The following is a 115343-nucleotide window of genomic DNA, read 5'->3' on the forward strand; positions in this document are numbered from 1 at the left end:
TTGTGTAAACAAGTGAAATAAAGGTAGCAGGTAAGGGAAGATCTTTTGCCTTTGGCAAAAATCATTCTTTATCGAACATCGACATTTTCTTTCTGTGAAAGAAAAGTCTAGGTTAAGCTACAAAGAGCACACGGAGGATGCCTAGGCGCCAGGAGCCGACGAAGGACGTGGCGAACAACGATAAAGCCTCGGGGAGCTGTAAGCAAGCTTTGATCCGGGGATGTCCGAATGGGGAAACCCGGCTGTCTTCATCGACAGTCACTTTCTGCTGAATACATAGGCAGAATAGAGGCAGACCAGGGGAACTGAAACATCTAAGTACCCTGAGGAAGAGAAAACAATAGTGATTCCGTCAGTAGCGGCGAGCGAACGCGGATTAGCCCAAACCAAGGAGCTTGCTCCTTGGGGTTGTGGGACGTCTCACATGGAGTTACAAAGGAACCGGTTAGATGAAGAGGTCTGGAAAGGCCCGCCAGAGAAGGTAAAAGCCCTGTAGTTCAAAACTGGTTCCCTCCGAGACGGATCCCGAGTAGTGCGGGGCACGTGAAACCCCGTATGAATCCGGCAGGACCATCTGCCAAGGCTAAATACTCCCTGGCGACCGATAGTGAAGCAGTACCGTGAGGGAAAGGTGAAAAGCACCCCGGAAGGGGAGTGAAATAGATCCTGAAACCGTGTGCTTACAAGAAGTCAGAGCCCGATCTAGGGGTGATGGCGTGCCTTTTGTAGAATGAACCGGCGAGTTACGTTCCCGTGCAAGGTTAAGGTGAAGAGCTGAAGCCGCAGCGAAAGCGAGTCTGAATAGGGCGATCTTTAGTACGTGGACGTAGACCCGAAACCGGGTGATCTACCCCTGTCCAGGGTGAAGGTGCGGTAACACGCACTGGAGGCCCGAACCCACGCATGTTGAAAAATGCGGGGATGAGGTGGGGGTAGCGGAGAAATTCCAATCGAACCCGGAGATAGCTGGTTCTCCCCGAAATAGCTTTAGGGCTAGCCTCGGAAAGAAGAATCGTGGAGGTAGAGCACTGATTGGGTGCGGGGCCCGCAAGGGTTACCAAGCTCAGTCAAACTCCGAATGCCATAGATTTAGTTCCGGGAGTCAGACAGTGAGTGCTAAGATCCATTGTCGAAAGGGAAACAGCCCAGACCATCAGCTAAGGTCCCCAAGTGTGTGTTAAGTGGGAAAGGATGTGGAGTTGCACAGACAACCAGGATGTTGGCTTAGAAGCAGCCACCATTGAAAGAGTGCGTAATAGCTCACTGGTCGAGTGACTCTGCGCCGAAAATGTAACGGGGCTAAACACACCACCGAAGCTATGGCTTGATGCTTTGCATCAGGGGTAGGGGAGCGTTGAATGCGGGTTGAAGGTGTACCGTAAGGAGCGCTGGACTGCATTCAAGTGAGAATGCCGGTATGAGTAACGAAAAGATCTGTGAGAATCAGATCCGCCGAAAGCCTAAGGGTTCCTGAGGAAGGTTCGTCCGCTCAGGGTAAGTCGGGACCTAAGGCGAGGCCGATAGGCGTAGTCGAAGGACAACAGGTCGAAATTCCTGTACCACCGTAATCCGTTATGAGCGATGGGGTGACGCAGTAGGGTAGTGACGCGGACGGATGGATGTCCGTCTAAGCAGTGAGGCTGATGTGTAGGCAAATCCGCACATCGTTAAGGCTGGGCTGTGATGGGGAGCGAAAATTGTAGTAGCGAAGGTCATGATCTCAGACTGCCAAGAAAAGCCTCTAGCCAGGAGAAGGTGCCCGTACCGCAAACCGACACAGGTAGGCGAGAAGAGAATTCTAAGGCGCGCGGAAGAACTCTCGTTAAGGAACTCGGCAAAATGACCCCGTAACTTCGGGAGAAGGGGTGCCTCGGTAGGGTGAATAGCCCGAGGGGGCCGCAGTGAAAAGGCCCAAGCGACTGTTTAGCAAAAACACAGGTCTGTGCGAAGCCGCAAGGCGAAGTATACGGGCTGACGCCTGCCCGGTGCTGGAAGGTTAAGGGGAGTGGTAAGCCTTCGGGCGAAGCTATGAACCGAAGCCCCAGTAAACGGCGGCCGTAACTATAACGGTCCTAAGGTAGCGAAATTCCTTGTCAGGTAAATTCTGACCCGCACGAATGGCGTAACGACTTGGGCGCTGTCTCAACGAGAGATCCGGTGAAATTTTAATACCTGTGAAGATGCAGGTTACCCGCGACAAGACGGAAAGACCCCATGGAGCTTTACTGCAGCTTGATATTGAATTTGGGTACGATCTGTACAGGATAGGTGGGAGCCGTAGAACTTTGAGCGCCAGCTTGAAGGGAGGCATCCTTGGGATACCACCCTGATCGTATCTAGGTTCTAACTTGGTACCGTGAACCGGTGCGAGGACAGTGTCAGGTGGGCAGTTTGACTGGGGCGGTCGCCTCCTAAAGAGTAACGGAGGCGCCCCAAGGTTCCCTCAGAATGGTTGGAAATCATTCGAAGAGTGCAAAGGCAGAAGGGAGCTTGACTGCGAGACCTACAAGTCGAGCAGGGACGAAAGTCGGGCTTAGTGATCCGGTGGTACCGCATGGAAGGGCCATCGCTCAACGGATAAAAGCTACCCTGGGGATAACAGGCTTATCTCCCCCAAGAGTCCACATCGACGGGGAGGTTTGGCACCTCGATGTCGGCTCATCGCATCCTGGGGCTGAAGTAGGTCCCAAGGGTTGGGCTGTTCGCCCATTAAAGCGGTACGCGAGCTGGGTTCAGAACGTCGTGAGACAGTTCGGTCCCTATCTGTCGTGGGCGTAGGAAATTTGAGAGGAGCTGTCCTTAGTACGAGAGGACCGGGATGGACGTACCGCTGGTGTACCAGTTGTTCCGCCAGGAGCACCGCTGGGTAGCTATGTACGGAAGGGATAAGCGCTGAAAGCATCTAAGCGTGAAGCCCCCCTCAAGATGAGATTTCCCAGTATGTAAGACCCCTTGAAGACGACGAGGTAGATAGGTTGGGGGTGGAAGTGCAGTAATGCATGGAGCTGACCAATACTAATCGGTCGAGGGCTTATCCTAAAGATAAAACGCAAATAAGTTTCGGATCCAGTTTTCAGGGTGTAACCTTGAAGGTATGTACAAGTGACATACAACAAGCGCATGGCTATTCATTCACACGATATGTGATGAACTGAATAACCGTACGGTAGAATTTGCATAGCAAATTCATGTTTGGTGGCGATAGCGGAGGGGTTCCACACGTACCCATCCCGAACACGACCGTTAAGCCCTCCAGCGCCGATGGTACTTGGACCGCAGGGTCCTGGGAGAGTAGGACGTCGCCAAGCAAGATAAAAGAGAGCACAGCCTTAATGGGCTGTGCTCTCTTTTATCTTTTCGGAATTAGATATTTAAACAGTTTAAAAATAGGATATGGAAACTAAGAAGGAATAACATAGAAGTAACCTAGTCTTGACGAAGAGTAGGCTAGATAGGTGACGTAGTTCTTACATTGAAATAACAAAAACGGAACATGTATTAAAAATACTTCGGCCATACCCTGCTGGATTAATGAACTCGTATCCCGTTTCTAAAGCTGTAGGGAATGTTCGCCATACAGACGCAAGTTTAATTGAAGAAATTCCTCTTAACTCAAAGTGAACTGTTAGCCTAAAGAGTGCTATTATATGTATGAGCATGGATATGTACTACGTCCATATGAAATGAAAGTAAGCATAACGGAATGCTGGATTATTATGCTTGTTCCTGAAGATATGTCTCTGAAAGGTTTTAAGACATTTATTTTATGGGTGCTAACAAGGACAAAGTGAGAAATCAGCTTGCTAAAGCGACGATAAGTGAAGTATCTTTTATGAGGAGCACCTTTGTAACTTAATTTTTCATTATAAAATTCGTCATAAAAAGCGTGGCATCAGGTTGCATTTTAGAACTTTTGATCTTCCTCATTTAATTTGCATACATAAAATGAAAACTGGGTCTTCATATCGTGGAAAAAAAGGGTTTCCAAAATTAAGACAAGGAACACTGACTTTAGAAATGCTGAAAAAAGCCAACTTAGGCGAATATGAGAGAACCATTTATCGTATATGACATTTCCCATTTCTTCATAAATTACTACATCAACCTAGCTTTATTATTTTTAATCCTCAGTTAGCCCAAAGCATGATTGATGCTGAGTTTATGTTGCATAACATTTTTAGTGGCAGATACATTCATTTGGGTATAAAGAAAGAAGATAATTCGGACTTTTACGTTCCTGTTACTTTTTTGGAGCGTAAAACCCCTTATCAAGGAATGACTGTTGTTAAAATTGATGACATAGATATTGATTTTACCTGAACATTCAGATAACTTAGTGCAGACGAACAGTATGTGACCTACGAAGCGTACGAAATGATCCGGCAGTTGGGACTCCAGTGGCCTGCCACTCAGGCAGACGTTGCTCTCATTCGGGAGAACATTAAACACAATGATTGCTATGTGCTGGAAATTAACGGGGTCATTCAGGCTACTGTCAGCCATTTGAAAAATAAGGCCCTTGATTTTATAATCGACTTGCCGTTTGTGATGTGGTTCGCTGTAGACCCGGCTGCACAGACCAAGGGTACGGGAGAAAACGAATTGAGTAGAACACACGATTATTCGTGATCAGTTGGGTGCCCCTGCGGTGACACTGGCGACAGCGGAGAAGCATCCATATCTGCTATCCATGTACGAGCGTTGGGAATATAAACGTATCTCGATCACCAAGAACGGACGAAGCCGATTTGTTCGCCGAAAGGGGGTTGGATAAAGCCACGAACTTTCACGAAAAGGACATGCGCAGCTTCGTGTGGAACGACTGCAACGCATTACAATTTGGTTTGTCAAGCACCAGATATAACACAAAATCTGTTTCTTGCACTTACTACACAGAAATTTTACAAAAATTCATTAAAAATTACAAACAATGCCTGATTTTTAGACAAAAGAGGGCATTGTTTGTGTGTATAATATACTTATACATTATATCGACATACTTTAATTTACTTTTATATTTATATTGAAACAAAATCATTCATATATCGCATTTTTTTCTTATTAAAGGAATTTAAAAAAGATATTGACATTTTTCGAGTCCATATCTATTATATAAATAAAATATTTCTCATTTAATACTTACATCGAAAAACATCCTGTATGACCTCAACAATTTCTCATCACATTCATCTATGATACTGAATTTTAGGTTCCAAGCCTGGAATTCCAGTATACCTCAAGTTTTTTTACACTTCCAAGTCTACTCACACATCTGACTTTTGATCTCAATCACACCACGAATGGAAACTCCATAACCAACTCATTTTTACATGTCGATTACTGTTTTTTGACAATCGGTTTTGTTGCTTTTTGCTACATCTATCTCTACAGCTATTGTCTTCATACATATGTACATTAACACCTGAATCGTAAAAACATTTTTGCTTTGCCACATCTTTGTGGGGAGGAAAGGGGTTTGATATGAATCGCATGGCTTTGGTTTTTCCTGGGCAAGGCTCTCAGTATGTAGGAATGGGGGCTACGTGGCATAGCGGCTTTGCAGAAGCGGATCGCTTGTTCGAAGAGGCTGCTGATATTTTGGGATATGATCTGAAAGCTTTATGCATGGCAGGTCCAATGACCCAGCTATCCAGAACATTCTATACTCAGCCCGCACTTCTCACGATCAGTGTCATTGCATTCCGGCGTTATATGCATGAAATCGGAATTATCCCTGAATTTTCAGCAGGTCATAGCCTGGGTGAATATTCAGCTCTGGTAAGTAGCGGTGTTCTATCCTTTAGCGACGCTTTACGACTGGTTCAAAAGCGAGGACGCATCATGGAAGAAGCCGCAGAGGCCGGTCTGGGCAGCATGATTGCCATTCGCGGAGCTGAGTTGAACGCCGTGGAAGAATTCTGTCGTCTGCACTCCCCAATCGATCAGCCTGCTGTTATTGCTTGTTACAATTCGCCTAATCAGTATGTCATCTCTGGTCATCATACATCGATAGCTATGGTAGCTGACAAGTTAGAACAGCGGGGGGCCCAAATTACTCGCTTGCAGGTTAGTGGTCCTTTTCATAGTCCGCTTATGCAGCATGCTGCGGACAGGCTGACCATCGAGCTGCAAAAATACACTTTCTATGAAGCGCAGTGGCCCGTGATCTCCAATGTGACCGCTCTGCCATACCCCGATGTTGACAGCATCCGTCAAGGATTGATTTTGCAAATGACTCACCCGGTTCGATGGATTCAGACCATGCAGTATATGGAGAATCATGGCGTAAAACAAGGCATCGAGTTAGGTCCACGAACGGTGCTGAAAAATTTGGCGAAGGAAATAAACACTACCATTGAATTTCTGTCCGTGGATAGAGACTTGGATCGCGTTGAACTGGAACGCCGCTTCTCAATCCGTGATTGGGTTGCTCGTTCCCTTTCACTGGCGGTATCTACCCCCAATGCCAATTGGAATGAAGATGATTATCGAAAGGGTGTTATTTTACCTGTTCGAAGACTGGAAGAATTACTTCGAAGCTCTGAATCAGGGAGCGGTTCACCTCCTGCTTTTGAGCAAAGACAGGAGATTTTGGAGTGTATTCGCCTGGTGTTGCAAACCAAACAGGTCTCCGAAGGAGAGCAGAAAGTAATGCTAGAGCAATTGAGGAGGGATCAGGATGGAACAGTTTCAAACTTTAATTGAAATCATTCAAGACCGTGCAAGCCGGGATGAGAACGGAATCACCTTTATTTCGGGTGATAAACAAGAGGAATACGTATCCTACTGTAAACTTCTGGAGCAAGCATCACAGGTACTTTATGAATTACAGGAAAAAGGGATACAACCTGGCGATGAGCTGATCATGCAGATCGACGACAATCATACCTTTGTAAATGTATTTTGGGGTTGCCTACTCGGTGGAATCGTTCCTGTTCCTATAAGCATAGGGAATAATGATGAGCATAAAATGAAATTGTTTAAAATCTGGAATACACTTTCCCGCCCTTATATGATTGCAGATGACAAGGTATTGGAACAGTTAGAAAAATACTCGCACCAGCACGAACTGCTGGATTCCTTTGAGCCCGTTAAAAAAGCGACTTTTTCAAGCCATATATTCGATTATTCCAATCAGAGTAAAGGTGTTGCCCATATACCCAAACCGGAGGATTTAGCTTTTATCCAATTTTCCTCAGGTTCTACAGGTGATCCTAAAGGAGTCATGCTGACGCATGAAAATTTGGTTTACAATATTCGGGATATCGCAAATCAAACGGGCATGAGCTCCAAGGATGCTTATTTGGGCTGGATGCCGCTTACGCATGACCTGGGATTGATCGCATTTCATTTAACCTGTGTGATCGCTAATGCCAAGCAGTTGATTATGCCAACGGCACTTTTTATCAGACGCCCGTCTTTATGGCTAAAAAAAGTATCGGAGCATAAGGTGACTCAAATATGCTCTCCCAATTTTGGGTATAAATTTTTTCTCGATCAGTATAAACCCGAAACGGCATCTAACTGGGATTTGTCAAGTGTCCGTATGATCTTAAATGGAGCGGAGCCCGTATCTGTGGAGCTTTGTGATGTGTTTATGGATGCAATGAGTGTTCACGGTTTGAATAAAAATGCGATGTTTCCTGTCTACGGATTGGCAGAGGCGAGCGTGGGAGTTTCCTCTCCACCTCTGGACAAAAGCACCTTTATACCCATTCATTTGAACCGGCAGCAGTTACACGTGGGTGAACCCATAGAAGAAGTGGACAAGTCCGACAAGCGGTGTCTTACTTTTGTAGATTTGGGGTATCCGTTGGCCAGTACCTCTGTCCGCATTTGCGATGAAAAAAATCAGGTGCTTGAAGATGGGGTGATTGGACACACACAGATCCGCGGCAAAAATGTGACATCCGGATATTATAACAATCCAGAGGCTACCGCGAAGGTCAAAACAGAGGATGGCTGGCTTATCACCGGCGATTTAGGGTTTATGCGGAACGGTCGCCTGACTATTACTGGTAGAGCCAAGGATATCATTTTCGTGAACGGACAGAATGTCTACCCGCATGACATCGAGAGGATTGCCGAGGAACTGGATGGTGTGGATCTCGGAAAAGTAGCCGTGTGCGGTGTACATGATACGCAAACGAGGCAGGATCGTATTATTGCCTTTGTGATGCACACGAAAAAGATAGAGCATTTTGTACCGCTTGTCCAAAAGCTGAAAAGTCATCTAAATTACCGGGGAGGTTGGCATATTCAGGATGTGGTTCCGATCCGGCGTATTCCTAAAACAACCAGTGGAAAGGTTCAGCGCTTCAAATTAGCCCAGAGTTATGAGCAGGGCGAATTTGATGAAATATTGACAGCACTGGCCGAGGCTACTCGAGTCATGCAAGCAGCTGAGCGTGTAGTCTTACCTCAAGGAGAGATAGAACAGAAGCTGATTGGAATCTGCCAGGATATTTTAAATGTAAAGTCGATCGGGACGGACGACAGCTACTTTGATATCGGAGTGACTTCCTTGCAGCTCGTTCAAATTGTGGACCTGTTGGAGGATCAATTAGGGATTCATATTGAGGTGACGGACTTCTTTTCCTATCCGACCATCGCCAAGCTTGCTGCATATATCTCTAGTCAGGGCATGAGCAGCGACCCGGCTGCAACAGCACAGTCCGAGGCCAAGGAGGAAGCAAATGTCCGGGATATCGCCATCATCGGCATGTCAGGCAAGTTTCCTCAAGCGGAAACATTAGAGCAGTTTTGGGCGAATGTGGCATCAGGGGCTGACAATATCAGCCCGTACAGCGACGAAAGAAGAAAAGATGCCGAAGATTTCATTTCCCGTCTGAATACGGAAGGACGGAATATGCAAATTGCAGAAGGCGGCTATCTGGATGAAGTAGACAAGTTCGATTACTCCTTCTTTAAGCTGACTCCACGGGAAGCCTCACTCATGGACCCGAATCAACGGTTATTTCTACAAACAGCCTGGAGCACGATTGAGGATGCGGGGTATGGGGGGAAGCAACTGGCAGGCCAAAAGGTCGGCGTGTATGTCGGATTCTCCAAAACCAGCTTCGAATACGAGCGTTTGTTGTCTGAGGTGGAACCGGGCGCGCTGCCGAACTTTGCCATTGGTAATTTATCATCCATTATTTCCAGCAGGATTGCATATTTGCTCGATCTAAAAGGTCCGGCGCTAACAATTGATACAGCATGCTCTTCATCCCTCGTGGCAGTGCATTTGGCCTGCAAGTCCATCCTTAGCGGAGACTGCGACATGGCCTTGGCAGGAGGAGTGAAAACGATTTTACTGCCGCTGAAAGCGGGCATTGGCATGGAATCCTCCGATGATCGAGCACGCGCCTTCGACGACCAGTCGGACGGAACGGGCTGGGGTGAAGGAGTTGGAGCCGTTTTACTGAAGCCGCTGCGCAAAGCGGAACAAGACGGTGACAACATTTTAGCCGTGATCAAGGGAAGTGCCATCAATCAGGACGGCAGCACGATTGGTATTTCCGCGCCGAATGCGCTGGCTCAGGCAGAAGTGATTTCGCAGGCGTGGCGTGTTGCACGGATTGATCCTGAAACGATAAGTTATATCGAAGCACATGGCACCGGCACCAAGCTGGGCGATCCGGTTGAGATTGACGGCATTACCAAGGCTTTCCGCAAGCATACACAGCGTAAGCAGTTTGTGGCGATCAGCACGGTCAAAACGAATATCGGTCATTTATACGAAGCCGCTGGGATTGCGGGCTTGATCAAATCCGTATTGTCCATGAAGCACCAACAGATTGCACCGCTCGTTCATTTTCGCACACCAAACCAAAAGATCCATTTTGAGGAATCCCCGGTATATGCTAATACGAAGCTTAGGGAATGGAAGACGGACGGTTTCCCGAGAAGAAGCGGGCTGAGTTCCTTTGGATTCAGCGGGACAAACTGCCATGTGGTGCTGGAGGAATATATAGCGAAGACGGAATCAGACCAAGCCTCAACGGACAGCAACAATAGATCATCACCACTGCTGCTGACCCTGTCAGCGCGGAGTGAATCCGCTTTGCACGAGCTGGTCGGGCGGTACGCAGAACGGTTCGGACGTGCGGAAGAACTCGTGATGCAGGATGTATGCTATACGGCTAACACAGGCAGAAGTCACCTGAATCACCGGATTGCTGTGACTGCCGCAGGGGCGGATGCGTTGAAGGCGAAGGTGATTCAGTTACACGAACAAGGTAGAGTCGTCGAAGGTGTATACACCGGGAAAGCGGATAGCACAGGTGGCGCAGAGATGGCCACTGGAAGCTTGGACACGTTGCAATCACTGGAGCAACTGGCTGCCAAGTATGTGCAAGGAGCGCAGATCGATTGGAATGCCCTCTATGCAGGTAAGCACTATAAAAAGGTTTCTCTGCCTACGTATCCATTCGAACGGAAAAGATGCTGGATTAACGTACCCGAACAGATTCGAACGGAACAGAAGGTACCAGTTCATGAAAACTCAACAGTAAAGGAGTCTGGAATTATGGGGAACGAGTATTTAGCGCCAGCATTTGCTACCGATCAGCACAAATCATCTATTCTTCAAAAGTTAGCGAAAATGATCGGTAACGTGTCCCAACTCAGCCTGGAGGAACTGGAGCCACAAACACATTTTCTGGAGCTTGGGCTGGATTCCATTAATTTGTCCCAGGTTCGCCACAGTATCAAGGATACCTTCGGACTGGACATTCCAATGAACGAATTTTTCGAATCGTTGACCACGCTGGAGCTGTTGGCCAGCTACGTAGCCGAGCGGGTGAGCATGTTCACTTCTGCTGAAACCCCGGTTCAATCTGTGGAAAATCGTCCAGAAACAACTCTGAATCAGGTTGATCACGCAGCTTTCCCGCTAACCCAACCGTCTCATGAATCCGCTGTTCCGGCTGCGGCATCCGTTTATGCCATAGACACGGCTGGACAAACACGGGCTCAGAGCTTTCCAATCGCTACAGCTCCTGCGGCTGTAGAGCGAATTTTGGAGCAACAGCTACATCTGATGTCACAGCAGCTCGATGTTCTCCGGCATCAGCCATCTGCATCCGTAATAGCTTCCGAGCCATTTAACCCGGAAACGGGCGTTTTGCTATCGGCAAGTAGTGAAAGTGCGCAGATCATCCGTACCGAATCCAAGCAGAAAGTCGCGGCTGCATTAGCACCAGCACCATCCGTAAAGGCTGTTTTCAAGCAGACAGGCAATGAAGCCAAGCCGTATACGCCTTATAAAAAGCTGGATGTTAAAGCACGTGAATTGCTTTCGCTCCGTCAGGAACAACACCTACAAGAACTGATTGAACGCTACACGGCCCGTACGCGTAGCACCAAACAGTACACCCAGCAGTATCGCTCCGTATACGCCAATAACCGCAATGTGGCTGGTTTCCGGCCTGTTTTGAAGGAAATGGTGTATCAAATTGTATCCCAACGCGCCGATGGTTCAAAAATTTGGGATCTGGACGGCAATGAATATGTCGACTTGACGATGGGCTTTGGTGTGAATCTGTTCGGACACAATCCAGCCTTTATTCGTGAGAAAATTGAGGAAGAGCTGAAGAACGGCATGTGTGTCGGCCCCATGTCCAACATGGCCGGACAGGTCGCCGAGCGAATATGCAAGATGACCGGCGTGGAACGGATTGCCCTGTATAATTCCGGCACGGAAGCCGTCATGGTCGCGCTCCGTTTGGCACGTGCTGCCACTGGACGAGCTAAAGTCGTCATTTTTGCTGGCTCGTATCACGGTACATTCGACGGGGTTCTGGCACTGGGGGGCGCGGGTGATGACAAGGAGCATTCGACACCTCTAGCTCCAGGTATCTTGCAGCATATGGTGGACGATGTCGTCGTGCTTCATTATGGGGCGGACGATTCTCTGGATTATATCCGCACCCATGCGCATGAACTGGCCGCGGTTATCGTGGAGCCGGTACAAAGCCGCCGACCAGATTTTCAGCCTAAAGCCTTTTTGCAGGAAATTCGCCAGATAACGGAGCAGTCGGGTACTGCCTTCATTTTTGATGAAGTCATCACAGGCTTCCGGATTCAGCCCGGAGGAGCCCAAGCGTGGTTTGGGGTACAAGCCGACCTCGTGACCTACGGTAAAATCATTGGCGGCGGGCTGCCCATCGGCATCGTAGCCGGAAAAGCTGCCTTTATGAACGGGATCGACGGAGGCACGTGGAGCTTCGGGGACGATTCCTATCCGCAGCATGAGCAGCAGCGAACCTTTGTGGCAGGAACCTTCTGCCATCATCCGCTGGCAATGGCTGCATCCTTAGCGGTGCTGGATCATTTGGAGAAGCATGGCGAGCAACTGCAAAATCGCTTGAACAGCCGCACCTCGGCGTTAGCAGCGGAGCTGAACAGCTATTTCACTGACGAACGCGTACCTATGAAGGTCGTTCACTTTGGCTCCCTATTCCGCTTCGTGCTCAAAGGCGATCTGGAGCTGTTCTTCTATCACATGCTGGACAAAGGCATCTATATCTGGGAGGGACGAAACTGCTTCTTGTCCACGGCCCATACCGAGGAAGATATTGCGCGAATCGTACAAGCGGTCAAGGATAGCGTGAACGAGCTGCGTAAAGGGGGATTTTTACCGGACCCGCCCCCGAATGGAAACGGCCCGGGGCCGGGAAAGCAACCTGTACCTGTAACCGTACCTCCAGAGGCTGAAGCAGCAGAAACTGTTATTGCGTTAACTCCAGAGCAAAAGCAGCTTTGGTTCGCTTCTGTTTCAGATCGAAGTGACTCTCAATCTTTACACGAAACCGCCTTGTTGCGGTTTCGTGGTCCACTTCAGCAGCAGGCGTTCAACCAAGCTGTCCAGACCATTGTAAACCGTCATGAAGCCTTACATATCTTTATGAGCGGCGATGGGGAAACTCAGGTGTTCGCTCCTGTGATGAAAGCGGAAATCCCGCTTCATGATTTTACCAGTTATCGCCCAGATGAACAGGAACAACATATCCGGGCATGGATGATCAAGGACAGTGAAACCCCATTTGCCATGACGCCAGGCGAGCCATTATTCCGAATTCATCTGCTGAAAATATCGGATGAAGAGCATCTGGGTGTTTTTACGTTTCATCATTTTATCGCGGATGGCTGGTCAATCAGTGTATTCATTCAGGAACTGGAACACATCTATTCTGCGCTAGTTCGACATGCTGACTACAACCTTCCCGATCCAGTACCTTTTCGGAATTACGTTGTTTGGCAGCAGGATCAATTGAAAGCCGGGAAAGATGAGGCCCTAGCTTTTTGGTCGGCAGTGCTAGAAAAGCAGCAGCCTGTCCTCCATTTGCCATCTCCGGTGAGGGGAATACAGATTCCGTCTTCCAGAGGAAGCAGACATACCGTAATGCTCGAAGCGCCGCTCGTTAAACAATTGAGATCCGCCAGCATAAAGCTAGGCAGCAGTCTTTTTATAACGCTGCTATCCGCCTTTCAGATTTTTCTACATCGGCTGACAGGGCAGCAGGAAGTAACGGTGGGGGTTCCCACCGCGGGACAATCCCATATGGACGCCTTCTCTCTGATCGGCAACTGTGTCAACTTGCTTCCGATGATCAGCGAAGTGCGTCCTGATGCTACTTTTACGGAGCATGTCCAAACAGTCAAAAAGCGCATGAATGAACTGGATAGCTTCCAAAAGTACAGCTTTGCGGGACTCGCTCAGCTGGGGCTGAGGCATTTGCCTGTCATTAACGCTGTATTCAATATGGATCGACCGATTCCGCGTTTTCAATTCCATGAACTGGAAGTTGAACTCATTGAGAATGAGGTATCATTCAGCAAATACGAGTTGTTTTTGAACGTGACAGAGGCGCAGCAACAATTACGTCTTGATTTCGACTACAATTCGGATCTTTTTCAGCCAAACATGATCGAAGCCTGGTCAGGGTATTTCCTGAATCTGCTGTATTCCATTGTAGAGGAAGAAGGGGCTCGCGTTTCCGCGCTGACTTTACTCCGTGCGTCGGAGAACGAACAACTTCGAACTGCATGGGCAGCAAATACCGACGCCAAGGGAAACTATCTTTGCGTCCTCGATGCCTACAAGCATTTGGCACCTGTTGGGACAGCAGGGGAGGTGTATCAAGCCTCAGTAGCAGGCCTGTTGGGAACGACCCGAGAATGGGCTTACGTAGAAAACGATGGCAAGCTGCGGCATATTGGCAATTTGAATCGGACTATCCACATTCGCGGACATCGGGTTAATTTGGGGCAGTTGGAGAAACACCTGCTGCAAACTTTCCGATTGGAGTCCTGCGTCATTGCACCGCAAACGGACGAAGCTGGAAAAGTCTCATATATAACCGCCTATGTGGTCGCAAACGCATCGAAGCCATGGGATGAAGACGCACTGAAAAAGGCTGCAATCGAAATTCTTCCAGATTATACGCAGCCCCGTTTTTGGATTCCTATGGATCATATTCCTCTTCTGCCGGATGGTCAGCCTGATCTACAGGCTTTGCCAGAGCCGGGACAAGCAAGTGTATTGACTAAAACAGACACCGCTCCTGAGAACCACGGCGTAGAAGATCAACTCGTGAACATTTGGATGGACGTTCTGAATGTAACAGATATCAGCGATGACGATAATTTTTTTCAACTGGGTGGTGATTCACTAAAAGCGACGGTCATTCTGTCGAGAGTCAATAAGGAATTGGGTGTACACATTCCACTCAGCCACATTTTTGAGCTGCAAACGATTGCTGAGCTGGCTACATATATTGCGGGTGGAACAAAGAAGAACTATGAACCGATTGTATCTGTGAAATCGCAAGCCTTCTATCCGGTATCTTCTTCCCAAAAGAGAATGTACGTGCTGGATCAGCTGGGAGGTGGAAAGGCCTATCATGTACCCGGTCAGCTTTTCATAGAGGGAGATTTGGAGGTTCCCCGCTTCATTGAAGCCGTTAGGGAAGTTATTTTGCGTCATGAATCCTTTAGGACGTATTTCGATCTGGAAGACGGGGAAGTGGTACAAAAAGTTCGGGACACGATTCCATTCGACATTCCATATAACCGTATTTCCAAGGAAGAAGCAAAACAGGCTCGGACCTTGTTTGTTCAGCCTTTTCATCTGGGAACAGCTCCTTTATTCCGCGCCGAACTGTACGAATTTATCGAAGGTGGCTTCAATCTGCTAGTGGATATGCATCACATCGTGTCCGATGGTTTCTCCATGGCCGTGCTGCTAGATGAAATCATTCAACGGTATCAGGGCAGACAGCTTGCGAACATTCAGCTTCATTACAAAGACTTTGTTGCTTGGCAGAAGCAGCAGATCACTGACGACGCATTGCAAGCGCATGAATCATATTGGCTTCAGACCTTGAAGGGCGAGCTTCCTGTACTTAATATGCCTACGGACTTTTCGCGTCCGCAAGCACAAAGCTTTGAAGGTGACAGCTTGACCGTCACCTTGGAATCCAAACTTACTAGCAGACTCTACAAATTGGCCCAAGATACCGAATCTACGATTTTTATGGTACTTTTAGCGGCTTATAATATCCTGCTGGGCAAATATACTGGCCAAGAGGACATTATCGTGGGTACACCTGTTGCCGGAAGACGGCATGTGGATACGCAAGCGATGATTGGCATGTTCGTCAATACGCTGGTTCTTCGCAATCAGCCGCGATCTTCTTTAACGTTCCAATCCTTTTTGCAGGAGGTTAAGCAAAACTCGCTGCTGGCACTGGAGCATCAGGAATACCCGTTTGATGAGCTTGTAGACAGGCTGGAACTGGTGCGCGACCTAAGTCGAAACCCGGTGTTCGATACGATGTTCAGTTTGCAAAATGTCGGCACAGATGTTTTGGAAACAGGAGGCATTCGTTTTAAACCGGAAGAATTCAACGCGGGTATATCCAAGGTGGATTTTTCATTGCATGTGACCGAGGAAAAAGAATGTTTGTCCTTCACTTTGGAGTATGGCACAAAGCTGTTTAAACCGGAGACCATCCGACGGATGGGAGAGCATTTTGTGCGAATTTTGGAAACGGTGACGCAGGATGTCGGGGTGCGGTTGGCCGATATTACGATCGTATCTGATGAAGAGAAGCAATTACTGCTAACCGAATTTAATCATACCGTCGTACCTTTCCCGCACCATGAGACAGTTCACGGGCAGTTTGAAAAGCAGGTCGTACAGACGCCGGGTCATATAGCATTGGTGTTCGGAAATCAGCGTCTGACCTACCGGGACTTGAACGAACGTGCTAACTCACTGGCACGGATACTTCAAGCGCATGGCGTAGGACCCGATAAGCTAGTCGGCCTGATGGTGCAGCGTTCGGCGGAAATGATTATCGGTCTGCTCGCCGTGCTAAAAGCGGGTGGCGCTTATGTGCCTATCGATCCTGAATATCCGTCAGCCCGTATTGAGTATATGCTGAGTGACAGTGAGGCTGCCGTACTCCTGACCAGTCGCGATCTGGTAGGAGAACACCATTACAGCGCCAACACCCTGTTTATCGAAGATGAGGAAGTATATCAAGGAGAAAGGACCAATCTGGAAGCCACTGCTCAGCCGGAGCATCTGGCTTACGTCATCTATACTTCTGGCTCAACCGGAAATCCGAAAGGAGTTATGCTCCAGCATCGCTCGGTGCTGAATTTTATTACAGGAATGCGTGAAGTGATCGACTTTGCAGCGAACAAAACGATTTTATCGCTAACCACTATTTCGTTCGATATTTTCGTTTTGGAAGCGATTCTGCCGCTGCTAGGCGGAATGACCGTCGTGCTAGGCGACCGCCATCATCAGGTCGATCCTCAGGCACTTGGCGAACTGATTACTGCACATCACATTGACATGCTGCAAATGACGCCATCCCGGCTGCACATGCTGCTGAGTCATGAGGAAGGCTCCCGTGCGCTGCAAGGTGTACAGGAAATTATGGTTGGGGGAGAAGCGCTTCCACCCAGGCTGCTGGAGGCATTGCAGAAATTGAACGGCCCCCGTATTTATAACATGTACGGACCTACGGAAACGACGGTTTGGTCGGCAGTGCAGGAACTTACCCATGCCAATCAGATTGACATTGGACGCCCCATTGCGAATACGCACATTTATATCATGGATGCGCAGAACAGATTACAGCCAATCGGTATACCGGGCGAGCTATGCATTGCAGGGGAAGGGCTGGCCCGTGGCTATTGGAACCGCGAGGATTTGACGGCAGAGAAATTTGTGGATAATCCATTTTCAATAGGGACACGAATGTACAGAACGGGTGACCTCGCTCGCTGGAAAGCAGATGGAAATCTGGAGTTTATCGGCCGAATCGACCATCAGGTGAAAGTACGTGGATTCCGGATCGAACTGGGTGAGGTTGAAAATGCTTTGATGAGCCATTCTGCAATTCAAGAGGCTGTCGTCACTGTATATCAAAACAAAGAGCAAGAATCCGTCTTGTGTGCCTACATTGTATTGCATACAGAAGAAACACCAAGCTTAACGGTCATTCATGAACATGCCGCCAAGTTGCTCCCGTATTATTCGGTTCCGTCTTACTTCGTGTTTCTGGATCGGATACCGTTGACACCGAACGGAAAAACCGACCGAAAAGCATTGCCGGAGCCTGAAAAGCTATTCCGACCGGATGTGGCCTATGTAGCGCCGCGAAATGATGTGGAAGAAGCTTTGGCCGCCGTATGGCAAGATGTTTTGGGACGCGATCAGGTGGGCATTCAGGATAACTTTTTTCTGCTCGGAGGCGACTCGATTAAAGCAGTTCAAGTCATCGCACGCATGCGTCTCCACGGGTATTTGCTGGATATCCGACACGTACTGGAGCATCCGTCCATTGAAATCCTGAGCGGCTATGCAGAAACATTGTCCCGTCCGATAGAGCAAGGTCCGATAGATGGAGAAGTACCACTGACACCGATACAACGACATCTACTCGATGGGTTTGAACGGCATGCAGCATCCGAGGCACTTCCTGCCGCAATGTCGGTACTGCTGTTGGCAAAGTCGGGTTTTGACGAGCAGCCATTGCGAGCCGCATTGAAGAAAATCGTAGAGCACCACGATGCTCTGCGCCTTGGCTTATTACAACAGGCTGACGAGTCGGTTACGCAAGCTCACAAAGGACTGCATGAACAGCTAATCACGCTGGAGGTACTGTCGCTTACGGGAACGGAAAGCGAAGCACGCAGCCAGATGGAAGCTGAATGTCAACGGATTCAAAGCAGCCTGCGGCTGTTTGAAGGACCACGAGTTCGGGCAGGGCTTTTCCGTCTGGATAGCGGAGATCATCTTTTCCTTGCTGTAGACCCACTAGTGGCTGACGCCATTTCATGGAATATTTTGCTCGAAGATCTGGCAACAGGCTACGGACAAGCTCTGGATGGGGAAACGATTGTTTTACCGGACAAAACGAACGCTTACCAAACGTGGGCAGAGCATCTTGAGCATTATGCGAATAGTAAAGAGCTGCTCAAGGAGCAGGACTATTGGAACAAGATAGAGTTGTCAGAGTGGAGAACGCTTCCCAAAGACCATGAAGTCATTACGGATTCTGGATCGGAGAGACAAACACATCAGCTCCACCTGCAATTATCAACTGACGAAACCCAGCATCTGATGACACAGGTCAATCATGCCTATAATACCGTGCCGGAGGAAGTATTGCTGTCCGTACTGGGGCAAACAGTGTCCGAATGGTCAGGACAAGAACGGATTGCACTCTACGTGGAGAACCCTGGCCGAGAGCAGGCTGAAACAAATTCGCTGGATATCTCCAGAACGGTAGGGCAGTTTACGTCCGTGTATCCAGTTGTACTGGACATCAAATCTGCGGATGATATAGCGCTGTTGCTCAAGCGTGTGAAGGAAACGGTTCGGCAGGTTCCAAATCACGGATTGGGCTACGGTGCATTGAGATATCTGATCGAAGCCAGCAATCCAACGGATTCTAAACGTTTTCGTCATCCGGAAATTGGTTTCCGTTATATAGACTCCCCACACCCGGAATCGGTTTATTTTTCACTATCGCCGCTGCAAGCTGAAATTGGACCAGGTACCAAGGATGTGATTAATGGTTCATCTTATGCTCTTTATATGGATAGCCGGTTGGAGGACGGAAAATTAAGCATCCGTATATCCTATGACAGGAATGCATATGAAGAGCGCACGGTCAAACAACTTTTCTCCCGCTTCGAAACACACCTGTTGAATACCATTCGTCATTGCCTTGATCAGTCCGGTCAGGAACTGACACCAACAGACGTAGGGGCAGATGATCTAGATATGGAAGAGTTCGAAGAGATGAAGCATTTTTATGAAAGCCTATAAATATTCGATTGAGGGGGAAATCCGATGAGTAAAAGGCTTGAAATCGAAAAAGTGGCCAATTTAACGCCTTTGCAGGAGGGGATGCTCTTTCATACAGTGATGGAGCCGGAATCACAGGCGTACTATGAGCAAGTACGAATGATCATCCGGGGTGAACTGAACCTGGAGGCTCTGCAAAAGAGCTTCGAGACTCTGGTGCAGCGTCACGAAACGCTTCGTTCGAATATTTATCATAAAAGTGCTTCCCGTTCGCGGCTCATCGTGTTTAAGGAGCGAAATCCAACGCTTCGTTATGAGAATCTGACGAATATTCCCGAGGCAGAGCAAGCAGAGGCCATTCGCAGCTACGCAGACGCAGACCGAAACCATCGTTACGATCTGAGCAAGGATTTGCTCATTCGTCTGGCTGTGCTTCAAACCCAAACGAACGCATATACGCTGCTTTTAAGCTTTCATCATATTATTATGGACGGCTGGTGCCTCGGCATCGTTATGGACGAGCTGTTCGCGGCTTATGAAGCACTGAAAGCGGGGAAGCCCGTACAACTGCCGACACCGCAGCCCTATACTGGCTATGCCCGCTGGCTGGATAAGCAGGATAAGGAGGCGGCGAAGGAATACTGGCGGTCCATCCTGAACGACTATGATCAGCCAGCTGTGCTGCCTACCCTACCTGTAGCCCATCCGCTCCAGCCAGATACCGGGTACTTGCTGCATGAGCATAAAATAACACTTACGGATGAAACAACCCGTCAATTACGGACGGTGGCTGAACGCAACGGAACAACCCTTAGCAGTCTGTTTCTGGCTGCATGGGGAGTGGTGCTTGGAGGATACAACCAAAGTGAAGACGTCGTCTTCGGCACCGTTGTTTCCGGTCGACCGCCGGAGCTTGAAGGTGTTGAACAGATGTTGGGACTTTTCATTAACACCATACCGGTACGAATCAAATTGGATGCAGATCTGCCATTCTCAGGTCTGCTTCGCGAAGTGCAGCGCAGCGCGATTCAATCACGGGCATATGACTATTTTTCACTCGCTGAAATACAGTCCCAGTCAGCACTCAAGCAGCAACTCATGGACCATTTTGTTGTATTTGAAAACTACCCGCTGCAGGATATGGTTGGCCGGCCTGATCTGAAGGAACGACTTGGATTCGTCGTGGAGGACGCTCAGCTGTCCGAAGAAACACCTTACCACTTCAACATCGAAGTGGAGGACGGAAAAGCGTTGAGCTTTATGCTGTCCTACAACAACTATGTCTACAGCGATGAAGCGATGACACGATTAGCTGGGCATTTGGAGCATGTACTCGTCCAAATTGCACGTACACCAGAACTCCTGCTGCGGAACATTCGTCTGCTGACCGCTACAGAAGAGATGGAACTCACCAATGTATGGAGCGGGCCGATTACCGACTATCCTGCTGGAACGTTTCATGGAATATTTGAGGCGCAGGCAGAACGTATCCCGGAACAGACCGCCGTCATCTACGAAGACACCGCACTTACCTATCATGAGCTGAATGAGAAGGCTAATCTGCTTGCTCAAGCACTGCAAAACCGTGGGGGCAAGCGTGAGCATCTCGTCGCCGTGATGCTTGAGCGTTCAGCAGACATGATTATCGCTGTGTTAGGGATTATGAAGGCGGGAGCTGCCTACGTACCTGTCGATCCGACCTACCCGAAAGAAAGAATTGCTTACATGCTTCAGGACAGCGGAGCTACGATTATGCTCACGCAGTCTTCCTTGACTGAACTATTAGCCGATGTGGATTTTGCGGGGGAAGTGCTGGACTTGCCAGCGTTACTTCAACAGGCTTCACAAGCAGAGCATTCCCATCAACAAGCGCCTATCTACGCACCTATTCATGATCCCGAGGCTTTGGCCTACGTCATTTACACATCGGGAACGACGGGCAACGCCAAAGGCGTGATGATCGAGCATCGCCATTACGTAAATACGGCGTGGGGCTATAGAGATGCTCACCAGTTAAAAGAGTTTCCCGTCAAGCTCCTTCAGATTGCCAGTATGTCGTTCGATGTCTTTGCCGGTGATCTGGCCAAGACATTCGTGAACGGAGGCACCATGGTCATTTGCCCACAGGATGTGCGCAACGATCCTCCAGCTTTGGCCCAGGTTCTCGAACAGCACGAAATTACGACGTTTGAAGTTCCACCAGCCTTGTTGACGCTGCTTATGGACTACGTATATGAACACGATACAGATGTCAGCGCCATGAAGCTGCTTACTACAGGCGCGGACAGCTTTGGCGTTGAAAACTATCGGACGCTTTTGAATCGCTTCGGCGATACGATGCGCATCATGAATACCTACGGTGTAACCGAAGCGGCTATTGATTCCAGCTTTTATGAAGAAACAGCTGAACGTTTGCCTCCATCAGGTATCGTCCCGATTGGAAAGGCACTGCCGAATCATAAAGTATATATCGTGGATGAGGCTTTTCGTCCGCTCCCTGTCGGCGTAGCCGGGGAGTTGTGTTTGGGCGGCGCTTCTGTGGCCCGCGGTTATTTGAACCGTCCCGACCTGACGGCGGAGAAATTTGTACCGAATCCTTTTGTAAAGGGAGAGCGTCTGTACCGCACCGGAGATCTGGCACGCTGGCTGCCGGATGGCAACATTGATTTCATCGGTCGGATTGACTTTCAGGTGAAAATTCGTGGCTACCGGATCGAACCTGGTGAAATTGAGTCGGCCTTACTCCAATTGGATGAGGTACGCCAAGCGGTGGTCACGGATAGAACGGATAAAACCGGACAAAAGTATTTGTGCGCCTACGTAGCAGGTACAACCGACAAATCCCTTCTGCGGACAGAGCTTGCCAAGCAGTTGCCAAGCTATATGGTGCCCGCACATATTATCGTGCTGGATCAATTACCTTTGACCCATAACGGTAAAATTGATCGACGTGCGCTTCCAGAACCCGAAGATTTTGTGTTGACCGACGTCGAGTATGAAGCGCCGCAGAGCGAACTGGAGCAAACACTCGCTTCCATCTGGGAGGAAGTCATTGGCGTTAAGCCGATTGGTCTGCGCAACAACTTTTTCGAGCTTGGTGGCGATTCGATCAAAGCGTTGCAAATCGCAGCCCGATTAAACGCGAAGGGCCTCAAAATGGACATGAAGGATTTGTTCCGCCATCCGCAGATTGATTTGATTGCTCCTTATATAAAAAAAGTAATTCGGACCATCCCGCAGGGGGCGGTACAAGGTACAGTGGAGTTGACACCGATCCAATGGGGATTTTTTGAGCATCATCGAACAGAACGTCATCATTACAGTCAGGCTGTCATGCTCCAGAACCCCGAAAGATGGAACGAAACCTGGCTGCGAAGCGCCGTGGACAAGCTGACCACGCACCATGATGCCTTGCGCATTACCTTTGATGAACGTGAAAAAGAACCTGTCGCCTATAACAGAGGCACAGCCGAAGGTGAACACTTTACATTGGAAAGCTACGATTTTTCACATGCTGACCAGCCTGAGGAAGAAATCGCGCAGCTCACTGACGCGTTACAAAGCAGTTTTAATTTGCGTAACGGCCCGCTTGTGCGTTTGGCTTTAATACGGCTACAGGAATCCGATCATTTGTTAATCGTCATTCATCATCTTGTCGTAGACAGTGTGTCGTGGAGAATCCTGCTGGAAGACTTGGAAACAACCTACCAACAGTTAGCTAACGGTGAAAAGCTACAGTTACCCGCCAAGACCGATTCCTACAAAGAATGGGCAGCACGTCTGTCCAAGTATGCACAAAGCGCACTGGCGCGTCAGGAAATCAGCTATTGGAATACGGTAGAAGCTCGTGAAATACTTCCGCTGCCAAAAGATCATGAGGTTCCAGATAGCCTGATCCGTGACGTGCGCAAATCTGAAGTGACACTCAGCCGGGAAGAAAGCGAAAACCTGCTAAAACATGCGCACCATGCTTACAATACAGAAACAAATGATATTTTACTGACGGCGCTAGGACTGGCTTACCGGGAATGGAGCGGACATGCTGAAATTGTAGTCCAGGTGGAAAGTCATAGCAGGACGGAATTGATTAAAGACATTGACGTATCCCGTACAGTTGGCAGGTTTACGTTCGTGTATCCGTTTGTGGTAAATGTGAGCAAACCCGAAGATTTGGCCCATCAAATCAAGCTGGTTAAGGACAATTTGCGACGCGTACCCAACAAGGGTTTCGGCTATGGCATTTTACGCTACTTGACCGACAGGGAGCAGCAGAATAGGGCAACCTTTTTTTCTGCCAAGCCACCTGAGATAAGCTTTAGCTTTGACGGAGAAGCCAGAGAAGGTACGACATGGCGTACCTCGCCACTATCCACGTTTGCCGGTACTGAAATCAACCCTCTGACTAAAAAAGCGCCCAGCTTTGATATTCATGGTGCGGTGGCTGACGAAAGACTCCGCATTGTATTCGAATACAACGCACGTGAATATGAAGCATCGACGGTGGAGCGACTTACAGCCAGCTTTAAGAATCATCTGATCGAACTTATTCGCCATTGCTGTGCCAAGGATACAGCAGAACAAAGCCCGACGGATTTTACATATGGGCAATTGTCTCTGGACCAGTTTGAAAATATTGCAAATCGCTTGTCAAATAAGCTGTTAAACCACCAAGTGAAAATTAAAGACCTCTATCCGCTATCCCCGATGCAGGAGGGAATGCTATTTCATTCCATACTTGATGAAGAGTCAGAGGCTTATTTCGAACAAACGATTATTACTATTCATGAAGCTATGGATACCAACCTAATCAGCCGAAGCTTACAAAAGCTGATTGACCGATATGATATTTTCCGTACGGTATTCATGTATAAGGAGGCGGATCGTCCGCTTCAGGTTGTACTGGAGGAACGATTAGCTGCTCCTGTCCATACCGAAGATGTGCGTAGTTTACCGGATGCGGAAAAGCACAGACGACTTCAAGCCATTTTACAGGAAGAGCGGCAGAGAGGTTTTGATCTGGAAAAGGAGGTTCTCATCCGGTTAGCGCTTGTACAGTGGGATGAGGACACCTCAAAGCTCATCTGGATCTCTCATCATATTATTATGGACGGCTGGTGCCTGAGGGCGGTAGCCAAAGATTTTTTTGATATTTACACATCGCTTCGGGACGATACTCCTTTAAAATTAGAGCCTGTCCAGCCATTTAGCAGCTTTATTCAGTGGTTGGAAAGACAAAATAAAGAGGAAGCAGCAGCATACTGGAAACAATATGTGGCTGATTTTGAAAATGAAACTGTCGTGCCCGGCTATACTCAATCCGTCGATCCTTCATTTCAGGTAGAGCAACTCATATGCACATGGGGAGAGCAGCTGACCCAAGGCATGGAAGAAATCGCCAAGCAAAACCGTGTCACCGTCAGCACCTTATTTCAAACCGTTTGGGGCTTATTACTACAAACGTACAACAACAGTAAGGACGTCATTTTCGGGTCTGTTGTGTCGGGCAGACCTGATGAAATCCCCGGTATTGAAAATATGGTCGGATTATTCATTAATACCATACCCGTACGTATTAAAAGCTCCGCTGAACTGCGGTTTTCCGACTTGCTTACGTCTATACAGGATTCCTTAATGGAGTCCAATCGGTATTCCTATTTTTCCTTGGCTGATATTCAAGCCCATAGTGTACTAAAACAAAACCTGATCCAGCATATTGTCGCCTTTGAAAACTTTCCCGTTTCGGAAGAACTTACTGGATTAGAAAAAAAAACCAAAGCACTCCGTGTTGGTGAAGTAGAGGATATTGAACAGACGAATTATGATTTGAATGTAATCGTCATGCCTGGGCGCGAGCTGGAAATCAAATTTAGCTATAACGCGCTGACGTATAACAAAAATGCGATCAGACAATTGGCTGCTCACCTCATCCAAATGATGGAGCAAGTTATTCAAAACCCAAATATCCGGGTTTCGGAGATTGATCTATTGACAGCGGAGGAAAAACAGCAGCTCTTATTTGATTTTAACGATACACGGAGACCGTATCCATCGGACCACACCATACATCACGGATTTGAAGAACAGGCAGAGAAAACACCGGATGCAGTAGCTATTGTATTTGAAAATCGTGAGCTAACCTACCGCGAATTAAATAAAAAAGCTAATCAACTGGCCTCGAAGCTGCGAAAACTGGGGGTTGCGCCGGATACCATCGTAGGCATTTTGACTGAACGTTCACCAGAAATGATTATCGGTATTCTTGGTATTTTGAAGGCGGGTGGAGCCTACTTGCCACTGGAGCCTTCTTATCCGCAGGAACGGATTATGTTTATGCTTCAGGATAGCGGTAGCGAAATTCTGTTAACCCTATCTGACAAGGGTAAACAGATGAACACTTTCGATTTTTCCGGTACGGTTCTGGATCTGGCCGACATCAGCTCCTACGACTCCGAGGACTTCATTTTTTCCGAATCGACAACGGCAGACGATCTGGCCTATGTCATGTATACATCTGGCTCAACTGGACGTCCCAAAGGTGTCATGATTGAACATCGGAATGTCATACGGCTGGTGAAGAACACCAATTACGTACCATTTGCCGAGAACGAACGCATTTTGCTGACCGGGGCGCTCGTGTTCGATGCCTGTACCTTTGAAATTTGGGGAGCATTGCTGAACGGATTGCGTTTGTACATTGTACCGGAATCCGTAATCTTGGATGCTGTTCAGCTTGGTGAAGCGCTGGATCGATATCATATTACAACGATGTGGCTGACATCGCCCTTGTTTAACCAACTCACACAGCATAAACCAGATCTCTTTGCTTCGCTAAAGCACTTGCTGGTGGGCGGGGATGTGCTTTTACCTGGGATCATTAATACGGTTAGAGCACATTCTCCGGGACTGAACGTTATCAACGCCTATGGCCCCACAGAAAACACAACATTCTCTACTTATTTCCCGATTGATAAGGAATATAACCGCATTCCTATTGGTCGCCCAATTGGCAATTCAACTGTTTATATTTTGGACTCTTCAAGCAGGCTGCTGCCTATTGGTGCTCAAGGGGAAATTTGTGTTGGTGGGGATGGTCTGGCGCGCGGCTATCTAAACAGGGATGATCTGACCCAGCTAAATTTTGTCCCTAATCCATTCATTCCGGGCGAAAAAATATATCGGACAGGTGATTTGGGCAGATGGCTACCGGACGGCAATCTGGAGTATCTCGGACGGATAGACCAGCAGGTTAAAATCCGCGGATATCGTATTGAACCCGGCGAAATTGAAACCCAGCTCATGAAACATGATGCAGTTCGGGAGGCGCACGTAGCGGTAAAAGGCACGAAGGATGGTCAAAAAACGCTCTGTGCTTATATCTCAACCGACGTACCGCTATCCAAGAGTGATATGAAGACCCATTTGACTGGCCAGTTGCCGGATTATATGATTCCTGCCCAGTATGTGTTCCTGCCGGTGTTTCCCCTGACAACGAACGGTAAAATCGACCGCCAAGCATTGCCTGAGCCAGAAATGACCAGCGGTTCGGATATGGAATACGTTGCTCCAAGAAATGAAGTGGAACAACAGTTGGCGAACCTGTGGCAAGCGGTGCTTGGCGTTGAAAAGGTCGGCATTGACGACGGCTTTTTCGAGCTTGGAGGTCATTCATTGAAGGCCATTCAACTGGTATCGAAAGTACAGGAATCGAACATTCCGCTGGATATACATCAATTGCTTCAATATCAGACGATAAGAAGTTTGTCTGATCTTTTACAACGTGTTGAAGAGGGCGGAGTGAACGCGGATACGCTCATTGCGAAAGCTCAGGAGGTTGAGCGGGCTATTACAGAAGCGTTTGGTGTACAGGTCTTTCTTCAGACCGTTTCCACCGATAAGCAAAACTATTTGTTCCTGCAAGTGGAGCCTTTTCACGTAGAACAAGTTCAGGCAATCTCAGAATTTATCCAATCTCATATCCATCCAGACCTGCACCCGCATTATATCGTCCGCTGGGGAACCGACGAACCAGATAGAATTCTCGGAGCTATACCGACAAACGAAGAACAAGAAACCTTACTTAAACAACAGGCCGATGTAAGGCTTGCCAGCATTGCTGAGTTAAATACTGAGTGGAATACCAATATACTAAGTCTGAATGCTATTGGGCGCTATCCGCTTGCACCAGCTCAGCATTACCATTTGCAACATTTTACAGGCTCGGGTATGGCTGTGCAGTTAGATAGCTACTTGAACACCGAGCGTTTGACCGTAACGATTCAGCGGCTTATTGAACGCCATGAATTGCTAAGAAGCGTACTTGTTCAATCATCCGGAGCATGGGAATGGGAGTTGCGTCCAGTTCCAGAGCATCTTTTTTTACCGACTGCTGATCTCTCCGGTCAGCCGGTACAAGCACAACGCAGGCTTCTTTCTTCCATTGCTTCTAACCTATTTTTAGAACCTTATAAACTTACACAGTCGCTGCAGTACCGGATCGTCCTGATTCGCTTAAATTTGCGGGAACATCTGCTATTGCTCCCTTGCTCGCACATCATTTTTGATGCTACGAGCAGCGACATCCTGCGCAGACAACTCCTTGATGAATATCATCGTCCGCAGCAGAGGGCACATGCGACAGAAGAGGTGCAATACCGGGAATATGTAAACCATATTCGCCAAGGCCCTCAAGGAATCGGGGATCAGGAAATCAGCGAGCAATTCAAACTCCAGACGTTTGGTGAGAATAATGATCGTATCCATGTGCTGACCGAAGAACGCAACTATGCGGACACTACCAGATATCGTTGGGAGCTGAATTTAAGCGACATTTCAGAGCAGCACGGCGCTGCGAATATGTGGGATATTTCGCTTCAAATGGCTGTACGTTTTTTTAGCAGCTATTTCCAACTCTCTGATGTTCCGCTTTGGATTACTAATTATGGAAGACAATATGGCGACCGAAACTATTTTGGAACCGTAGGCGAGTGTATTGATCATATACCCGTTGTGCTGCAGGAAGATGACACTGAATCCTATGAAAAGAGTATCCATACCCACCTGGGCTTTGCTTCACGCTATCATTTGAACTTTTTCAATCTGATCTTCAATGCTGAAATGGAGAAAGCTTACCCGATATCTAGCAGCATTTTGATAAAAGGACTTGAACAGCTGCCTATCGTATTCAACTATTTGGGTGAGGGACGAGAGGATGCAGAATTGCTCGACAATCTGCATACCGAAGGCACAAAGGCCAATGTCAACAAGGTTATTTTCTTTGAGTCAGAGCATGTGGGGGATATTCTGAAAATCTCACTTACCATTCCATATCATGAGAACGACCAGTATATCCATCAAATCTTCCAGACTGCTAGTGACAGGCTCTTGAATGCTTTGACCATTTTGCAGTAAGGAGATGAAGATGTGAATCCATTGTTTAAGGATAGCCGTTTTATCCGATTTTTTGCATCTCGTACTCTTGCCAATATCGCAGACAGCATTTATTCTATCGTCCTGCTGTATTTTGTTCAGCAATCGACACAGTCGGTGGCGATGACCAGCTTCACGTATACGGCCGTATCTGCGGCGTCGATTTTCAGCTTTCTCGTGGGTCCTTTGGTGGACCGTTATTCACCGCCTTTGTTAGCCAGTATCGCCTTGTTTACACAGGCTGTGCTAATTTTGGCCGTCCCGTTTCTCATTCAGGACGGGATGGTCAATCTGGTCGCTATCCTTGTTATTGTATTCATTGCATCCTGCTTCTCCACACTGTTTTATCCGGCCAATAGTAAAATGCTGCCGCAATTGATAGGCTCGCCGGATTTGATTGTCCGGGCGAATTCCATGATTTCGTCGACGGATCAGGTTATCAATATTGTCGGATATCTGGCTGGAGCCTCGCTCATCATCGCAATGGGGATGAAAAATACGTTTTTTCTAGCCGGCGCGATGCTGTTTCTGGCAGGCTTTGTATATGTCAGGCTCAACAAGCAAATTGATGCTCCTCCGGTGGAAGACACGAACGGAAGGAGTTCGCTAAAGCTCGTGTACTATTTAAACGAATTGAGAGAAGGGTATCTTTTTGTAAAACGGCACACCTTCCTGAGAATTATGCTTCCGTTCTTTGCGCTGACAAACTTTTCGATGGCGATCTTGGTCATTGCCATGCCTTCTATCGCAGTATCCTATGGCTCGCCGATCTATTACAGCTTGCTGTATGTAGCCTACTTTATTGGTATTTTCATCGGTTCCTTTCTGGTCAGTGTATTGAAAAAGAACGGCATTACCATCGCGGTTTCCTGGGTAGCCATGGGACTGGCAATCTATGTCTTTTCCCTTGTGCCCGAGATGTGGATGAAGCTGCTGGCAGCTCTGTTATTAGGCATTTTTACTGGCATCATCAATGTGCTGCAAACGTCTTTGATTCAAATTATTACACCGCTGCCGTTACTGGGACGTGTTACAGCCTTTTTAAACACCTTGTCGAATGCGGCTCTGCCATTAGGGGCCTTGATTGGAGGGGCGCTAGCTTTACGGTTTTCTCTGAGTGAGGTTCTTTTTTTCAGTGGACTGATTACTGTACTATGCGGATTGATTATGTTTCTGGTTAAGGATATCCGCCAGTATCAGATTCCTTCTGGAGAGATTGGAAGAGTTGCCCCTTCCCACAATTCATAAGCCATGCATGCCAATGCCAGGTTCTCATCATAGAACCTGGCATTTTTAGTATGTCTGGCCTCGCCATGATAAGGCTTTATCATAGACAAAGGTAAAACTATCGTTACATTTGGACACCAAAGGAGATACAAGATGGCTGAGCCTTTAAAAAAATATATACACAGTGAATTTTCTTCGCTCTTTCGGTGAAAGAAGTATAAACAGCTTATAGCTCGTTTGATACCCAGGGATTTATTCTTCAAATCATGGACGAGACGTGGGATGGGCTGGAGCTAAAAGAACGAATAAATCGGTATAATTTACATGTAGTATTCAGCAAACCTAAATGATATATTATTTATCCAGCCGTAAGATAGGCTGTGATGTAATGGTTCAAAAATTCAAAAGATCGTCCATGAGTTATTATTTACCAGTAGTATGAATCACCAAAGTATGATATATTAATTGTCCGGCCCAAGAAAAGCCGAATGAGAAAATTGATCTTTGAAAACTGAACAACGAGTGAGTACGGATTTTGTTCACAAAATCCAACGCTGAAATTTTGGTACATGCCTTCCAGGCTGTATAAAATGGAAGCAAACAAGAGATATTTTTTATCTCGTCAGTTTCAACATGAGCATATCGCTCTTTCTATAAACCAACTTCGGTTGGTCTTTAATGGAGAGTTTGATCCTGGCTCAGGACGAACGCTGGCGGCGTGCCTAATACATGCAAGTCGAGCGGGGTTGTTTAGAAGCTTGCTTCTACACAACCTAGCGGCGGACGGGTGAGTAACACGTAGGCAACCTGCCCACAAGACAGGGATAACTACCGGAAACGGTAGCTAATACCCGATACATCCTTTTCCTGCATGGGCGAAGGAGGAAAGACGGAGCAATCTGTCACTTGTGGATGGGCCTGCGGCGCATTAGCTAGTTGGTGGGGTAAAGGCCTACCAAGGCGACGATGCGTAGCCGACCTGAGAGGGTGATCGGCCACACTGGGACTGAGACACGGCCCAGACTCCTACGGGAGGCAGCAGTAGGGAATCTTCCGCAATGGGCGAAAGCCTGACGGAGCAACGCCGCGTGAGTGATGAAGGTTTTCGGATCGTAAAGCTCTGTTGCCAGGGAAGAACGTCTTGTAGAGTAACTGCTACAAGAGTGACGGTACCTGAGAAGAAAGCCCCGGCTAACTACGTGCCAGCAGCCGCGGTAATACGTAGGGGGCAAGCGTTGTCCGGAATTATTGGGCGTAAAGCGCGCGCAGGCGGCTCTTTAAGTCTGGTGTTTAATCCCGAGGCTCAACTTCGGGTCGCACTGGAAACTGGGGAGCTTGAGTGCAGAAGAGGAGAGTGGAATTCCACGTGTAGCGGTGAAATGCGTAGAGATGTGGAGGAACACCAGTGGCGAAGGCGACTCTCTGGGCTGTAACTGACGCTGAGGCGCGAAAGCGTGGGGAGCAAACAGGATTAGATACCCTGGTAGTCCACGCCGTAAACGATGAATGCTAGGTGTTAGGGGTTTCGATACCCTTGGTGCCGAAGTTAACACATTAAGCATTCCGCCTGGGGAGTACGGTCGCAAGACTGAAACTCAAAGGAATTGACGGGGACCCGCACAAGCAGTGGAGTATGTGGTTTAATTCGAAGCAACGCGAAGAACCTTACCAGGTCTTGACATCCCTCTGACCGGTCTAGAGATAGACCTTTCCTTCGGGACAGAGGAGACAGGTGGTGCATGGTTGTCGTCAGCTCGTGTCGTGAGATGTTGGGTTAAGTCCCGCAACGAGCGCAACCCTTATGCTTAGTTGCCAGCAGGTCAAGCTGGGCACTCTAAGCAGACTGCCGGTGACAAACCGGAGGAAGGTGGGGATGACGTCAAATCATCATGCCCCTTATGACCTGGGCTACACACGTACTACAATGGCCGGTACAACGGGAAGCGAAGCCGCGAGGTGGAGCCAATCCTAGAAAAGCCGGTCTCAGTTCGGATTGTAGGCTGCAACTCGCCTACATGAAGTCGGAATTGCTAGTAATCGCGGATCAGCATGCCGCGGTGAATACGTTCCCGGGTCTTGTACACACCGCCCGTCACACCACGAGAGTTTACAACACCCGAAGTCGGTGGGGTAACCCGCAAGGGAGCCAGCCGCCGAAGGTGGGGTAGATGATTGGGGTGAAGTCGTAACAAGGTAGCCGTATCGGAAGGTGCGGCTGGATCACCTCCTTTCTATGGAGAATCGTTTCCTGCGATGGAAACATTCAAATTAGCAGGTACATGTACCTGCGACCGGATATTCAATTCGGTTCATCACAATCGTGTGAATGAAATGAATATCCTGAACTTACTCACTCGTTGCTCAGTTTTGAGAGCTCAAACTCTCAACATACTGCATGAATATTATCCACTCGGTTGAGATGGACCGATATTCACACAGGCTACAGTTTCGATGAAACTGTATTGCACCTTGAAAACTGGATACCGAAACGAAATTGCGTTTTAGAATATTCCTTTAAGCTGATCTTGTGTAAACAAGTGAAATAAGGGTAGCAGGTAAGGAAAGATCTTTTGCTTTTGGCAAAAATCATTTTTTATCGAACATTGACATTTTCTTTCCAAGAAAGAAAAGTCTAGGTTAAGCTACAAAGAGCACACGGAGGATGCCTAGGCGCCAGGAGCCGACGAAGGACGTGGCGAACAACGATAAGGCCTCGGGGAGCTGTAAGCAAGCTTTGATCCGGGGATGTCCGAATGGGGAAACCCGGCTGTCTTCATCGACAGTCACTACTCACTGAATTCATAGGTGAGTGAGAGGCAGACCAGGGGAACTGAAACATCTAAGTACCCTGAGGAAGAGAAAACAATAGTGATTCCGTCAGTAGCGGCGAGCGAACGCGGATTAGCCCAAACCAAGGAGCTTGCTCCTTGGGGTTGTGGGACGTCTCACATGGAGTTACAAAGGAACCGGTTAGACGAAGAGGTCTGGAAAGGCCCGCCAGAGAAGGTAAAAGCCCTGTAGTTCAAAACCCGTTCTCTCCGAGACGGATCCCGAGTAGTGCGGGGCACGTGAAACCCCGTATGAATCCGGCAGGACCATCTGCCAAGGCTAAATACTCCCTGGCGACCGATAGTGAAGCAGTACCGTGAGGGAAAGGTGAAAAGCACCCCGGAAGGGGAGTGAAATAGATCCTGAAACCGTGTGCTTACAAGAAGTCAGAGCCCTATGATATTTTCCTTTGGAAAAATCACGGGTGATGGCGTGCCTTTTGTAGAATGAACCGGCGAGTTACGTTCCCGTGCAAGGTTAAGGTGAAGAGCTGAAGCCGCAGCGAAAGCGAGTCTGAATAGGGCGAATGAGTACGTGGACGTAGACCCGAAACCGGGTGATCTACCCCTGTCCAGGGTGAAGGTGCGGTAACACGCACTGGAGGCCCGAACCCACGCATGTTGAAAAATGCGGGGATGAGGTGGGGGTAGCGGAGAAATTCCAATCGAACCCGGAGATAGCTGGTTCTCCCCGAAATAGCTTTAGGGCTAGCCTCGGAAAGAAGAATCGTGGAGGTAGAGCACTGATTGGGTGCGGGGCCCGCAAGGGTTACCAAGCTCAGTCAAACTCCGAATGCCATAGATTTAGTTCCGGGAGTCAGACAGTGAGTGCTAAGATCCATTGTCGAAAGGGAAACAGCCCAGACCATCAGCTAAGGTCCCCAAGTGTGTGTTAAGTGGGAAAGGATGTGGAGTTGCACAGACAACCAGGATGTTGGCTTAGAAGCAGCCACCATTGAAAGAGTGCGTAATAGCTCACTGGTCGAGTGACTCTGCGCCGAAAATGTAACGGGGCTAAACACACCACCGAAGCTATGGCTTGATGCATTGCATCAGGGGTAGGGGAGCGTTGAATGCGGGTTGAAGGTGTACCGTAAGGAGCGCTGGACTGCATTCAAGTGAGAATGCCGGTATGAGTAACGAAAAGATCTGTGAGAATCAGATCCGCCGAAAGCCTAAGGGTTCCTGAGGAAGGTTCGTCCGCTCAGGGTAAGTCGGGACCTAAGGCGAGGCCGATAGGCGTAGTCGAAGGACAACAGGTCGAAATTCCTGTACCACCGTAATCCGTTATGAGCGATGGGGTGACGCAGTAGGGTAGTGACGCGGACGGATGGATGTCCGTCTAAGCAGTGAGGCTGGTGTGTAGGCAAATCCGCACATCGTTAAGGCTGGGCTGTGATGGGGAGCGAAAATTGTAGTAGCGAAGGTCATGATCTCAGACTGCCAAGAAAAGCCTCTAGCCAGGAGAAGGTGCCCGTACCGCAAACCGACACAGGTAGGCGAGAAGAGAATTCTAAGGCGCGCGGAAGAACTCTCGTTAAGGAACTCGGCAAAATGACCCCGTAACTTCGGGAGAAGGGGTGCCTCGGTAGGGTGAATAGCCCGAGGGGGCCGCAGTGAAAAGGCCCAAGCGACTGTTTAGCAAAAACACAGGTCTGTGCGAAGCCGCAAGGCGAAGTATACGGGCTGACGCCTGCCCGGTGCTGGAAGGTTAAGGGGAGTGGTAAGCCCTTCGGGGCGAAGCTATGAACCGAAGCCCCAGTAAACGGCGGCCGTAACTATAACGGTCCTAAGGTAGCGAAATTCCTTGTCAGGTAAATTCTGACCCGCACGAATGGCGTAACGACTTGGGCGCTGTCTCAACGAGAGATCCGGTGAAATTTTAATACCTGTGAAGATGCAGGTTACCCGCGACAAGACGGAAAGACCCCATGGAGCTTTACTGCAGCTTGATATTGAATTTGGGTACGATCTGTACAGGATAGGTGGGAGCCGTAGAACTTTGAGCGCCAGCTTGAAGGGAGGCATCCTTGGGATACCACCCTGATCGTATCTAGGTTCTAACTTGGTACCGTGAACCGGTGCGAGGACAGTGTCAGGTGGGCAGTTTGACTGGGGCGGTCGCCTCCTAAAGAGTAACGGAGGCGCCCCAAGGTTCCCTCAGAATGGTTGGAAATCATTCGAAGAGTGCAAAGGCAGAAGGGAGCTTGACTGCGAGACCTACAAGTCGAGCAGGGACGAAAGTCGGGCTTAGTGATCCGGTGGTACCGCATGGAAGGGCCATCGCTCAACGGATAAAAGCTACCCTGGGGATAACAGGCTTATCTCCCCCAAGAGTCCACATCGACGGGGAGGTTTGGCACCTCGATGTCGGCTCATCGCATCCTGGGGCTGAAGTAGGTCCCAAGGGTTGGGCTGTTCGCCCATTAAAGCGGTACGCGAGCTGGGTTCAGAACGTCGTGAGACAGTTCGGTCCCTATCTGTCGTGGGCGTAGGAAATTTGAGAGGAGCTGTCCTTAGTACGAGAGGACCGGGATGGACGTACCGCTGGTGTACCAGTTGTTCCGCCAGGAGCACCGCTGGGTAGCTATGTACGGAAGGGATAAGCGCTGAAAGCATCTAAGCGTGAAGCCCCCCTCAAGATGAGATTTCCCAGTAAGTAAGACCCCTTGAAGACGACGAGGTAGATAGGTTGGGGGTGGAAGTGCAGTAATGCATGGAGCTGACCAATACTAATCGGTCGAGGGCTTATCCTAAAGATAAAACGCAAATGAGTTTCGGATCCAGTTTTCAGGGTGTAACCTTGAAGGTATGTACAAGAGACATACGACAAGCGCATGGCTATTCATTCACACGATAGGTGATGAAGCGAATAACCGTACGGTAGAATTTGCATAGCAAATTCATGTTTGGTGGCGATAGCGGAGGGGTTCCACACGTACCCATCCCGAACACGACCGTTAAGCCCTCCAGCGCCGATGGTACTTGGACCGCAGGGTCCTGGGAGAGTAGGACGTCGCCAAGCACGATAAAAGTATGACCTCTATATAAAAAACCGCGATAATCGCGGTTTTTTTGTTTCCAAAAAGATGTGTTTGTCAAAAATCTTGTATGAATGCCATAAGTCAAGACAAGTAAGACAAAAGTAAACCCGTTTTGTTTTTGAAAAAACCATGTTAAACTTTTCTCATAAAAATAAATGTACTTTCTGAGGTGAGTTGAAGTGTTGGAACGTTCTATGGAGAATACAAGGGAATTACACAAAGGAAAGGGAGTGATTTGAAAAAAGAAAAGGTGATTATAAATGAGCACTTATCAAACAGTTATTAGTGATGGATTTGAGCTGAAATATGCTATAAGAGGTAACGGAAGGCCGATATTGGTGATCGGCAGCAGTGTATATTATCCTCGTTTATTTTCAGACCATTTATATAAAAAGTTTCAGTTTATTTTTCTGGATCATCGAGGATTTGCAAAACCGACTCGAGCTTTAAAACCAGAAGACTATACTTTGGATAAAGTTATTAATGATATAGAAACAGCAAGACAATGCCTTCATCTAAATGAATTTATCATATTAGGACATTCCGGGCATGCCTTTATAGCTTTGGAATATGCTAAACAATACCCGGATTATGTTCAAAAAGTGGTGCTATTAAATTCAGCACCTACGAACAGCCAAGAAAGACAGCGGCAAAGCTCTTCATTCTTTTATGAAACGGCCAGCCCAGAAAGAAAGGAACGTTTTGAAAAGGACATTGTTTTATTAGAGGAAGATATCAAAAGAGACCCAGATAGAAGATTTGTTCACATGTGTATACGAATGGGAGCCCAAACCTTTTATGATTATGCTTACGATGCGGCTTATATGTGGAAGGATGTATACACGAATATGCCTATCATTGATTATTTATGGGGAGAAGCTTTCGGTAACATGAATTTAATACAATCCTTGGCGGATATCCATAAACCTGTATATATTGGTTTGGGAAGGTATGATTTTTTGGTTGCGCCAGTTTCTTTATGGGATAGGGTCGATGACACCTACGAGAACGTGAAAAAAGTGATTTTTGAATATAGTGGGCATAACCCAATGTTTGAAGAACCTCATTGTTTTGATCAAACATTAGCTAAATGGATGAATGAAGATCACTAGGATTTTTGCTAAATCATCTCTTAGATGCTCAGAAGCCCGTAAAATGAGAATCACCTTCATTTTACGGGCATTCTTATTGAGCGTTATTTACCTTTTGCACCGATGACAAAATACTATGACTTTGTTATTAGTGACTTGACGGTTTAACTAGGTTCTGTATAATAACCGAAAGGTAATAATGTATTGTTAGTTTTTCGTTGTGCTACTATCAGAAACAATCTAAGACTCATGGAACTGAACAATAGTCGTAAAGCAATGATATGGAGGTCGTTATGAAATACGAAATTATTATATTTGATGTCGATGACACGCTGTTTGATTTTAAAAAGGCAGAGAGTTATGCGCTACATAATACGTTTACCCAATTTGGCTTGCCACAAGGGGCCACGGAGTATAAAGCTAGTTATGATGAAATCAACAGCGTATTGTGGCGAGAGGCAGAGGAAGGACTTATTACCTCAGCGCAACTGCGTGTGGAGCGGTTTAAGCGATTATTTACTTTTCATGATCTAGATTTTAATCCAGATGCTTTTAGTGCTGCATATTTACGTTATTTGGGTGAAGGTGCTTTTTTAATGGACGGAGCGGTTGAATTATGTGATATGCTGTCTGATTGTCGCTTGGCGATCATTACGAATGGAATCAAAGAGGTGCAAACCTCCAGAATTCAGCTTTCACCGCTGCGTGATGTATTTGAACAGATAATTATTTCAGAGGAAGTGGGTTGCCAAAAGCCACAAGCTGGTATTTTCGATTACGCATTTACTAAGCTAGACATTTCAGATAAGAGTAAGGTTCTCATGGTTGGTGATTCTTTGACCTCCGATATTCAAGGAGGCAACAAATACGGAATTGATACCTGTTGGTTCAACCCTGCTGGGAAAACAAACGCGTCTGGCATTCAACCTACTTATGAAATAAAAAGCCTGATGGAGTTATCGAATCGTGTGCTTTCAAAGCGTCCCATCCTGAATCGTACATCGGCGGAAATCTAGATGAATGAGAAATTGGAAATCAGGATGAATAATGTCGAAATCAGAAGACGGAAGTTAAAGACACCGAAAAGTTGAATGAATTGTTTAGAGTTGTGATTACAGACACGTTCACTTAAGAAGGCATTGGTCATATGCTGGAAGATATAGAGGACGAAATTGAGACTAAGCGAGCGTATTTGGTAAGTGACATGGATAGTCACGGTTAGCAACACGGGCACCAAAGTGATTAAACAAGGCAGGCCGGAAAATCGGTCTGCCTTGTTTTGATTTTTTTATCGTCACTGGCCGGATTCACAATTAGTAGGAAATAGCTTTAAGGCGGAAAGTAGAGCTGGTGAAGTCTCCAGAGAGATCCGAGACAACAAGCCCAATTTTCATTAGGCGGTCGCCTCCAAAAATTTCGCCATCAAATGCTACGCGGAAGGGGGAACCGCCATCTTCCACTAAGGTATTACCCGTATGGACTGCAGTGCTGCCTGTCGCCCCGTGTTCGATTATATACTTTTTATCTGGGTCAAGCCCTTTTAGAGTTAGTCGCCGGATGGGCCCATTTGGTTCAGCAAGTACGCGGAAGTAAGCGACAAACGCTTCGGATTGGTCCTCGCTAACAAACATCCAGGCCGTGTCGCCTCGGCCTTCAAACGGACTAAGAAGTCGATACATATCTCCCTGCTGTACGAGGGAACGAATTTCCTTATACTGAGCGATCTGTTTGGCAGCGAGTTCTTTTTCTTCATTCGTAAATGCAGTAAGGTCAAGTTCGTAGCCAAAATTCCCGCTCATTGCCACGTCGCCACGTATGGCGAGGGAGGTGTTTCGTCCCACCTGGTGGTTCGGCACGTTCGATACGTGGGCCCCCATGGTACTGGCCGGGTACACGATGCTTGTTCCATACTGGATAGCCAATCTTTCAATGGCATCGGTATCATCACTGGTCCATGTCTGCGGCATATAGTAGAGCATTCCGGGATCAAATCGCCCACCGCCTCCAGAACAGCTTTCGAACAAGATGTCCGGGAACTGGGAGGTCAGACGTTCCAACAGATCGTAAAGTCCGAGCATATAACGGTGCGCAGTTTCCTTTTGTCGTTCGCTAGGGGCTGTAGCCGAAGCAATCTCCGTCATGTTACGGTTCATGTCCCACTTGACATAAGTGATTGGAGCGATCGAAAATACGGAGCTAAGCGTCTCGTACAAGTAGTCGCATACTTCCTTGCGGGAGAGATCGAGCACCAGTTGGGATCGGCCTTCCGTCCGCCGCCGACCTTCCGCATGCAGGCACCAGTCGGGATGGTTGCGGTACAGTTCACTATCAGGTGATACCATTTCCGGCTCAACCCACAAACCAAACTGTAATCCTTGTTCATTAACCCGTTTGGCCAGGTCAGTAAGACCGCCGGGCAACTTGTGGCGGTCTTCGAACCAGTCCCCAAGCGAACTGTTGTCGTTGTCTCGCTTACCAAACCAACCGTCATCAAGAACAAACAGCTCAATTCCAAGAGGCCCCGCTTCTTTGGCAATCGCCTCGATTTTATCGGCGTCGAAGTCGAAATATGTGGCTTCCCAATTGTTCACGAGAATCGGACGTTCTTTGTCACGGTAAGCCCCTCGGCACAGACGTGTGCGATAGAGTCGGTGATAGGTGCGTGACATGCCCCCAAGACCTTCTTCGGAAAAGACCAATACGGCTTCAGGAGTCTGGAATGACTGACCCGGCTCAAGCCGCCAGGAGAAGTCAAAGGGATTGATTCCGATACTTACACGAGTCTGATTGAACTGCTCTACTTCCGCCTGTGCGACGAAGTTGCTGCTGTAGATTAGACTGAAACCGTACACATCCCCACGATCTTCAGTCACATCAGGCCGAAGCAGTGCCAGAAAGGGATTCATTTGGTGACTGCTGGAGCCCCGTCTACTCTCGAGCCGAATGGAGCCAGGTCCGAGGTCGCGGCGTTGGATATGTCTTTCCCGAACCCAGGCTCCAGGTAAGTAGAGGGCTTGGTAGTTGGAATCGGCGAAGTCGACAGAGGCGCTCATGGCGTGTTCAATATTCATGGTAGCGCTTCCCTTTTGTTCAAAAAGAGTAGATCTAGCAATGGCACTGTGGTCCGCAAATACAGTATAGAGCAGTGTAGTCTTAAGCCCCGAGTATTGATCCTCAAGGATCAAATAGAGGGTTGTGGCTTCATCATCCGATTCGGCATAGACGGAAGGAAGTCCCTCGAGCTTGGGTTTACCCGGTTCAATACGGTAACCACTATATTTTAGCTCAGTAGTTCGAGTTCCGTCCGCAAGTGCAACCTGGTAAGCCGGTTGACGAAAGTCGCTTGTTCCATACTGGGGGTATTCCTGAGGAAGCGTGTCCAAAGAAATTATACGACTGGAAGAAACGGGAGTGGGAGAGAAGGAGCAACGCTCCCTAAGTTCCAATATACTTGCGAGACTTTGGTCATGATGAAGTTGAGCTCCCCAATAGACATGTGCGGGATATCCTTCTACTAGCTGGATAATATAGCTGCAATCCTTGGACTGCAAATGAAACAAACCAAGCGCTTCGTTAACATGAATGTTCATGATATTCACTCCTCAGGGGTTATCATATTGATTGTTTTACGAAAGGATATTAATCAATGACAATAAGACTCTCAAGTACTAATTTTAGCCTTTTTTGCATGAGCTTTCTCGAATGACAAGCTTAGTCCCGATCACGCTATACGCAGGTGGTTCACGCCCCTCAAACCGTTCAGAGAGCAGTTGCACGGCAGTCTTTCCCATCTGTTCGGGATAGGCACGGATAGTGGTTAGCGGAGGCTGCACGAAGGCTGCCATCTCAATGTCGTCGAAGCCAACAACAGCCATATCCTCTGGTACCTTGACTCCAAGTCCATGAAGGGCGCGGAGGGCACCAATAGCGAGCGGATCGCTTGCGACGAAGCAGGCTGTCGGTCGTTCCTGTTGGGCTAGGAGTTCGTTCATCATGAGATAACCATCCGCGGTACTCCAGGAACCTATACGGACGAATTGAGGATTGTACAACCCTTGTTCCCGCATGAATCGTTCAAAATAATGCGCCCTTCGCTCACCGTCGCTCTTACCGCCGATAAATCCGATTTGTCGGTGGCCAAGCTCAAGTAGATGTCCGAGTGCCTGATCAACAGCTTGCCTGAAATGAAGTCGTACAGAATCATACTCCAGCTGTTCATGGTACTGGTCGACAAGGACAATGGTGTTCTTGTCAGGATGAAGCTTGAATACCTCTTCAGGATCAACGCCGCCCACAACAATCAGACCGTCCGCCTTTTGCAGGGTGCCGATGGATGAGCGGCCTCGCAAGGTCTGGCCCAACGTCAGGCCAAGCTCTTCACAGCGCAGTTCGATTCCACGGCGGATCGAAGCGTAATACGGATCGTCTCTTTCCTCCTCAATAGAACACCACAGCAGGAGGGAGACCGTTTTCCCGGCACGTTCCGTATTCTGCTTTAATTGCCTCAGCCGGGTAGGCTTATACCCGAGTTGCTCGGCAACCCCAAAAATTCTGTTTTTGGTGTCTGAGCTTACGGACAGTGACAGATCGTTATTTAAAACCCTTGAAACGGTTGCGGCAGACACACCCGCTTCGCGGGCGATGTCTTTAATAGTTGCCAAAAGAGCTCACACCTTTTTAGTTAATAATTTTACTAAAAATCGACTTTATCCTAACACATCTCTAAAGTACTTTCAAGATGGACGGTTGAATTTTTTAAACTTTATTTTTGATCTACTACTGTAGAGATTGTTTGTGTTAACATGATGAATATTCTCTTGATGACGGAGGGGTTCTAGTTGAATATTCTGTCACTAGCTCGTAAGTGGTTTGGTCGACTTCGTTTTAAAAGCAAGGTTATAACGGTATTTCTTCCGCTAATTATTATTTCTCTGCTTATTCTTGGACTGTTGTCCAACCAACTTTTCAGCCGTTCTTTGATAGATCAAACCACCAGCAATGTGGTCGATGAGTCTCAGCTTATCTTGTCTAGGACCGATTACATTTTCAGGAGTGTGGAAACGGCGGCCAATATTATGGTCACAAATATTAACCGGATGTACGATTCAAACGGCGCCAAACCTGATACTGCCATGGAGCCTATCCAATTTAGAAACTTGATGCAGAGCCGACTATCCATTGATTTGTCAATCTTTCGTGAGGCGGATGCCGCTGTATTCATTGATAACGAAGGGACAATTTTCGCCTCTTATACTGAAAGCGGGAATGATTACAAGATCTATAGCATGCTTAAGAGGGTAAGGGAATCTGAAAGTTATGGACAGGCCCTCTGGTTTGATATGGAGAAGAGGGATTTCCTAACACCAGATCCGAGCTCTCCCGTTTTGACGCTGGGGAAGACGGTCATTAATATAGACACCGGCGAACCTTATGGAACGCTTTTTCTGTTAGTGAAGGAAGAAGGTTTGTCCGATTACTTTCGTTCCAGCGATCCAGATGCGCCTAAATCTTATTATTTTTTAGATAACGAAATGCGCGTGGCTGTGGCAGAAGACAATGAGATGCTGATGAATCCGGTGAATCAGCAGTTGGGTGAGGCCATCCAACGTTGTGCCCCTAATGCATCCCATGGAACGTGCTCATTCGAGTATGAGGGCAACCTGATAACGGTCACTGATTATAACCGGATGGAATGGAAGTTGGTCAATATTGTTTCTCTTAGCCTGCTTACAGCTGATGTCCGGCAAAATGTTAGATTGTCGCTATTAATCGGCGTGTTATGTCTTGTTTTTTCCTGGCTGGGTGCTAGCTTTCTGTCCAGAATGGTCGTTAGTCCTCTCGAACAATTGACTAAGGCCATGCGAAAAGTAGTAACTGGTGATTTGCAACCTGTTGCGACAGTCCGTACTGAAGATGAAATCGGTACCATTGCGGAAGCGTTTAACTTTATGGTAAGACGGGTTCGGGAACTGCTGGATGAGGTAAGGCAGGAACAGAACCGTAAGCGTGAATATGAGCTTGCACTGATAAGCGCCCAAATTAAACCGCATTTTCTGTACAACACTTTGGATACCATTTATGCACTCAATGAGTTAGATCGTAATGAGGAGGCTAGAGATACTACAAAAGCGCTGGCAGATTTTTATCGAATGGTGCTGAACAAGGGACGGGAACTAATCACTTTAGAAAAGGAAGCTCAGATTACTGATGATTACCTGACGATTCTGCAAATCCGTTATCCCGATGTGTTTCGCTATGAAGTGGATATTCCTCCCGAGTTTGAAGGTACACCGATCCCGAAGCTCTCGCTTCAGCCGCTTGTCGAGAATTCGATTTACCATGGCCTTAAGAAGAAAGGAACAAAAGGTTTTATCCGCATTTTTGCCTTTAGACAGGGCGATAAGGTGGTCGTTAGAGTGGAGGACAACGGTGTGGGGATGAACGAAATACAGGTTCAGACCATTATGTCCAGACATTTGCCGGAAGAAGGAATACGATCAATCGGCACCTACAGCGTTCAGCAGCGGCTGAGCCTGTATTTTGGCGAGGAGTATGGGATATCCGTGCAAAGTGTGCTCACGAAGGGAACAACTGTTGACCTGTCGCTGCCGATGCTGACAAAGGGGAGTGAACACCAAAATGTATAAAGTGATGATTGTCGATGATGAACCGCTGTTCCGAGACTTTCTGCGTATGAAGATAGATTGGGAAATTCATGGTTTTCGGGTTTGCTGCGAAGCCAGGAACGGACAGGAAGCACTTCAGGAAGCCGAGCGGCATCAGCCACATCTCGCCCTCGTAGATATCAATATGCCCTTCATTGACGGAATTGAATTAGCCAAGAGGTTGAAAGTCAAGTTCGAACGCATCGTTATTGTATTCATATCTGGACATAACGAATTTGAATACCTACAGAAGGCGGTTCGAACCGGAGTACAGGATTATTTGTTGAAGCCGTTCAATGCAGAAGAAATGCTCTCGATGTTGGAACGAATTAAGCCGAAGCTACCGGTGCTTCCACAGGAGAGCGAAAGTGCAGAGTTAAGGGGACAGGGCGGCGAAGTGTTGCATAGCAGAGCAGGTATGCCTGATTTGGGCCATCTACGCGATGCGGTTGTGCTTGACCTCCGAATGAAAGACAGTGAAACGCTAGAGGAGGTCCGCAAGGCAATCCGTCAGCTTAGTAAATATAAATGGGGAGACGAATACGCAGATGCGATGCTTATGGGAATCGTATCTTTAGCCCTTTCCTTTGCTAGTGAACGAGGCATTCCTTATGACCAGCTATGGGAAAACGGAGGAGACAAGTCTCCATATGAACGGCTGCGGGAGTTAGATTCCTGGGAGGCTGCTGAAGGTTGGATGCTCGCCCTATACCGCAAGCTGATCCAGCTGATGGAGAATATGCGTCCTACGAAGGCTTCCAATTTATTTGCGGCGGCGATCAATTATATTGAGGAACATTATGCAGACGCAGAGCTGTCTGCTGAGCAGGTGTCGTGCGGAGTATTCGTCGATCCCAGCTACCTGCGCCGCGTATTTCGCAAGGAGTCTGGCTTTTCCATAGTGGATCACATTACACACATCCGAATGAAGAAGGCTAAAGAGCTTTTGCTGAAAGGAAATCGGAAGCTGTCAGAAATCGCTGAAAGTGTTGGATACAGTGACCCTAATTATTTTGGCAAATGCTTCAAGAAACGCTTTGGCATGACACCGACTGAATATGAGCAACTCAAAAAAAGGTAGCGCCTGTCCTGCGAGGCAGGACAACTTCGATTTAAGCCTGGCGGTTTTCCTATATACGGGGAACCGCTGCTCTATTTGTCCCGTTTTTTACTGGTTATGCCCGTTTTATTCCTTAATCAAGAATAGAAGCGGCAGTATACTGTAGTCATGCAAATGAAAGCGTAAACATAAAACACACTGCATGAGGGAGATTAAGCAAATGAAAAAAACTTACAAAAGTTGGAGTGCAGCTTTGCTAGTGCTCACTATGTCGATTGGATTGGTTGCTTGTGGGGAAGATAACTCGACCTCTTCCAAGAGCGAGGCAGGGGACGGTACGATCAAATTAAAGGTGTATGCACAACATTTTGATGACGATACCATAAAGCCGTTCGATTATGCGGTGGAAGAGCTTAAAAAGAAGATGCCAAACGTAGAAATTGAACTGGATCCTGCCGTACAGGACGGAGGACAGAAGCTTAAAACCTATGCGGCAACGGGCAATATGCCGGATGTCTATTTAGCGGATTGGGCTGTCCTGCAAACTTTCGCAAAATCGAAAAATGTTGAGGTGCTGGACAGCTATGACACAACGGCCGAATTCAAGAAGAATCTTAACCCGGGTGTTGAATCGCGTTTGATTGCTCCAGACAACCATGTGTATGCTTATCCCGAAACCGGCATTGAATTCCAAATGATCTATTACAACAAGTCAATTTTCGAGAAGGTAGGAATTAAAACACCGCTTAAGACGATTGACCAGATGGCCGATGCAGCGAAAAAGTTGAAAGCTGCTGGTTACGTACCTATGTCAATCTTTGCCAAAGAAAAATGGATTACGACGGCTTTCTATAATGGGCTGGTTACAAGGGAGCAGCCGCGTGGGTTCGGAGCACTTGATGAGAAGGGTGTAAAAGCATTGCCGGAAGCATTCGTAACAGCGGCACAGCAGATGAAGCAACTGCAAACAGCCGGATTATTCGATGCAAACGCGACGAACACCAATTATGATCAGGCTTCGTCCCTGTTTTATCAGGGCAAAGCTGCCATGTTCGTGAATGGACAATGGGAAATTTACAGCTCACAGGAAAAGCTGGGCGACCAGGTCGACTGGATGTACTGGCCTGCAAAGGATGAAGCAACCTACGAGAAATCCAAATATTTCATTGACGGCTCAGGTTCTCCACAGGGCTACGCAGTATCATCAAGTAGCAAAAATAAGGAAACAGCCGTAAAGGTAGCGGCATTCCTTGCCACAAAGTCAGCCGAATACAGATACACTCAACTTGGAAGCCCAATTGTTTCGCAGAAAGTGGATAAGCCAATCGCCTCCAATGTTCCAGCAATGATGCAGCGAGTTGTCAAAGAGTTGCTGCCAAATGCGCAGGAATATGCTCAACTTCTGAGTAGTACAAAAATTCAGAACACTATTAATGACAATACTCAGAATTTGATGGTAGACAACTTTTCTGAAAACGATTTTGTGAACAATCTGAATAGCACATTGGATAAAGAAAACTGAGAATTCAGGAACTCGGCTGCCCTTGGCGGCATAAGTCGCTAGGGGATGCTGTTCCAAAGATAAGGGGTGGAAGCAAGACATGAATAAATATTTGGGGAACAAACCGGCACTCGCACTGTTTCTCCTCCCTGCTTTGATACTGTATAGCGTGATTTTGATATATCCCGTTCTGCAAACCGTTCTTCGCAGCTTTTATGATTGGGATGGCCTGAGTACGCTGACCTTTTCGGGACTGAGTAATTATCGGGAACTGTTCTCCGATCCTCTACTTGCTACTTCGCTTAAGAACGGATTAATATTTGCCATTGTTCTGGCGGTCTTTCAGATCGGGCTGGGAACACTATTAGCGCTAATCTGTGCTGACCCGCGCACACGCGGGCGAAAAATACTGAAAACGTCTTATTTTATCCCAGTTGTCCTATCGGTAACCGTGGTGTGCCAGCTGTGGATCGCAATCTATGACCCAACTAACGGATTGATCAACCGACTGTTTGATCTCTTGAACATCCCGTACCAGCAAAATTGGCTGAGCTCCCCGACAGCATCGATTATTGCCATTGCCTTCGTTAATGCCTGGCAGTTTATGGGTTATCAATTTGCGTTGTTATATGCGGGAGTTAAGTCAATACCCGAAGACTACTTTGAAGCCGCCACGATTGACGGTTGCAGCAAATGGAGAGCGCACTGGCATGTCACGCTTCCACTGATGAGGGAAACGTACAAATTCTGCTTCATTATTGCGATTACCTCTGGAATAGGGGCCTTTGTGCAGATGCTGATTATGACAAACGGAGGGCCCGGCACTACAAACTATACATTGACATTCATGATTTACCGCTATGCTTTTATGGAAAGCAATTATGGGTATGCGTGTGCTGTATCCGTGCTGCTTGTACTAATCTCACTACTGGCAACTGTAGTTATCAATAAGCTGTTCGACCGCGGACAAACCGCCTGATAAGGCGTGTATTGAAAAGGAGAACGAAATGAGTAAAACTGCTTTGAGCAAGTTCAGACAAGCTGTTCTGCAGATACCGCTGTGGTTGTATTTTATTGTTTCGGTCTACCCGTTGTTCTGGATGGTTTCCTACTCGTTCAAGAACAACGATGAGATCTTTGTCTCTAACCCATTTGGACTGCCAACGCATTTTCGTTACGAAAATTACATCAATGCGTGGACGCAATTTAATATTCCCCGTTACTTTCTGAACAGTCTGGTCGTATCAACGATTTCGACTTTGTTCATTCTTTTGCTGGCTCTGATGTTTGCCTTCGCAGTGGCTCGTATGAGATGGAGGTTTCGTTCAGCTGTCCGGACTTATATGATCATAGGAATGTTTATGCCACTGCAGGTTATCATGATACCGCTGGCGATTCTGGTTCGCGATTTTCATCTTACGAATACGTACGGAGCTCTTATTCTTCCTTATATCGCAATTGGGCTTCCTTTCTCGTCAATGATTTTCTATGGATTCCTAACAGCAATTCCTAAGGAGATTGAAGAGGCGGCATGCATGGATGGAGCTAATATTTATAGACTGTTCCTGAAAATCATTATGCCACTTGCATTGCCTGCAATTGCGACGGTAGCCATTTTTCAATTCTTGAACAACTGGAATGAGTTCACTTTGGCCTATATTCTAATTTCTGATGAAAATATGAAAACATTGCCTCTAGGCTTACTTTTCTTCCAGGGTTCCTACAGTACGGATTGGGGAGCCATGGGAGCTGTTATGACTATGGCCTCCTTACCGATGGTACTTGTCTACCTGTTCTTGAGTGAACAAGTGGAGCGGGCGATGACGGTAGGTTCTGCTGTAAAAGGGTAGAAAGGATAAAATGCCCGGCTAGAGAATCAGAAAAGATTCTCTAGCCGGGCATTTTTGATATGTACATACGTTAGTTCAATCCGACGATGGTTTGTGGCTAATCAGAAACCTTACAGCAAAATAAAGGTTTTTGTAAGTTTAAACTGTTGTTCGTTATGTAGAAGCTGTTATGCTGGTAAACAGCTAGGCAAGGAAAGAAGTGAAGCAGACTTTGAAAGATCCAAAGCAAAGTTTCCATGAAACATTAAAAAATCATAAAAGAACTATTATAACAGTCACAGTTATCGTTATTATAATTATATTGTTAATCACTCTGGTGCTCGGCACCATGCATATAATTCGGGATTCAATATATACCACCATGAAAAACTCCTAATCATCTACAACCAAAGGGGGTTAGATTGTTGTTATTGCTTGAACGATCAAATAAAGGCATTATATAGAGAAATCAGTTGTTAAAAATTCAAGCACTAAGAAGGTAGAAAACACGATGCAGAAGATATTAATAGTAGAGGATGACCCTCAAATCAGCTCCTTGCTCCAATCCTATCTTGAGAAATATGGTTATCAAGGAATTATTGTTTCAAATTTTGATCAAGTTCTGGCTATCTTTGAAGAGGTAAAGCCTGATTTGGTACTACTTGATGTAAATCTACCTCGTTTTGATGGATTTTATTGGTGCAGGCAAATACGGACTCAGTCTACATGCCCCATCCTTTTTGTGTCTGCACGTGATGATAAAATGGATCAGGTCATTGCTTTGCAAAACGGAGCAGATGATTACATTACGAAACCATTTTATCCCGAAGTACTACTGGCCAAAGTAGAAAGTAATTTACGGCGTGCCTATGGTTCCTATGCCGTTGCTCCACCATCACGATCCTTAACGGTGTCAGGCTTGACTTTGTATCCCGACATTATGGAACTTGTATACCATGACAAGCAGGTAGAGATGAGCCATAAAGAAGCGGCCCTACTGGAGCTATTGATGACATATCCTAAGCAGGTTGTAGGGAGAGTTCATATCTTAGAGGCTTTATGGGATGATGACCAATATGTAGGGGAGAACACACTGAATGTTTATGTCACTCGTGTCCGCAAAAAACTGAGCGAGCTGGGACTAGGGGATATCATAGAGACGGTTCGAGGGGCTGGCTATCGGCTTCACTTGACTGAGGAGGAAGAACGGTGAAGCTTTTTTGGCGCGACCATTTTTCGCTGGTCATTTTTAATATCATCCAACTTTTTCTTGTGTTAAGTATCTATTGGATGGATGGTTACCGTAACTGGTCGACGGCCCTATATTCCGTCTTTTTTGGGTCCATCCTATTGGGGGTCTATTTGCTGTTCCGGTTCGTTATGTATTCTGGTTTATATCGCATATTATCCACTACAAACATTAAAGATTTAGATGAGCTTATTCAGATGAAGGTACTTAATCCGTTAGCCGCTTCTTTACAACATTTGCTTTTGCAATATTATCGATTGTATCAGTCCCGAATTCATCAGTTAGAGCATCAGCAGCGCGATCATATTACGTTTATCAATCAGTGGGTTCATCAGATGAAAACTCCTCTTTCTGTTATTCATTTAATCCTCAAAGGAAGAATAGACCCCGAATCGGATCAGATTCACGATGAGATTGATCGAATGGGAAAAGGACTGGACATGATTTTGTATATGTCACGATTGGAATCCTTTGAACCTGACTTTCATGTGGAGCCTGTTGTATTACGAAAGCTGGTTAGTGATGTGATTTATGATAACAAAAGATTATTGATCCGCAACGAAATTTATCCTTCCAATGAAGTGGACGAGCAGTTGAGTGTAATTACCGATGCCAAATGGCTAAGATTTATCATTAATCAATTGGTGACCAATGCGATAAAGTACTCTTCAGGTCATGCTCACAGTCTGAAGCTGATGTCTGACGTAAGAGAGCATGTCATTGTGTTGGAAGTAAAGGATGAGGGGATTGGTATCCCTAAAAAAGACATAGAACGGGTATTTGAGGCTTATTACACAGGTGAAAATGGGCGGAAGTATCGTGAATCAACCGGGATGGGACTCTATTTGGTGTCTGAAATCTGCAAAAGACTGAATCATGATATTCAATTGAAATCGACGGTTGGTAAAGGGACGACGGTTCAAATCCTGTTTTCCATTGGCAAATGAGAAACCTTACAACACATTTAAGGTTTTTGTAATGTTAATCGGTCGCTTCACTTATCTGGATGGATTATGATCATAGCATAGGAAAAGAAAGGAATGAACGATGGAGATTGTACGAATGGATCAAGTTACCAAAATATACTATGGCAAGGTTCCCTACCGAGCTCTTAACAATATCCATTTAACGATCAAACAAGGCGAGTTTGTTGGTATTATGGGGCCGTCTGGTAGTGGGAAGACTACATTATTAAATATGATTTCGACCATTGATATGCCGACTTCTGGCGAGGTTAGCATTAAAGGAGAAAATCCACATCTGCTCAAGAAGGATAAGCTGGCTTTATTTCGCCGCAAAGAACTGGGCCTTGTATTTCAAGATTATAATTTGCTGGAAACCCTCACTTTGGGAGAGAACATACTGTTTCCTCTGATGCTGAATAAAAAAGGGTTAAAGGAAATGGAGCACAAACTGGAAGAAGTAGCGAAAAAACTGGATATTACAGATGTTTTGGACAAACGGCCTTATGAGGTGTCAGGGGGACAAAAACAACGTGTAGCCATAGGCAGAGCTATGATTCACTCTCCTTCGCTCCTGCTTGCAGATGAACCAACCGGAAATCTCGATTCCAAGTCTTCGCGTGTTGTAATGGAAATGCTGAGCCTTGTCCACCGTGTAGACTATTCTACAATTGTGCTGGTAACACACGGCGCCTTGGAAGCTAGCTATTGCGACCGGGTAATTTTTATTAAAGATGGTGAGTTATATAATGAAATCCGTCGTAGTCATAGTCAGCAAATATTTTTTCAGGAAATCATAGATATGCTCTCCTTTTTGGGGGGAAGTAGACATGCACATGAGCTTTCGTCTGTTAGCATGGAATAATCTCAAACGCAATGCGCGTGCTTACGTTCCTTATTATTTAAGCAGCTCCTTGATGATTACGGTTTTTTTCGTATATGCGGTATTTATTTTTCACCCGGATGTCTCGAATGTAATCACAGCAGCTAATGTAAAAAAGGGATTACAGGTTGCCGATCTATTGATTTTTGTATTTTCCTTTTTTTTCGTATTATACACAAATAATATCTTTGTTGCTGCACGTAAGAAAGAATTGGGTATACTCACCATTTTAGGAGCAAGTCATAGGCAAATTTGTTTTTTGGTAGCTTTTGAAAATCTAATTATAGGCTTTTTATCATTGGTGACCGGGATGATCGGAGGATTTGTTTCAGCGAAGTTTTTCCTGCTTATGGGTTCCAATGTCATAGGAATGTATTTAAGATTTTATTTTCCCTGGAAGGCACTGGCTTTTACAGGAATCGGCTTTATGTTTTTGTTTATATTGATCTCACTTGTGTCTGTTTTCTTTATCCGACGTTTTAAACTACAGCAGCTTTTTAGTAAGGCTCCTCAGCTCAACAAAGAACCTAAAGCTTTTTGGAGTTTGTCCATTCTTGCCATAGTATTCATAGGAGCAGCTGTATGTTTAATGAAGCTTGATTTTTCACCATACATTTATCTGGCACCGTATCGTTTAGGGACCCTTTCTTTTTATATATTGCACTATTCGGTCGGAGACACCTTTAAATATACAATTATAATGGGATCTCTGGGTATTTACTTATTTTATAATCAATCATGTGTACTATTCATTCAATTGCATAGAGCTAACAGGAAATGGTCTTGGAGCGGATCGCGTTTGTTATGGTTATCTGAGATCACATATAAAATGCGAAATAATGCCGGGCTTTTTTCATTGATTACCCTCATTTCTATCATTTCCTGTGTAGGAGCAGCGTCAACCTTTGACTCCATGCAGCAGCAAAAAAGATTTCTTAGGGAGCAGTCTTATTCATTTGCATTTACTTCGGATGTTGTAAGTTCTAACGAGCTTGAAAAAGAGATTGACCAAAATCTGTATACGGCTGAGGTAGATTATGGGAAAGGTGAAGTGTTAGTCTTCCCCTTTCGGGAACTGGTCGCGCCAGTGATGAAACAATCCAACTATGAAGCACTTGCTTCCAAGTTTAAGAAGCTGAAACAGGTACCTACGCTTCGGGAGAATCAAGGTTTTTTCCTTTTCGATCCAAACGTGATGTCTTTCGAAGAAAAGAAAACCTTTTTTGAAAAAAGGCTAACTTACAAGCAAGGGAAATCTCATATGATGAATCTTCAGATTATGGATACTAAGATAATAGATCATAACCTGAAGTTTGATGGAAATATCGTCTCTGAACTAGGAAGCTTACTTGTTGTTTCTGATCGAACTTACGACTATTTAATTGAACATCGGTATTTCAATGATCCGTTGGCATATAAATCTACTTATTATTTTGTGCCCAAATGGAAGAATGGCCAGCTTTCCTTAGAAACTTCTGAAACTCAACAAGAGGTATGGTTGTATTCTGTGTTGGCCAACAAGGTGAATAAAGGAGTGCTTAACTCTAGGGCCGTAGACTATTTGACATCGGAAATGGATCTGGTTATTAGTGAATTTATTGGTGGATTTATCGCCATTATTATGTTGGCGAGCACGGTAAGCCTGCTGTATTTCAGATTGTATGTAGATCTTCAGCGGGATGAGGAAATATACCGAGCTTTATCGAAAATTGGACTAAACTCAAGGGAAATGAGACAAGCTGCCTCCAGACAAATTGCATTCCTATTTCTTTTGCCATTAGTCGTATCATCTATAGGAATAGTGCTTTGTTTAGTGATGTCAGAACCGTCTGGAATATATGGATTACCCGTTCATCTTACGCTGATTCAGATTATGCTGTGCTTCTGGTCCATCCAGTTTCTTTCCTTTCTTATTGTACGTTCCCTGTATCTTCGTCAATTAGATTTAAAGATACTGTAAGGAAGGATAAGTTGTGTGTAAAAATTTGCAGAAGGGTAGGATGAAGTTCCTCCTTTCTGGAATTTTGCACTGAAAAGAAGATAAAGTCTCAAGTGGGATACAGAAGAAAACACATAATTCGTATAACAACGTAATTATAAAACTATATTTAAATCGATACCATATTTTTAAAGTGGGGATATCTATGAAAAAACGTATGTTCATTTTATTGCTGCTCGCCTTGTCGGCCAGTTCTTTATCAGAGTCCTTTGTTCAAGCAGAGGAGGCGCAGCAGCAGGTTACCAAAGCAAGTGTGAAATTAACACTGAGTCAAGCCCAGCAGTGGGCACGATCCAATAGTTTTAGCTTGAAGGAAGCTCAGCAAACGATAGATCGCAACCGGATTATGCTGAAAAATGCAGGCAAGAATCTGGATTTCATTCCGGCAGGCCAAGGCAACAGTGAAGAAGATGCGGCTAGTAGTTCAGCATGGAAGGGGTATGCCTCATCGACAGTTTCTTATTTGGAATCCAAAAAGCAAATCGAACTTGCCCAGGATCAGACAGACTACACTGCCATGAAAAACTATTATGACGTACTTCTGGCTGATAACAAAGTCAAGAGTAGTGAGGATGCACTTTCGCTCGCGCTATTGGAGGAAAAAGCTGCTGAAGCGAAGGCCAACCGTGGAAAAATTTCTCCAGGTGATCGAAGTACGATTATTCAGACTCGTATAGAGGCTCAAAAGAATGTAGACATTGCAAAAGCTGCACTGCAAAAAGCGCTAGATTCGCTTAATACACAAATGGGACAGTCACAAGGAAATTTATATGAACTGGTGGATCGACCCGTTTACCGGAAAATGGATAACGTAAATCTGGATACACTGGTGTCGCGTGCCATCTCAGCGAGTCCTTCGGTATGGAGACAGGAGGAGGCAGTCAAGCTAGCAAAAATGGAAATTAAATATTACACGTGGAACTCGGGGACGGATGACTATGAAATTAAACAGATAGATGTAGATTCAGCACAAGGCGGACTGGAAAATACCAAGGATCAACTGGCAGAAACACTGAAGAGTATGTACTTTAACTTACAGCAAAATGAAGAACAATACGAGCAAATGCGAAGTAATCTACAGAACCTTAATAAAGTGTTGGACATTTCTCGCAAAAGAAAGGCACGTGGATTTGCAATAGGTACGGAGGTCGCTACAAATCAGTTGAAAGTAAAGCAAATTGAACGGAATATGGATGAGCTCGTTGTCCAAATGACGCTGCTGCAACATGCTTTAAACAAGCCATGGAGTGTATAGGATTTAGAAAAAATACAATTTAAGGGGATATAACATTGTCGGAAACAGAAAAGAAAGATAAAGATTCATTACAAGTATTAAGAAAAAAAAGAAGAGTGAAAAGGAGCATAGGTATTCTGATCTTGCTCATTATAGCGGGAATTGGCGGTACGCTCTACATGAAAAGGGGTCAGGAAAAGCCTGTGGAGGCTCCGGCGAATCAGGTGGTACAGGTACAGAAAGCTAACATAACCGAGTCGCTTAGCGTGACTGGAACCGTTCAGGCTTCCAAGGAAGTAAATATTAATTTTACAAATGTCGAGGGTGCCAAGCTCGTCGCTGTCAATGTCAAAGCAGGAGATAGCGTCAAGGCAGGTCAGGTTCTAGCACGATTAGATGATTCGGACGCTAGGCTGCAAATTAAGGATGCCGAATCCAATGTCGCGGTTGCAAGAGCCAAGCTGGACGAAGCCAAGCGCGGACCCAAAACGAATGATATCGAGCTCCAGAAAGCAAATGTCTTAAAGGCACAGATGGCGATTAAAACAGCCAAGAACGCGATGGAATTAGAGGAAGCCGCGGCACAAAAGGAGGCAGCCAAGGTGACTTTAGATAAGGCCCAGAAGGATTATGATGACCAGGCTTATCTGGTTCAGAATGATGCAGCAGCAGAAAGTGACCTGGCGACAGCCAAGCAGAATCTGGATAAGGCAAAACTGGATATGAGCAATGCGGAGCTGCAGTACAAGAAGGCACAGACCAAGCAAACTGAGGCGATCGAAGAGGCGGAAATGGGCTATAAAACAGCATTAATACAATTAAAGGCTGCACAGTCCCCGCCTGAAGCTTCCAACATCCAATCTGCACAAGCTTCTTTATTGCAGGCTGAGACGGCATTAGAGCAGAAGAAAAGTGTTCTGAGTAAATTACAGGTTACGGCGCCGTGGGATGGGATCATTTTGAAAGTCAATGGCGATGTGGGGACTAGTCCTACTGCACCCTTTATTGTCATGAATAACTCCAACACAGGGGTTATGAAGGTTCTTGCCAAGGTTAATGAAAGTGATATTGCTAAATTGAAGACTGGACTTCAGGCGACAATGCACTCGAATTCATTCCCGGACAAACCATTTAAAGGCGAAGTACGTTTTGTTTCTCCAGAGCCGGTGACGGAATCCAATGTGACTACATACAAAATTGAATTGTCTTTGGATAGCCAAAACATAAGACTGCAACCGGGGATGAACATGGATGTATCCCTACTGTTAGCCGAACACAAAAATACGCTGTCTGTGCCATTGTTTGCATTGAGGTCTGAAGGTGGTGTGGATGGAGTATATGTAGCGAAGAACGCGGCGAATCCGGCGGATTATGAGTTTAGACCGGTGAAACTGGGTGTGTATACAGCGGATCAGGCCGAAATCAAGTCCGGTGTCAAGGAAGGTGAAACCATTGTGATTCCTCCTCAGAACAGCAGTGCTGACCCGAATGGCAGTGGAGGGGGGCAGACACAATGAGTGAAACTCAATCCAATAACACCGTTATTGAAATTAAAGAGCTGAAAAAAAGGTATGAAGTAGGCGGTCAGGAGATTCAGGCTCTACGCAGTGTGAACTTATCTATTAACGAAGGGGAGTTTGTTGCTATCATGGGGCCCTCTGGTTCAGGCAAGTCCACCATGATGAATGTTATTGGTTGCCTGGATCATCCGGATACCGGTAAATACTATCTGGATGGTTACTCCATATTGGATGCTCGTGAGAACGAACTTTCAGAGATTAGAAATCAGAAGCTAGGATTTGTGTTTCAGAAATTCTATCTCCTGCCTCGTACTACAGCTTTAGCAAATGTGGAGCTGCCTATGATGTATGCAGGTGTTCCTGCCAAGGAGCGTCGGGAAAGAGCTATAGAGGCGCTTCGGATGGTGGGTCTTGCAGAACGGATGTATAACAAGCCTAACGAGCTTTCTGGCGGTCAGCAGCAGCGGGTTTCCATCGCCCGAGCTTTGGTGAATCATCCGGTCATTCTGCTGGCAGATGAGCCTACGGGTGCACTGGACACGAAGACGAGCATCGAGATTATGGAGCTGTTCCAAGGCTTGAATGAGCAAGGAAAAACCATTGTCCTGGTTACTCATGAACTGGAAGTAGCGGAATATGCCAAACGATTGATCAGCTTTCGGGATGGTAACATTGAGCGAGATGAGCCTATTGCAAATAGACGAATTTCATCAAGGGTGGTAAGTCTATGAATCTGATGGAAACGATCCGTGTATCGATGAACAGCTTAACTACCAACAAGATGCGCTCATTTTTAACGATACTCGGTATTATTATCGGGGTGGCAGCGGTGATTGCCATTATGGCCATCGGGAATGGCTCAAAGGCCAGTATTAAGGAGGAAATCAATAAGTTAGGAAATAACGTACTTTTGGTTGCTCCCGTCATGCCAATGACTGAGGAAGAAATAAATCAGGATACCTTGCCCTCATTTACGTGGACAGATGTCGAGGCATTGGAACAAAAGAGTTCGATTGCAGCAATGATGCCCCGTATTTCAAGCAGTTCAAAAGCTGCATGGGGGCGATATAACTATAATGCAACCATTGTAGGGACATCTGCTTCATTTTATAAGGCCAAAAAGTTTTCCTTTGCCGAGGGCAGAACATTTACCAACGATGAGATGGATAAACGTAGGAATGTTGCCATTCTGGAAAGCCAAGCGGTTGTGCGTCTTTTTGGTGGAGATACCAAAGGCGTATTGGGACGAACGTTTCAAATCAAACAGATCCCTTTCAAAGTAATCGGAGTATTGAATTCTCAGCCTGTTACGAATTTAAGCTACAGTACGAATGATCAAATCTACATCCCGGCTACAACCATGATGAACCGTCTGGGTGAGAAAAACATTACTGGTCTGGAGGTATCCGCCAAGTCACCAGGCTTGATGGGTCAGGCCCAATCAGACATATTGGAAAGCTTGCGTGTGACGCATCAGCTAAAACCTTCGGAACCGGATCAATTTCAAGTAATGAGTCTGTCCGAAGCAGCAGGTGCAGCATCCGGTGTAGATAATATCATGACCAGCTTGCTGGGAGGTGTAGCTGCGATCTCACTTGTGGTAGGGGGAATCGGAATTATGAATATTATGATGGTGTCGGTTATAGAGCGCACGAAAGAAATTGGTATTCGAAAAGCTATTGGTGCCAAGCCAAGAGATATTATGATTCAATTCCTGTCCGAAGCGGTCATTTTTGGTCTGCTAGGGGGGATGCTCGGGGTTGTTACAGGCGTAGGCGCCTCCAAAATAATCGAAGCAACAGCACACATGACCATTGAATTTACAATCTCGCCGATCCTATATTCGTTTCTTAGCTCTGCAGGTACAGGCATTCTATTTGGGGTATATCCGGCTTATAAAGCAGCAAGATTAAAACCAATAGATGCATTGAGATACGAATAATTGAATGGGCACATGGTCGCAACATAAAACGTGAACTGCTTCTAGATTTTTGGAGGAATATATACTATGGAAAAAAGCTATGTGCAAAATAGAACCAGAGCTCATCGAATGAAGAGGAAGAGAAGAAGACTACTGTTTATTATTCTCATTTGTATGGTTCTAATGATTATAAAACTCTTTGACATCTTTAGTAGTAAACCACAGCCAGTAAAAACGATTGAATATGCAGAAAAAATAGAATCAGTATCAACCGACAAACTAAATAACAAATCCAAAGGGAGCGAATCTTCTCTACAAAATGTTTCGGGTGTTGAAGATGCAGCATTTGTTGAAAAGTACTTAAATCAGCAAATGCAAGGGCAGCGACCTGAGGGGATCGACGGTAAAAAAGTAGTCTATTTATCTTTTGATGATGGTCCATCGGTTACCGTAACGCCTAAAATATTAGATATTCTTAAAAAAGAAAATGTGAAAGCAACGTTTTTTGTGGTAGGAAAAGCAGTAGAGGAAAATGAAGTGACTAAAAAAATAACAAAAAGATTGGTTAAGGAAGGACATGCGATCGGAAACCATACCTACTCACATGACTACAGTTATTTGTATCCGAATCAGACTGTGAATTCGAGCAGTTTTATGAATGATATTGAAAAAACAAATCAAGTTTTAAAGCAAATATTGGGGCAGAATTTTTCCACAAGAGCGATTCGATTTCCAGGCGGCCACATGACATGGCAAAGAAATGATCCCGATGGTATGGAAGTACTGGACAAAGCACTACAGGATAAGGATTACCATCAGATTGACTGGAATGTGTTACCTAAAGATGCAGAGGGTGCACGTAAGAATGCTGAGCAATTAATTAGTGAATTCATGAGAAATATTGGGACTAGAGAAAAAGCAGTGGTACTCATGCATGACACTTATGGGAAGGAAGAAACAGCCAAAGCCTTGCCTGAAATCATAAGATATTTAAAAAAGCAGGGATATGAATTTAAGACTATCAAGTAACGTACCGATTTCAATCAAAGCAGAAGGGATACGCAATAATATGGATGTTAAAGATCTGGAGGATCTATATTTATCTTGCAAATCAGACCTCTTTGGCTATCTATTGAGGATATTGCATAACAAACAGGATGCTGAAGATTTGTTGCATGAGTGTTTTATTCGGTTTATAAGAGCTTCGCCTGACTTGCCCCAAGATCGTATTCGGTTTTACCTTTTGAGAATTGCCCAAAATTTAGCTATAGATTTAATCAGAAAACGAAAAAAGATGGAGGAATACATTTTACGTAAGGGGTTGCTCCACTATCACTGGGATATCCTTGATTTTGAAATTCAGGAGGAGGTCAATCAAATTCTCTTGATGGCAAGTAATACCGAGCAAAGAACGGTACTTGAATTGCGATTAGTCCAAGGATACTCCATAAAGGAAACGGCTAGAATTTTAAACAAGAGTGAGAATGCAGTGAAGTCTTCGCTTCACAGAGCTTCCCAACGTATTAAATTGAGATATATTTCTTGAACTGATTGGATGAAAAGAGGAGTAGACATAGAGTCTGCTCCTCTTATCGCTCAATACAGAGATAAAACAATAAGATCGATATTTTCCACCATAATAGATAATAAATATCCCCTTTTTTTGGATTGTTTCTATTTATAATGAAAGCGCACCCATAACAATCAAAGGAGCTGATTTGTTTTGACACGTAACAAACGCTTAAGAAGATTGTCCACCGCCATGTTAACGGTGCCTATGCTCACGATGTTCGCTTCAAGTGCAATGGCAGAGCAGGAATCGAACGGACATAAGCCTCCGGTTTCTACTGGAAGCGGCGTATTTTATGAAATTTATATCAATTCTTTTTATGATTCGAATGGAGACGGACATGGTGATTTGAAAGGAATCACACAAAAGCTTGATTACTTAAACGATGGAAAACCCCATTCGGGTAGGGATTTGCAGGTCAGCGGCCTCTGGCTTATGCCCCTAAATCCATCTCCAAGCTACCATAAATATGATGCAACGGATTACTATCAGGTGGACCCACAGTATGGGAGTCTAAATGATTTCCGCACCTTGATGAAAGCAGCGGACCGAAAGGGCGTTAAGGTGATCATGGACCTTGTTATCAATCATTCAAGCAGCGAGCATCCATGGTTCAAGGAGGCAAGTGCCAACCCGCAAAGCAAATTCCACGACTATTACGTATGGGCGGATGAGAACACAGATTTGGAAGAAAAGGGCTCGTGGGGTCAGCAGGTATGGCATAAGAATCCGAATGGCGAAGGGTATTTCTACAGTACGTTCTGGTCGGGCATGCCGGATCTGAACTTTGACAATCCCGAAGTCCGCAAAGAAATGATCAAAGTCGGCAAGTATTGGCTGCAGCAAGGTGCAGACGGGTTCCGACTTGACGCGGCGATGCATATTTTTAGAGGACAGACGAAAGATGGTGCGGATAAGAACATTGCCTGGTGGAGTGAATTTCGTTCCGAGATGGAGAAGGTAAATCCAAATGTATATCTGGCAGGAGAGGTATGGGACAAACCGGAGACCATAGCTCCTTATTACGGACAGCTCCACTCCTTGTTTAATTTTGACCTGGGCGGAACGATTTTGAAGTCCGTGAAAAACGGCCGAGATCAGGGTATCGCGGCATTCGCCGAGAAAACGCTGCAACTGTACAAATCGTATAATAAGGCGGCACTCGATGCTCCGTTCCTGAGCAACCATGACCAGACTCGTGTCATGAGCGAGCTAGGCGGGGATGTGCGAAAAGCCAAGCTGGCCGCTTCCATTCTTTTAACGCTTCCGGGTCAGCCGTTCCTCTATTATGGCGAAGAAATTGGTATGAAGGGAGAGAAGCCTGATGAGTTTCTTCGTGAGCCTATGCGCTGGTACAAGGGAGATGGCCCTGGTCAAACGACATGGGAGAAACCCAAATACAACAAAGGCGAGGTATCAGTGGAAGCGCAGCTGAAAGACGATGATTCCCTGCTGGAAAGCTATCGCACACTCATCCGTCTGAGGGAAAAACATGAAGCTTTACGCAGCGACAGTCTGCAACCTATACAAGCAGGCTCTGCCAGCGTGACCGCATTTAAGCGTACTTCAGGCAAAGAAGCACTGTATGTATATCATAACCTGTCTGGAGAGCCGGTTACCCTGCAGATGAAAGATTCCGATAAGGGTAAATGGAAAGTGGTCTTCTCCACCTCAAAGGATGTGAAGGTGAAGAAAGGAACAGTTAAAATTCCGGCTTACAGTTCTCTGATTACCGAAGAAGACAGAAAGAGCTGAATATACGCAAAATTACCGTTCAGATGAAGCAGGGCATATATCGTTGAATCCAGTTTGGGGTGTTAACAGCACCCCTTTTTTCTATTGAACCGGAAACGTACGTGTTCTAACTATACCGATTTGACGTAAAGCACGCCCCATAGAGTACACACAGGGAAGGAAAAATGACATTCTCCAGTGTATATTCCAAGGGGCATTATTTAATACCCTCAATCATAGTAAAGATCGGACGATTCCATATGATTATAAAGGGGGTATGCCTTCCGGTATGTTTCGACTCTTGCTCTTGGCAAGCAACTGCTCATCAAACGGCAAATTCTCTTTGATCGCCCACAGATCGTCATAGCTGAGAATACAGCGATCAGCTCTGGACAGATCCTGCCGGCCGGAGCCGGGGTTATGGAAGCCGATACAGTACATTCCTGCACTTTTGGCTGCCTGGACCCCGTTATGTGAATCCTCAATAACGATGCAATGGGCCGGTGCAATGCCTAGCTGCTCGGCGGCGTATAAGAAGATGTCCGGTGCCGGCTTACCCTGCAGTACCTCTTCACCGGTGATTCGAATGTCAAAGTAACGGCCAAGTCCTGTCTTTTCCATAATGAGATCAATCAGCGCCCGCGGAGAGGAAGAGGCCACCGCGACCGGAATCCCTTTCTCTTGCAGCCAGTCCAGCCACCGCTCCAGTCCATCGATCGCCGCAAGGCCCTCGTGTGCAATCATTGTCTGCATCACATTTTTTCGGTGATAGGACAAGGCCTCTTCCACCGTATTGGTGAGCTGATGCCTGTCCAGCACTTGACGCCACATGGATTCGAGTGTCACTCCGACATAGGTGTGATGCTCTTCTTCCGTCATGGGCGCACCGAAATGGGCAAAGGAGCTGCGTTCGACCTCAAAGTAGATCGGTTCGCTGTCTACTAACACCCCGTCCATGTCGAAAATGACCGCTTTGACTGGAACGGACGCGGATAGGTCTCCTGTGCATTCATTATTCGTCGGTGTAACATGATGGATGCTCGTCATGTCCATTCTCCCCCTTGTTAGTAGCTAAATTTAGTTGTCGGAGCCACTAGATTGCAGCACAATCTTGATCGCCTGAGACGAGGGCTGAAGTGTCCGCTCGCTGATATTGCATCCAAGCGTCTTAAAGGCTTCATGGTAGTCATCCAGCGGATACGAGTGGGTAATGATTTTTTTGGCGGGAATGATTTGCTGCTCAATCAGGTAATGCGCCGTGGAGAACGTGCCTAGAGAATCAATCGAGCCGATGATTTTAAGGCTACGGTCAACTACCTCTTTCGGGTTAAACGAACTTATCCCATCTCTCAGCCCCACCAGCATCAAATACCCGCCGCTCGCAAGCTGGCTTAGTACCTCAGTGCCGACCACTCCTGTGGTGTCCACAATCATGTCCACCTGATTTTTTAACGGAGCCAGCTTATGAATGGCCGATTCCAGTGTGGCGTGCGCGGACCACCGTTCAGGGGCAATAGAATCCGCTATGGCGAGCCGTTCCTCCGAGATGTCAACAAGGCAACCAGTTACGCCTTTCGAAGCAAGAGCATAGCTGTACAGAATCCCGATCGGACCTGCGCCTATAATAACGGTTGTGAAGTTCGGCAGCAGGTTAATCTGGTTGATTCCGGTCAGCATACAGCTCAGCGGCTCGGTCAGCGTCGCTTCTTCGTAGCTGATATGGTCCTTCAACTTGTACAAAAAACGGTCCTCAGTAACATAATAATCGGTGAACGTACCGTCTGCGCTGACTCCGGTCTCTGTTACGGATTTGTGTGTGCAATGATTTTGTCTTCCTGTCCGGCACATTTCGCATTGGCCGCAGTAGTAAGTTGGATCAATCACCACTCGGTCTCCAGGCTGCAGTGAACTGACGGCTGGTCCTACAGCGATCACATCCCCCGCTGATTCGTGCCCCAAAATCGTAGAAGGCACGGCATGATATTTGCCACTGATGATACCTAGATCCGTACCGCATACGCCAGTCGCCCGAATCCGGACGAGTACATCGTTATCTTTTTTTATCTCCGGGATAGGTCTTTCCTCAAGTGCGACATCCCAAGCTGATTTATATACAAGTGCGAGCATGTATAATTCCTCCTTTTGCTTATTGGGCAGATCGTTAGTGAAGGGTAGCAAGAACGGCGTCAAGCCGTTTAACAATTTCGGCAATCTCATCTTCGGTAGCCGTGAGGGAAGGTCTGACTTTGACCACATTCCCATAACCGTAACGGGAACCTCTCAGAATTAATTGTTGTTCCTCAAATGCGCGATCGATAATCCCGTTGCTTTTCACTGCATCCGGGGCATCGTCCTCGTCTACAATTTCCAGTCCCCACATCAGTCCGACGCCACGAGCCTCACCAATGCAATCATACTTGTCGGCCATCTCCGTCAGTAGGGATCCGAGCAGGCTTCCTTTGGACCGGACGGCTTCCAGAAAACCGGGTTCGGTTACAACCTCCAATGTGGATTTGGCTGCCGTGACCGAGATCAGATTGCTGCCCGAAGTAAAGGAATGTTCGTGCTTCTCCAGGACATCGAGACGAGACTGCATCAATACCGCCGCAACCGGGACTCCAATACCACCCAGACCCTTAGCGAGAGTAATAATATCCGGTTGGATGTCAAACAGTTCACTTGCGAACATGTAACCTGTCCGCCCGATTCCGGTCTGCACTTCGTCTGCAATCAGAATCATCCCATGCTCGTCGCATAGCTGACGGAGGCGCTTGAAATATCCTGCAGGCGGGATGATATTACCTCCGTTGCCCAGAATGGGTTCAATAATCATGCAGGCCACAGACCCTGAGCTTCCATACTCAATGGCGTCCGATATAGCGTCAATACAATGATGACCACACTTGTCTGGTGAAGAATTAAAAGGACAGCGATAACAGTAGGGGGCAGGCACATGCAGAGAATTTGCTGCAACTGAGTTAGGGAAATTCTTGCGACGAAAGGCATTACCGGAAATGCCTGTTGCAAACTGGGTTTGTCCATGATGTGACAGATGCAGACTGATGATATCGGTTGCTCCAGTGTATTTTTGGGCCAGCTTCACAGCACATTCGTTCGCTGTGGAGCCGGTAATATCTCTCATCCATCCGGCGTCTATGCCGTTCGGGGCATACTGGATTAGATGATCTAGGACTTCTTCGACATAAGGCTCTGTAAAAGTAGAAGACATGTGTGCAAGATTGCCGACTTGCTCCTGTACTTTGCTTACGACATGAGGGTGGTTATAACCGAGCGACAAGTTGAAGGTGCCGGATACGCCATCCAAATACTCCTTACCCGAATCGTCAATTAGAGTAATGCCTTTACCATATCTGAAACGTTCTTTGGTCAACGTATGCACGATATTTCCCCTCCATATCAGAATATACATTCTTATTAAGTCATCTTTATAAAGTCTACCACCCTACCAGAGCATAACGAGGCTGAACTCACCTCCCCAAAATAAGAAATTCACCTTCCTTGCCCTCATGGACAAGGGAGCATAATCCGGTGCTTCTGCGATAGGCCTCACCTCCCCTAAGAACTAAAACAATATCATCCTTCCTTGCCCTGATGGGCAAGAGAGTCAACGACCCGGCTGCCCCGATCATTCCACAGATGCGTGAGAATAAGTGCCAGCAGCAAAATCAGAGTAAACCCTCCTAAAATCCAGAGGCTAGCCGCCACTGGCCATTCGCTCATGCTCCATCCTATTACATATTGAAGCACCGAGCCGCCAATTCCACCCGATGCAATCAGAATGCTGGTCGTCCGCTCGGTCATTCCCGGAATCAGCACGTTGGCATAGACAAGCGCGATACAGAAGAGTCCAGACATGAATAGACCTGCACCGAAAATTATTAGGTATGTAGCCCATTGGCTGGATATAAACACCATAGCAACCAGGAAACAGAAAGTACCGATTGCACTCCATAGCAGGTAAGGAATATATCCTGCTGACTCTGCAATCCTTCCTGAGAACATACGACCAATGATCATTGCAATCCAAAGCACGCTGACACCCAGCGAGGCTACGGATCCCTGAAGATGTAGCGTCTCTGTCAGAATAGAAGGGAGGAAGTTCATGAGCCCCAGTTCAAGACCCATATAAACAAAGAAGAATATAATGAAGATTCCTAGCAATACACGATGCTGTCCAGAGTAACGGGCTTGTTCAACTGAACGTTCAGTAGTTCGGATATCTGCTTGGGTAAGGTGAGAGGAGGCGGATGCAGGCATGGTAAGCCACAACAGCGCTAAGATAAAAGTGAGAAGGGAGATGGTGTAAAAGGTTAGATTCCACATTCCAAGCCAGATATACAGGCTAACGATCGCCGGAATAAGCAGTGCACCAAGTGCAAAATAGACATCCAGCTTAGACATGGCCACGGCTTTTTGCTCCTCCGTGAACTCAATGGTAAACGCTCCGATGGACGATTCAATGATGCCTGAGCCGAAACCAACCCAGATGGCCATTGCGATGACCCAATTCCATGAGGGTAGTACACCCAAGATAATGCACGCTGCCACGATACTACCCAGGGCTATGGATAACATGGACTTGCGACCCAGATGCAGAGCCATGAAGGGGGTGAGCAGAACACCGACAAGAAATCCGAAAAACTGCAGGAACAGCAGTAATCCACCATCGCTGTACCCCCGTCCATAGTGAGATAGTAAAGTCGGCAGTAATGCCCCAAGCACCACACTGGTGACGCCGATTAACAGATAGAAAGCACAACTTAAAGCGAATAGTCTCTTCAAGGCCTGTCCCTCCAGTAGGTCATATTTTTTATGTGAGTATTTTTTTTACTAGAATATACCATTATATTGGAAATGTATATATATTTTTATATGGAAAATGTAAAAAATTAATTTGACAATTTTACACGTATTTAACTTCAATTGTGTTTAATCCGGTTAAGATGAAACTTTTATCTAAAGAAACTGCAAGCGGCAGGAGGAAATAAGAACAGTCAAAATTGTTCTCGGACGCCAAACGGCTCATAATTAAGTCATAACTTTGAGTTTGCAATAAAGTTAGTAAGGATACCTAGTAAAGATGCCTAACAGTTGCTTTACTTCATAGCAACTATGATTGATAGGGTAGAAAAACGAATGTTAAACGCTTACAATTCAAAAGGGAGAGGGAATTTTATTCGCAAGTTGAGAAGGAGAAACATAAAGAAGGGAAGAAGGAATGCAGTGCAGCATAATTATCATTAGTCATGTGTACGGCTTTTTGAACTTTACAGCAAAAGGAGTCTACCAAAATGAATTTTTATTTAGAAATCCCGGAGCTTGACCGACATTTTCCTTTCCGGAGTTTTATTAATAAAGGCGACGTGCTTTGCTATCCTCATTGGCATAAAGAAATTGAAATTATTTATGTGACCCAGGGAACCTTGGATCTGGGAATTAACGATATTTCGATACGCATGAAACAAGGTGAAGTTCAGTTTATAAATGGGGGTGATGTTCATTATTTCTTGGCCTCTCCCGACAGCGAACGGGTGGTTATTCAATTTGATCTGAGCTTTTTTCAAGAGGTTTCCACATTAAGTGATCAGAAACGCCCTCTAAGATATATATTTACGGAGATGGAGCAATCAAGCTGGAACTGGCCAGAAGAAACAGCAGCTAAAATGCTTCCTCTGATTCAAAGCATTTATGATGAGAACGTCAACCGACACGAAGGCCATGCTTATATGATCAAAGCCAAGCTGTTTGAGATGTTGACTCTTATTTTGCGTGAAGTGCCGAGAAGCATAACCCCAAGGCTTCCTGAACTCTCAGAAAGAACCTTAACACAATCCAAGGACACTCTTTATAAACTGGAACGTATTTTTGAGTATGTGGAATGTCATTATCATGAAACCATCTCGCTGAAGAATGTCGCTGATTATATGGGGTTCAGTCCTTATTATTTCGCCAGGCTGTTTAAGAAGAATACGGGGATGACCTTTGTAGCATTTTTGAATGATTACAGACTGAATAAGGCAAAATGGATCTTGTTAAATGAAAACAATCCGATTACTGAGGTCGCTGAGGCGGCAGGGTTCAGTAGTGTAAAGACGTTTCATCATCTCTTTAAGGAAGCGACAGGAACATCACCATTGAAATACCGCAGGACAATATTCGGGAATAAAACAGCAAGAAATGAGGAGGAAAGCTTTTCATGAGATTTGTATGATAGAGCTATCCGACGAAGTTAAGGGTGAGTTACGAGGACATTAAAATTTATTGACATGAGCACCCACTTGATAGGCGGTGGGCTTAAATCAGAGTGGAGGAAGATGAAAATGGACAATCGTATATACAATGTAGTCATCATTGGTTATGGAGGCATGGGAAGCTACCATGTTCAATTGATCGAATCTAATCAGCAACTTGCCGTTGGCGGTGTATATGATATTGTCGATTACCGGATGGAACTGGCTGCGGCTGCCGGCTATAAAACCTACGCGAGCCTGGACGCCGTTCTGGCCGATGAGGCCGTCGATATTGTTTTAATAGCAACACCTAATGATGTTCATAAGGAAATCGCGATCCAGGCGCTACAAGCCGGAAAGCATGTCATTTGCGAAAAACCGGTTACGATAACGAGCGCGGATTTCTTGGATATTGTTGAGGTGGCAAAGAAAGAAAATCGTGTGTTTACGGTACATCAGAACCGTCGATGGGATGAAGACTTCCGAATTATCAAAGATATAATTGGCAATAAGACCGTGGGCGAGCTTTTCCAGCTGGAATCGCGAGTTCAGGGAGCTAATGGCATTCCAGGTGACTGGCGGCAACTAAAGGCGTATGGAGGAGGAATGCTACTGGATTGGGGAGTACATCTGTTGGACCAGCTGCTTCAGATTACGGACAGCAAAATAGAAAGCGTAGCTGCTACCCTAAGCTATATTTTGGGGACTGAAGTGGATGACGGCTTTGCCAGCTTTATTGAGTTCAAGGACGGCCTGACAGCAGTCATTGAAGTGGGTACAACCAATTACGTAAAGCTGCCACGCTGGTATATTAAAGGAACCGAAGGAACCGCAGTGATTCGAGATTGGGATTTGAGCGGAGAGATCGTCACCCGAAATCCAGATGTTGCTCACGTGGAACCCAAGCCGATTCAAGCAGGTCAAGGATTGACGAAAACGATGGCGCCGCCGTCTGAGGAATCCACCCTTAAGTTCCCGATTGAGAAAATACCTGCTGCTGCAGAAAGCTTTTATGAGAATTTTGTCTCCACCATCGAAGGAAAAGCGGAGATTGCGATCAAAAATGAAGAAGTACACCGTGTATTGGTGCTGATTGAGACGATTTTTGAGGCGGCAGCAACCAAAAGCGTGATTCGAAGAACTATTTAGATTTGCTCTATTTTTCGATTCATCATAAGAGAGATATATAGGAAATTGGAGAGAACCAAACAGATTTATTCAATGAAATTTTGGGATGCATTTAAGTAATCAGTAAACCTTTGAAATGGTGAGCAAAATAATTTTGCCCACCATAAAACTCAAGCGGGTATCGCTCCACAACCGAATTCTATGGCTTGATCATTTTTAAGTTGCTGAGATTTCGAATAGGTTTAATTTACACGTAAAGAGAAGAAGATGTTTTTACATAAAAATTAAATCCGATATTTCCTCCTTATAAATCAACACATTTCACTCTAAATCTTCCATGAAAACATAAAATAATCCATGAAAGAGCTAGAATAATCAGTATTAAGGGAATGACATTCCTAGGAGTGTCGGTGATTTGGGGTTTTAAAAACACACTCATAAACATATGGGTGTGTTTTTTGGTGTTGAGAATGAGTCGTTCATGCCATTAACAGAATTTTATCATGATTAAGTAATTCGCCAAATCACTCGTCATTGATTGAAAGTAGCCCAGATAACAAGATGGTGTAACATTTTCCACAGCTTATTACGTTAATGTAGACACCTTAACGTACTTAAGAGTATTCTTATGTGTACTTAAGAGGGATCCCATCGCAACCAAAACCAATGAATATGTAAGTATATAAAGGAGGCCTATATATATGAAGTCTCATACCTCTGACCGTATTAAAATCCCGCCAGGATTGTGGGCAGGATTATGTCAGTTAGGGTTTGGCGCCCACGACGTAGCACGCAAAGCACGACTGCCGATCACCATTATTACTGAACCAGTAGTCACCACCGCCCAATATTTCGCGATCTGGCAGGCATATTCTGATCTCATTGGTGACACAGCCCAAGGAATCATCAAGCTTGTGACCGTCTTTGATACAGCGAAGTACCCACCGACTGTCTTAGCGACTTACCACGCTCGGGACTATCGCGACGCTCTAAACCGAATGGCTCGGTACAAACAACTGTGTCCCCCGGAAAACCTACATATCACGGAGGAGGGCGAGCACTGTACAATTGATCTGGAGTGGCTATCTCCCGAGCAGTCTGGTCCGCCGATGCTGGTTGGTAGCACGCTGGCTTGTCTTCTGGAGATTGGGCGCCGGGGCACAGGTCAACCTTTGAAAGCGCAGCTTGTTGAATTTTCGCACTACATGGGCGATATACAAGCCCTTGAAGTTTACTTCGGCTGTCGTATCCGGATTGGTGCAAAATGTAACCGATTGACGCTACATCGAAGAGACCTGGACCGCCCCTTTGTCTCGTACAACGAAGAGTTGCTGGAAATCTTGACTCCTGTTCTGGACCGATCGTTGGATGAACAGCAGCGCAGCCGTTCAATTACCGAGATGGTCAAATGGATCATGAAACGCAGCCTTACAAGAGGGCGCCCCGACATTCAGGCTGTGGCGAAGGAGCTCAGTATGAGCGATCGTACCTTGCAGCGCCGTCTTACTGACGAAAATACGAGCTTCAAGATTCTATTGACAAAAGCTAGACATGAGCAGGCACGAGAGTACTTGGCAGACCCCTCGCTCGATATTAAAGAGGTAGCATTCTTGATTGGATACGAAGATCAAAACTCGTTTTACCGCGCCTTCCGCCAATGGGAGGGGGATACGCCTTCAAATTGGCGAACTGAACATTTAGGTACAAACTCGATATCAGGAGCACGCTAGGACTGCCTAATGAGTTGAGTTTTGTCATTTGGCGTGTTAAACAAGAACTTTGGCGCAATATGCTAGTTACTGGACAATCCAGACAAGATAATATAATCACTATCCGGAGCACGAGACTGTTTAAAAAAGGAGAAGTGTATTATGGATATGGGATTAAAATATAAAACAGCTTTAGTTACAGGATCAACGAAAGGCATAGGTAAAGCAATTGCCATTGAACTAGCCAAAGAAGGTGTTAATGTACTAATTAATGGACGAAATTATGAAGAGGTAGAACGAACTGTAAATGAAATTAAGTCAGATTTCCCAGCTACCTCCCCTCAAAATGCTATAGCCGATATTGTGGATATTGGACAAAGAGAAGCCTTATTTGAAAAATACCCCGAAATTGATATTTTAGTTAATAATATGGGAATTTATGAAATTATGCAATATGTGGACGTAAATGATGAAGTGTGGGAAAAATACTTCCGCACTAACGTTCTTGCTGCAAATGGATTATCAAAATTTTATTTACCTAAAATGTTGAAAAATGATTATGGTCGCCTTATTTTTATTGCGAGTGAAGAAGCAATTATGCCTTCAGGACAAATGCCTCAGTATGGTATGACAAAATCTATGTTGTTGTCATTGTCAAAAAGCTTATCTAAATTAACAATAGGAACAGAAGTTACAGTCAATACGATCATGCCGGGACCAACGCTCTCTGAGAATGTGCACCAAATAATTGAGAGTATGTATCCTCATGAAGATATGACTTTTTCAGAAAAAGAGAAAGATTTTATGGTTACAAACCTGCCTCAATCTGAAATACAGCGATTTATCAAGCCTATTGAAATAGGAAGACTAGCTACATTTGTATGTAGCCCTTATGCATCTGCATTTAAAGGTTCTCCAATCCGTATGGATGGAGGAATGGTACCGACTATTTTTTAGCGTTTGTGGAGAAACTTGCTGAAATTACGCTGACATTGCGGAACATTATGATAAGATGAAGTCAAATTTCACTCGAGGGTAGGATGAGGATCATGAACCATTTTGCTATGTATGGAAAGTTGATGGCACTTCCAGGGCAAAGGGATGCTCTTGCAGGCATCTTGCTAGAAGCGGCCGATCTGTTGAAGTCGAATACTGACTGCTATTTGTATATAGTCAATGTGTCAGACGACGACCCGAATGCGGTGTATGTGACCGAAGTGTGGAAAGATGCAGATGCTCATGCAGCCAGTCTTAAGAACGAAGAGGTACTGGCGTCGATACAACGCGGCCGACCGTTGATTGTCGGAGCGGAGCCTATTAAACTGCGTGCCCTAGGCGGAAAAGGCCTGTAGGGTTATCACTCAATAACGAGTATTCTAATCACATTAATGAAAATTATTGTTGCATATTACGCTGAAGGAGTTCAAGCAGCTAAGTTATGTTTTAGATATTTAAAGGTCGGAGGCTACATTCGATGTGCAGTCCCAGATGGTTACTTTCCGGATGAATGGTATCAAAATATAGTCAAAATCGGAGGACCTGGGAAAACGCTTTTGTAACAAGTGAAAGGTTGGCAGATAAAATTGGCCCTGGTATAATAAGGGTAATTCACTAAGGAGAGATTTTATTGTCTAGAGCTGTTCTTTACTAATCCAATTCCATAAAAAGAGGTTTTCATGCACCTACTATTCCTCTGCCCAATTTTTGTATTACGGGTGGGATTTGAAAGCTTCGGAATTAGTTAAGAACAACGGATATTACCAGATCCTTAGGGATACCTGTTATAATGAGTCCAATCCGTGTTGTTTCAGCGCGGATTTTTTTGTGGCCCAAATAGCAGTTGATATGAGGGTAGGAATGACGTATGTTCATTCCTGCCCTTTTCTAATTTTTAGCAAAGGGGGATAGAAGGGAATTACTCACTCCATCAGCTCTAAGAATTTGTTTTTGAAGTTAGGATTTCAAATTTGTCACAAGGATGAAGAATTGCTTTATTGGAAATATCAAATGAAGAAAGTAGGAGGGGTTTAGCAGAAAGGAATGCGAATACTGGAGGGTGAAGTTCGCTAAAGTAACTGAGAACGATAGTTCAACGCTATTTTCTCATTAATATCATCATTTTCTTTTGAAATGCCGATATAAAATTGAGTCTAGAGAACTATTTTATACATAAATTTTACCTAAAGGAAGTGGAAAGAGATGTTGAAAAAGAAATGGCTTATCACCCCGTTGGTTGCGACGACACTGTTTTTCGGTCAATCTGCCTTCGCGGCAAACACGTTTTCTGATGTGGAAGGAACAAAATATGAATGGGCTGCCGAATCGATTCGTTCCATGGTCGATAAGGGCATTGTCAAGGGCTATGAAGATGGGACCTTCAAGCCAAGCAAAACCATAACGAAAGCGGAATTTGTACATATGTTTCACAAGCTTTTTCCAGAAATTGATCGTTCTTCCGGCGAATCTTCCGATTTTGTGGATGCGCGTAAACACTGGGCGAATAAAGATTTTGCAGCAATATTCAACGGGGACTATGTTTGGCCGTATGCTGAAAGTGTTGGGGGGAAATATCCAAACTATCAATTCTATGTCAAGCCTGACAAACCACTGACCCGCTGGGATGTGATGATGATTGCCTCTCTTCGGACGAATTATACCAATCAGACGCTTCATCCTGAGATTGAGGAAGTGATCTCCGCAGCTGCGCAGTACAAGGATATGAAAGTTCGTCAAGCCAATTACAATGATAATTTCTCGGCCTACTATCCGGTGCTGTACATCGACAAGACTGGAGAAGAGTACTCCTATGATGGAGATTCCCAGGATCAAAAGGCAGAAGCATTCTACACCCTAACCAAGATGGGGGTCTTTACCGCTAATGAAGGATACCTTCACCCAAAAGCGCTAGTCACACGGGCTGAAGCTGTTACCATTTTACAGCGTTTGTACGAGGCCACAACGAAGTGATTTTTAGATCAATGATGATCAGATAAAAGCAAAAAAAGATTCAACAAATGGCTTCATTAACACCTCAAAGAGTAGTGCTGTTAGGTTTTGATAAGCCGAATTCAGAAAATAAACAAATCTAAAAGTATGTTGATGAATATGTGGGAAAATTGAGATTTCAAACCGCTGATCTGAACAAATCTGAACTGAATATCTACCTGCAAGAGGCTTGTCATTTTCGGACAGATGTTCAGTTTGACGCTGTGTTCTCCAATGCACCTTGCACTGGATCAAGGATGCTCTTGGATGTCACATCTGCTGACAAAGAGTCCATCTACCCGCCATTGAGGCAAAGATTAAGCCAAATCTTAACCAAGGAGGTCAGTGGATGATCGACACTATCTGCTTGCTCATTGTAGTCATTAAGGAAACTACATAAGGAGATAAACGGCTTTGCAGTTTTCTACTTATTTAGCTACGTATCTATGACGATGCCTAAACGTCGATTACTGTCGAAGGACAATAACTATGTATATGAAGTCGCCAAATTGGCGGCTTTTTTATTTTAACGACAGATGCCAGTTATTAGCTTTCACGAAAAAAGCATCCGCAGTTTCGCGCGGAATGACTGCAACGCATTACAAGTTGGTTGCCAAGCAAGAAATATAATTCACAATCTATTACTTGCGTTTATAAAATATATGTATTATATATCACTGTACTTTAATTCATTTTAATGTTTATATTAAATTAATAGCCTTCATCTATATTTTACTACACTCATCTATGATGCTGAAGTTTCTAAGTATCAAGTCTGAACTTCCAGCACACTCCAGTTTTTTTACACTTCCCAGACTACAAACACACTTTTATTTCTAACTACATCTTGAAACTCAAAAACGATTCACTTTTACATGTCGATTACTGTTTTGCTGTATCTATCTTAAATACATAGGAATGTGAACATCTGAACCCCAAAAAACATTTTTGTTTTACCGCCTTTTATGGTGAGGAAAGGGGTTAGACATGAGTAGCATGACTTTGCTTTTTTCGGGACAAGGGTCTCAGTATGTCGGGATGGGAGCGGCATGGCAAGGAGGTTTTTCAGAGGCAGATCTCATCTTTGAAGAAGCTGCTGATATTTTGGGATATGATTTGAAAACTTTATGTATGGAAGGACCCATCTCCCAATTATCAAGAACATCCTACACCCAGCCTGCACTACTCACGATCAGTGTAATCGCATTCAGACGTTACATGCACGATGTTGGGATTATTCCCGAATTTTCGGCAGGGCATAGTTTGGGTGAGTATTCTGCATTGGTAAGCAGCGGAGTCTTGTCGTTTGGCGATGCTTTGCGGGTGGTACAAGAACGGGGGCGCTTTATGGAAGAAGCCTCAGAGGCCGGAGTGGGTTGCATGATTGCTGTTCGGGAGCTAATTTAGAGCTGTTAGAAGAGCTGTGCGATCACTATGCAGTAACCAGTCAGCCTATTACCATCGCATGTTATAACTCTTCCTATCAATACGTCGTTTCTGGTCATCATGCCTCTGTTGCTGCGTTGGCGGAACAATTAGAGCAACGCGGGTTCCAAATTACCCGTTTGCAAGTCAGCGGCCCTTTTCACAGTCCGCTTATGCAGCATGCTGCTGACCGATTAGCATTGGAGTTGCAAAAATATACGTTCCATGAACCACGGTGGCCTGTCATTTCTAATGTTACAGCACTGCCATATACGGATGCCAACAGCATTCGTCAAGGTTTGCATTTGCAAATGGTCCGTCCAGTGCGGTGGATACAAACGATGCAGTATATGGAGAAACATGGGGTGAAGCAGGGAATTGAATTAGGACCGCGAACGGTACTGAAAAACTTGGCTAAGTAAACAAACATCGCTTTTGAGGTGCTTTCCTTGGACAGAGACTTGGATCGGATTGAACTGGAACGTCGTTTTTCGATCCGTGATTGGTTGGTCAAACCGCTGGCGGTGGCGGTGTCCACACCCAATGCGAATTGGAATGAGGATGAGTATCATAAGGGGGTTATTTTGCCTATTCGCAGGTTGGAGGAGTTACTCAAAAGTATAGAATCGGGCAAATCTTCTTCTGCTTATGAACTAAGACGCGAAGCGCTGGAGTGTATTCGCCTGATATTGCAAACCAAACAAGTATCTGCAGGAGAGCAGGAGGAAGTTTTAGACCTTTTGAGGAGGGATCAGGATGGAGCAGTTTCAAACTTTAATTGAAATCATTCAGGACCGAGCCAGTAGAGCTGAAAATGGAATTATTTTCATTTCGGGTGATACACAGGAGGAATATGTAAGCTACAGTCAACTTCTGGAGCAAGCACTGCAGGTACTTCATCAATTGCAGGAAAAAGGAGTAGAGCCTGGCAATAAGCTAATTATGCAAATTGAAGACAATCATACCTTTGTGAATGTGTTTTGGGGCTGTCTGCTCGGGGGAATCGTCCCCGTACCTGTAAGTATCGGAAATAATGATGAACATAAAATGAAGCTGTTTAAAATCTGGAGTACCCTTACTTGTCCTTACATGATTGCGGATCATAAAGTATTAGAGCAGCTAGAAAAGTATTCTCACCAGCATGAGATGCTGGATTTCTTTGATTCTGTAAAAAAAGCGACCTTTTCTAGTCATGATTTTGATTATTCCGATCAGAACAAAGGGACCATACATGAATCCAGACCGGAAGATTTGGCGTTTATTCAATTTTCCTCTGGTTCGACAGGTGATCCTAAGGGAGTCATGCTGACGCATGAGAATCTCGTATACAATATTCGGGATATCGCCAGTCAAACGGGAATGACTTCAAGTGATACGTATCTGGGCTGGATGCCACTCACACATGATTTGGGATTGATCGCTTTCCATTTAACCTGTGTCATTGCTCATGCTAAGCAGCTTATTATGCCGACAGCACTTTTTATAAGACGTCCGTCTTTATGGCTAAAAAAGGTGTCGGAACATAAGGTGACTCAAATCTGCTCTCCTAACTTTGGCTTTAAATTTTTCCTGGATCAAAATAAATCTAAAACGGCGGATAACTGGGATTTGTCAAGTGTTCGCATGATTTTAAATGGGGCTGAGCCCATATCGGTGGAGCTTTGCCATGTGTTTATGGAAGCCATGAGTGCACATGGATTAAAAAAAAATATCATGTATCCTGTATACGGCTTGGCAGAGGCAAGCGTAGGTGTTTCCACTCCACCTTTGGATAAAGATAATTTTGTTACTATTCATTTAAATCGGCAGCAACTGCATGTAGGTGATCCTATAGAAGAAGTAGATTCATCCGATAAACGTTGTCTTACATTTGCGGATTTGGGCTACCCCATGGCCAGCACATCCGTTCGTATTTGTGATGAGCAAAATCAGGTGCTAAAGGATGATGTAATCGGATACACCCAAATTAGCGGCAAAAATGTGACTGCCGGGTACTATAACAATCCCGAGGCTACCGCAAAGGTCAAGACAGAAGATGGCTGGCTCATTACCGGAGATTTGGGTTTTATGAGAAACGGACGATTGGTGATTACAGGCAGAGCCAAGGATATTATTTTCGTGAACGGCCAGAACATTTATCCGCATGATATCGAAAGGATTGCGGAGGAACTGGACGGGGTGGATCTAGGGAAAGTAGCCGTCTGCGGTGTACATGATGCACAAACTAGACAGGATCGTATTGTTGTTTTAAATAGAGTTATTTTTGCCAATCGTCCAAAGGCTGAAAAGCCATTTGAATTATCGGGGAGGATGGCATGTTCAGGACGTAGTTCCAATCCGCCGTATTCCCAAAACAACTAGTGGAAAGGTTCAGCGTTACAAGCTGGCTCAGAGCTACGAGCAGGGAGAATTTGAAGTAGTATTGGCATCCCTGGCGGAGGCCACTCGAATTACACAGGAAGCGAACCATGCCCCTATGCGTCAAGGTGAGATCGAGCAAAAACTGATTGGGATTTGCCAAGCTATTTTAAATGTACAGTCAATTGGGACGGAAGACAGCTACTTTGATATCGGCGTAACTTCCTTACAACTCGTTCAGATCGTGGACCAATTAGAGGAACAGCTCGGGATTCATATTGAGGTAACGGACTTTTTCTCTTATCCGACTATCGCTAAGCTAGCTGGTTATATATCCAGCCAGGATTTAGGTCATAAGGTGATTACAGCACCGCAATTGGAATCCAAAGAGGAGGTAGAGGACCTGGATATCGCCATCATCGGCATGTCAGGCAAATTTCCTCAAGCGGAAACATTGGAGCAGTTTTGGGCGAATGTGGCATCAGGCGTTGACAATATCAGCCCGTACAGCGACGAAAGAAGAAAAGATGCCGAAGATTTCATTTCGCGTCTGAATACGGAAGGACGGAATATGCAAATCGCAGAAGGTGGCTATCTGGATGAAGTAGACAAGTTTGATTACTCCTTCTTTAAGTTGACTCCACGGGAAGCCTCACTCATGGACCCGAATCAACGGTTATTTCTACAAACGGCCTGGAGTACGATTGAGGATGCGGGGTATGGGGGGAAGCAACTGGCTGGCAAAAAGGTCGGTGTGTATGTCGGTTTTTCCAAAACCAGCTTTGAATATGAGCGTTTGTTGTCCGAGGTGGAACCAGGCGCGTTGCCGAACTTTGCCATTGGTAATTTATCGTCCATTATTTCCAGCCGGATTGCGTATTTGCTTGATTTAAAAGGCCCAGCACTGACCATTGATACGGCATGCTCTTCGTCACTCGTGGCGGTACATCTGGCGTGTAAGTCGATTTTGAATGGAGACTGCGAGATGGCTTTGGCCGGTGGAGTGAAGATCATTTTGCTGCCGTTGAAAGCAGGCATTGGCATGGAATCCTCCGATGACCGGGCTCGAGCATTTGACGATCAGTCAGACGGCACCGGCTGGGGAGAAGGCGTTGGAGCCGTATTCTTAAAGCCGCTCCGCCAAGCGGAAAAAGACGGAGATCACATTCTGGGTGTGATCAAAGGAAGTGCGATTAATCAGGACGGCAGTACGATTGGAATTTCCGCGCCCAACGCGCTGGCTCAGTCAGAAGTCATTACGCAGGCGTGGCGTGATGCACGGATCGATCCCGAGACGGTGAGCTATATTGAAGCCCACGGTACAGGCACCAAACTGGGTGATCCTGTTGAGATCAAAGGCATTACCCAAGCTTTCCGCAGGTTTACACAGCGTAAGCAGTTTGTGGCGATAAGCACGGTCAAAACGAATATTGGGCATTTATACGAAGCTGCGGGGATTGCGGGATTGATCAAATGCGTGCTGTCGATGAAGCATCAACAGATTGCACCGCTCGTTCATTTTCGCACACCCAACCGGAACATCCATTTCGAAGAATCTCCGGTGTATGCCAACACTAGACTAAGGGAATGAAAGACAGACGGATTTCCGAGAAGATGCGGGGTGAGTTCCTTTGGCTTCAGCGGGACAAACTGCCACGTGGTGCTGGAAGAATATATAGTGAAAAAGGGTGCGGATCAAGAAGCCACCGACCGAAAAAATGAATCATCGCCATTGCTGCTGACACTGTCCGCGCGAAGTGAAGGAGCTTTAAGCGAGTTGATTGCACGGTACGTGGATCGCTTTGAACATGAGGAAGAATTGCAGATGGAGGATGTCTGCTATACGGCTAACACGGGCAGAAGCCACTTAACATACCGAGTGGCTGTGATAGCCGAAGGAGCGGAGGCTCTGAAAGCGAAATTACTTCAGCTTCATGAGCAGGGCAAGGCCATTGAAGGTGTATACATTGGAAAAGTAGATAGCAGTGGTGGTACAAAAACAGCCGTCGGAAGCTCGGACACTTTGCAAGCACTGGAGCAAGTAGCAGTGAAGTACGTACAGGGGGCACAGATAGACTGGGACACGCTATACGCAGGTCACTCGTACAAAAGGGTTTCTTTGCCTACGTATCCGTTTGAAAAGAAAAGGTGCTGGATTCATGTGCCAGAACAGATTCGAGCGGAGCAGACTGCATCCGTTTATAAAAATACAATAGTAAGGGAGTCTGAAATTATGGAGAATGAGTATTCGGCGTCAGCGTCGTTTACTGAACAGCATAAATCTTCCATTCAACAAAAGTTAGCGAAAATGATCGGTAATGTATCACAACTTAGTCTTGAGGAACTGGAACCGCAAACACATTTTCTAGAACTAGGGCTGGACTCCATTAATTTGTCCCAGGTCCGCCACAGTATCAAGGATACATTCGACCTGGATATCCCAATGAATGAATTTTTTGAATCGCTGACCACGCTCGAACTGTTGACTAGCTACGTTGCAGATCAGGTGAGTATTTCCTATTCAGACGAGACAGCAGCAGTTGGTGCTGTGGAAAGACAACCGAAAATACCCCTTAATCGGGTAGATGCTACTACAGTATCAACTTGGACAGGGCAGGAATCCAGCGCAATTGGTACATCGTCTCATGGAATAGTTACGTCCGGGCAAGAGCCATCTCAAAGCACAACGGTTATAGAGACTTCTGCGAGTGTCGAGAAGATTTTGCAGCAGCAGCTGCATGTGATGTCACAGCAGCTTGATGTGCTCCGAACTCAACCGGGAAGGGCTTTACCGTCAGAAAATATAGAAAGCGCAGAGAGCTTTGAAACCAAACAGGAAGTCGCAACTGCATTAGCTACTGTTGCATCGGTACTAGCTGTTCCGAAGAAGGCAGTCCATGAAGCAAAACCGTTTACGCCTTATAAAAAGCTGGAGGTCAAAGCCCATGCATTGCTTTCACAACGACAAGAACAACATCTGCAAGAGCTGATTGAGCGCTATACTGCTCGGACGCGAAGCACCAAGCAGTACACTCAGCAGTATCGGTCTGTCTACGCGAATAACCGTAATGTAGCTGGCTTCCGGCCTATTTTAAAGGAAATGGTCTATCAAATTGTATCTCAACGTGCAGAAGGTTCCAAAATTTGGGATTTGGATGGGAATGAATATGTAGATTTGACCATGGGCTTTGGTGTTAATCTGTTTGGACACAATCCAGCCTTTATTCGTGAAAAAATTGAGGCAGAGCTAAAGAACGGCATGTGTGTCGGACCTATGTCCAACATGGCAGGACAAGTCGCCGAGAAGATTTGCAAGCTGATCGGTGTAGAACGGATCGCCTTGTACAATTCCGGCACCGAGGCGGTTATGGTTGCCCTCCGTTTGGCGCGTGCTGCCACCGGGCGAGCTAAAGTAGTCATTTTTGCCGGCTCCTATCACGGTACATTCGATGGGGTGCTTGCGTTGGGTAGCGCAGGCAATAATAAGGAGCATTCCACACCTCTGGCGCCTGGTATCTTGCAGCACATGGTGGACGATATCGTTGTAATCAATTATGGAACGGACGAATCGCTGGATTATATACGTACACATGGGCAGGAGCTGGCTGCTGTGCTAGTGGAGCCGGTGCAAAGCCGTCGTCCTGATTTTCAGCCGAAGGCCTTTTTACAGGGGGTTCGTCAGATCACGGAGCAATCCGGTACAGCCTTTATTTTCGATGAGGTGATTACAGGCTTCCGGATTCAACCGGGAGGCGCTCAAGCGTGGTTTGGGGTACAAGCTGACCTTGTGACCTACGGTAAAGTTATTGGCGACGGGATGCCGATCGGCATCGTAGCAGGGAAAGCCGCCTTTATGGATGGGATTGACGGAGGCTCCTGGAGCTTCGGAGACGATTCCTATCCTCAGAATGAGCATCGACGAACTTTTGTAGCCGGTACGTTCTGTCATCATCCGCTGGCGATGGCGGCATCTTTGGCGGTGTTGGATTATTTGGAAAACCACGGGGAGCAGCTGCAAAATCGGTTGAACAGCCGTACTTCGGCGTTGGCAGCAGAGTTAAATAGTTACTTTACCGATGAGCAGATACCCATAAAAATTGTTCACTTTGGCTCACTATTTCGCTTCGTACTCAAGGGTGATCTGGAGCTTTTCTTCTATCACATGCTGGAAAAGGGTATTTACATCTGGGAAGGGCGGAACTGCTTCTTGTCGACCGCTCATACGGAGGAAGATATTGCGTGGATCATACAAGCTGTCAAGGACAGTGTAGATGAACTGCGTAAAGGGGGCTTCTTGCCCGATCTGACACGCGAACACATTAATGTGAGACGTTAAGCAAACTGTCCAATCCCGCATTTATTTTGCTGAAAAATCGGGTAAAGTGCACCTTGGCGTCTTTACGCTCCAAGTTTGATTATATGTCAGGTTCTATTCTTAGGATTTGACATTTTTAGTAGTACACCCAGTATGGGCATCAGTTATGTCATCGAATTCAATTGTCATAAATTGACGCATGTCAGCGAGTAAACGAAAAGATTTGGTTTTTTTAGAATCATTACTGAAAAAAACTAGATCCTGCATAATAAGTTAGATAAGCGCATTTAGCCATTGATGGTTTAATAAAACAAATTAGATCCTCGCTTTACCAGATGGATAATTATATTTTATTAGTATGAGGATGGTTTCTTTATACAGTGGACCGTTCATATTTACCTTCTTATGAGAACTTTATCTTGTACCCCTAGCTAGGTTATATCGTGTTTTTTAGGCTAGCCCACAGTTGGAAAGGATAAAATTAATTCCTTGAATACCCCCATAGTAAAGGAGTCTGAAAAGATGGTGAATGAGTATTTCTCGACGGAATCTGCTTCCAATCCGCAAAAATCTACGATTACTAATAAACTGTCAAAAATAATCGAAAGTGTATCCCAACTTAGTCCAGACGAATTAGAGCCGCAAAAACATTTTTTAGAACTGGGTTTAGACTCTATTCTTCTGTCTCAGGTTAGACACAGCATTAAAAGTACGTTTGGCTTGGAAATCCCGATGAACGATTTTTTTGAATCACTGACTACGCTAGAGTTGCTGACAAACTATATTGCTGATAGGGTAGCCTCGACCTCTGAAGAATTGACCCGGAATTCGGAGGAGCTTCAGTTGACTGCGTCGTCCAGTGTCACCTCTTGGGTGCCTTCCGTCTTGCCGGGCTGGAGTCAAAAATCCACTACCCCTATAGAAGATCCCGCATCCCATGAAAGCAAGCTATCAAATGAGGATATATTTGCGGGGAGAGAACGAATTTTAGAAATGCAACTTCAACTCATGTCGCAGCAGATGGAAATACTACGTCAGTCTCGTCTTGCACCAGTGGCAATGTCTGAATCGCATTCACTACAAACTGCTGTCGAGCCTCAGACATCCGCGATGCAGGAGGTAGCTGCCACAGTTACTTCTATTTCCTCCGTCCAGGCTTCCGTCTCAGCTGTTTTGCCAGACGGAAAAGACTCAAAAGCATTTGTTCCCTATCAAAAAATAAATGTGCAAGCCCATAATTCACTTTCACTTAGGCAGGAAAAGCATCTGCAAAAGCTGATTGAACATTACACGATGCGCACACGAAAGACTAAAGAGTATACTCAGCAATACAGGTCTGTATACGCCAATAACCGGAATGTGGCCGGATTTAGGCTTGCTCTCAAGGAAATGGTGTATCAGATTATATCTCAGCGTGCAGAGGGTTCTAAAATTTGGGATTTGGACGGTAATGAATATATTGATTTGACGATGGGGTTTGGGGTCAATTTGTTTGGTCACAACCCATCCTTTATTCGTGAATCGATAGAAAAGGAAATACATAACGGAATGTGCCTTGGACCGATGTCCAATATGGCCGGGCAGATTGCCGAAAAGATTTGCAAGATGACAGGCATGGAACGAATTGCGCTATATAACTCGGGGACAGAGGCGATTATGGTGGCTCTTCGGTTAGCTCGGGCTGCCACCGGGCGGGATAAGGTGGTGATTTTTTCTGGTTCCTATCACGGTACTTTTGATGGAATATTGGCATTGGGGGGGACAACGGATGACAGGGACCAACATTCCACTCCCCTGGCGCCTGGTGCACTACAGCACATGGTGGACGATGTCGTTGTGCTCAGTTATGGAACGGACGAGTCACTCCAATATATCCGCTCCCATGCCCATGAACTGGCTGCTGTTCTCATAGAGCCAGTGCAGAGTCGTCGCCCTGATTTCCAGCCCGCAGCTTTTCTGAAGGAAGTACGTCAGATTACGGAGCAATCCGGGACCGCGTTCATTTTTGATGAGGTAATTACAGGCTTCCGTATTCAGCCGGGGGGCGCGCAGGCGTGGTACGGGATTGAAGCCGACCTTGTAACTTACGGTAAAATCATTGGGGGCGGGCTTCCCATCGGTATCGTGGCAGGGAAAGCATCGTTCATGGATGGAATTGATGGAGGAGTGTGGAGCTTCGGAGATGACTCTTATCCACCGCATGAGCAACAGCGGACGTTTGTAGCGGGAACTTTTTGCCATCACCCCCTGGCTATGGCAGCTTCCCTGGCCGTACTAGAGCAGTTGGAGAAGGACAGGGGGCAATTGCATAACGAGCTGAATAGTCGTACGAAGGCGTTCGCAGTAGAACTGAATCACTATTTTACGGAGGAACAGATACCTATAAAGGTCGTTTACTTCGGTTCCTTGTTCCGTTTCATCCTTAAAGGTGACTTGGAACTATTCTTCTATCACATGCTGGATAAAGGAATTTATATATGGGAAGGCCGGAACTGTTTTTTGTCAACGGCTCATACTTCGAAAGACATAGAGCGGATTGTACAGGCAATTAAAGAGAGTGTTAATGAGCTGCGCAAAGGAGGATTTCTGCCGGATCTGTACCCTCATGAAAACCATCTAAACAAGCCTTTTATTCCTGAAACTGCAACTGCAGACCTTAAGGAATCGACGATTATGCTGACTCCGGATCAGAAGCAGTTATGGTTCGCCTCGGTCTCGGATTCAAAGGAATCGCAGTCGCTTCATGAGACTGTTTTACTGCGTTACCGGGGTCCGCTACATCTTAAGGAATTTAATGAAGCTGTCCATCGCATTGTTAAACGTCACGAAGCCTTACGCACCTTCATGGGAGATGATGGAGAAACGCAGATCATCGCCCCGGCAATGACCCTCAGCATTCCGCTGCATGATATCAGCAGTCTTTCTGTAGAGGAGCAGAAACACGATATCCGTGCTTGGATGGAGAAGGATAGGGAGACCGTATTCCCAATAAGTGCGGGCGAACCTTTATTCCGTATCCGGCTTTTAAAAACGTCGAATGAGAAGCACATCGCTGCATTTACATTTCATCATCTGATTGCAGATGGCTGGTCCATCGGAGTGTTTTTCCATGAATTGGAACAATTTTATTCCGCTTGTGTACAGGGGGAACACTGCACGCTTCCCGACCCTGTTCCGTTTCGAGATTTCGCAGCATGGCAGCAAAACCAGTTAGAGGCAGGTGGAGCGGCTGCCCTTGCTTTTTGGTCAGATGTACTTGCGAAGCCATTGCCCGCCCTTGACTTGCCGTCTCTCCAACGCAACATTAGCTCTCCTTCTTCGCGTGGAGCACGGCACACCATTGTGGTGGATGCACCTCTGGTGAAGCAACTGAAATCAGTCAGTATTCGGCTTGGCAACAGCATGTTTGTGACTTTATTATCTGTTTTCCAGCTTTTTTTACACAGAGTGACAGGCCAAAATCAAATCATGGTAGGTATTCCAACCGCAGGGCAATCTCATATGGGTGTGTCCCCGCTAATTGGCAACTGCGTTAACTTGCTCCCAGTGATTTGTGAGGTAGACTCTGGAGCAACGTTCACGGAATTCACACAGACGGTCAAGCGAGTAATGCATACGCTGGATGCTTATCAGAAATACAGCTTTGCCGGACTTGCCCAGATAGGATTAAGGCATTTGCCCGTCCTTAACGTGTTGTTCAATATGGATAGGCCCATTCCAGAGTTTCACTATTACGGACTGGAAACAGAATTGTTGGAGCATGAAATATTGTCCACTCAATATGAGTTGTTTCTGAATGTTACGGAGTCTGGTCAGCAGTTGCGGCTTGATTTTGACTATGCTGCGAGTCTTTTTCAACAAGACACTCTGGAAGTATGGGCGCAATACTTTTTACATCTGCTGAGCTCGGTTGTGCAGGAAGACGGAATGCGGATATCTGCGCTGTCTTTGCTTCGAAGTACGGAAAGGGAGCGGCTTTTGGAAGTGTGGGGGACATACGCGGATTCTAAAGGGAATTATCCTTGTGTCCTTGACAAATATAAACATCCGTCTCCTACGGGTACCATCGGACAAGTATATTTGGCCACATCCGCTGGTTTACTGGGAACGACGCTGGAATGGGCTTATATCGAGGTTGGAGGGAGAATTCGACATATCGGTGCAGCCAACCGAGATGTTCTTATTCGCGGTCATCAAGTGAATCTTGAGCAGATAGAGAAACATCTTTTGCGAGCACTGGATTTGGATACCTGTGTTTTGACGGCACGGAAAGACGGTGAGAGCAGTAACTCTTCGTATCTAGTGGCTTATATAGTGGAGAATAATTCTAATTCGTGGGATATAGCGAAGCTGAAAGAGAGTGTTAGCTCAATACTTCCTGATTATGGGCAACCTCGCTTTTGGGTTCTGATGGATAGTATCCCTCTTTTGGCTGATGGGAAGCCGGATTTTCAATTATTACCGAAACCAGAAGATATCAGGATAGAGGACTCGCAGAAGCAGGTTTCTGACAGCAATATGACTGAGGACAAACTGATATCCATATGTAAGGAAGTTTTGAATGTATCTGATATCGGATACAACGATAATTTTTTTCAAATGGGTGGAGACTCCTTAAAAGCGACTGTTCTTCTAAGCAGAATTAACAAGGAATTCGAAGTATATATTCCGCTGGTACAAATTTTACATTTGCAAACGATTGCACAACTGGCGGCACATGTAAAAGGAGGACAAAAGCGAAAGTTTGAGCCGCTTGTTCCGGCAGATTTACAGCCCTTTTATCCGGTATCTCCCGCTCAAAAAAGAATGTATGTGCTGGATCAAATGGGTGGAGGTGCAGCGTATCATGTATCGGGTCAACTGCATATAGAGGGAGAGTTACACGTTTCCAGGTTCATTGATGCAGTGAAGGAGGTTTTTTCACGGCATGAATCCTTTCGGACGTATTTTGAGATAGTAGACGGGGAAACCGTGCAGAAGGTACAGGATGTGCTTTCACTGGACATTCCTGTTACTCCAATTTCCGAAGAGGATGCTAATCACGCCCGTGAACTGTTTATTCAGCCATTTGACCTCAGTAAGGCTCCTTTAATTCGTGCTGAGCTATTCGCAATCCATCGTGACCAGTTTATGTTGCTGATCGATATGCACCATATCATTTCAGACGGCTTCTCAATGGCAGTATTAATGGATGAGATCAGCACGCGGTATCAGGGTATGCCACTTGCCCCCATTGACGTTCACTACAAAGACTATGTCGTTTGGCAAAAACAACATTATTCCGGAGACAGCCAAGCAAAGGATGAAGCATTTTGGTTAGACACGTTGGACGGCGAGCTCCCTGTATTAGACCTGCCAACTGACTTTGCTCGTCCGTCAAGTCAGAGCTTCGCAGGGGACAGCCTTACCTTCATTGTGCAATCCAAGCTGACGGATAGACTTAATCAATTGGCAAGAGACACGGGAGCAACGCTCTTTATGGTGCTTTTGGCAGCTTATAATGTGCTGTTAAGCAAATACTCCGGGCAAGAGGACTTCCTCGTAGGTACACCGGCAGCGGGTAGAGGGCATGCGGATACGGAAGCGATGATCGGCATATTTGTGAATACTTTAGTTCTCCGTAATCGACCGCTGGCATCTCAGCCATTCAGTGCTTTTCTGGAGGACGTAAAACATAACACTCTGCTTGCGTTGGAGCACCAGGAATATCCATTTGACCAACTGGTCGACAAACTAGATCGAGTACGCGATGTAAGCCGCAATCCCATCTTCGATTCGATGTTCAGTCTGCAAAATAAGGGAATAGAGGTCATTGAACTCGGCGGACTTCGTTTGCAACCGAATGAGTTTAATGCAGGTGTATCGAAGTTCGATCTTTCATTACATGTAACGGAAACTCAAGACCAGTTCACTTTCACCTGGGAGTATGCGACCAGCCTGTTTAAGTTGGAGACGATTGAGCGATTTGCCCTCCATTATATAAAAGTGTTGGAAATCGTAACTCAAGATGTCGGAATTCGCTTGGCTGACATGGATATGCTGACAGAAGAAGATAAGCACTTATTACTATATGAGTTCAACAACACCTCTGCCTATTTTCCGCGGGATGCAACGATTCACGGAAGGTTTGAGCAGCAGGTTAGCAGGACTCCAGATGACATGGCAATCATATTTGGAGATAAGTGTATGACTTACCAAGAGTTGAATGAGCTGGCGAATCGTTTAGCGCGAACGCTGCGGGCAGAAGGAGTGGGACCGGATCAGCCGGTGGGGATTATCGCTCAGCGTTCACCTGAGATGATGATTGGCATCTATGCAATTCTAAAAGCAGGTGGAGCTTATGTACCCATTGATCCGGAATACCCACAGGAAAGAATTCAATATATGCTTGAAGATTCGAGAACACAACTGGTGCTGACACAACCACTGTTTGCAGAACGGCTGAAGCAATATGCGGACTGCAAGGTAATGGTGTTGGATTATGCTTCCACGATCATGGCTTTGCAAGCGTCCAGGTCCACGGAACCTATGACAGACTGCATGAGTAGCTGGCATGAAGATGCCTCCAACCTTGAGCCTCTAGCAGAACCAAACCATGCGGCCTATATCATCTATACATCCGGTTCCACAGGGAAACCGAAAGGGGTTATAGTTGAGCACCGCTCAGTCGTGAATCGGCTCTGCTGGATGCACAATAGATATGGGCTGAGCGTAGAAGATACGATTTTGCAAAAAACTGCCTTTACTTTTGACGTATCCGTATGGGAGTTGTTCTGGTGGTCGATGGTGGGCTCTAAAGTAAGCTTGTTGCCAATCGGCGGAGAAAAGTCTCCCGAACAGATACTGAACACGATTAATGAAGACAAGGTGAGCACCCTTCATTTTGTACCCGCGATGCTGCATATTTTTCTGGAATATCTGGAGCAGCAGCCAAGGGAAACAGTGCAAGCAAAATTGAAAACGTTAAAACATGTATTTGCCAGCGGTGAAGCATTGCCTCCTCAGCAGGTGGCGCGTTTCTATCGAATTATGTCAGGGATTGGAAGCGCAAAACTAATTAACTTATATGGTCCAACAGAAGCTACTGTAGACGTTTCATTCTTTGAATGCGAGCCTGTGGAAGAGCACTCGGTGATCCCGATCGGTAAACCGATTGATAATATTCATTTGTATGTTGTACAGGAAGGTACGGAGCGATTGCAGCCGATTGGAGTGGCGGGAGAACTTTGTATCAGTGGTATAGGAGTAGCCCGTGGCTATCTTAATAGACCGGAATTGACCAAAGAGAAGTTCGCTACTAATCCGTTTAACAGCGGAGCGGAGGGTTATGAGCGGATGTACCGCACAGGAGATTTGGCGCGTTGGATGCCTGACGGCAACATTGAATATCTGGGGCGGATCGATCAACAGGTTAAAGTAAGAGGATATCGCATTGAACTGGGTGAGATTGAAGCGCAGTTGCTGTCCGTAGACGGAATCCAGTCAGCAGTGGTCGTAGCGCGGGAAAACAAAGACGGCTACAAGGATTTGTGTGCATACTTTGTGGCTTCTGAGCCATTAAGTCCGCTGGACGTGCAGAATGCGCTCAAGCAGCAGCTGCCGTTTTTTATGATTCCAACATATGTGGTGCCTATGCAGCAGCTTCCTCTTACAGCCAATGGAAAAACGGACCGAAAAGCTTTACCTGAGCCGGACCGACATGACTCTTTACAAACGGATTATATTGCTCCGAGAACTGATGTGGAAAGGGCGCTGGTCGTGGTATGGCAAGACGTTTTGGGATGTGATCATATAGGCGTTCGAGATCATTTTTTTCTGCTTGGCGGCGATTCTATTAAGGCCGTTCAGGTGGCCTCACGTCTGCGTCAGCATGGTTATTCCCTTGACATTTCTCTTTTGATGGAGCACCCGTTCATTGAGGATCTCAGCAAGCTTGTGACAACTTTGTTCCGCTACACAGACCAGAATTCGATAGATGGAGAGATTCCAATAACATCGATTCAGCGGCAGTTGAATGCACTGGGTACATTTTACACCTTGCGTACGACAACATCCATGCTATTTGCGGGTAACCCGGACTTCGATGAGAATCTGTTACGGTTTGTGCTGCAAACATTAACTACTCATCACGAGGGACTACGGCTTGGTCTGGCGTCGATCGATGAGCCGAATATCCTTATGTACCGAGATGAAAATGAAGAACTGTTCACACTTGATGTGTTCTCACTTGCAGATGATGACCATCAAGCTAGCAAGCAATTACAGAGCGAATGCTTCCGGATTCAAAACAGTTATGGAATGTTTGAGGGACCCAGAGTACGCGCAGGCTTATTCCGGATGTCGGGCTCCGACCAGTTCTTTCTTTCTGTAGATCCGCTAGTGGCTGATCCTACATCTTGGCGTATCCTGCTTGAGGATTTCACAACTGCCTATGAACAAGCTCTTAACGGGGAACCGATAGTGCTTCCTGACAAAACAGATTCTTACCGCTCCTGGATGCGGTGGCTAGAAGACTATGCAGACAGCAAAAAGCTGGCCAAAGAGAAACTCTACTGGCTGGATAAAGTTAATTTCGATGGCGAATTTATACCGAAGGATCATAAGGCACCTGCACATTCAGAAGCACTTCGTCCAGTAGAGCATTGCATCATACAGCTTTCGGACGAGAAAACAAGCCAGCTGTTAACACGGGCTAACCAAACCTATAATACGGTGACCGCTGAGTTACTGCTTGCTGCATTGGGACTGACTATAGTGGAATGGTCCGAACAGTCTAAGATTGCCATTGGATTTGAGCATTATGATCGGGAGCAACAAACTGTGACTTCGGACAAACCGGACCTTTCAAGAACCATAGGTCAATTCGGTTCCATATATCCGCTTGTTCTGGATATGGAGCCTGGAGAAGACAGTTCTCTTTTGCTCAGAAACGTAAAGGAGACGGTCCGGCAAGTACCCAACCAGGGTTTAGGATATGGATTACTAAAATATGGAGCTGCATCCTCTGGCAGATCAGAATTTAATGCTCAGTATTACCCGGAAATTGGCTTCCGCTTGATTCATTCTGAACCGGTCAGTTCCTCTCACTTTCATACTTCGCCTATGGATGCTGAATTATGGTCCGGCCAGAATTGTAGCGTTTCTGATTTAGCCTATTCCCTCTATCTGGATGGGCGGATGAAATACGGTAAGCTTTCCATCTGCATGCTTTATAACCGTCACGCGTATGAAGAAGATACTATCCGAATGCTTCTGTTGCGTTTTGAGCATCATTTGTCGGGCATTATTCAGCATTGTCTGGACCAATCCGGACGGCAACTAACACCATCGGATGTGGGAGCACGTGGTTTGGATCTAGATGAGTTTGAAGACATGAAGCAGTTTTATGAGAATCTATAACGATTCGTCCGAGGAGGATATCCATGATCGAAGGACTTGAAATTGAAAAAGTGGTCAACTTGACTCCCTTACAGGAAGGAATGCTCGTTCATGCGCTGATGGAACCAGAATCACAGGCTTATTACGAGCAATTACGTATTTCTGTTCGGGGAGATCTGGATTGGAATGCCCTGCAAGAAAGCTTTCAGCTGTTGGTTCAGCGTCATGAAACACTGCGCTCGAACATTTATCATAAATCCGCTTCTCGTTCGCGGCTGATTGTTTTTAAAAAGCGAAACACGGCGATTACTTACGAAAATATGACAGAGCTGACCGGAAAGGAGCAAGCCGACGCTATTCGTAGATTTATGGATATGGACCGTAACACCCATTATGATTTGAGCAGGGATATGCTTATCCGGATGGCTGTACTTCAAACAGATAAAGATGCTTATACGGTGCTTTTAAGTTTTCACCATATTATTATGGACGGCTGGTGTCTTGGCATCATAATGGACGAGTTGTTAACGGCCTATGAAGCCTATCGTACAGGCCGTTCCGTTCAATTGCCTGAACCACGACCTTACACCGGGTATGCCGACTGGCTTGAAGAACAGGATCAGGAGGCGGCCAAGGACTACTGGAGTTCTGTCTTACAAGATTACGAACAAACGGCTGGACTTCCGATGCTAAAAACTCCAGCTACAACTCCTGAAAAAGGCGGCTATCTGCTGCAGGAATATAGAACGACGCTGACGGAAACAGAGACCAGCACTTTGCGGGCGATTGCTGAATGCAATGGGACCACGCTCAGCAGTCTTTTTCTGGCCGCCTGGGGAATTGTACTTGGTCGTTACAACGGAAGCAAAGACGTAGTTTTTGGCACGGTGGTATCTGGCCGCCCGTCGGAATTGGATGAAGTAGAGCGAATTGTCGGATTGTTCATTAATACCATTCCATTACGAATTAGATTAAATGAAGAAAAGAGTTTTGTTGAATTATTGCGCGATGTCCAGAGAGCCTCTGTCCAAGGAAGGAGGAACGGATACTGTTCACTTGCTGAAATCCAGTCGCAATCTGCACTCAAGCAACGCTTGCTTGATCATATCGTTGTATTCGAGAACTATCCGCTGGAAAACATGATCGGGAGACGGGACTGGCAAGACAAACTCGGATTCATTATTGAGGACGCTCGGTTATTCGAAGAAATACCGTATGACTTTAATATTGAGGTTGAAGATAAGAAGGCAATGAGTTTCATATTGTCCTATAACGGCAGGGTCTATAGCAGTGAAGCGATGAAGCGTCTGGCCCATCATTTGAAGCATGTCTTCCTGCAAATTTCCAGAAATCCAGATGTTTGCCTTCGTGATGTTCGGCTGTTAACAACCGAAGAAGAGGCTACTTTGACGAAATTATGGAGCGGACCCGTTGTCCAGTTTCCTGCACTTACTTTTCACGGGATATTCGAAGCGCAGACGGAGCGTACGCCAGAACGAGCGGCCGTCATATATGAAGATACAATGCTTACTTACAGACAACTTAATGATAGAGCAGACGCTCTTGCCCATCTTTTGCAGAAGCGTGGAATTACACGGGAGAGTCTGGTCGCTGTCATGGTTGACAGGTCTGTTGAGATGATAGTGGCGGTGCTGGGAATTATGAAAGCAGGAGCTGCCTATGTGCCAGTAGATCCTGTATATCCAGAAGAACGTATTGAATATATGCTGCGTGACTGTGGAACGACGATTGTGCTTACGCAATCTCACCTGGCGGGTTGGCTGAAAACAATGGATTTCATGGGCCAGGTAGTCGATCTCGCTACGTTGCCACTCCAGCCCGAGATGGATTTGGACAAGCAGTATATCTCCACTTATGAACCCGGCTCTTTGGCGTATGTCATTTATACATCGGGTACCACAGGTAAGCCCAAAGGCGTTATGGTTGAACATCAACAATATGTCAACACCGCACTCGGTTACAGACACAGCCAAGGATTTAAAGATTTCCCTATTAAGCTACTGCAAATTGCCAGCATGTCGTTTGATGTGTTTGCATGCGATTTGGCCAAGGTATTTGTCAATGGTGGTACCTTAGTCATTTGTCCTGAAAACGTGAGAAATGATCCAGCTGCCTTGGCTACACTGTTGGAGCAGCAGGAGATTACTACGTTTGAGACGCCGCCTGTGCTTTTAGCTCTGCTATTGAATTACATCTATGAGCATGGTACAAATATCAGTTCCCTAAAGCTGCTTACTACTGGAGCAGATAGCTTGGCTGTTGCAGATTACCGTAAGATGTTGACCCGTTTTGGCAGCAAGATGCGGATTATTAATACGTATGGAGTTACCGAAGCCGCAATCGAATCTAGCTTTTATGAGGACGAGCTGGAAAAATTGCCTCTGTCCGGTATTGTCCCTATCGGCAGAGCTCTACCGAATCATAAGTTATATATTGTTGATGAGAGGATGCGTCCGGTCCCTGTCGGTGTAACGGGCGAGCTGTGTATTGGTGGAGCTTCTGTAGCGCGGGGATATCTGAACAGGCCGGAGCTTTCGGCTGAGAAATTCGTGTCTGATCCGTTCTTGCCCGGTGGACGCTTGTATCGTACGGGGGATCTAGCACGCTGGCAGCCAGATGGGAATATTGATTTTATCGGGAGAGCTGACTACCAATATAAAATTCGCGGATACCGGATTGAGCCTGGAGAAATCGAATCTATTTTGCTCGAAACGGAAGGAGTACGCCAGGCGGTTGTTGTTGATCGACTGGACACAGCGGGACAAAAGTATTTATGTGCCTATGTTGCAGGTGCAGCTGAGAAAGACATGCTGCGGGATAAACTGGCTCGGCAGTTACCAGTCTACATGGTTCCAGCCCAAATCATTGTATTGGAACAGTTGCCATTGACCCATAACGGGAAAATAGACCGATCCAATCTGCCCGAACCGGATGAAATAGCACCGTTGGATACCGTATATGAAGCACCACAGGATGAATTGGAAAAAACAATTGCTTTGATCTGGGAAGAAGTGATTGGTGTTAAACCAATTGGATTACACAACAACTTTTTCGAGCTTGGTGGGGACTCGATTAAAGCATTGCAAATTGCAATCCGCTTAAATGCCAAAGGCCTGAAAATGGAAGTAAAGGACTTATTCCGTTACCCTGAAATTCACCTGATAGCGCCGTTTATAAAAAAAATCACCCGTATCATTCCCCAAGGGATTGTAGAGGGTGAGGTAGAATTGACACCCATTCAACTCGATTTTTTTCAGCATCATCGGAGAGATCGTCACCATTATAATCAGGCGGTCATGCTACAAAATGATGAAGGATGGAATGGATTATGGCTGAAAAACGCCATGGACAAGCTGGTAGCCCATCACGATGCATTACGGCTCATTTTTGTGGAAGAGGAAAAGGGAGCCTCCGCCTATAACAGGGGAGTGAACGAAGGTGAGTTCTTTACATTAACGAGCTATGATTTGACACAATCAAGCCAGCCTGAAGAAGAAATCCGACACATTGGTGATGAGCTGCAAAGCAGTTTGGATCTGCAACGAGGTCCTCTCATACGTTTAGCTTTATTCCATTTATCCGGTGAAGATCATCTGATGATCGTTATCCACCATCTTATTGTAGACGGTGTGTCTTGGAGAATTTTGCTGGAAGATTTGGGTACCGCCTATGATCAGGTAGCTCGCGGTGAGATGCCGAATCTGCCTGCCAAGACTGATGCTTACAAAGAGTGGGCTTCAGGACTGACCACTTACGCCGAAAGTGTACAGGTACGCCAAGAAATCAGCTACTGGAACAATGTAGACTCACGCAGGATACGTCGATTGCCAAGGGATCATGAAATCGCGGTTAGCTTGATACAGGATCGACGCCTAGCGGAGGTAGTACTCAGCAGGGATGAGACGGAAAAGCTGTTGAAGCATGTACATCATGCCTATCATACGGAAATGAATGATCTGTTACTTACAGCCTTGGGTCTGGCTTTTTATGATTGGAGCGGTTATAACGAAATCCCGATTTTGCTGGAGGGGCACGGTAGGGAGGAGATCATTAAAGATTTGGACATCTCTCGTACAGTCGGCTGGTTTACCTCCCTGTATCCTTTTGTAATCGAGGTCAACAGACCCGAAAATTTGGCCTATCAGATCAAAATGGTTAAAGATAAGCTGCGGCGGGTGCCTAATAAGGGCATCGGTTATGGTATTTTACGTTATTTGACCAAAGACCAGACTAAATCCGCTTCTCTAGTCGCAGCACCATTCCCGGAAATTAGCTTCAATTATTTGGGGCAATTCGACGAAGAAAACAGCGCAGACATGCTTTGGCGTATTTCCAGATTAGCAGACTTAGCCAATGGTGAGAGAAGCCCGCGTGCGGAAAAGACGAATACATTTGACATTAACGGCATGATAACGAACGGAATCCTTCGGTTTGGATTTGAATATAACGGGCTTGAATATGGTGCAGTAACGGTAGAGCGATTAACGATCGGCTTTAAAAAACATCTATTAAATCTTATCCATCATTGTTGCACTAAGGATCAGGCGGAGCGCAGCCCTACGGATTTTACATATAATCAATTGTCTATGGGGCAATTTGAACACATATCGAGCCGATTATCGGATAAGCTGGGAAATCTGTTGAAATAAAGGATATCCGCAAGTTGAATCTCAAATTCTGCATGGATAAAGGAATGGTGAATGATTTGACACAGGTAAATATTAAAGATATCTATCCGCTGTCCCCGATGCAGGAGGGAATGTTGTTTCATTCCATCCTCGACGTAAAATCAGAAGCTTACTTTGAACAGACCGTTATTACCTTTAATGAAGTGCTGGACGTTCATCTGGTTCAGCAAAGCTTGCAGCAGCTCATGAATCGATATGATATATTCCGTACCATTTTTATGTATAAAGAAACAGAACGTCCGCTTCAAATTGTCCTGGAGGAACGTGATGCGTTGCCTGTTCATTTCGAGAATATCAGTGCTTTTCCCGCAGCTGAGAAAAAGGAGCATTTTACGGCCTTTTTAAAGGCAGAGCGCCAAGCTGGTTTCGACTTGGAAAAAGATGTTCCGATTCGGCTTGCCCTGTTTGAATGGGATGATGAGTCTTCCAGACTTGTCTGGAGTGTTCATCACATTATAATGGATGGTTGGTGCATGGGAACGGTAGCCCAGGAATTTTTTACTATCTATACTTCCCTTCGGTCTGGAGTGCCTGCGCAATTGGATACGGTATATCCGTACAGCAGTTTTATTCAGTGGCTGGAGCAACAGGACAAGGAAGAAGCGACAGCCTATTGGCAGGGGTATTTAAATGGGCTGGAAAATGAAACGATTTTACCGGGCTATAACCGTCCATTGAATCCAATCTTCGAGGCAGACCGTTACACATGCAAGCTGGGAAAAGAACTAACTCAAGGAATGGAGAGAATATCTAAACACTACCACACGACAGTCAGCACTGTATTTCAAACGGTATGGGGATTATTGCTTCAAATGTACAACAACAGCCGGGATGTTGTGTTCGGGTCTGTAGTATCCGGCAGACCAGATGAAGTTCCGGGAATTGAAAATATGGTTGGATTGTTCATTAACACAATACCAACACGCATAACCAGTTATGCGGACCAGAGTTTTTCGGATCTGCTTATATCTGTGCAGAACTCCCACATCGAGTCTGCTCAGTACTCTTATTCTTCCCTAGCAGATATTCAGAATCACACGGATTTGAAACAAAATTTAGTCCGTCATATTGTTGTTTTTGAGAACTATCCTTATTCAGAGGAGCTTATTCATGCGGAAAAAGGGCCTGATACACTTCAGGTCACTGACGTGGAGGATATTGTACAGACCAACTATGATTTTAATGTGATTGTCGTTCCTGGATCACAGTATGAAGTTACTTTTAGTTATAATCGGCTGGTTTACGATGAAAATTGGATTAAGCTAATTGCAGCTCATCTTAAACGGGGACTGGAGCAGATTGTTCAACAGCCGGATCTACCGATCACCGAATTGGAATTTCTGACAACGGAAGAGAAAAGTCAGGTTTTATCCGAATTTAGCGGAGTACAGATCTCGTATCCTTCTAGTGATACCATCCATCTTTGTTTTGAAAAACAAGCAGAAAAGACACCGAAGACAACAGCAGTTGTCTCTGAGAACTCCAGTTTGACTTATGCTGAGCTGAATGAACGTGCTAACCGATTGGCTCGTACCCTGCGTAGTTACGGCACAACAACTGATCGGCTGGTTGGGCTCATGACTGATCGTTCTATAGATATGGTGGTCGGCATCCTCGCTATTCTTAAAGCAGGAGGGGCATATGTACCCATCGATCCGTCATATCCAGAGGAACGTATCCGTTATATATTTGACGATTCCGGTGCAGACCTGCTTTTGACGCAAAGCCATCTTGTGGAAAAGGTCAAAGAGGCCGCCTTTGGAGGAAAAGTCCTAGTATTGGATGAAGATCCAACTGTGTATCACATGGAAGGATCAAATCTGGAGGCCGTATCAGGAGCAAATGATTTAGCCTACGTCATATATACTTCAGGTACGACAGGACAGCCTAAAGGTGTAATGCTGGAGCACCATGGATTGTGTAACCTGAAAACATATTTTGATGAAACATTGCAGATAAGTCCGTCAGATCATGCCCTACTGTTTGCGAGCTACGCATTTGATGCTGCTTGCTGGGAAATATTTCAGGCGCTATTTTGTGGCGCGACACTTTACGTGCCTACTTCGGAAATCATACTGAACTACAACCAGTTTGAACAGTATATGGCGGATCATAAAATTACGGTGGCGGCATTACCTCCTACCTATGCCGTGTATCTAAATCCAGAACGAATGCCGGATCTGCGTATTCTGTTCACCGCTGGTTCCGCTTCCTCGATGGAGCTCGTAACCAAGTGGAAGGATCAGGTCACCTATTTTAATGGCTATGGACCGACAGAAAACTCGGTAGCAACGTCCATTTGGCCAGTGTCGGAACACCCCGGAGCAATCGATACCGTTTCCATAGGACGTCCCGTACCCAACCACCGGGTGTACATGATCGATGCTTTTGGTCATCTTTTACCTGCTGGAATAGCAGGAGAGTTATGTGTATCCGGCCCAGGATTGGCTCGCGGTTATCTGCACCGCCCGGATTTAACGGCTGAACAATTTGTGACCAATCCGTTTGCAGGCGGGGAAGCGGGCTATGAACGCATGTATCGGACAGGCGACCTGGCAAGATGGATGCCGGACGGCAACATTGAGTACCTAGGCCGGATCGACCAGCAGGTCAAAATTCGCGGTTACCGGATTGAACTGGGCGAAGTTGAGGCGGCTATGCTGAAGGCAGATCGCATGCAAGAGGTCATCGTACTGGCACATGCAAACCGCCAAAACCAACACGAGCTGGTTGCCTACTACGTGGCGGAACGCGAAGTGACGGGGAGCGAGCTTCGCAAGCAGCTGAGTGAAGAACTCCCGAATTATATGGTTCCCTCTCACTTTGTTCAGATGGAGCAAATGCCGCTCACACCCAACGGCAAAATCGACCGTAAGGCATTGCCTGCACCGGAACAGATTTCCCGTTCCACGCAGGAATATAGGGCTCCGCGGACAGCAGCGGAGCAGGCTCTGGCTAGTGTATGGGAGGCTGTGCTGGGCGGCGGTCCGGTCGGATTGACGGATCAATTTTTTGATCGGGGCGGGGACTCGATCAAGGCGATTCAGGTATCCTCACGCTTGCTGCAGGCAGGATACAAGCTGGATATCAAAGAGTTGTTTAAGTACCCTGAGGTTGCTGAGCTAGCTACGCACCTGCGTGTGTCGGATACCCAATTAGCTGATCAGGAAGAGGTTAGCGGAGCTGTGCTGCTGACGCCGATTCAGCAGTGGTTTGTGGAGCAAGGACAGCCTGTGCCGGACCACTTTAATCAGGCGGTTATGCTTCACCGGGAGCAGGGATTCGAGGAAGAGCCGCTACGTCAGGCACTGACGCAGTTGGTGGTGCACCATGATGCATTGCGGATGGTGTTCCGCAAGGCGGAGCAAGGATGGGAAGCGTGGAACCGTAGAGTGAAGGAAGGGAAGCTGTATGATCTGGAAGTGGCCGATTTCAAAGACGTGCCGATCGGTCCCACATTGGGTCAAGCTATAGAAGCCCGAGCCAGCTCTATTCAGAGTAGCATCCGACTGGATGAAGGACCTCTGCTGAAAGTGGGCCTGTTCCACTGCGCTGATGGGGACCATCTGCTACTGGCTATTCATCATATGGTGGTAGACGGCGTATCGTGGCGGATACTGTTGGAGGATTTGTCGAATGCCTATGAGCAGGCTGTACGTGGGGAAGCCATACAGCTTCCTGCCAAAACAGACTCCTTCCGGGTCTGGTCGGAGCGGTTGTCAGCCTATGCCGACAGTCCTGAGATGGAAAGTGAGTACGCATACTGGGAGCAATTGAATGAATTGGAAGTATACGAGTCTTTAAGGCTTACAGAATTGCTGGATTCTAAAAAACCATTGACCATAAATAACACAGCTACTTTGAGCTTGAAATTCACGAAAGAAGAGACTGATCAACTGCTAAAGCAGGCCCATCGCGCGTACAACACAGAAGTGAACGATCTGCTGCTGACGGCGCTCGGCATGACGTTAAGCACTTGGACTGGCAGTGAGCAGGTTGCAATTCTTCTGGAAGGCCATGGCCGTGAAGATATCATGAAGGATACGGATATTTCACGAACAGTTGGCTGGTTCACGAGCCAATATCCGGTACTGCTGCGGATTAACGGGAAAGATCATATATCCGGACACATCAAACGGATGAAGGAGATGTTGCGCAGCATTCCACATAAAGGAATTGGGTACGCCATCTGGAGGTATCTCAGCCAGAACGTAGTATCTAGAGGGGCATACGCCGAGCCACAGATTAGCTTTAATTATTTGGGCGAATTTGATCAGACGCTGCGGCACAGCGAAACGCGCATGTCACCGTACTCCAGTGGAGCAGATGTTAACGAACAGACCAGAATGCCGTGTTCCCTGGATGTGGGGGGCATTGTAACGGATGAAATGCTTGAGTTGGATATTCGTTATAACACAAAAGTATTACAGGAAGATAATGTAATGAAACTAGCCAGGGAACTCAAGCAGAACGTGCTGGAAGTGATCCGCCACTGTGTATCACGGGAGTGTTCTGAATTGACGCCGAGTGATGTGCTGCTTCCGGGTCTAAGCCTGGAAGCATTGGACCGGATCGTGGAGCAGATTCAGCCTGATGGAGAGCTTGAGAATATATACCCCATGACGCCGATGCAAAAAGGCATGCTGTTCCACAACATGCTGGATTCCCAATCGAACGCGTATGTGGAGCAGTCCACCTTTGAATTGAAGGGAAAGCTGGATTTCGTGGCATTCGCCGCCAGTCTGGATTTGCTGGTACAGCGCCATTCAGCACTGCGGACCAACTTCCGGAGCGATTTGCAGGACGAGCCCTTGCAAGTGGTGTACCGGAATAAACGCGGAGAACTGTACGTAGAGGACATACGTGAGAAGGAGAAGGTGGCGCAAGAGCAATATATCGAGGAATTCGCGCGTCGGGATCAGCAGAGGGGTTTTGATCTGGCAAAGGATACACTAATGCGGGTATCCATCTTGCGTACATCAGACGATGCATACCATTTTGTATGGAGCTTCCACCATATCATCATGGATGGCTGGTGTTTGTCGCTGGTTACCAACGAAGTCTTTGGAGGATATGCCGCCCTTACAGAAGGGAAGCCACCGCAATTGCCTGTGGTAACACCATATAGCCGATACATCGAATGGCTGGAAGGGCAGAATCGTCAGGAAGCGGCGGAGTATTGGAGCGGTTACCTGCAGGGCCATGAGGAGACCACGGTTTTGCCACAGGCCAAAACAGGGAAGGCGAAGGGATATGAGGCCAAATATCTGGAATTTGATTTAGGTATAGATTTGACGGCGGAACTTCTGCGGCTGGCAAAGCAAGAACAGGTAACGATAAATACGTTGATGCAAACGGCCTGGGGTGTTTTGCTGCAGAAATATAACCGCACAGAGGATGTCGTTTTCGGTAGTGTGGTGTCGGGCCGTCCAACGAACATTGCGGGAGTAGAGCAAATGATCGGACTTTTCATTAATACAATCCCAGTCCGTGTTCAAGGTAAACCAACAACTGCATTTACTGAATTAATGAAGGAAACTCAGCGACAGGCGCTTTCTGCCAATGCCTATGACACGTTCCCGCTGTATGAAATTCAGGCACTGACCGAGCAGAAGCAGGATCTAATCAAGCATATTATGATATTCGAAAATTATCCGGTGGAGCAGCAGGTAGAGCAGCTGGGAAGTGATGGGCAGAATGCATTCACAATTTTAAACGCGGTGGCTACAGAGCAAACCAACTACGATCTGAACGTCGTCGTGATGCCGGGAGAAGGCATAAATATTCGTTTTATGTATAACGCATTGAGCTTTGATCAAACCGGCATTGAGCGTCTGCATGGTCATTTTGCTCGTCTGCTGGAGCAAATTTCGTTCAACCCGCATGTTCGCGTTGAAGAACTGGAATTGGTGACAACGGCGGAAAGACAACAGATTACAGGCGAGTTTAACGACACGGCTTCTGTATATCCGCGCAATCAGACGATCCAAAAGCTGTTTGAGGAGCAGGCTGCGCGTACGCCTGATCATATTGCTGTAGCTTTGGGGCATCAATCTCTAACCTATCGGGAACTGAATGAGAAGGCTAACCGCATAGCGCATACACTACAGACTGCTGGAGTGAAGGCCAATGAGCCTGTCGGCATTCTAACGGAGCGTTCGTTGGATATGATTAGTGGAACGTTGGCTATTTTGAAGGCTGGAGGCGCGTATGTGCCGATAGATCCTCAATATCCGGAGGAACGTATCCGCTATATGCTGGAGGACTCGGGAGCCAAACTGCTGCTGACTCAACAAGATTTACTGGAACGTTGCTATTTTGATGGACAGATTGTCAATCTGAATGAGTATACGTCCCACAGTCCGGATACTTCCAATTTAGGAATAGATGGATCAGGCGAACATGCTGCTTATGTCATCTATACCTCGGGATCAACAGGCAAGCCTAAGGGCGTCGTTGTTGAGCATCAAAGTGTCGTGCGCTTGGTGCGTAATACGGATTATGTGCCGTTCGATGAATCAATCCGAATGTTGCAGACTGGCGCGTTTGTATTTGATGTGTCTACGTTTGAAATTTGGGGGGCGCTACTGAACGGCGGTGAGCTTGTACTCGTGCATAAGGATGATCTTTTGGACGTAGCTAAGCTCAAGGAGACTATACGGGACCATCGCATTACTATGATGTGGCTGACTACACCGCTATTTAATCAGCTTTCGCAGCAGGACAGTAAATTGTTCGGAGATGTGAAGTATTTGCTGGTCGGAGGCGATGTGCTGTCTGCACCGCATATCAATCGGGTGCTGCGTGATAATCCGGACATGAATATCATTAACGGCTATGGACCAACGGAAAATACTACTTTTTCGACGACTTATCATATTAAGGAAGAACAGCTTGATTCTGTGCCGATCGGGCGCCCTATCCGCAATTCGACGGCGTATGTGGTCGATTCGGCGTTTAACCTGCAGCCGATTGGAGCATGGGGTGAGCTGGTTGTTGGCGGAGACGGAGTCGCACGCGGTTACCTGAACCGTCCTGATTTGACGGCTGAGAGATTCCTTGCCAATCCGTGGGTGGACGGAGATCGCCTGTACCGCACGGGAGACCTTGTTCGCTGGCGTGAAGACGGTACATTAGAATACGCTGGACGGATGGATCAACAAGTTAAAATTCGCGGCTACCGAATTGAGCTGGGCGAGGTCGAGTCGGCTATGCTGAAAATAGATCGTATCCAAGAGGTCAGCGTACTGGCCCATGCGACAATCCAAAACCAACACGAACTGGTTGCCTATTACGTGGCAGAACAGGAAGTGACGGGGAGTGAGCTTCGCAAGCTGCTGAGTGAAGAACTCCCGAATTATATGGTTCCCTCGTACTTTGTTCAGATGCAGCAAATGCCGCTCACACCCAACGGCAAAATCGACCGTAAGGCATTGCCGGCACCGGAACAGATTTCCCGCTCCACGCAGGAATATAGGGCTCCGCAGACAGCAGCGGAGCAGGCGCTGGCCCATGTGTGGGAGGCTGTGCTGGGCGGCGGTCCGGTCGGATTGACGGATCAATTTTTTGATCGGGGCGGGGACTCGATCAAGGCGATTCAGGTATCCTCACGCTTGCTGCAGGCAGGATACAAGCTGGATATCAAAGAGTTGTTTAAGTACCCTGAGGTTGCTGAGCTAGCTACGCACCTGCGTGTGTCGGATACCCAATTAGCTGATCAGGAAGAGGTTAGCGGAGCTGTGCTGCTGACGCCGATTCAGCAGTGGTTTGTGGAGCAAGGACAGCCTGTGCCGGACCACTTTAATCAGGCGGTTATGCTTCACCGGGAGCAGGGATTTGAAAAAGAGCCGCTACGTCAGGCACTGACGCAGTTGGTGGTGCACCATGATGCATTGCGGATGGTGTTCCGCAAGGCGGAGCAAGGATGGGAAGCGTGGAACCGTAGAGTGAAGGAAGGGAAGCTGTATGATCTGGAAGTGGCCGATTTCAAAGACGTGCCGATCGGTCCCACATTGGGTCAAGCTATAGAAGCCCGAGCCAGCTCTATTCAGAGTAGCATCCGACTGGATGAAGGACCTCTGCTGAAAGTGGGCCTGTTCCACTGCGCTGATGGGGACCATCTGCTACTGGCTATTCATCATATGGTGGTAGACGGCGTATCGTGGCGGATACTGTTGGAGGATTTGTCGAATGCCTATGAGCAGGCTGTACGTGGGGAAGCCATACAGCTTCCTGCCAAAACAGACTCCTTCCGGGTCTGGTCGGAGCGGTTGTCAGCCTATGCCGACAGTCCTGAGATGGAAAGTGAGCACGCATACTGGGAGCAAGTGAATGAACTGGCGGTATCCGAGTCGCCCCAACTTCCAGTGTCCCAAGAGCATAGCGATAGGTTTATGCAGCAAGACATGGGTATCGTAAATGTGAGGCTTACGAAGGAAGAGACTGACCAATTACTGAAGCAAGCCCACCGCGCGTACAACACAGAAGTGAATGATCTGTTGTTGACGGGACTCGGCAAGACGTTAAGCGCTTGGACTGGCAATGAAAAGGTAGCGATTCTTCTCGAAGGCCATGGCCGGGAAGAAATCCTAAAGGATACAGATATATCACGGACGATTGGCTGGTTTACGAGTCAATACCCGGTACTGCTGCGGATTAACCGGGAAGATGATATCTCCGGGCACATCAAACGGATGAAGGAGATGCTGCGAAGCATTCCACGTAAAGGAATTGGGTATGGCATCTGGAGATATCTCAGCCAGAATGGACCGTCCGGGGCAACATATGCCGAGCCACAGATAAGCTTTAATTATTTGGGCGAATTTGATCAGACACTGCAGCATAGCGGCATGCATTTTTCTCCATATTCCAGCGGAGCCAGTACTCATGAACTGACCCAAATGTCCTGTGTTATGGACGTGGGAGGACTCGTTACAGATGGCATGCTGGAATTAAGTATTCAATACAACATTAAGGCACTCCAACAAAATGCTGCTGAGCAACTAGCAGAGCAATTCAAGCAGAACGTGCTGGAAGTAGTTCAGCATTGTGCATCTCGGGAGCAATCCGAATTGACGCCAAGTGATGTGCTGCTTTCAGACTTAAGCCTTGAAGAACTGAACCGGATGGTGGAGCAGATTCAGTCTGACGAAGAGCTTGAGAATATGTACCCCATGACGCCGATGCAAAAAGGCATGCTGTTTCACAACATGCTGGATTTCCAATCGAGCGCCTATGTGGAGCAGTCCACCTTTGAACTAAAGGGAACGCTGGATCTCACTGCATTCGCTGCCAGTCTGGACTTGCTGGTAAAGCGTCATTCAGCACTGCGGACCAACTTCCGGAGCGATTTGCAGGACCAGCCGTTGCAAGTGGTGTACCGGAATAAACGCGGAGAACTGTACGTAGAGGATATACGTGAGAAGGAGAAGACGGCGCAAGAGCAGTATATTGAGGAGTTCACGCGTCGAGATCAGCAGAGAGGCTTTGATCTGGCAAAGGATGCACTGATGCGTGTATCTATCTTGCGTACATCAGACGATTCATACCATTTTGTATGGAGTTTCCACCACATCATAATGGACGGCTGGTGCTTGTCACTGGTCACCAATGAGGTCTTTGGAGGATATACCGCTCTTACAGAGGGGAAGCCACCGCAATTGCCGGTGGTAACACCATACAGTCGATACATCGAATGGCTGGAGGGGCAGAACCGTCAGGAAGCAGCGGAGTATTGGAGCGGTTACCTGTGGGGCTACGAGGAAACGGCGGTCTTGCCGCAGGCCAAAACAGGGAAGACCCAGGGATATGAGGCCGAATATCTGGAATTTGATTTAGGTATAGACCTGACAAGGGCCTTGCTGCAACTAGCAAAGCAAGAACAGGTAACGATAAATACGCTGCTGCAAACGGCCTGGGGTGTTTTATTACAAAAGTATAATCGCACAGAGGATGTTGTTTTCGGGAGCGTGGTTTCTGGACGCCCAGCGGACATTGCCGGAGTAGAGCAGATGATTGGACTATTCATTAACACGGTCCCCGTCCGTATTCAAGGCGGACAAGCAACTGCATTTACAGAGCTGATGAAGCAAACTCAGCGACAGGCGCTTGCTTCAGGAACATACGAAACGTTCCCACTCTATGAGATTCAGGCACAGGCTGAGCAAAAAGTGGAACTGATTAATCATATTATGGTATTTGAGAACTATCCGATAGATGAACAAATTGAGCAATTAGGTGAAAGGGAAGAAGCTGATTTTAAAATAACCGGAGTAGATGCAGTTGAGCAGACGAATTATGATTTTAACATCGTGGTGTTACCGGGAGAGACGCTACGGGTTCATTTTGGTTACAATGCCCAGGTATATGATTACGAAAGGGTAGAACAGATTCAGGGGCATCTGCTGCAACTGCTGGAGCAAATCAAGGTAAATCCAGCTGGCCGGATTTGCGAGCTGGATATATTAACCGCGCAAGAACGCGAGCAAATGCTGGGTGCTTGGTGTGACACGACAGCAGCATATCCACGTGAGCAGACGATTCACGGATTGTTTGAGGAGCAGGTCATGCAGACACCGGAGCAGGCAGCAGTATATTTTGAAGGAGCGCAAGTGACCTACCGTGAATTAAATGAGCGGGCGAACCGTTTGGCGCGTACTTTACGCAGCAACGGTGTGATGGCAGACGGTCTGGTCGGCCTGATGACAGAGCGATCGATTGACATGATTGTCGGCATCTTGGGTATTTTTAAGGCAGGGGGCGCCTACATTCCGGTCGATCCGACTTATCCGGAGAACCGCATCCGCTATATGCTGGACGATTCAGGCACGGAACTGCTGTTAACGCAGCAGCATTTGGTGGAAAAAGTGGAATTTAGGGGCAAGGTACTGCTGTTGGACGCAGAAATGGACGAAGCCACTGTGGATGCAAGTTCGGCTGAAGCAAAAGGGAACCCTGTGTCCGTATATCACAGGGATGGTACGAATTTGGAGGCCATATCCGGTCCTCATAACCTAGCGTATGTGATTTATACGTCCGGAACGACAGGCCAGCCTAAGGGAGTAATGCTTGAGCATCGTGGACTCTGCAATCTGCATACGTACTTCAGGGAGACGCTGCGGATCAGCGGCTCGGATCGTGTCGTATCATTTGCCAGCTATTCCTTTGATGCTTCGATCTGGGAAATGCTTCAGGCGCTCTTCAACGGGGCCACTTTATGCATTCCGACATCAGAAACCATTCTCAGCTATGACAAGTTTGAGCAGTATATGGCGGATCATCGAATTACAATTACGATATTGCCGCCGACCTATGCTGTATACTTGAATCCGGAACGAATGCCGGATCTGCGCATCCTGTTTACAGGCGGTTCGGCTGCCTCACCAGAATTGGTATCCAAATGGAAGGATCATGTGACATACTACAATGCTTACGGTCCAACGGAAAATTCCATAACAACGTCTATTTGGCTCTCACCGGAAGTTCCCGAAGCAGGAATGTGTATCTCAATCGGACGTCCTGTACCGAATCACCGCGTGTATATGGTCGATGCACATGGACAGCTTTCACCGTCAGGAATCCCTGGTGAACTGTGCGTATCCGGCCCAGGACTGGCACGCGGTTATCTGCACCGTCCGGAATTAACGGCAGACCAATTTGTGACCAATCCGTTTGCAGATGGGGAAGCGGGCTATGAACGCATGTATCGGACAGGCGACCTGGCGAGATGGATGCCGGACGGCAACATTGAGTACCTGGGACGGATCGACCAGCAGGTCAAAATTCGTGGTTACCGGATTGAGCTGGGCGAAGTTGAGGCGGCTATGCTGAAGGCAGATCGCATGCAAGAGGTCATCGTACTGGCACATGCAAATAGCCAAAACCAACACGAACTCGTTGCTTATTATGTAGCGGAACGGGAAGTGACGGGGAGCGAGCTTCGCAAGATGTTAAATGAAGAACTCCCGAATTATATGGTCCCTTCACATTTCATTCAATTGCAGAACGTACCTCTTACACCAAACGGTAAAATTGATCGTAAGGCGCTGCCGATGCCAGAAGGTCGTTTGACCGATCATGTTGCACCGCGAACATGGATGGAAATAAAATTGGCAGACATCTGGCAGGATGTACTGGGACTACCACAAGTAGGCATCGACGAAAATTTCTTTGAAATTGGCGGTCATTCGCTGCGGGCAACGACACTGACTTCTAGAGTTCGCAAAGATTTAAACAAACCGATGGATCTGCAAAACATATTTGATGCACCGACGATCGAGCAATTGGCGGCCTTGCTTGAAGAACAGGATCAAATCACATATGCATCCATACCGGTGGCGGAAGAACGTGACACTTACCCGCTTTCTTTCGCACAGACACGGATGTATGTGCTTCACCAGCTGGATCCGGATGGAATAAGCTATAACACCACATCAGCACTGAGAATAATCGGTCCGATAGATGTGAAGCAGGTGGAAGAGGCATTCCATCAATTAATTTCACGTCACGTGGCCCTCCGGACAAGCTTTGAACTGGTAAATGGTGTGCCGATGCAGCGGGTTCACGAAACGATTCACTTTGAGTTGGAATATGCCACAATATCAGAACTGCGGACAGAATCCAATGAACTTATGCTTGAGAATTTAGCAGAAGAACATGCCCGTTCCTTTGTTCGTCCATTTGACTTGAAGATCGCTCCGTTACTACGTGTAAAGCTGGTCAAATTGGGATTGGACGAAGAAGGACAGGAGCCGCAGCACTTATTGATGCTTGATATGCACCACATCGTTTCAGACGGGGTATCCATTGAAATATTGGCTGGTGATTTTGCCCGCTTATATAGCGGTGAAGTATTATCTCCGCTGCGTATTCAATATACAGACTATGCTGTGTGGCAGCATAGCAAAACTCAGCAGGAGCGAATAAAGAGTCAGGGAGAGTACTGGCTGAATAGATTTAGTGGCGATTTGCCTCAACTGGATTTGCCAACTGATTTTGAGCGTCCGGCAATACGATGTACGGAAGGTGACGCTGTTGAATTTGAAATGGGACAGGAATTGACTCAGTGTTTAAAAGAACTGGCGGTGCATACGGATTCTACGCTGTACATGGTACTTATGGCTGCATACACAGCATTGCTGCATTATTACACAGGGCAGGAAGACATCATTGTGGGTACTCCAATTGCAGGTAGACCACATGCTGACCTGGAGCCTATACTCGGTATGTTTGTCGGCACGCTCGCATTACGTAATCATCCTCACGCTGAACAAACGTTTTATAACTGTATTGAGGACGCCAAGACGTGTGCACTGCAAGCATATGCGCATCAGGATTATCCGTTTGAGGAGCTGGTGGAAAAGCTCGACCTGAAACGAGATATGAGCCGTAATCCGTTGTTCGACACGATGTTTGTATTGCAGAATGTGGAGAAAAAGGAAGTGAAGTTGGACAAGTTGTTCTTCCGCTCTTTTGGGATAGAGCAGGTTTCTGCGAAATTCGACCTGACGCTTGAAGTCAGTGAGGAGGAAGCATCTATCCAGCTCCAATTTCTGTATGCTACATCTTTGTTTAAACGGGAAACGGTAGAAAGCATGGCAAGGCATTTTGTACAGTTGGTCAAAACCGTTGTAGCCGATCCGAATACAAAAATGGGCGAAATGACGCTGATTTCGGAAGAAGACAAAGGGATTCTAAAAAAACATAGGGACACCCTAAAGACTTCTCGCTACTGGAGTACTCTGCTCGAAGGTTATGAAGAAGCACCTCAATTGCCATATGCCAATCTGATGGGGCGCAGTCCATATCAGACAGAGCATCTGGAGATTAATTTGGATGTTGAACGAACGGTGGCACTGCAGCGAATTGCACTGAATGAGCAGGTGACGACAAATACGCTGCTGCAGACAGGCTGGGGAATTTTATTGCAAAAGTATAACGGTACAGATGATGTGGCGTTCGCTTGCTCCATATCAAGTCCTTTGACAGATATGTTGGAACCGAGGCATTCAATTGGACTGGGTAACCACACCTTGCCAGTTCGCATTCGAACTGAAGCAGGAGCGAACTTTAGCGGGTTGATGAGAAAAGTGCAGCAGCAAACCGATGAATCTGCGGTATATGGACATTTGCCAATGTCCGAAATAGTTACAACGAAAGTGAAACAGCTGGCACTTTTTGGTCACAGAATGGTTTTTGAGACTACTTTGGAGGATGCCAATACTGAGCAAGAAAGCTACGATTTAAGCATCATAGTATTTCAGGGAGATACACTACGAATTGATTTTGCCTACAATGCCCAGGCATATGATCTTCAGAGTGTGTCGCAGATTCAAGGACATCTACTGCGGTTGCTGGATCAAATTATAGCGAATCCGGATAGTTTAATTAAGGAAATGGATCTGCTGACTAAGCAGGAGCGGGAGCACATCATCCAGGTGTGGGGAAATACCGCGGCAGAGTACCAGCGTGAACAAACAATTCACGGACTGTTCGAGGAACAGGTTTTGCAGACTTCGGATCAGATAGCAGTATATTTTGAAGGTCAACAATTGACCTACTATGAATTGAACGGGCGCGCTAACCGGTTGGCCCGTACTCTACGCAACTATGGTGTGAAAGCCGATAGTCTGGTTAGTCTGATGACAGAGCGTTCCGTAGACATGATTGTGGGCATATTGGGGATTTTGAAGGCGGGGGGAGCATATATCCCGATAGACCCAACCTATCCGGAGGAACGCATCCGCTACATGCTGGATGACTCAGGTACGGAACTGTTGTTAACGCAACAGCACTTGACGGAAAAGGTGCTGTTTGGAGGCAAGGTGTTGGTGCTTGACGGTGAACAGGACGGAGTCGCTTCCAATACAAGAAAAGCGGATGAACGCGGGGAAATGCTGTCCGTATATCATCAGAACGGTTCGAATCTGGAGGCTGTATCGGGTCCAAACGATCTGGCATATGTCATCTATACGTCCGGAACGACGGGTCAGCCTAAGGGAGTAATGCTTGAGCATCACGGTCTTAGTAATCTTAAAACCTACTTCGAGCAAAAATTGAGTATTGGCTTGTCCGATCGGGTTGTCATGTTTGCCAGTTATTCGTTTGATACATCATGCTCGGAAATAATCCAGTCTTTACTATGCGGAGCGACATTGTATATACCTTCCTCCGAGACTATTTTGAATTATGAACGTTTTGAGCAATACATGGCTGCCTGCAGAATTACAATTGCAACGCTGCCGCCAAACTATGCTGTATACCTGAACCCGGATCGCATGCCTGATTTGCGTGTTCTGCTTACAGCAGGATCGGCCTCTACCGCAGAACTGGTGTCCGAATGGAAGGACCGGGTGGCTTATTACAATGCGTATGGTCCTACCGAAAATTCCGTTGCAACGTCTCTTTGGCCGGTATCGGAAGGAAATTCTGAGTTAGGTGGAATCATATCCATCGGACGGCCAGTATCTAATCACCGCGTGTATATAGTGGATACACACGGAAATCTTTCACCTGCAGGAGTCCCTGGTGAGCTGTGTGTATCCGGTCCGGGGCTGGCACGCGGCTATCTGCACCGTCCAGAGCTGACAAAAGAAAAATTCGTAGCCAATCTGTTTGCAGCAGAGGAAGTTGGCTATGAGCGAATGTACCGTACAGGTGACTTGGCACGATGGTTGCCAGATGGGAACATTGAATATTTGGGTAGGATTGACCATCAGGTCAAAATCCGCGGGTATCGGATTGAACTCGGTGAGATTGAAGCGCAAATTATCAAGGTGGACGGTGTTAAAGAATCTATTGTCATGGCTCGTGCAGATCAGCAGGGAGACTATCATTTGGCCGCTTACTACGTAGCTGAAAAAGAAATCAGCGGCAGTATGATATTGAATTTGCTGAATGAGAAATTGCCGAACTATATGGTACCGTCGTATTTTATACAACTGCAGAACATGCCGCTGACACCGAACGGAAAAATTGATCGCAAGGCACTGCCGGCACCGGAAGACAGTCTGCAAAGCAGAGCTGATTATGTCGCACCGCGGACATGGGTGGAAGTGAAGCTGGCACAAATTTGGCAGGATGTGCTGGGTCTGGAGCAGGTTGGGGTGAAGGAAAACTTCTTTGAGATTGGCGGACACTCGCTGCGGGCGACGACGCTGGCCTCAAAAATTCACAAGGAGCTGAACAAGCTGCTCCCACTACGCAGTATTTTTGAAGCGCCAACGATTGAACAACTGGCAGTGATCATAGAAGGTCTGGATCAAGTGGCGTATGCGTCCATTCCGGTGACGGAAGAACGCAGCTTCTACCCGCTTTCCTCGGCGCAAAAACGACTGTATGTGCTGCATCAGTTCGATCCGAATGATGTGAACTACAACATGCCGTCGGTGCTGCAAATGAGCGGACCGCTGGATGTGAAACAGGTAGAAGACGCGTTCCGTCAATTAATCACCCGTCATGCGACGTTGCGTACCCGCTTTGAGCTGGTGGACAATGAGCCGATGCAATGGGTTGAGGATACGGTGTCGTTTGAGGTGGAATATACGAAGGTACAGGCAGAGCGTGCGACTACGGATACAGATCAGGACACAGCTACAGCTACGGACACGACAGTCAGCCAGGAAGCACAAGAGCTTGTGCAGCAGTTTGTCCGTCCGTTTGATCTAAAAGCTGTGCCACTGCTGCGGGTAGGTTTGGTGGACTTGGGCGTACAAGGAGTAGAGCAGGAATCTCAGCATCTGCTCATGCTCGACATGCACCATATCGTTTCGGATGGTGTGTCGATGGAGGTACTGACCGATGAATTTGTCCGGTTGTATAGCGGTGAAGAGCTATTACCATTGCGGATTCAGTACAAAGACTATGCGGTATGGCAGCAAAGCGAAGCCCATCAGGAGTGGATGCAGCGTCAGGAAGCGTACTGGCTCGACACCTTCCGGGGCGGAGTACCTGCGCTGGATCTGTCAACCGACTTTGCCCGTCCGGCAGTGCAGAGTACGGCAGGGGATACGATCGAATTCGGACTGGAGCGTGAAGTTAGCGAACACCTGAAAGAACTGGCGGCACAAACAGGCGCAACCCTGTATATGGTGCTCCTGGCGGCATACACCACGCTCTTGCATAAATACACAGGCCAAGAAGATATCGTAGTCGGAACGCCGATTGCTGGAAGACCGCATGCGGAACTGGAGAGCCTCGTAGGTGTTTTCATCAACACGCTGGCGATCCGCAATTATCCGTCTGGCGACAAAACGTTCCTTGATTATCTGCAAGAGGTTAAAGAGCATGCGCTTAGTGCTTATGAGCATCAGGACTATCCTTTTGAAGAGCTGGTTGAAAAGCTGAATTTAACGCGGGATACGAGCCGAAATGCGTTGTTTGACACGATGTTTGAGTTGAAAACATTGGAGCAACAGGAGTTCCATCTGGAAGGTCTGACCTTACATTCATATCCGGTGGAAAATAATACGGCCAAATTTGATCTGACTCTGGATGCAGTGGAGCAGCCGGATGGTATAGTTTGCAGTCTGGAATACAGCACGGCGCTGTACAAGCCTGAGACCATCACGCGCTTGGCACAGCATTTTACCGAACTTGTACGTGCAATTACCCTTCATCCGCAGCAGCCACTGGCAGCTTTGGAGATGGTACCTGCCGAGGAAAAAGCACAAATCATCCATGGATTTGGAAATGTGGGGGTATCGGATGTTGCTGTAGTTGAAGTAGAAGCCTTCTTCCATACCTTTGTGGAAGAACAGGCACAGCTTGTGCCGGATCACGTGGCGGTGGTGTACGAGGAGCAGCAGCTTACGTACCGGAAACTGAACGAGCGTGCGAACCAATTGGCGCGTAGATTGCGGAATGAAGGCATTGGACGCGAGTCGATTGTCGGCATTTTAAGTGAACGTTCGGTGGACATGCTGGTCGGCGTTTTGGCGGTGTGGAAAGCTGGAGGCGCATATGTGCCGCTGGATGCAGACTATCCATCAGAACGTATTCATTTCATGCTGGAGGACAGCGGTGCGACGGTACTGTTGACCCAGACGGGCTTGCAGGACCGTGCGCAGGCATGGCTGGAGGAAAGCCGACAGGCCTTGGCCGGAGGGCAATCTGAAGCCGAGTTAGAAACAGCGGCTGGCGCTGAAACGATGGAATCAGGTACTCTCCATGGAACCCTGAATGGAACAGCAACTTCGTCACCTGATAGCGAAGTAGCATCCGAACTGGCAACGAGACTACGTCTGCAGACTATGCTGGCGTTGGATGATGAGTCGCTGTACATCGGAGATACCACAGACGTCGATCACATCAACGAACCACAGGATCTGGCGTATGTGATCTACACATCCGGTACAACGGGACGTCCAAAAGGGGTCGTGATTGAGCATCGCAGCTTAGTGAATACGGCTGCGGCATATCGCCGAGATTACCGTCTGAGCGAGTTCCCGGTACGACTGCTGCAGCTGGCGAGCTTCTCCTTCGACGTATTCGTCGGAGATATCGCGCGGACGCTCTATAACGGCGGAACGATGGTCATTTGTCCGAAAGACGACCGGATTGATTTTAGCCGTTTGTATGACTGGATTCGCGATTACCAGATTACCGTATTCGAATCGACCCCGGCCCTGATCGTACCGTTTATGCAACATGTGCATGAACAGGGACTGGACATGAGCAGTCTGGAATTGCTGATCACCAGCTCGGATAGCTGTAGCGTGACAGATTACCGGGTGCTGCAAGAACGGTTTGGCGCGGATATCCGCATTATGAACAGCTATGGTGTCACAGAAGCGGCAATCGACTCTAGCTTCTACGACGAAGAGCTGTCGAAGCTGCCAAGCAGCGGCAATGTGCCGATTGGTCAGGCGTGGCTGAACGCACGTTTCTATATCGTGGACAGCCAGCTGAATCCGGTGCCGATCGGCGTACTGGGTGAGCTGTGCATTGGCGGAGCCGGGGTGGCACGAGGCTACCTGAATCGTGCAGACCTGACAGCCGAGAAATTCGTAGCGAACCCATATGTACCGGGTGAACGATTGTACCGCACAGGCGATTTGGCGCGGTGGATGCCGGATGGCAATGTGGACTTTATCGGCCGGATGGATGATCAGGTCAAAATCCGGGGCTTCCGGATTGAATTGGGCGAGGTGGAGGCACAGCTGCTGACCGTGGACGGCATTCAGAAAGCCATCGTCACCGCCTGGGAAGACGAAGACGGAGACAAGGATTTGTGTGCGTATGTCGTAGCCTCGGAGGCGCTGAATTTGCCAGAGCTGCGCAACCTGCTGCAGCCCAAGCTGCCGGGTTATATGATCCCGACTTATGTCGTACAACTGGATCATTTCCCGCTGACACCAAACGGGAAAATTGACCGCAAAGCGTTGCCTGCGCCGGATGGAGACATTCAAACAGGTGTTGAATATGCAGCCCCGCGAACCGACATGGAACGACATATGGTAGATATTTGGAAGCAGAATTTGGGTGTCAGTATTGTTGGCATTGATGATAACTATTTTAATTTAGGCGGACACTCCCTAAAAGCCATTCAATTGGTTTCACAGGCTAAGGCTGTTGGCATTGAAATAGGAATTAATCAGGTGTTTCAATATCAGACTATTCGCCAAATGTCAGAGTATATGCGAGCAGACACTTCGATGCCGGATATACTAACACGTGATATTGCCGAGGCAATAGACATCATCGAAAAGGCTTATGACGTATATGCTCATTTCCAATCAACAACCGTTGAAGGACGAGATCAATTAACTTTGCACATAGATCCTTTCGATTCTGTACAAGCAGAGGCCCTGAAAAAAGTCATTTTGTCACGCCTTCATCCTGACCTTCATCCACATCATTTGCTTCCTTTTGAAGAAGCTGTCCAAGTACTTGGCTGTGAAAAGCTGTACACAGATACGATGGTAGACGATGAAGCAGTGAAGCTGCATGCTGAGGAATGGCTGGAACATCTGCTGCGGATGAATGACCAATGGAACAGCACTATG

45 protein-coding genes, 5 rRNA genes and 1 pseudogene (1 of these 51 running past the window's edge) are annotated in these 115343 nt (G+C 46.6%); 45 read left to right on the top strand and 6 right to left on the bottom strand.

Going from position 1 to position 115343, the window contains the following annotated elements:
- Nucleotides 1-110: 110 nt before the first annotated feature.
- The 12 genes from MKY35_RS11935 to MKY35_RS11990 all read left to right on the top strand — a co-directional run bounded on the left by MKY35_RS11935 (nucleotide 111) and on the right by MKY35_RS11990 (nucleotide 37971).
- Nucleotides 111-3039 (top strand): 23S ribosomal RNA (locus MKY35_RS11935).
- Nucleotides 3040-3191: 152 nt separating this feature from the next.
- A 5S ribosomal RNA gene (rrf, locus tag MKY35_RS11940) occupies nucleotides 3192-3308 on the top strand.
- 1066 nt (nucleotides 3309-4374) lie between these two features.
- Nucleotides 4375-4629: a GNAT family acetyltransferase gene (locus MKY35_RS11945; protein ID WP_342446474.1), complete on the top strand. Its 255-nt coding sequence runs from the start codon at nucleotides 4375-4377 to the stop codon at nucleotides 4627-4629.
- Nucleotides 4630-5481: 852 nt separating this feature from the next.
- Nucleotides 5482-6705, top strand: coding sequence for an ACP S-malonyltransferase (gene fabD, locus MKY35_RS11950; RefSeq protein ID WP_342446475.1), 1224 nt, complete (start codon nucleotides 5482-5484; stop codon nucleotides 6703-6705).
- On the top strand, nucleotides 6680-19360 hold the full coding sequence (locus MKY35_RS11955; protein ID WP_342446476.1) for an amino acid adenylation domain-containing protein: 12681 nt from the start codon (nucleotides 6680-6682) through the stop codon (nucleotides 19358-19360). The genes fabD and MKY35_RS11955 overlap by 26 nt, the downstream gene beginning before the upstream one ends.
- A gap of 24 nt (nucleotides 19361-19384) precedes the next feature.
- Nucleotides 19385-28747, top strand: coding sequence for an amino acid adenylation domain-containing protein (locus tag MKY35_RS11960; RefSeq protein WP_342446477.1), 9363 nt, complete (start codon nucleotides 19385-19387; stop codon nucleotides 28745-28747).
- A 12-nt stretch (nucleotides 28748-28759) separates the two neighbouring features.
- A complete protein-coding gene (locus MKY35_RS11965; protein ID WP_342446478.1) occupies nucleotides 28760-30013 on the top strand; it encodes an MFS transporter in 1254 nt (417 codons plus the stop codon).
- Nucleotides 30014-30667: 654 nt separating this feature from the next.
- Nucleotides 30668-32223: ribosomal RNA gene (locus MKY35_RS11970) — 16S ribosomal RNA — on the top strand.
- 404 nt (nucleotides 32224-32627) lie between these two features.
- Nucleotides 32628-35576: ribosomal RNA gene (locus tag MKY35_RS11975) — 23S ribosomal RNA — on the top strand.
- Between the two features lie 152 nt (nucleotides 35577-35728).
- Nucleotides 35729-35845: ribosomal RNA gene (gene rrf / locus MKY35_RS11980) — 5S ribosomal RNA — on the top strand.
- The 16S, 23S and 5S rRNA genes sit together here, the layout of an rRNA operon.
- Nucleotides 35846-36124: 279 nt before the next feature.
- A complete protein-coding gene (locus MKY35_RS11985) occupies nucleotides 36125-36976 on the top strand; it encodes an alpha/beta hydrolase (protein WP_342446479.1) in 852 nt (283 codons plus the stop codon).
- Between the two features lie 272 nt (nucleotides 36977-37248).
- On the top strand, nucleotides 37249-37971 hold the full coding sequence (locus MKY35_RS11990) for a YjjG family noncanonical pyrimidine nucleotidase (protein ID WP_342446480.1): 723 nt from the start codon (nucleotides 37249-37251) through the stop codon (nucleotides 37969-37971).
- Between the two features lie 297 nt (nucleotides 37972-38268).
- On the opposite strand, the gene MKY35_RS11995 is transcribed toward MKY35_RS11990, so the two are convergent.
- The gene (locus MKY35_RS11995) at nucleotides 38269-40545 is read right to left on the bottom strand and encodes an alpha-galactosidase (RefSeq protein WP_342446481.1); all 2277 of its coding nucleotides are present in this window, start codon (nucleotides 40543-40545) and stop codon (nucleotides 38269-38271) included.
- A gap of 84 nt (nucleotides 40546-40629) precedes the next feature.
- Complete coding sequence (locus MKY35_RS12000) at nucleotides 40630-41616, bottom strand: LacI family DNA-binding transcriptional regulator (RefSeq protein ID WP_342446482.1); 987 nt, start codon at nucleotides 41614-41616, stop codon at nucleotides 40630-40632.
- Between the two features lie 177 nt (nucleotides 41617-41793).
- Between MKY35_RS12000 and MKY35_RS12005 the strand changes: the two genes are divergently transcribed.
- The 16 genes from MKY35_RS12005 to MKY35_RS12080 all read left to right on the top strand — a co-directional run bounded on the left by MKY35_RS12005 (nucleotide 41794) and on the right by MKY35_RS12080 (nucleotide 61103).
- Complete coding sequence (locus MKY35_RS12005) at nucleotides 41794-43602, top strand: histidine kinase (RefSeq protein ID WP_342446483.1); 1809 nt, start codon at nucleotides 41794-41796, stop codon at nucleotides 43600-43602.
- Nucleotides 43595-44701, top strand: a complete 1107-nt coding sequence (locus MKY35_RS12010; RefSeq protein WP_039274978.1) for a response regulator — start codon at nucleotides 43595-43597, stop codon at nucleotides 44699-44701. The genes MKY35_RS12005 and MKY35_RS12010 overlap by 8 nt, the downstream gene beginning before the upstream one ends.
- A gap of 199 nt (nucleotides 44702-44900) precedes the next feature.
- Complete coding sequence (locus MKY35_RS12015; RefSeq protein WP_342446484.1) at nucleotides 44901-46202, top strand: extracellular solute-binding protein; 1302 nt, start codon at nucleotides 44901-44903, stop codon at nucleotides 46200-46202.
- 79 nt (nucleotides 46203-46281) lie between these two features.
- Nucleotides 46282-47160, top strand: coding sequence for a sugar ABC transporter permease (locus MKY35_RS12020; RefSeq protein WP_029518495.1), 879 nt, complete (start codon nucleotides 46282-46284; stop codon nucleotides 47158-47160).
- A gap of 28 nt (nucleotides 47161-47188) precedes the next feature.
- Complete coding sequence (locus MKY35_RS12025) at nucleotides 47189-48031, top strand: carbohydrate ABC transporter permease (protein ID WP_029518494.1); 843 nt, start codon at nucleotides 47189-47191, stop codon at nucleotides 48029-48031.
- 490 nt (nucleotides 48032-48521) lie between these two features.
- Nucleotides 48522-49223: a response regulator transcription factor gene (locus MKY35_RS12030; RefSeq protein ID WP_069011312.1), complete on the top strand. Its 702-nt coding sequence runs from the start codon at nucleotides 48522-48524 to the stop codon at nucleotides 49221-49223.
- Nucleotides 49220-50206, top strand: a complete 987-nt coding sequence (locus MKY35_RS12035) for a sensor histidine kinase (protein ID WP_342426082.1) — start codon at nucleotides 49220-49222, stop codon at nucleotides 50204-50206. The genes MKY35_RS12030 and MKY35_RS12035 overlap by 4 nt, the downstream gene beginning before the upstream one ends.
- Nucleotides 50207-50306: 100 nt before the next feature.
- The gene (locus tag MKY35_RS12040) at nucleotides 50307-51086 is read left to right on the top strand and encodes an ABC transporter ATP-binding protein (protein WP_342446485.1); all 780 of its coding nucleotides are present in this window, start codon (nucleotides 50307-50309) and stop codon (nucleotides 51084-51086) included.
- Nucleotides 51052-53064, top strand: a complete 2013-nt coding sequence (locus MKY35_RS12045; RefSeq protein WP_342446486.1) for an ABC transporter permease — start codon at nucleotides 51052-51054, stop codon at nucleotides 53062-53064. The genes MKY35_RS12040 and MKY35_RS12045 overlap by 35 nt, the downstream gene beginning before the upstream one ends.
- Before the next feature lie 184 nt (nucleotides 53065-53248).
- Nucleotides 53249-54358, top strand: a complete 1110-nt coding sequence (locus MKY35_RS12050; RefSeq protein ID WP_342446487.1) for a TolC family protein — start codon at nucleotides 53249-53251, stop codon at nucleotides 54356-54358.
- Nucleotides 54359-54393: 35 nt separating this feature from the next.
- Nucleotides 54394-55854, top strand: a complete 1461-nt coding sequence (locus MKY35_RS12055) for an efflux RND transporter periplasmic adaptor subunit (RefSeq protein WP_342446488.1) — start codon at nucleotides 54394-54396, stop codon at nucleotides 55852-55854.
- Complete coding sequence (locus MKY35_RS12060) at nucleotides 55851-56588, top strand: ABC transporter ATP-binding protein (protein ID WP_039274993.1); 738 nt, start codon at nucleotides 55851-55853, stop codon at nucleotides 56586-56588. The genes MKY35_RS12055 and MKY35_RS12060 overlap by 4 nt, the downstream gene beginning before the upstream one ends.
- Nucleotides 56585-57799 (top strand): ABC transporter permease, encoded by a 1215-nt coding sequence (locus MKY35_RS12065; protein WP_341040505.1) that lies wholly within the window; start codon nucleotides 56585-56587, stop codon nucleotides 57797-57799. The genes MKY35_RS12060 and MKY35_RS12065 overlap by 4 nt, the downstream gene beginning before the upstream one ends.
- Before the next feature lie 66 nt (nucleotides 57800-57865).
- Entirely contained in the window at nucleotides 57866-58807 is a 942-nt protein-coding gene (locus MKY35_RS12070) for a polysaccharide deacetylase family protein (protein ID WP_039274997.1), read from the top strand.
- Between the two features lie 40 nt (nucleotides 58808-58847).
- Complete coding sequence (locus MKY35_RS12075; protein WP_342446643.1) at nucleotides 58848-59324, top strand: RNA polymerase sigma factor; 477 nt, start codon at nucleotides 58848-58850, stop codon at nucleotides 59322-59324.
- 177 nt (nucleotides 59325-59501) lie between these two features.
- Nucleotides 59502-61103: an alpha-amylase family glycosyl hydrolase gene (locus tag MKY35_RS12080; protein WP_342446489.1), complete on the top strand. Its 1602-nt coding sequence runs from the start codon at nucleotides 59502-59504 to the stop codon at nucleotides 61101-61103.
- A gap of 243 nt (nucleotides 61104-61346) precedes the next feature.
- Here MKY35_RS12080 and MKY35_RS12085 read toward each other — a convergent pair whose 3' ends face one another.
- The 4 genes from MKY35_RS12085 to MKY35_RS12100 all read right to left on the bottom strand — a co-directional run bounded on the left by MKY35_RS12085 (nucleotide 61347) and on the right by MKY35_RS12100 (nucleotide 65885).
- Nucleotides 61347-62129, bottom strand: coding sequence for an HAD family phosphatase (locus MKY35_RS12085; RefSeq protein WP_029518482.1), 783 nt, complete (start codon nucleotides 62127-62129; stop codon nucleotides 61347-61349).
- 30 nt (nucleotides 62130-62159) lie between these two features.
- Nucleotides 62160-63209: a 2-amino-2-deoxy-D-mannitol dehydrogenase GutB1 gene (gene gutB1, locus MKY35_RS12090; protein WP_029518481.1), complete on the bottom strand. Its 1050-nt coding sequence runs from the start codon at nucleotides 63207-63209 to the stop codon at nucleotides 62160-62162.
- A 34-nt stretch (nucleotides 63210-63243) separates the two neighbouring features.
- Nucleotides 63244-64482 (bottom strand): aspartate aminotransferase family protein, encoded by a 1239-nt coding sequence (locus MKY35_RS12095; RefSeq protein ID WP_039275000.1) that lies wholly within the window; start codon nucleotides 64480-64482, stop codon nucleotides 63244-63246.
- A gap of 194 nt (nucleotides 64483-64676) precedes the next feature.
- Nucleotides 64677-65885: an MFS transporter gene (locus tag MKY35_RS12100; RefSeq protein WP_039275002.1), complete on the bottom strand. Its 1209-nt coding sequence runs from the start codon at nucleotides 65883-65885 to the stop codon at nucleotides 64677-64679.
- 509 nt (nucleotides 65886-66394) lie between these two features.
- Here MKY35_RS12100 and MKY35_RS12105 point away from each other — a divergent pair.
- The 17 genes and pseudogenes from MKY35_RS12105 to MKY35_RS12185 all read left to right on the top strand — a co-directional run.
- Nucleotides 66395-67303, top strand: coding sequence for an AraC family transcriptional regulator (locus tag MKY35_RS12105; protein ID WP_342446490.1), 909 nt, complete (start codon nucleotides 66395-66397; stop codon nucleotides 67301-67303).
- Nucleotides 67304-67417: 114 nt separating this feature from the next.
- Nucleotides 67418-68482: a Gfo/Idh/MocA family oxidoreductase gene (locus MKY35_RS12110; protein ID WP_039275006.1), complete on the top strand. Its 1065-nt coding sequence runs from the start codon at nucleotides 67418-67420 to the stop codon at nucleotides 68480-68482.
- Between the two features lie 680 nt (nucleotides 68483-69162).
- The gene (locus MKY35_RS12115) at nucleotides 69163-70191 is read left to right on the top strand and encodes a helix-turn-helix domain-containing protein (protein WP_342446491.1); all 1029 of its coding nucleotides are present in this window, start codon (nucleotides 69163-69165) and stop codon (nucleotides 70189-70191) included.
- A 141-nt stretch (nucleotides 70192-70332) separates the two neighbouring features.
- Nucleotides 70333-71127 carry an SDR family oxidoreductase gene (locus MKY35_RS12120; protein WP_342446492.1) on the top strand — a complete coding sequence of 265 codons (795 nt, stop codon included), beginning with the start codon at nucleotides 70333-70335 and terminating at the stop codon, nucleotides 71125-71127.
- Between the two features lie 92 nt (nucleotides 71128-71219).
- On the top strand, nucleotides 71220-71522 hold the full coding sequence (locus tag MKY35_RS12125) for a putative quinol monooxygenase (RefSeq protein ID WP_029518474.1): 303 nt from the start codon (nucleotides 71220-71222) through the stop codon (nucleotides 71520-71522).
- A gap of 12 nt (nucleotides 71523-71534) precedes the next feature.
- Nucleotides 71535-71714, top strand: a pseudogene (locus tag MKY35_RS12130) (hypothetical protein); the annotation flags it as partial.
- Between the two features lie 655 nt (nucleotides 71715-72369).
- Nucleotides 72370-73137, top strand: a complete 768-nt coding sequence (locus MKY35_RS12135) for an S-layer homology domain-containing protein (RefSeq protein WP_342446493.1) — start codon at nucleotides 72370-72372, stop codon at nucleotides 73135-73137.
- Between the two features lie 140 nt (nucleotides 73138-73277).
- The gene (locus tag MKY35_RS12140) at nucleotides 73278-73508 is read left to right on the top strand and encodes a hypothetical protein (protein ID WP_342446494.1); all 231 of its coding nucleotides are present in this window, start codon (nucleotides 73278-73280) and stop codon (nucleotides 73506-73508) included.
- Between the two features lie 634 nt (nucleotides 73509-74142).
- A complete protein-coding gene (locus MKY35_RS12145; protein WP_342446495.1) occupies nucleotides 74143-74562 on the top strand; it encodes an acyltransferase domain-containing protein in 420 nt (139 codons plus the stop codon).
- A complete protein-coding gene (locus tag MKY35_RS12150) occupies nucleotides 74532-75002 on the top strand; it encodes an ACP S-malonyltransferase (protein ID WP_342446496.1) in 471 nt (156 codons plus the stop codon). The genes MKY35_RS12145 and MKY35_RS12150 overlap by 31 nt, the downstream gene beginning before the upstream one ends.
- Before the next feature lie 27 nt (nucleotides 75003-75029).
- Complete coding sequence (locus MKY35_RS12155) at nucleotides 75030-75362, top strand: hypothetical protein (RefSeq protein WP_342446497.1); 333 nt, start codon at nucleotides 75030-75032, stop codon at nucleotides 75360-75362.
- The gene (locus tag MKY35_RS12160; RefSeq protein WP_342446498.1) at nucleotides 75337-76941 is read left to right on the top strand and encodes an AMP-binding protein; all 1605 of its coding nucleotides are present in this window, start codon (nucleotides 75337-75339) and stop codon (nucleotides 76939-76941) included. Before MKY35_RS12155 ends, MKY35_RS12160 begins: the two co-directional genes overlap by 26 nt.
- Nucleotides 76874-78529, top strand: coding sequence for a beta-ketoacyl synthase N-terminal-like domain-containing protein (locus MKY35_RS12165; RefSeq protein ID WP_342446499.1), 1656 nt, complete (start codon nucleotides 76874-76876; stop codon nucleotides 78527-78529). Before MKY35_RS12160 ends, MKY35_RS12165 begins: the two co-directional genes overlap by 68 nt.
- 30 nt (nucleotides 78530-78559) lie before the next feature.
- Entirely contained in the window at nucleotides 78560-81274 is a 2715-nt protein-coding gene (locus MKY35_RS12170; RefSeq protein ID WP_342446500.1) for an aminotransferase class III-fold pyridoxal phosphate-dependent enzyme, read from the top strand.
- Nucleotides 81275-81775: 501 nt separating this feature from the next.
- Nucleotides 81776-90652 carry an amino acid adenylation domain-containing protein gene (locus MKY35_RS12175; RefSeq protein WP_342446501.1) on the top strand — a complete coding sequence of 2959 codons (8877 nt, stop codon included), beginning with the start codon at nucleotides 81776-81778 and terminating at the stop codon, nucleotides 90650-90652.
- Between the two features lie 23 nt (nucleotides 90653-90675).
- Nucleotides 90676-95301, top strand: a complete 4626-nt coding sequence (locus tag MKY35_RS12180; protein WP_342446502.1) for an amino acid adenylation domain-containing protein — start codon at nucleotides 90676-90678, stop codon at nucleotides 95299-95301.
- A gap of 32 nt (nucleotides 95302-95333) precedes the next feature.
- Nucleotides 95334-115343 carry the 5' portion of a non-ribosomal peptide synthase/polyketide synthase gene (locus tag MKY35_RS12185; protein WP_342446503.1) on the top strand. 1260 nt of this gene lie beyond the right edge of the window, so only the first 20010 of its 21270 coding nucleotides appear in the window; it begins with the start codon at nucleotides 95334-95336; the stop codon falls past the right edge of the window.

Source organism: Paenibacillus sp. FSL L8-0638 (assembly GCF_038593075.1).
Classification (GTDB): domain Bacteria; phylum Bacillota; class Bacilli; order Paenibacillales; family Paenibacillaceae; genus Paenibacillus; species Paenibacillus polymyxa_D.

Bases quoted from the DNA above. Each gene is read 5' to 3' on its own strand.
- MKY35_RS11945 (WP_342446474.1), top strand. From the start codon at position 4,375: ATGATCCGGCAGTTGGGACTCCAGTGGCCTGCCACTCAGGCAGACGTT.
- fabD (WP_342446475.1), top strand. From the start codon at position 5,482: ATGAATCGCATGGCTTTGGTTTTTCCTGGGCAAGGCTCTCAGTATGTA.
- MKY35_RS11955 (WP_342446476.1), top strand. From the start codon at position 6,680: ATGGAACAGTTTCAAACTTTAATTGAAATCATTCAAGACCGTGCAAGC.
- MKY35_RS11960 (WP_342446477.1), top strand. From the start codon at position 19,385: ATGAGTAAAAGGCTTGAAATCGAAAAAGTGGCCAATTTAACGCCTTTG.
- MKY35_RS11985 (WP_342446479.1), top strand. From the start codon at position 36,125: ATGAGCACTTATCAAACAGTTATTAGTGATGGATTTGAGCTGAAATAT.
- MKY35_RS11990 (WP_342446480.1), top strand. From the start codon at position 37,249: ATGAAATACGAAATTATTATATTTGATGTCGATGACACGCTGTTTGAT.
- MKY35_RS11995 (WP_342446481.1), bottom strand. From the start codon at position 40,545: ATGAACATTCATGTTAACGAAGCGCTTGGTTTGTTTCATTTGCAGTCC.
- MKY35_RS12010 (WP_039274978.1), top strand. From the start codon at position 43,595: ATGTATAAAGTGATGATTGTCGATGATGAACCGCTGTTCCGAGACTTT.
- MKY35_RS12015 (WP_342446484.1), top strand. From the start codon at position 44,901: ATGAAAAAAACTTACAAAAGTTGGAGTGCAGCTTTGCTAGTGCTCACT.
- MKY35_RS12020 (WP_029518495.1), top strand. From the start codon at position 46,282: ATGAATAAATATTTGGGGAACAAACCGGCACTCGCACTGTTTCTCCTC.
- MKY35_RS12025 (WP_029518494.1), top strand. From the start codon at position 47,189: ATGAGTAAAACTGCTTTGAGCAAGTTCAGACAAGCTGTTCTGCAGATA.
- MKY35_RS12030 (WP_069011312.1), top strand. From the start codon at position 48,522: ATGCAGAAGATATTAATAGTAGAGGATGACCCTCAAATCAGCTCCTTG.
- MKY35_RS12040 (WP_342446485.1), top strand. From the start codon at position 50,307: ATGGAGATTGTACGAATGGATCAAGTTACCAAAATATACTATGGCAAG.
- MKY35_RS12045 (WP_342446486.1), top strand. From the start codon at position 51,052: ATGCACATGAGCTTTCGTCTGTTAGCATGGAATAATCTCAAACGCAAT.
- MKY35_RS12050 (WP_342446487.1), top strand. From the start codon at position 53,249: ATGAAAAAACGTATGTTCATTTTATTGCTGCTCGCCTTGTCGGCCAGT.
- MKY35_RS12060 (WP_039274993.1), top strand. From the start codon at position 55,851: ATGAGTGAAACTCAATCCAATAACACCGTTATTGAAATTAAAGAGCTG.
- MKY35_RS12065 (WP_341040505.1), top strand. From the start codon at position 56,585: ATGAATCTGATGGAAACGATCCGTGTATCGATGAACAGCTTAACTACC.
- MKY35_RS12070 (WP_039274997.1), top strand. From the start codon at position 57,866: ATGGAAAAAAGCTATGTGCAAAATAGAACCAGAGCTCATCGAATGAAG.
- MKY35_RS12075 (WP_342446643.1), top strand. From the start codon at position 58,848: ATGGATGTTAAAGATCTGGAGGATCTATATTTATCTTGCAAATCAGAC.
- MKY35_RS12085 (WP_029518482.1), bottom strand. From the start codon at position 62,129: ATGACGAGCATCCATCATGTTACACCGACGAATAATGAATGCACAGGA.
- gutB1 (WP_029518481.1), bottom strand. From the start codon at position 63,209: ATGCTCGCACTTGTATATAAATCAGCTTGGGATGTCGCACTTGAGGAA.
- MKY35_RS12105 (WP_342446490.1), top strand. From the start codon at position 66,395: ATGAATTTTTATTTAGAAATCCCGGAGCTTGACCGACATTTTCCTTTC.
- MKY35_RS12110 (WP_039275006.1), top strand. From the start codon at position 67,418: ATGAAAATGGACAATCGTATATACAATGTAGTCATCATTGGTTATGGA.
- MKY35_RS12115 (WP_342446491.1), top strand. From the start codon at position 69,163: ATGAAGTCTCATACCTCTGACCGTATTAAAATCCCGCCAGGATTGTGG.
- MKY35_RS12120 (WP_342446492.1), top strand. From the start codon at position 70,333: ATGGATATGGGATTAAAATATAAAACAGCTTTAGTTACAGGATCAACG.
- MKY35_RS12125 (WP_029518474.1), top strand. From the start codon at position 71,220: ATGAACCATTTTGCTATGTATGGAAAGTTGATGGCACTTCCAGGGCAA.
- MKY35_RS12135 (WP_342446493.1), top strand. From the start codon at position 72,370: ATGTTGAAAAAGAAATGGCTTATCACCCCGTTGGTTGCGACGACACTG.
- MKY35_RS12145 (WP_342446495.1), top strand. From the start codon at position 74,143: ATGAGTAGCATGACTTTGCTTTTTTCGGGACAAGGGTCTCAGTATGTC.
- MKY35_RS12160 (WP_342446498.1), top strand. From the start codon at position 75,337: ATGGAGCAGTTTCAAACTTTAATTGAAATCATTCAGGACCGAGCCAGT.
- MKY35_RS12175 (WP_342446501.1), top strand. From the start codon at position 81,776: ATGGTGAATGAGTATTTCTCGACGGAATCTGCTTCCAATCCGCAAAAA.
- MKY35_RS12180 (WP_342446502.1), top strand. From the start codon at position 90,676: ATGATCGAAGGACTTGAAATTGAAAAAGTGGTCAACTTGACTCCCTTA.